This window comes from Pseudomonas sp. B1(2018) (genome assembly GCF_003097365.1).
Classification (GTDB): Bacteria; Pseudomonadota; Gammaproteobacteria; order Pseudomonadales; family Pseudomonadaceae; genus Aquipseudomonas; species Aquipseudomonas laurylsulfatiphila.
In genome coordinates this window covers 171,138-282,917 of record NZ_PYUK01000002.1, presented here as the reverse complement: position 1 = coordinate 282,917, position 111,780 = coordinate 171,138, and the positions used below count along the sequence as shown (strand labels likewise).

The following is a 111,780-nucleotide window of genomic DNA, read 5'->3' as shown; positions in this document are numbered from 1 at the left end:
CCGGGTTATGCCTCGCCGTGGGCCGCACCGGGCGTGCCGCTCAAGGCCATCAAGTGGCTGTTGCAGCGCCACGCGCCCTTGGCAATCAAGGCCACTGCCGACATCGACCAGTACCTGTGGATGGCACAGATGCTGCGCAACTGCACCGCCAGCCGTTACGCGGTGAACAAGGAGCGCATGGTCCGTCTGTCCGAGTACAGCCGTGACTGCCTCGATGAACTGCGTGCCGAAACCGGCATCGCCTACGAAGGCCGCAGCCTGGGTACGACCCAATTGTTCCGCACCCAGGCTCAACTGGACGGCGCCGCGAAAGACATCGCCGTGCTGAAAGAGTCCGGCGTGCCGTTCGAGCTGCTCGACCGTGAAGGCATCGCTCGCGTCGAGCCAGCGCTGGCCAGCGTGACTGACATCCTCGCCGGTGCCCTGCGCCTGCCGAACGATCAGACTGGTGACTGCCAGATGTTCACCACCAAGCTCGCAGAAATGGCTGCGAACCTCGGTGTGCAATTCCGTTTCGGCCAGGACATTCAGCGCCTCGACTTCGCCGGTGACCGCATCAACGGCGTATGGATCGACGGCAAGCTGGAAACCGCCGACCGCTACGTGCTGGCCCTGGGCAGCTATTCGCCGCAACTGCTCAAGCCGCTGGGGATCAAGGCGCCGGTGTACCCGCTCAAGGGCTACTCCCTGACCGTGCCGATCACCAACTCGGCGATGGCCCCGACCTCGACCATTCTCGACGAGACCTACAAGGTCGCGATCACCCGTTTCGACAACCGCATCCGCGTCGGCGGCATGGCTGAAATCGCCGGTTTTGACCTGTCGCTGAACCCGCGTCGCCGCGAAACCCTGGAGATGATCGTCAACGATCTTTATCCTCAGGGCGGTGATCTGGCCCAAGCCGATTTCTGGACCGGCCTGCGTCCGACCACTCCGGATGGCACGCCGATCGTTGGCGCCACCCCGTTCAAGAACCTGTTCCTCAACACCGGTCACGGCACGCTTGGCTGGACCATGGCCTGTGGCTCCGGCCGTTTGCTGGCTGACCTGATGGCGAAGAAAAAGCCGCAGATCAGCGCCGAAGGCCTCGATATTTCCCGTTATGGCAACAAAACCCAGGAGTCTGCAAAGCATGTCAGTCCAGCGCCAGCTCACCAATGAGCGCATGAGTCAGATCGTCACCCATAACGGCACGGTTTATCTGGCCGGACAGGTAGGCGACGACATGAACGCCGGGATTGAACAGCAGACCCGTGAAACCCTCGCCAACATCGAGCGTTTGCTCGATCTGGCCGGCACCGACAAGCACAACCTGCTGTCGGTGACGATTTACCTGAAAGACATCGATGCGCACTTCGAAGGCATGAACGCGGTGTGGGACAACTGGCTGCCAAAAGGCGTCGCCCCGGCCCGTGCCACCGTTGAAGCGAAATTGTGCGAACCGGAAATCCTGGTCGAGCTGTCGGTTGTAGCCGCTCTGCCATAAGCCTGTAAGAAAAGATCCCTCTCCCGGTGCTGTTGGTGGTTCATGCTGTCAGCCAGCGCCGGTTTTTCTTCCCGATAACCCGACCAGAAGTCTGCCGCCATGCGTCCTGCCCGTGCCCTGATCGACCTTCAAGCCCTGCGCAACAACTACCGAATCGCCCGTGAGCTCACGGGGGCCAAAGCCCTCGCAGTGATCAAGGCCGATGCCTATGGCCATGGCGCGGTGCGTTGCGCCCAGGCGCTGGAAGCCGAGGCGGACGGGTTTGCCGTGGCCTGTATCGAAGAGGCGCTGGAGCTGCGGGCGGCGGGCATTCGTGCACCGGTCCTGCTGCTGGAAGGTTTTTTCGAAGCCGATGAGCTGGCGCTGATCGTCGAGCATGATTTCTGGTGCGTGGTGCATTCGCTGTGGCAACTCGAAGCCATCGAGAAAGCGGCGTTGAGCAAGCCGATCACCGTGTGGCTGAAACTCGATTCGGGCATGCACCGCGTGGGGCTGCACCCGGCGGATTATCAGGCGGCCTATCAACGGCTGCTGGCCAGCGGCAAGGTCGCGAAAGTAGTGCTGATGAGCCACTTTGCGCGTGCCGATGAACTGCACGAACAAGCCAGTGCCGATCAGGTGGCGGTATTTGAAGCGGTGCGCAAGGGCTTGTCCGCCGAGGTCAGCCTGCGCAACTCGCCGGCGGTGCTCGGTTGGCCACAGATTCCGAGCGATTGGGTACGTCCCGGCATCATGCTCTATGGCGCCACGCCGTTCGAAGAGGCCAACGAAGTTGCCTCACGCCTGCAACCCGTGATGACCCTTGAGTCGAAAGTCATCAGTGTCCGCGAACTGCCGGCTGGCGAGCCAGTCGGTTACGGCGCCAGATTCATCACGCCCAAACCGATGCGCATTGGTGTGGTGGCCTTGGGTTACGCCGACGGCTACCCGCGTCTGGCACCGACCGGCACCCCCGTGCTGGTTGCCGGGCAACGCAGCCAGTTGATCGGCCGGGTGTCGATGGACATGCTCTGCATCGACCTGACCGATGTACCGCAGGCCGGTCTCGGTTCGACCGTCGAGTTGTGGGGCAAAAACATCCTTGCCAGCGATGTAGCCATGGCAGCCGGGACGATTCCTTACCAGATTTTCTGCAACCTGCGCCGAGTGCCACTGCTCTATTCCGGGGCTTAGTGCGCAAGGCTCCAGACCGGAAGTCGCCTCGCTGAGCAGGATTCAGGTCAAGGTGTTGTAAATACTGAACGCTGTCGCCATGATAACGTCCACTATTCCAATAATCTTGAATCCTGGAGGCGCAAGCTTTGGACGTCGGTGAACGACTGCAATCCATCCGTAGGCTCAAAGGCCTTTCCCAGCGTGAGCTCGCCAAACGGGCGGGCGTCACCAACAGCACCATTTCGATGATCGAAAAGAACAGCGTGAGCCCTTCGATCAGTTCGTTGCGCAAGGTGTTGGGCGGGATTCCCATGTCCATGGTCGAGTTCTTTTCCGAAGAAATCCTGCAGGAAAAGCCGACCCAGATCGTCTACAAGGCCAACGAGCTGATCGATATTTCCGATGGCGCCGTGACCATGAAACTGGTCGGCCGGGCGCACCCGAGCCGGGCTATCGCATTCCTCAATGAAATCTATCCGCCAGGCGCCGACACCGGTGACGAGATGCTTACCCATGAGGGTGAGGAAACCGGCATCCTGGTCGAAGGAAAACTGGAACTGGTGGTCGGCCTCGAAACTTTTGTACTCGAAGCCGGTGATAGCTACTACTTTGAAAGTACCAAGCCACACCGTTTCCGGAATCCGTTCGATGCACCTGCGCGACTAATCAGCGCAGCAACGCCGGCGAATTTCTAAGAAAAGAGGCGTCCTGCCAGCATCGCAGAGGCGCCCGGGCCGTTTTTCCGCCGCAGCCTAAGACCCTTGCGACTTTGGGGTTGTTTCAGTGCGACGGGCTTACCGCTATACTTGCGCCCGCCTGCGAACCGTGGCCGTAGGCGTGACTAGCCACCATTGAGGGTGAACGCGTGAACCTAATTATGAAAATGCTGGCTGCACCAGCAACCGTATTGGCCCTATGGGCTGTCAGTGTCAGCGCTCAAGCTGCGACCAATGACGATATTGCCAAACGCCTTGAGCCAGTCGGCCAGGTTTGTGTTCAGGGTAAAGAGTGCAAGGGCATGGAAGTGGCCGCTGCCTCCGGCGGCGGTGGCGGTGCAAAAACCCCGGATGAAGTGATTGCTAAACATTGCAACGCTTGCCACGGTACAGGCCTGATGGGCTCGCCGAAAATCGGTGATGCCGCCGCCTGGAAAGAACGTGCCGATCACCAGGGCGGCCTCGACGGCATCCTGGCCAAGGCCATTACCGGTATCAACTCGATGCCGCCTAAAGGCACCTGCGCCGACTGCTCCGATGCCGAACTCAAAGGCGCCATCCAGAAGATGTCCGGCCTGAAATAAGCCTTCATCTTGCTGCCGAAAAGCCGCTTTCGAGCGGCTTTTTTGTGCCTGTCGGTTCCCTGTAGGAGCTGCCGCAGGCTGCGATCTTTTTTATGATCAACATCTAAAGATCGCAGCCTGCGGCAGCTCCTACAAAGGTATTTGTGTCGGGCGGTTGGCCGGTACAGGCTGTTCATTGCAGCAAAGACCCGGCAATCTCGGTCCAAACCCAAGTCATGGAACGTGAGGGAGGATCCGATGGTTCAGCTGTGCTCTATCGAACAGGCAGTCGATGACGTCTTGGCGCGGTTGCCGGCGCATATCCACATGGGCCTGCCTCTGGGGTTGGGCAAACCCAATCACTTCGTCAACGCGCTGTATCGACGAGTCGCACAGTTGCCCGAGCGGCGGCTGACGATCTACACCGCGTTGTGCCTGGGCCGCCCGCCCTTGGGCGACGGATTGCAAAAGCGCTTCCTCGAACCCTTTGTCGAGCGGGTGTTCGGCGATTATCCGGAGCTGGATTTCCTCACCGACCTTCGTCGCGATCAGCTCCCGGGCAACATCCACATCCAGCAGTTTTTCATGCAGCCCGGCAGCCTGCTCAACAGTGCCACGGCGCAGCAGGATTACGTCAGCAGCAACTACAGCCATGCGGCGCGGGACATCAATGCCGCCGGTTTGAATCTGGTGGCGCAACTGGTGGCCAGCCATGCCGAGCATCCCGACCGCTTGAGCCTGAGCTGCAACCCCGACATCACCCTCGACCTGTTGCCGATGATCGCCAAGCGCCGCGCCGCCGGAGAAACCATCCTGATGGTCGGCCAGGTGCACAACGATCTGCCTTACATGCCCGGCGATGCGGAGCTCGGCATCGACACCTTCGACCTGCTGATCGATGAGAAAGACCACACCACGCTGTTTTCCACGCCGAACATGCCGGTGGGGTGCCAGGACCATTTCATCGGCTTGCATGCCAGCACTCTGGTGCGTGACGGTGGCACCTTGCAGATCGGCATCGGCTCCATGGGCGATGCGCTGACGGCGGCGCTGCTGGCGCGGCAAGCGGACAACGACGCTTACAAGGCGTTGCTGGCCGACGTAAACCTCAGCCACTGGGCGCAACTGATCGAACGCGAGGGCGGCGCCGAACCCTTCGCCAAAGGCCTGTATGGCTGTAGCGAAATGTTCGTCAACGGCTTGTTGGTGCTGGCCGATGCGGGAATTGTGCGGCGCAAGGTTTATCCGGACGTGGCGACCCAGCAACAGGCGAATGCCGGCACCCTCGACGAGACTGGTCAAACCGATGGCATCTCGGTGCACGGCGGTTTCTTCCTCGGTCCGCGCAGCTACTACGAACGCTTGCGCGAGTTGCCACAAAACAAACGGCTCGAATTCAACATGACCCGCATCAGCTACATCAACGAGCTCTACGGCCAGGAAGAACTCAAGCGCTTGCAGCGCCTGGATGCGCGGTTCATCAACACCGCGTTCACCGTGACCTTGCTCGGTGCCGCGGTGGCGGATCAGCTCGAAGACGGACGTGTGCTCAGCGGCGTAGGCGGGCAATACAACTTCGTGGTTCAGGGGCATGCGCTACAGGGCGCGCGCTCGGTGTTGCTGCTGCGCAGCTGGCGTGAGTCCGGCGGCGACGTCAGCTCGAACATCGTCTGGGAGTATGGCCACTGCACGATTCCCCGGCACTTGCGGGACATGGTGGTCACCGAATATGGCATCGCCGATCTTCGTGGCAAAACCGATGCGGCGGTGATCGAAGCCTTGCTCAATATCAGCGACTCGCGTTTTCAGTCGGGGTTGATTGAACAGGCGCAGAAGGTCGGCAAATTGCCCAAGGACTTCTGTCTCGATCCACGCTTTGCCGATAACACTCCGCAGCGTTTGCAGGAGATCCAGGCGCGGCATTCGCGGCTTTTTCCGGAGTATCCGCTGGGCTGTGATTTCACCGAGGTCGAGCGAGATGTGTTGCGGGCGCTGAACTGGCTCAAGAGCAAGTTCAAGCTGAGCGAGGTGCTGGAGCTGGGCAAGGCAGCGCTGGATGCGCCGGAGGCAGCAGCGTTCCCGGAGCATCTGGAACGCATGCAGCTGGCCAACCCGGAGGGGCTGAAGGAGGAGTTGTATCAGCGGTTGCTGCTCACCGGCCTCAAGGCCACCGCGCAATAACTGCCCACCCAAAATCAACTGTGGGAGCGAGCTTGCTCGCGATAGCGGTGTGTCAGTCAACGAGATGTCGACTGACACTATGCAATCGCGAGCAAGCTCGCTCCCACAAGGTATTACTGTGTCCCGACTTACTCGATAAAGGTCACGACACCATCGGCCAGCGACTTCACGCGAGCCAACGACTCCACGCGATAACCCTGCGAATCCAGCTCCGCACGGCCGCCCTGGAACGACTTCTCGATCACGATGCCCAGGCCCGCCACGGTCGCGCCGGCCTGCTTGATGATCGAAATCAGCGCCTGGGACGCCTTACCGTTGGCCAAAAAGTCATCGATGATCAGCACGCGGTCGCTGCTGGTCAGGTGGCGCGGGGAGATGGCCACGGTGCTTTCGGTCTGCTTGGTGAACGAGTAAACGGTCGCCGACAGCAGGTTTTCGGTGAGGGTCAGGGACTGGTGCTTGCGGGCGAAGATCACCGGCACACCGAGGTTCAGGCCGGTCATGATCGCCGGGGCGATGCCCGAGGCTTCGATGGTGACGATCTTGGTGATGCCCGAGTCCTTGAACAGCGTGGCAAATTCGTCGCCGATCAGCTTCATCAGGGCCGGGTCGATCTGGTGGTTCAGAAAGGCGTCGACCTTCAGGACCTGGTCGGAAAGCACAATGCCTTGTTCGCGAATTTTCTGGTGCAGGGCTTCCATGAAGCTGTCCTCTTTTGGCGCCTGTGCGCCGAAGGTCATATAAAAGTGGTCAATTCTAGCGCTTTAACATCGCGCGTATATCCGCCAATGCGTTGTTGCCCCGCACGGCTTTGACTTCGGTCGGTGTGTCGTCGTTGCCTTCCCAGGCCAGATCGTCCGGTGGCAACTCATCGAGGAAGCGGCTTGGTGCGCAATCGATGATCTCGCCGTACTGCTTTCGCTTGGCGGCGAAGGTGAAGGCCAGGGTCTGGCGCGCGCGAGTAATGCCCACGTAGGCCAGGCGACGTTCTTCTTCGATGGTGTCGGCTTCGATGCTGGAACGGTGCGGGAGGATTTCCTCCTCCATGCCCATGATGAACACGTAGGGGAATTCCAGGCCCTTGGACGCATGCAAGGTCATCATCTGCACGCCTTCGGCACCGTCTTCCTCTTCCTGCTGACGCTCGAGCATGTCACGCAGGACGAGTTTGCCGATGGCGTCCTCGACGGTCATTTCGCCTTCTTCGTCTTTTTCCAGGGTGTTCTTCAGCGCCTCGATCAGGAACCACACGTTACCCATGCGGTAGTCGGCGGCCTTGTCGCTGGAGCTGTTGGTGCGCAGCCAGTTCTCGTAGTCGATGTCCATGACCATGCTGCGCAGGGCGGAGATCGGGTCTTCGCCGGCGCACTGCTCGCGAACCCTGTCCATGAAGCGCTTGAAGCGCGACAGGCGATCGGTGAAGCGGCTGTCCAGATGCTCGCCCAGGCCGATTTCGTCGGTGGCGGCGTACATCGAGATCTTGCGCTCGGTGGCATAGTTGCCGAGCTTCTCCAGCGTGGTCGAGCCGATCTCGCGGCGCGGCACGTTGATCACCCGCAGGAAGGCGTTGTCGTCATCCGGGTTCACGATCAGGCGGAAATAGGCCATCAGGTCTTTCACTTCCTGACGGCCGAAAAAGCTGTTGCCGCCGGACAGGCGATACGGCACCTGGTGGTGCTGCAATTTCAGCTCGATCAGCTTGGCCTGGTAGTTGCCGCGATAGAGGATCGCGAAATCGCTGTACGGGCGGTCGGTGCGCAAGTGCAGGCTGAGGATTTCCATGGCCACACGCTCGGCCTCGGCGTCCTCGTTGCGGCAGCGGATCACGCGGATCTCGTCGCCGTGGCCCATTTCACTCCACAGCTGCTTTTCGAATTCGTGGGGGTTGTTCGAGATCAGCACGTTGGCGCAGCGCAGGATGCGGCTGGTGGAGCGGTAGTTCTGCTCCAGCATCACCACTTTCAAGGACGGGTAGTCTTCCTTGAGCAGCATCAGGTTTTCCGGGCGGGCACCGCGCCAGGCGTAGATCGACTGGTCGTCGTCGCCCACCACGGTGAACTGGTTGCGTTTGCCGATGAGCATTTTCACCAGCAGGTACTGGCTGGCGTTGGTGTCCTGGTATTCGTCGACCAGCAGGTAGCGCACCTTGTTCTGCCACTTTTCCAGGATGTCGGCGTGTTCTTCGAACAGCTTCACCGGCAGCAGGATCAGGTCGTCGAAGTCCACTGCGTTGAACGCCTTGAGCGTGCGCTGGTAGTGGGTGTAGACGATGGCGGCGGTCTGCTCCTTGGGATTGCGCGCGTTTTCCAGGGCCTGGGCCGGCAGGATCAGGTCGTTTTTCCAGGCGCCGATCATGTTCTTGATCTCGTCGACACCGTCGTCGCCCGAGTATTCCTTCTGCATGATGTCGGTCATCAGGGCTTTGACGTCGGTCTCGTCGAAGATCGAGAAGCCCGGTTTGTAGCCCAGCCGCACGTGTTCCTTGCGGATGATGTTCAGGCCCAGGTTGTGGAAGGTGCAGACCGTCAGCCCGCGACCTTCACCGGCACGCAGCAGGGTGCCGACCCGTTCCTTCATCTCGCGGGCGGCCTTGTTGGTAAAGGTCATGGCGACGATGTACTGGGCGCGGATGCCGCAGTTCTGGATCAGGTGCGCGATTTTGCGCGTGATCACACTGGTCTTGCCGGAGCCTGCACCGGCGAGCACCAAAAGAGGGCCGCCGACGTAGCTCACGGCTTCTTGCTGCCGGGGATTGAGTCGGGACATAGGTAAATTCAGGAGTCAGTCACGAAATGGGCCGGCATTTTAACAGGCTCAGCGAATTGTGCTGCTCTGTCCGACTTGTGACGTACCGCGCTATCTGTAATTGCCGGTTTTGTTACTTTCACGCAGGATGCGCAACGAATTTGCGGCTAATGTTCGTAATTCCGGATACAAAGGGCTCGTTTTGATAACTGATGTCATTGTCATTGGTCATCGGGACGGCATAATGCCCGTCGCCTACATCTTTGCAGAGTCTAGGGAGCTAGCTTGTCTACGCCTGTCGAACCCTTGCGTTTGCTGCTACTGGCCGAAGAGCCAGCGTGGGCAGCGTTGTTGCGCGAGTGTCTGGCTCCGATGGGGAGCTCGGCCGTGCTCATCAGCGCGCCGAGTTGGGAGTCGGTCAGCAGCCTGTTCGATGACAACCGCAGCGCGGTGTTATTGACCATCCCGCAACTTCAACCGGCGCCGGGCCGTTGCAGCCTGCCGACGGTGTTGCTGCTCGACCATGAGCCGCTGACCCCGCCCGACGGTGTAAGTGACTGGCTGGTGCGCGATCATCTCGATCCGGGCATGTTGCGCCGTTGCCTGCGCCATGTGCGCGAACGTGGCGTGCTGGAAAACACCCTGCAACGCCTGGCCGAGCAAGATCCGCTCACCGGCATCGCCAATCGTCAGGGCTTTCAGACCCTGTTGACGGCGCGGCTGGCGGAAAACGACGGTCGCGGCCTGGCCCTCGGTCATCTCGACCTCGACAACTTTCGTTATGCCAATGACGCCCTCGGCCATCAGGCCGGTGACCGCCTGATCCTGCAAGTGGTGGCGCGGCTCAAGAGCCAGCTTGAAGCCGGCGATCAACTGGCACGCCTGGGCAGCGATGAATTCGCGCTGCTGATCGACACCCGTCGCGCTCCCCAGCGTGCCGAGTGGATGGCCGAGCGCATCAGCGAGGCGCTGGCCGAGCCCTATTGGATCGACGGCGAAAGCTTGTTGATCGGCTCCAGCCTGGGCATTGCCCACGCCCGGGCCCAGGCCGGCGCGGACCCGCTGATGTGGCACGCGCACATCGCCATGCAGCAGGCCAAAAGCACGCAAGGTTGCACCTTTCACATTTTCAACGAGCGCATCAATCGCAATGCCCGCAGCATCGCCGACCTCGAAACCGAACTGCGCCGGGCACTGCGCCGCGATGAGCTGGAATTGCACTACCAGCCACGCCTGAACCTTGAAGACGGACAGATCGTCGGCCTCGAAGCGTTGGTGCGCTGGCGCCATGCCGAGCGCGGCTTGCTGCCACCGAGCGAATTCGTGCCGCTGGCCGAGCAAAGCGGCCTGATCGTGCCGCTGGGCTACTGGGTGATTTCCCGGGCCCTGCGCGACATGCAGGCGCTGCTTGAGCTGGGTTTGCCGCCGTTGCACATGGCGATCAACCTGTCGTTCCGGCAGTTCCAGGACAGTCAGTTGCTCTCGACCCTGAGTCGCCTGATTGCCGAGCGCGGTGTCGAGGCGCAGTGGCTGGAGTTCGAACTGACCGAAACGGCGGTCATGCGCCGCAGCGACCTGGTCAAGCAGACCATGGATGCCCTCGGGCGCCTCGGTGTGCGCTTCTCTCTCGACGACTTTGGCACCGGGTTCTCGTCGTTCGTGCACCTCAACAGCCTGCCGATCACTTTGCTGAAGATCGACAAGAGCTTTGTTGGTGGTATGGAGCAGCGTGAGGAAAACCGCAAACTGGTTCACGCGATGATCAACCTGGCGCACAACCTCAACCTTGAGGTGGTCGCCGAAGGTGTGGAAACACCGGAGCAACTGGATCTGCTGCGTGGGTTCGAGTGCGATCAGGTGCAGGGGTATTTGATCAGCAAGCCATTGCCGCTGGCCGAGTTGGTGGAATATCTGATGTTTGGCTCTGACCAACAGAGCATCGTCGAGGCCATTTAAAAGATCGCAGCCCTGTAGGAGCTGCCGAAGGCTGCGATCTTTTGACCCTAATCCGATTGAATTACCTGAAAACTGCCTTGTACCGAAGGCTCGCGCCGAATCATCCGCTTCATCTTCCACTCAAACCCCAGTGTCAAGCTCACCGCCGCACACGCCAGGCCCAGCGCCAGGCCCCACCAGACACCCGTTGGCCCCCAGTCCAGGTGGAACGCCATCCACCACGCCGCCGGAGCGCCGATCAACCAATAGCAACCCAGGCCCACCAGGAACGTGGTCTTGGCATCCTTGAGCCCGCGAATGCAGCCCATGGCGATGGTTTGCGTGCCGTCGAACAGCTCGAACCATGCCGCCACCGCCAGCAGGCTCACAGCGAGGTTGATGACATCGCGGAACGCCGGGTCGTTGTGGTCGAGAAACAGACCGACCAACTGATTCGGCAACAGCCAGAAGACCATGGCGAAACCCAGCATCGCCGCCGCCCCGAACGCAATGCCGACCCGCCCGGCCAGCCGCGCATCCAGCAGTTGCCCGGCGCCATAGTGCTGACCGATGCGCATGGTGATCGCATAGGAAATCCCCGCCGGCACCATGAACGCCACCGAAACGATCTGCAGGGCGATCTGGTGTGCGCCCAGTTGCGTGCTGCCCATGGTGCCCATGCACAGCGCGGCGAAGGCAAACAGCCCGACTTCCACCGCGTAGGTGCCGCCAATCGGCAGGCCCAGACGCCACAACTCCTTCAGGTACTGGCGGTTCAGGCGTGACAGGCCCTGACGCAGCGGATAGGCCTCATAAGCCGGATGCCGACGAATGTGCCACGCCAGCGCCAGGGCCATCAGGTTGGCGACAATCGCCGTGACCAGCCCGATGCCCATCAGCCCCAGCTTCGGCAGGCCGAACATGCCGGTAATCAGCGCATAGTTGAGCAGGAAGTTGGCCACGGTCCCGCCCAGGCTGATGACCATCACCGGTGTCGCACGGCCAATGGCGCTGGTGAACCCGCGCAGGGCCATGAAGCTCAGGTAGCCGGGCAGGGCGAACGGCAGGAAGATCAAGAACTGCCCGGCCATCTGGACATTGCTTTCGGTCTGGCCGAACAGCAGCAGCACCGGTTTGAGGTTCCACAGCAGCAAACCGGCGACCAGCGCCATCAGCCATGCCAGCCACAACCCGGCCTGGGTCAGCCGGGTCGCCCCGAGAATGTCACCGGCTCCCTGACGTATCGCCACCAGAGTGCCGACGGCAGCAATCACGCCGATGCAGAAGATCGACACGAACGAATAGGTCGCCGCGCCGAGCCCGCCACCGGCCAGCGCCTCGGGACTCAGGCGCGCCATCATCAGGGTGTCGGTGAGGACCATCAGCATGTGCGCCAACTGCGAGGCAATCAGCGGCCCCGCCAGCCGCAGGATGGCCCAGAGTTCAGTACGTGCTGGATGCTGCATGGTCATCACGCTCGATTCTGGAAGTGGACAGGAAAGCGTCGATTCTCGGCGCTCTGCGGCGTTTGCACAAAGGGATAAAAAGGATGGGTAGCATGATTCAAACTCATGCTGGATAGTTTCTGCTAGGGTATCCAAAAACCGCTGTAGGAGCTTTCCTGATGTCGCGTCGTCTTCCTCCCTTATATGCCCTGCGCGCATTTGAAGCGGCGGCGCGACACACGTCGTTTACCCGGGCCGCGGAAGAACTGTCGATTACCCAAAGTGCGGTCAGCCGACATATTCGTACGCTTGAAGAGCATTTTGCCTGCCGCTTGTTTCATCGCAGTGGCCGCAACCTGCAACTGACCGAGTCGGCCCGTTTGTTGTTGCCGGGTATTCGCGAGGGCTTCACCGCCCTGGAGCGCGCCTGCAATACCTTGCGCGCCGAAGACGACATCCTGCGCATGAAAGCCCCGTCGACCCTGACCATGCGCTGGTTGCTGGCGCGCCTCAGTCGCTTCCGCCATCTGCAACCGGGCAACGAAGTGCAACTGACCAGTGCGTGGATGGACGTCGATTCCGTGGATTTCAACGACGAGCCGTTCGACTGTGCGGTGCTGTTAAGCAACGGACATTTCCCTCCGGACTGGGAGGCGAGTTACCTGTTCCCCGAGGAGTTGATCCCGGTCGGCGCGGCCAACCTGCGGGGCGACCAACCCTGGGATGTCGAGCGCCTGAGCAGCACCGAGCTACTGCACCCGACGCCGGACCGCCGCGATTGGCGCAACTGGCTGGAGCGCATGGGCCTGGCCGAACAGGTGTCGCTCAAGGGCGGGCAGGTGTTCGATACCCTGGAACTGGGCATGATCGCCGCTGCGCGAGGCTATGGCGTGTCCATGGGCGATCTGCTGATGGTCGCGGAGGACGTGGCTCAGGGACGCTTGAGTCTGCCGTGGCCGACAGCGGTGGCCAGCGGCTTGTGTTACTACCTCGTGTGGCCGAAAACCCGTCCCGGCGGCGAACGCATGCGCCGGCTCAGCGACTTTCTGCAAAACGAAGTCCGGTCCATGGAGTTGCCGGATGTCGTGCACTTGAGCTGAAACGGGGAAGCCGCAGGAGAGGCTGGCGGCGGTTTTGCGCTCCGGGGTTGACCGCTTTCGTTGAGGTGCGGCTGAATTAGTCTTCGCGAGCAAGCCCGCTCCCACAGGAAACGACGCCGAACCTGTGGGAGCGGGCTTGCCCGCGAATGGAGCGACTCGGTTTCGATACTTACTGCGTGGCCGGCCGATACTGCAACGCCTCCGCCAGATGCTCACGGCTGATCGCATCAACCTGTTCCAGATCCGCCAGCGTCCGTGCCACCTTGAGCAAACGGTGCGCCGAACGCAGTGACAGGGTCAGTCGTTCACAGGCGGATTCGAGCCAGTGCTCATCGGCTGTGGATAACTTGCAGTGCCGGCGCAGGCCCGGCAGATCGAGAAACGCATTGGCACAACCCTGGCGGTTCTGCTGGCGCTCACGAGCCTCGGCGACAAGCACCGCAGCACTGGCGCTGTTCTCGCCTGGCTTCACTTTGGGATTCAACGCCGTGGCTTCCCGGGCGACAGTCAGATGCAGGTCGATGCGATCGAGCAGCGGCCCCGACAGCTTGTTGCGATAACGCTGCACCATGTCCGGCGTGCAGGAGCAGCGCCCGCTTGGCTCGCCAAGATATCCACAGGGACACGGATTCATCGCCGCCACCAACTGAAAGCGTGCCGGAAAGCGCACGCGATCTTTCGCCCGCGAGATGACGATATGCCCGGATTCCATCGGCTCCCTCAGGACTTCCAATACTCTGCGTTCAAACTCGGGAAGCTCATCAAGAAACAAGACGCCGTGGTGGGCGAGGGTAATTTCACCCGGCTGTGGTTTCGAGCCGCCACCCACCAAAGCGGGGCCAGAGGCGGAGTGATGGGGCTGGCGAAAGGGGCGCTGTGGCCAGTGACGCAAGGGCACACAACTGGTGACCGATTGAATCGCCGCGACTTCCAGCGCCTCGCTTTCGGTCAGCGGTGGCAGCAGCCCAGGCAAGCGACTCGCCAGCAAGGTTTTTCCGGTCCCCGGGGGGCCACTGAGTAGCAGGTTGTGAGCGCCTGCCGCCGCAATCAGCAGTGCACGCTTGGCCGCCAGCTGCCCTTGCACTTCATTCAGGTCGGGATAAGGTTTGCTGGCGCAGAGCAGCCCATCGGAAGCATAAGGCTCGATCGGTGTATGACCGTTGAAGTGCGCGACGGCCTCCAGCAAATGGTCAACAGCAATCACCTTCAGTCCCGACGCCAGGCACGCTTCCTCAGCGTTCGCCCGTGGCACCATCAGCCAGCGCCCGGCCTTGCGCGCCGCCAACGCCGCTGGCAACACCCCTCGAACTGCCCGTACCGCACCAGACAGGGCCAACTCCCCCAAACACTCCACGTCATCCAGTGTCAGCGTCGGCACCTGCACGCTGGCCGAGAGAATCCCCAGGGCAATCGCCAGATCGAAGCGCCCGCCATCCTTGGGCAAATCAGCGGGCGCCAGATTCAGCGTGATCCGCCGCGCCGGAAATTGCAGCCCCGAATTGATGATCGCACTGCGCACCCGATCCTTGCTTTCCTTCACCGCCGCCTCGGGCAGGCCGACCATGGTCAGGGATGGCAGGCCGTTGGCCAGATGAACTTCTACGGTGACGGCGGGTGCCTCCACGCCGATCTGGGCGCGGCTGTGGACGATGGAGAGGGACATGGGCGTTCCTTGAGCTAAACGGGGGCCGCTTCCTGCGGGTTTTTGAAGGGTAGACGGGGGAGAGGGAATTGGTGGGGTGGTTACGTGGGCAAAATTTCACGGGATATTGCGGTTACGAACCAGGGCATTGGCGAGGTACAAAAAAACCGCCATTTAGACGGTTTCTTTCACGAAAGAAGTTCAGCTTCGTCCACCGGCCAACCAACCACCAGGCTCAAGTTCTTTACCGCGCGCGATGGCGACTTCAAGAATGCGTCGTTGATTGGCCGATAAATTTCCAGCCAAACGACGTGCTTCGGCGTGAAGCTCAACAACTTGTAACAGCTTCGCCTTTCGCTTTTTTGGGCTCATACGCACCTCCTGCGTGCCTTTCCCATTTCTTCTCATTGCTAACGTCTATGGAATATCAAGGTGAAAAGCGTAGGGGAACGGGTCCGGGGAATAAATCAGGCCGGAGAGCTGCTTTTTGTAGGACCCTGCCGAGACAGATGAAGGACATCGGTGAAAGAGCCTGGATGGTCTTGCCGGATGAAGGCTGCTGCTTATGATCTCGCTGAATGCAGTCGTAGGAGGTGTGAATGAGCAGGAATGGGATGCGCCCGATTCATCCTGGTGAAATTCTCAGTGAGGAGTTTTTGAAGCCGCTGGGCGTTACAGCCGATGCTCTGGCTCGCTCGCTGAACGAGCCAGAGGCTGAAATAAGTGATGTTGTGAATCAGCTGAGCGGTGTCAGTATTGGTCTGGCGCAAAAGCTATCCATCCACCTGAACACCACACCCGATTTCTGGCTGAATCTGCAATCGACCTACGAGTTGCGCTCAGCCCGGATCGAGCGTGGTTGAACGTTAAATACTCAAAGCGACTGCAGGACATGTGAAGCCCGCTTCCACCACGGTTTTGCCGGGCGTCTGGCCAGCTCACGCTCTGTCATCATCTGCGGAACATCCTGCAACCGAATCCACGGCTGGTTATTCCAGTGCAGCAGGCTCAACGACATTTCCGGCCAGTTGAGCAGGCTCAGTTGTGGGCGTTCGGTTGTGGTGGGGTGTTGGGTGTCTCGCAGGGCGGGGACGACTTCGTGGGTGAGCCATTCACGCAAGGCTCGGTATTCGGGGCAGTAGTGGTAGACGAGCATGGCGTAGACACCGGATTCGCTGATCAGCAGGGTGTTTTCGATGTGACCGTGGATGAGGGTTTTGGTGGTTTGGTATTGGTCGGGATCGAGTTTTCGGAGTTGGCGGTCGTTGAGGTGGATGCGTAGTAGTCGGCCTAGGTCGCGGGCGCTGAACCAGGGTTGGTTTTGTATTAGGAGGGCGTGGAGGTGGAGTTTGTGGCGGGTGAAGATGTGGGGGGTTAGGTAGTTTTCTTCCATCGTGCAGTTCTCGGGGTCGAATGAAGAGAAACTGCCTCTGATCGTCGCCAAACGAAAAGGGTGGCAGCCATGCGCGGGTTGGCGAACCGGTGACGCCCGAAAAACCGGCAGACCTTAAGGTCTCCCACGCACAGCTGCCATAACTCAAGATGAGGAGAAACTCCCTATTTCGAATGTGGTCGTAGTGCGTCGGGGTTTTTCCAGGTCGCCAAACCCAGTGCTGAACATTCAGCGGGAATGAGCTTAGAGACCGGATACCTGGCGACGCAATCGGACGGCGGTGTGATGTTTGTAGGACGTTGCCGGGATTTTTGCGGGGCTTGGGATCAGAAGATCGCAGCCTTCGGCAGCTCCTACAGGGGGCTGTGTTTCAAAGAGGGATTGATGGGTTACTCGGTTGGCGGATTGAGCTTCGCTTCCATCTCCGCGACCTTCGTTTCAAGAGCCTCCAGCCGCGCCCGCGTGCGTGCCAGTACAACCATCTGGCTATCGAACTCTTCCCGGCTCACCAGATCCAGTTTGCTGAAGCCGCTCTGCAGCAACATTTTGAACTGGCTTTCGATTTCGGCTTTCGGCAGCGGCGTGTCACCGCTGAAGAGGCGGGAGGCGGTGCCGGTCAGGGCGTCGAGGAAGTCTTTTGGCGCGAGCATGGGCAATGTCCTGGAAACAATGACGGCCAGTGTATCACGCAGTGTCTATAGTCATTTGCGCGGGCAAGGGGTGCACGATTTTCGCGCATCGGGACGGACGGCGTCGCACCGTTGTTGTGCGTAACGTGCCGGGTGTTGTCGCGAAGTATCTGCCATCCGCCGGTAAAGACTTGAAAACAGTCAGTTTTGTGGAGATGGCAAGCTTTCTGCTTAGATGCTGGTGACCCATGCACTGATGCAGTCGCTGTGACGAATGCAGTGCGCCAGGCGAATCACGGGGAGTGCTTCGCAAGGAGCGGTTAGCTGGCGTCGGACGGGCAGGTAAGGCCGACGATGCGTTACAAAGCCAGGCACTGCGCTTAGACTTGAGACGGGTTTGTTTTCCTGGGGCAAGTCCACCAATTCGGGAGAGAGTTTTCATGAAGCTAGTCACTGCCATCATCAAGCCGTTCAAGCTGGACGACGTACGCGAGTCGCTGTCCGAGATCGGCGTGCAGGGCATTACCGTCACTGAAGTCAAAGGCTTTGGTCGGCAGAAGGGTCACACCGAGCTGTATCGCGGCGCGGAATACGTGGTCGATTTCCTGCCCAAGGTGAAGATCGACGTCGCCATCGACGACAAGGATCTGGACCGGGTAATCGAGGCCATCACCAAGGCTGCCAACACCGGCAAGATCGGTGACGGCAAGATCTTCGTGGTCAATCTGGAACAGGCGATTCGCATCCGTACCGGCGAAACCGATACCGACGCTATCTAAGCCGCCACAAACCCAACGCCCCAGGAGAAAACAATATGACTCTGCGTAAATTCGCAGGGCTAGGAGCCCTGTTGTCTATCGTAATGCCCAGCCTTGCTTTGGCGGCAGACGAAGTGGCGGCCCCGGTCCTCAACTCCGGCGACACCGCCTGGATGTTGACCTCTACAGCCTTGGTGCTGTTCATGACCATTCCCGGCCTCGCGCTGTTCTACGGCGGCATGGTCCGGTCGAAAAACATTCTTTCCGTGATGATGCAGTGCTTCGCCATTACCGGTCTGATCAGCATCCTGTGGGTCATCTATGGCTATAGCATCGCGTTCGACACCACCGGCATGGAGCAGGGCGTCGTCAACTTCAACTCGTTCTTCGGCGGCATGGGCAAGGCATTCCTTGCCGGTGTCACGCCAGCCAGCCTGACCGGTCCTGCGGCGCTGTTCCCTGAAGCGGTGTTCATCACCTTCCAGATGACCTTCGCCATCATCACGCCGGCGCTGATCGTCGGTGCCTTCGCCGAGCGGATGAAGTTCTCCGCGATGCTGGTCTTCATGGGCATCTGGTTCACCCTGGTTTACGCGCCGATTGCGCACATGGTCTGGTCCGGCAACGGCGGCCTGATGTGGGACTGGGGCGTTCTGGACTTCGCCGGCGGCACCGTGGTGCATATCAACGCCGGTGTGGCCGGTCTGATTGCCTGCCTGGTGCTGGGCAAGCGCAAAGGCTTCCCGACCACACCGATGGCACCGCACAACCTCGGTTATACCTTGATGGGCGCGGCCATGCTGTGGGTCGGCTGGTTCGGTTTCAACGCCGGTTCCGCCGCTGCGGCCAACGGTACCGCCGGTATGGCGATGCTGGTCACGCAAATCGCGACTGCCGCTGCTGCGCTGGGCTGGATGTTTGCCGAGTGGGTCACCCATGGCAAACCTAGCGCACTGGGCATCGCTTCGGGCGTGGTTGCCGGCCTGGTGGCAATTACCCCGGCTGCCGGCACCGTTGGCCCGATGGGCGCGCTGGTCATCGGTCTGGCGGCTGGCGTGGTGTGCTTCTTCTGCGCGACTACCCTGAAACGCAAACTCGGCTATGACGACTCCCTGGATGCCTTCGGCGTACACGGTATCGGCGGTATCCTCGGCGCAATCCTGACCGGTGTGTTCGCCGCGCCGTCCCTGGGTGGCTTCGGCACCGTGACCGACATCGCCGCACAAGTGTGGATTCAGTGCAAAGGCGTAGGTTTCACGGTGATCTACACCGCGATCGCCACGTACATCATCCTCAAGGTGCTGGATGCGGTCATGGGTCTGCGCATCAACGAAGAAGAAGAGGCAGTCGGTATCGATCTGGCGCTTCACAACGAACGCGGCTACAACTTGTAAGCACGCGCATAAAAAACTTGCCCGGCTTGCCGGGCATTTTTTTGTCTGAAATTTGTCATTGAAGGGTGCGCTGAAAGGTTTTTTCCTACAGGTTTTAAGATGTTTACGTCGGGTGTTTTTGTGCGGTCGAAGGCTTACATGATTGAAGGAATATTAGGGCCTTTGTTTTTTCCCAGAGCGCGCTAGAATGCGCCCCGAACGTGCGGAGAACTGTATGTGGCAACAGACTCTGATTACCTTGCGGGCGAGGCCCCGGGGCTTTCACCTGGTAACGGACGAGTTACTCGCTGGCCTGCCTGAACTCAAGGCGTGTCGGGTCGGTCTGTTGCATTTGTGGCTGCAGCATACCTCGGCGTCGTTGACCATCAACGAGAACGCCGATCCGGCGGTACGTCGCGACTTCGAACGGTTTTTCAATCGTCTGATCCCACAAGGAGCAGACGGCTATGAGCATAACGACGAAGGCCAGGACGACCTCCCGGCGCACTTCAAGGCCAGCGTGCTTGGCTGTCAGCTCTGTTTGCCGATTTCGGCAGGCCGGCTGGCGTTGGGAACCTGGCAAGGCGTTTATCTGGGCGAGCACCGCGATCATGGCGGTGCCCGTAAAGTCCTCGCCACCGTGCACGGTGAAGAGGCATAACCGCTGGTCAGCAGCGGTTGTTGATTTTTTTCCGGCAGCCTTCGACAGAGGGCAAAGCTGGGCTATAACTAATCTGCTTTTCGCAAGTCATGAGGTAGAACATGAGCGACGATGATCTGGAAAACGACGACCTCGAAGTAGGCGACGACGACGAAACCGAAGAAGGTCTGGAAGCAGCGGCGGAAGACGTCGCTGAAGACGACGGCGGTGATGCGCCGGTTCCGACCGCCAAAGGCAAGGCCAAGGCAGCGGTATCGGTCGATGAGCTGCCGAGTGTCGAAGCCAAGAACAAGGAACGCGATGCCCTGGCCAAGGCCATGGAAGAGTTCCTTGCGCGTGGTGGCAAGGTGCAGGAAGTGGAGGCCAATGTGGTCGCCGATCCTCCCAAGAAGCCGGATAACAAGTACGGCAGCCGGCCTATCTGAGCCTGCTACCCGCTTGCTGAAAAAGCCCGCCGTCGCTGCGGGCTTTTTCATGGGTGATGGAAAAGCAAAAGATCGCAGCCTGCGGCAGCTCCTACAGGGGTACACATAACCTTGTAGGAGCTGCCGCAGGCTGCGATCTTTTCAACATCACCTGAAACTAAACGGTATTCCACCGCGCCAACAACCCCGGCAATTCGGTCAGGCTGCAAATTTCGGCATCCGGCAACCGTTCCGCTTCCCAGGTCTTGCCCGCCGGGTTGAACCAGATTGCGCGCAACCCCGCCTGCTGCGCACCGGCAATGTCATCGCCCGGATGATCGCCAATATGCACCGCCGTATCAGCCGTCGCGCCGCCGCGTTGCAGGGCTTCATGGAACAGCCGCGCATCGGGTTTGGCGATGCCGATGTCTTCGGCGCACAACGCAAACTTGAAGTAGTCCGCCAGCCCCAGCCGACGCACATCGGCGTTGCCATTGGTGACCACGCCGAGGGCGTAATGGTTGGCCAGCAACTCCAGGGTCGGTTGCACCTCCGGAAATATTTCCAGCTGATGCCGGGCATGAAGGAACACTTCGAAACTCTGATCGGCCAGGTCCGACGCTTCGGCGTGGGGATATCCGGCTTCTTCCAGGGCCTGGAACAACACGCGCCGGCGCAAGGCGCTGATACGGTGCTTGAGGTTCGGCTCGATGCTCAGGATGCGTTCGCGTATGGCCCACAAATGTTCCACCGGCACCGCCCCCAGGTTGGGCGCATGTTCGGTCAGCCATGCACGCAATATGGCTTCGGCGCTGACGATGACGGGTGCGGTGTCCCACAGGGTGTCGTCGAGGTCGAAGGTGATCAACTGAATGCTCATGAATCGTCGCCCTTAATGCGTTTGGCCCTTGGGTGGGCGCTGTCGTAGACCGTGGCCAGGTGCTGGAAGTCCAGGTGGGTGTAGATCTGCGTGGTCTTGATGTCCGAGTGCCCGAGCAGTTCCTGCACCGCGCGCAGGTCCTGGGAGGATTCCAGCAGATGGCTGGCGAAGGAGTGCCGCAGCATGTGCGGATGCAGGTTCTGCCCCAGTTCGCGCTCACCGGCTGCCTTGACCCGCACCTGGATCGCTCGGGGACCGAGACGTCGACCCTGTTGGCTGACGAACACCGCACCGTCCGCCGGGTTGGCCATGGCCCGCAGTGGCAGCCACTGCTCCAGCGCTTCGCGGGCTTTTTGTCCCACCGGCAGCAGGCGGGTCTTGCTGCCTTTGCCGAGCACCTGGACCATGCCGTCGGCGAGGTCGAGTTGATCGAGATTGAGCCCTGTCAGCTCCGACAGCCGCAGCCCGGAAGAGTAGAACAACTCCAGAATCGCCTGGTCCCGACGTGCCAGGAAGTCATCCTCCACACCACCCTCCAGCAGTTGCAGGGCGCGGTCGGTGTCGAGGGTTTTCGGCAGGCGGCGTTCACCTTTCGGCGGCGCCAGGCCATTGGCCGGATCGTGGTCGCACAGGCCTTCGCGATTGAGGTAGTGATAGAGCCCGCGAACGGCCGACAGCAATCGCGCCAGGCTGCGGGATGATTGCCCTTGGGCGTGCAGGCGGGCAATCAGGCTGCGCAGGCGCTGGATGTCCAGCGCCGCCCAACTGCCGATGTTCTGTTTGACGCACCAGCCCAGCACTTTATCGAGATCGCGGCGGTAGGCCGACAGCGTGTGCGGCGACACCTGCCGCTCACTGCGCAGGTGTTCGCAGTAAGCGTCCAGTTGTCGTTCCATGTTCAGCGTACCGAGCGCAGGGAATTGTTGACCCGTGGCAGCACGCGACCCATGACTTCAGCGATGTAGCTCAGGAACAAGGTGCCCACCGAGCTTTTGTAGTGCTGCGGATCACGGCTGGCGATGGCCAGGATGCCGTGGATGCCCTGGTGGCTGATGGCGACGACCGCGGTGGAGCCGATCTGCTTGCGCTGTTCTTCGCCGAACAGGAAGTCCAGTTCATGTTCGCGCAGGCTGCCGCTGACGCTTTTGTCTTCCGAGAGCAAGCCGCCGATGGCCACTTGCGCTTCGGCGTGAGTGGCCCAGCGGCCCACCGGCATGGCGTTGTCGCCGAGCAGGATGAGGCTGACGAAGGGCACCTGGAATTCCTGGCGCAGGCTGTCTTCGACGCACATCACCACGTCTTCCAGGCTGGCGGCGTCCATCAGCGCGAGGATCAGGCGACGGGTCTTTTCGAACAGCCGGTCGTTGTCCCGGGCCACGTCCATCAAATGCGACAGGCGATGACGCAGTTCAATGTTGCGGTCGCGCAGAATGGTCATCTGACGCTCCACCAGCGACACCGTATCGCCGCGTCGATGGGGAATACGCAATGACGGGAGCAGTTCTTCGTGCTCGACGAAGAAGTCCGGATGAGCCTCCAGGTACGCGGCAACAGCCGCCGCCTCCAGGCTTTCGGACGGTGATTCGTCAGCTTGTCGTGCGGGTACCTGAGGCTTGTCTGTCATAGGTTTCGCTCACTCAAAGACGCACTTGTCCTTCGTATACGCGCACTGCCGGTCCGGTCATCATCACCGGCTGGCCAGGGCCTGCCCATTCGATGGACAAGCGCCCGCCAGGCAGGTCGATCAATAGCGGCGAATCCATCCACCCCTGGCTGATCGCGGCCACTGCGGCGGCACAGGCGCCGGTTCCGCAAGCCTGGGTTTCCCCGGCTCCACGCTCCCAGACGCGCAACTGCGCGCGGCTCCGGTCGATGACCTGGAGAAAACCGACATTGACCCGTGCCGGGAAGCGCGGGTGATGTTCGATTTTCGGTCCCAGTTCATGCACCGGCGCGTTGTTGATATCGGTGACTCGCAGCACGGCATGGGGGTTGCCCATGGACACGGCGGCCAGATCGACCGGGGTGCCGTCGACGTCGACCTGATAACTCTGGGCCTGCTCCGGTGCCTGGAACGGAATATCCGCCGGCACCAGGCGCGGGGCGCCCATGTTCACGCTGATCTGGCCGTCGTTACGCACGTCCAGTTCGATGATGCCGCTTTTGGTCTCGACGCGAATCAGCCGTTTTGCGGTCAGGCGCTTGTCGAGCACGAAACGGGCGAAGCAGCGCGCACCGTTGCCGCACTGTTCCACTTCGGAACCGTCGGCGTTGAAGATCCGGTAGCGGAAATCCACGTCCGGATTGCTCGGTGCCTCGACGATCAGCAACTGGTCGAAACCGATGCCGGTGTGCCGGTCGCCCCATTGCTTGGCATGCTTGGGCAGGATGTGCGCGTGCTGGCTGACCAGGTCGAGGACCATGAAGTCATTGCCCAGGCCGTGCATCTTGGTAAAACGCAGCAGCATGGTTTTACTCCGGCAGCAGGCTTTCGCCAGCAAACAACTCGGCTACCGTTTCACGGCGACGCACTTCAAATGCCTGATCACCGTCCACCAACACTTCAGCGGTACGGCCGCGGGTGTTGTAGTTGGAACTCATGACAAACCCGTAGGCACCGGCCGAATGCACGGCCAGCAGGTCGCCTTCTTCCAGGGCCAGCTGACGATCCTTGGCCAGGAAGTCGCCGGTCTCGCAGATCGGGCCGACGATGTCGTAGGCGCGGGCTGCCGATTGACGCGGGCGCACGGCCGTGACGTCCATCCAGGCCTGGTACAGCGCCGGACGGATCAGGTCGTTCATGGCGGCGTCGACGATGGCGAAGTCTTTGTACTCGGTGTGCTTGAGGTATTCGACCTGGGTCAGCAATACACCGGCGTTGGCGACGATGAAGCGGCCCGGCTCGAACACCAGCGCCAGGTCGCGACCGTCGAGGCGTTCACGCACGGCCTTGATGTAGTCGCCAGCCAGTGGCGGCTCCTCGTCCTTGTAGCGCACGCCCAGGCCACCACCGAGATCGATGTGGCGCAGGTAGATGCCGCAATCGCCGAGGCGGTCGACCAGGCCCAGCAGGCGGTCGAGAGCGTCGATGAACGGCGGCAGGGTGGTCAGTTGCGAGCCGATGTGGCAATCGACGCCGACCACTTCCAGGTTCGGCAGCTGCGCGGCACGCACGTACACGTCTTCGGCGTCGGCAATGGCGATGCCGAACTTGTTCTCTTTCAGACCGGTGGAAATGTACGGGTGGGTGCCGGCATCGACGTCCGGGTTGACGCGCAACGAAATCGGCGCACGAACGCCCAGTTCGGCAGCGACCACTTGCAGGCGTTCGAGCTCGTCGGTGGATTCGACGTTGAAGCAATGCACGCCGACTTCCAGGGCGCGACGCATGTCGTCACGGGTCTTGCCGACGCCGGAGAACACGATCTTGTCGGCGCTGCCGCCAGCGGCCAGTACACGCTCCAGTTCACCACGGGAGACGATGTCGAAACCGGCGCCCAGACGCGCCAGGACATTCAGGACGCCCAGGTTGGAGTTGGCCTTGACTGCGAAGCACACCAGGTGCGGCGTGCCAGCCAGCGCATCGGCATAAGCCAGGTACTGGGCTTCGATGTGCGCGCGCGAGTAAACGTAGGTCGGTGTTCCAAAGCGCTCGGCGATGGCAGACAGGGCAACACCTTCCGCGAACAGTTCACCGTCACGGTAGTTAAAAGCGTCCATGAGGTTCCCTTATTATTGGTAGACGTCGTGCTTGTGTGCTTTGGAGGCAGGCTGCTGCTGCGACGACTTGGCTTGCTCGACAGGGTCCTGGTCTTCATCGGGCAGGTACAGCGGGCCTTTTTGACCGCAGGCCGACACAAGGCAGGCAACCGCGAGGAGCGCAGCAAGGGAAGAGATCAGGCGCTTCATGGCGAAATCCTTGAAAATGCATTAATTGCGCCGGAGTATACCGGCCACCCGGCAGCTTGCCTATGCAACGGACCGCCCGTCCGGCGGGGGTTGGGCCGATACCGGTTGGTATCACGCAATCCCTGTGGGAGCGGGCTTGCCCGCGAAGGGGCCAGCACATTCAACCTCTTTGTTGACTGAACCACCGCTTTCGCGAGCAAGCCCGCTCCCACAGACGGCCGCTTGGTCATTATCCTTTGCAATCGACGGGGCTCGGTCGTATCTTGCGGCGCTTGAGCCTGATCAGACACTTTTTGAGGTTGCCGTAATGAGTTTGTCCGAAGCGCGTTTCCACGACCTGGTCGATGCCACCCAGCAAACCCTGGAGGACATCTTTGACGACAGCGACCTGGATATCGACCTCGAAAGCTCGGCCGGTGTGCTGACCGTCAAGTTCGAGAACGGCAGCCAGTTGATCTTCAGTCGTCAGGAGCCGCTGCGTCAGCTGTGGCTGGCGGCGGTGTCCGGTGGTTTCCACTTCGACTACGACGAAGAAAGCGAGCGCTGGATGTGCGACAAGAGTGAAGAGCAGTTGGGTGAAATGCTTGAGCGTATCGTCCAGCAGCAGGCCGGTGTCGAGCTCGATTTCGAAGGCCTGTGAGATCGTGACCCAGCCTGCGTCTGTCCGCCCACCGAAACCGCTCTACAGCAATGTCAGCCCGGCGGTGCCGTCGCCATGCAGCGGTGTGTGTCGGCTGGACGAGCAGAAAGTCTGCCTCGGCTGCTTCCGCCATGTCGAAGACATCCGCGAATGGCGCTCGGCCGATGACGAGCGCAGACGGGTGATTTGCGCCGAGGCTTCTCACCGTAAATCCTTGGGATAAAGGCTTTTGTGGCGAGGGAGCTGGCTCCCGTTCGGTTGCGAAGCAACCGCAAGCTTTTAGGGCCGCTTCGCGCCCCAGCGGGAGCCAGCTCCCTCGCCACAATGGCCGCGCGGAAGCTGGATCGCCCAGCTTGTATATTTTTTGAGCTGTGATAGTGTCCAGATACGCCTCAACCCATCGAGGCTTGTGAAAACCCCGCCTTTTTCTGGCGGGGTTTTGCTTTTTTCGTGCAGAAGAAAGGAGTCTGCCCAGATCATGACCGCACCTTCCATCACCCTTACCCGTCTGGACGTCCAGCGTCTGGAGCGTCTGATCGACAGCCTGGACGACACGCTGCCGGGCGTTATTGCGTTGCAAACCGAACTGGATCGCGCCGATACCGTGGTCGGCCACGATGAAGTGCCGGCGGATGTCGTGACCATGAATTCCCGTGTGCATTGCCGGGAAGAAGGCAGTGGCAAGGACTACCACCTGACCCTGGTGTACCCCAAGGATGCGAATGCCGACGAAGGCAAGGTCTCGATCCTGGCACCGGTGGGCAGCGCGCTGCTCGGCCTGAAGGTTGGTCAGCATATCGATTGGCCGGCTCCGGGCGGCAAGACCCTGAAGCTGACACTGCTGGAAGTCGAATCGCAGCCGGCCAATGGCGGCGCGTTCCCGGAGTGACATCCCCTTCAGACCTGATCGAGCGCCTCGTTCAATGCCTGCTCCAGGTCTGCTTTGTAGCGCAGATACAGATGGGTGGAACTCTGCCCTTCGCCGAGCAGGCCTGACAGGTCGAGGTCGGTGATGTAGCAGCGGTAGCGTTCGGTTTCCCGGCGTTGCCCGACGATTTCCCGGGCGACCACGCTGAACAGCTGGTCGCCATGCTCCAGCTCGGAAAACTCCCGTTGATTGCAATACAACGTCACCTGTACCTGACCCGGTGCGGCTTTGCCGACGATCGCCTGCACGTCGTAAAACGGTTTGTTCACTGGCGTCTGCGGCGCCGGCCGGGCTTCAATGCGGCGCGCCCGGCCAGGGCCTGACGGCAGCAACTGGCAATACCGGGTGTCGAGGTTCAAGGGCGGGACAGCGTCCATTGGCAACAGGGCATCGCGACGGTACTGGATCGATTGCAGGAAACGCTGCAACGGCACCAGCAGGCTTTGCTCGTCGTGCCAGGGCAGGCGTTGCTGCCACAGGGCATTGAACTCATCGAGCACGTACAGATCAGCCTGATCTTCGTTGACCCGGTAGAACACTTGGATGCAGTCCGGCTGACCCGTTGGCAGGAACAGCGCGAGGTCGTGCTCCTCCAGTGCGTTTGGGTCCAGGTGAAGCGGGCTGTAGCTCGCCATTTCTTCACCCAGGTAATCGATCAACGCCGGCAGGGTGTCCAGTGCGATGTGCTGAACCTGTCCCGGTACCAGCTCCAGCACGTGGTAGTGCTGCTGGACCTGGATCAGGTAGCGGTGATTGAGCCGGCTCAGCAGCAGGTTCTGCGCAGTGTCGAGGATGTCTTCCACCCGTTGTGCGATGAACTGCGCGCGGTTATGGCAGAAACAGCGCACCTTCAGCTTCGGCTGTTGCGGCCCGGCTGGCAGGTTGTTGAGGTAATCGCGAATGCAGTCGAGCAGGGCGTGGGGGCCGTCGTAGCGAGCCACCAGCACTTCGTTCCAGCTATTGAGCGTGACCTGGTCCAGCGTCAGCACCAGGTTTTCCCGAACCCCGGCGTAGCTCAGGGAATCGGTGCGCTCGGTGGTCATCAGGATGTTCAGGTCACGATGGTGCTTGAGCGGATCGATGCCGACATTCACCAGAATCAGCACTTCACTCGGCACGCTGGCGCGCAGCAGAGGTTCTTCGGCGACGGTGGGCAAGGGCAGGGCGATGGTCTGTTGCAGGCTGCCGAGCAGGTTGAACAGCTCGAACTCGCTCAAGTCGCTGGTGCCAGGGTGCAGGGCCAGGCGGGTGCTGCTGTCGATTACGCCATTGCGGTGGCACCAGGTCAGCAGCTCGAGCAAGTGACGGCTGCGTTTGATCGGCGCGAAATGTTCCCACTCCAGCGCCGTCAGGCTGCCGTTGTACAAGCCCCACTGGCTTTGCCCCGGTTCTTTCCTGTTCGGCGCGTGCACCAGCGTCAGCGTGTCTTCAGCCAGGTCCGGGGCGATCCCGGGGTTGATGAATTCGACTTTGCCGGCCTTGCGCTCGAACGCGGCGTATAGCCGACGCCCGAGCACGCTCAGGTCGCGCTTGTTGATGCGGCTGACCGTTTGCTCCTGTCGGGCAAACTGGGTGAGGAAGCGGTAGCTGTAGTTCAGTTCATTGACCAGCGCCCGCCGCTCGGAGCCGACCTGGCGGACTTTCCACTGGCTGCGGCTATCGAGCAGGGCCAGTTGGCGCTGGTCCCAGCGCCATTCATGGGCCAGGCGCTCGAGCAAAGAGCGTTGCCAGCTCTGGGTGCGGCTATTGCCGGTGAGTTTGCGATTGACCTTCAGGTACAACGCGCGGCGCACCAGTTCCAGCCGTTCCGGTTCGTTGCGGGCGATCAGGTATTCCTCGATGCGCCGGTACACCACGACGTACGGGTCCAGTTCGTCGAGGTCGAGCCGGTTGGCGAACACCGCTTGCTTGAAGCGCAGGCTCAGGCAATGGACCCTGGGGTGTTCGCTGGCATAGACCTCGGTCAGCAGCAGCTTGAGTACCGACTTGTAGGGCGACTCGATGCCCTTGAACAGCTGCCAGAGCCCGGCGCCGATAAATTCGCCGGGCGGGATAAAGGCCAGGTTGCCGAGGTCGAGGGTTTCATCGGCGCGGATAAAGCGTTTGGAGATCAAGGTATGGGTGTAGCGGTCGTAGTTCGATTCTTCGTAGACCGGCACCAGCCACCAGATCGGCGTACGCCCGGCCAGCCAGATCGCGGTGCGGTAAAACTCGTCCAGCAGCAGGTAGTGCTGGGTGGTGCCGCAATCCTCCGAGCTCAACTGGGTGTCGCGCTCGCCACGGACGAAACGGGTCGGTTCGATCAGGAAAAAGTGCGCTTCGGCGCCCTGGCTGGCGGCCCAGGCTTCCAGCAGCTGGCATTTTTTGCGCAGTTCGGCGAGTTCGTTCTCGGTCAGGTCCGGTCCATGGCAGACCCAAACATCCATGTCGCTCTGGTCGGCCTGGGCCAGGGTGCCGAGGCTGCCCATCAGGAACAGTCCGTGAATCGGCCTCGGTGGGTTGCTGCCGTGGCGAGGCTTGTAGGAAAACGAGCGGGTCAGGCGCTGGGCTTCTGCGAGGACATTGGCGTCCGGTTCGAAATTCGACAGCCCCGCCGGCGTACTGCCGGAAACGTAGCCGGGCAATAGCGGATGATTAACGTGGAAAAACAGCGGCAGCAAGGTCAGGACTCCTTGCTGGCGGGTCGACAAACCTTCCATGGCGCGCGCCATGCGCCCTTCGTTGAGTTTCAGAAAGCGTGCGCGCAGCTGGCTGAGAACCTTGCGGTCGATTCCCTCGTCCAGATCGGGGCGGATTTCATGGGTGCGGGTCATGTCAGCTCAAACCGGCTCGCAGGGCACGGACGTGGGAGTCTCAGGTGGGGGCAGTTTAGCGCCTTGAGGCGAGGACTTTTAAGCTGATTTATTTTTCTGGCGTCAGATTTCTAGCGGTGGGGACAGGAATCAGGGAGGGATGTGCCCGCGGAAATCCCTGGATCGGGGTCTCCGTGGGCGATGCGGCAGAATTCAGGCTGTTACTTCGGCGTTAAGAATTGTCAGCACGCTTTGCACATTTTGCGCGGCATCACGACCCAGGCTGGTCAGGTAGCCACCATCAGGCTGATCGGTCAGTTCTTTTTCAAAGAGACGTTTGGCGGCGGCAATGTGTTTCGGGGCAGCGGTCTGATGAATTTTCAGACCTTCCTGGGAACTGTCCAGGTTGAAGAGTGCGAGGACTTCCAGTTCGGCAACCAGCTCAGGGGTAAGCGACATAAGGACTCCAGACTTTCTAGGAATTGGACGACAGCGCTCCTAAGGTGAACCCGCTTGTCCGGCATGTCCAGTGCTGGCGACAGAGATTTTTCGGCTCGCATAAAAAAGATCGCAGCCTGCGGCAGCTCCTGCATGGATCGCATTCCAGGTAGGAGCTGCCGCAGGCTGCGATCTTTTGATCTTACTGCTTTTGCGGCGGCAACTCGGGCAATGCGCGCAGCGCGGCTTCGTACCATTCGGTATTGAACGCGCGGTCTTCTTCGAGGATCGCGTCGATTTCTACCGCCAAAACGTGAGCCATCAGGTTGAGAATCTCTTCCCGCTCGTAGCCCACCAGGGTCAACTTGTTGAAGGTCGCCTTGGCCGCTGGCGGGTTGTCGCTTTCGATCTGATTTTCGATAGCTTCGATCAAGGTATTTTCGGCGAATTCTTCTTCGTCGTCTTCGATGTCGATTGGCTCGCTCATGGCAGGCTCCTCAGGGAAAGGCGGCCAGTTTACCCGTATTCATTGGCGTGATGCTGCTGGCAAGAAACCCTCGAGCGTTCTATAAACAGGCACTGCCCACCCCGCACGGCCTGGAGGCTTTGTGATGATCAAGCTTTATGGATTCTCCGTCAGTAACTACTACAACATGGTCAAACTGGCGCTGCTGGAAAAAGGACTGCCTTTCGAAGAAGTGCCGTTTTACGGTGGAACCACCCCCGAAGCACTGGCCATCAGCCCGCGAGGAAAGGTCCCGGTGCTGCACGTAGAGCAGGGGTTCATCAATGAAACCAGCATAATCCTCGAGTACCTCGAGCAAAATCAAAACGGTACGCCGCTGCTGCCGAGCGACCCGTTCGAGCGCGCGCAGGTGCTGGCACTGGCCAGGGAAATCGAACTGTATATCGAGCTGCCGGCGCGAGCCTGCTACGCCGAAGCGTTTTTCGGCATGACCCTGCCGGATGCGATCAAGGAAAAAACCAAGGCCGAACTGTTGCTGGGGGTGGCTGCGCTGGGCCGGCACGGCAAATTCAGCCCGTACGTGGCGGGTGACAGCTTGAGCGTGGCTGATCTGTATTTCCTGTTCAGCGTGCCGCTGGCGTGTGGCGTGGCGCACAAGTTGTTCGGCATTGATCTGTTGGCTGAAATGCCGAAGGCCAAGGCGTTGCTGGAGCGTCTGGAACAGAATCCGAATGTGAAGCGGATCGCGGCGGACAAGGAGGCGGCGATGCCGGCGTTCATGGCGATGATTGCAGCCAAGAGGTAGGTTTTGTAGCGTTCTGAAGTCAGTCATCGCGGGCAAGCCCGCTCCCACAGGATTCGTGTCGTGCCGCAGACTCGCGAACGACACACAACCCTGTGGGAGCGGGCTTGCCCGCGAAGCTTTTATCTAACGGCTGGCCAGCAGCGCCTGACCGCGAGCGACAGCAGCCTTCACCTGCGCCGGCGCGGTGCCGCCGATGTGGTTACGGGCATTGACCGAGCCTTCGAGGGTCAGCACGGCGAACACGTCCTGATCGATCTGGTCGCTGAACTTGCGCAGTTCTTCCAGGCTCATTTCCGCCAGGTCCTTGCCGCTGTCCACGCCGTACTTGACGGCATGACCGACGATTTCGTGGCAATCACGGAATGGCAGGCCGCGACGCACCAGGTAGTCGGCCAGGTCGGTGGCGGTGGAGAAGCCGCGCAGGGCCGCTTCGCGCATCATCGCGTGCTTGGGCTTGATCGCCGGCACCATGTCGGCAAAGGCTCGCAGCGAGTCGCGCAGAGTGTCGGCGGCGTCGAACAGCGGCTCCTTGTCTTCCTGGTTGTCCTTGTTGTAGGCCAGGGGCTGGCCTTTCATCAGGGTCAGCAGGCCCATCAGCGCGCCGAATACGCGACCGGCCTTGCCGCGCACCAGCTCCGGCACGTCAGGGTTTTTCTTTTGCGGCATGATCGAGCTGCCGGTGCAGAAACGGTCGGGCAGGTCGATGAACTGGAATTGCGCGCTGGTCCACAGCACCAGCTCTTCGGAGAAGCGCGACAGGTGCATCATCGCGATGCTGGCGGCCGAGCAGAATTCGATGGCGAAATCGCGATCGGAGACGTTATCCAGCGAATTGCCGCCAACCGCGTCGAAACCCAGCAGTTGGGCGGTGTATTCACGATCGATCGGGTAGGTGGTGCCGGCCAGTGCCGCGCTGCCCAGCGGCATGCGGTTGGTACGCTTGCGGCAGTCGACCAGGCGCTCGTAGTCGCGGCTGAGCATCTCGAACCAGGCCAGCATGTGGTGCCCGAAGGTCACTGGCTGGGCGGTCTGCAGGTGGGTGAACCCCGGCATGATGCTGGCGGCTTCGCGCTCGGCCTGTTCCAGCAAGCCTTTTTGCAGGCGAGTGATTTCGGCCAGGATCAGGTCGATTTCGTCACGCAACCACAGGCGGATATCGGTGGCGACCTGATCGTTACGGCTGCGACCGGTGTGCAGTTTTTTACCGGTCACGCCGATGCGGTCGGTCAGCCGCGCCTCGATGTTCATGTGGACGTCTTCAAGGTCGATGCGCCAGTCGAACTGGCCGGCCTCGATTTCACCCTGGATGGTCTTCAGGCCATCGATGATGCTGTCGCGCTCGGCATCGGTCAGCACGCCGACCTTGGCCAGCATGGTGGCGTGGGCGATCGAACCCATGATGTCGTGGCGATACAGGCGCTGGTCGAAAGTGACGGAGGCGGTGAAGCGGGCGACGAAGGCGTCGACGGGTTCACTGAAGCGGCCGCCCCAGGACTGATTGGTCTTGTCAGTGCTCATGAATTCGCTCGTATCGGCTTGAAGAAAGAAGGCGTGGAACGCTGGCGCGGATAATAACAGGGTTGCCAACCCTGTCGCTGACACTGGTCGATACGTTTTTTTGTGTAGGAGCGAGCTTGCTCGCGATGGGCCTGAAGTCGACGCGTTTATCCAGGAGGCACGCGTTATCGTTAACGCCCATCGCGAGCAAGCTCGCTCCTGCATTAGAGCAACGATATTTTTCAATTGAGCAATAACGTCCCGGCAACCGTCTACAGTTGGACAGTAGGATCAGCGCACTTCTCGGTGCAGCCGCTGACCCATAAGAAGAGGGGGGTGTTCATATTGCATATCAGCAAACCCTGTGGCGATGTGTCGCCAATGCGGGCCTGGGCCGCCAATCGCCCGGCAGATGAAAATTTAGCCGCCGGACCAGCGGCACTTTTTGACGCTCGGGCTAGTCTTAGCGTGGATCGCGGTGACGGACGTCACTTCACCTGTCTACGCTATCCTTGTGCGAGACTCACGCAGGAATCCAGCGCAATATGAATGTCCTGATCGTTGATGACGAACCCTTGGCCCGCGAGCGCCTGTGCCGAATGGTTGGCGAACTCGAGGGATACAGTGTCCTGGAGCCTAGTGCCACGAATGGCGAAGAGGCGTTGGCACTGATCGACAGCCACAAGCCGGATATCGTGCTGCTTGATATCCGCATGCCCGGCCTCGATGGCCTGCAAGTGGCTGCACGGTTATGCGAACGCGAAACTCCGCCCGCCGTGGTGTTCTGCGCCGGGCCCGATGAATTTGCCGTGGAAGCCTTACAGGCCAGCGCCGTAGGCTATCTGGTGAAACCTGTGAGAACTGAACAGTTACATGACGCATTAAAGAGAGCCGAGCGCCCAAATCGTGCCCAGCTCGCCGCCCTGACCCGTCCTGCTGCCGAAAGCGGCAGCGGACCGCGCAGCCATATCAGCGCCCGAACCCGTAAAGGGATCGAGCTGATCCCGCTGGATCAGGTGGTGTACTTCATTGCCGACCACAAATACGTAACCTTGCGTCACGAAAACGGTGAAGTACTGCTCGATGAGCCACTCAAGGCCCTCGAGGACGAATTCGGTGACCGTTTCGTGCGTATCCATCGCAACGCACTGGTCGCCCGTGAACGTATCGAGCGACTGCAACGCACACCCCTGGGGCATTTCCAGCTGTTCCTCAAAGGCCTCAATGGTGATGCGCTGATCGTCAGCCGGCGCCATGTGGCTGGCGTGCGCAAGATGATGCAACAGCTCTAAACAGCTGTGCGCAGGCGAATTTCACACCCGATTGCCGGACATCCGGGGCCAGGGAGGCCGAGTAGTATCTGATACAAGTCAAAGTGGATTTGGCTGAGCTGTTATTATCCGTCGTATCTATTCAGTACGGATTGATCCATGTCCTCTCGCCAGATCCGCATCGCCACCCGCAAAAGCGCTCTCGCCCTGTGGCAGGCCGAATACGTCAAAGCCCGCCTTGAAGCGGCTCATCCGGGCCTGCTGGTGACCCTCGTTCCCATGGTCAGCCGTGGTGACAAGCTGCTTGACTCGCCGCTGTCGAAAATCGGCGGCAAGGGCCTGTTCGTCAAGGAGCTCGAAACCGCGCTGTTGGACAATGAAGCCGACATCGCCGTGCACTCCATGAAGGACGTGCCGATGGACTTCCCCGAAGGTCTCGGCCTGTACTGCATTTGCGAACGGGAAGACCCGCGCGACGCCTTCGTTTCCAACACCTTCACCAGCCTGGACGAGTTGCCTCAGGGCAGCATCGTCGGCACCTCCAGCCTGCGCCGGCAGGCGCAATTGCTGACCCGTCGCCCTGATCTGGAAATCCGCTTCCTGCGCGGCAACGTCAACACGCGCCTGGCCAAGCTCGATGCCGGTGAATACGACGCCATCATCCTTGCCGCTGCCGGCTTGATCCGGCTGGGCTTTGAAGATCGCATCACTTCGGCCATCAGTGTCGACGACAGCCTTCCGGCCGGTGGCCAGGGCGCGGTGGGTATCGAATGCCGAAGCGCCGATAGTGAAATCCATGCGCTGCTGGCGCCCCTGCATCACCAGGACACCGCCACCCGCGTGACCGCCGAGCGTGCCCTCAACAAGCACCTCAATGGCGGTTGCCAGGTACCGATTGCCTGCTACGCCGTGCTGGAGGGGGAACAGCTCTGGTTGCGCGGACTGGTGGGCGATCCAGCGGGTGGCCTGCTGCTCAGCGCACAAGCCCGTGCCCCTCGCGGCGATGCCGAGGCACTGGGTGTGCGTGTCGCTGAAGACCTTCTGAGCCAGGGTGCCGACGCCATTCTCAAAGCGGTCTATGGCGAGGCAGGTCACGAGTGATCGGCTGGCGCTTGCTGCTGACACGTCCTGCCGATGAGGCGGCGGCGCTGGGCAGCTTTTTGGCCGGACAGGGGATTTTCAGCAGCAGTCTGCCGCTTTTGGACATAGTGCCGATTGCGGCGACTGACACAATGCGCCAAGTGATTCAGACACTGGAAACGTTCTGCGCAATCATCGTAGTCAGCAAGCCGGCCGCCCGGATCGGCGTCGAACTGCTCGAGCGGTTTCGGCCGGCGCCGCCCGCTGTGAAGTGGTTCAGCGTCGGCGCGGCGACAGCGCAGATCCTCCAGTCTCACGGATTGGATGTGAGCTTCCCGGTAGAAGGCGATGACAGTGAAGCCCTGCTCGAACTTTCCCGTCTGCGCGAGGCTATCGCACCACCCGATGCGCGGGTGCTGATCCTGCGTGGGGAGGGTGGGCGCGAATTGCTGGCTGAGCGTTTGCGTGAGCTTGGTGCTAGTGTCGAGTATCTGGAGCTGTACCGCCGGGCAATGCCGATTTACCCGCCGCAAGTGCTGCCGCAACGGATCCAGGCGGAACGCCTGAACGGGCTGGTGGTCAGCAGTGGACAAGGTTTTGAGCATCTGCATCAATTGGCCGGCGATGCCTGGCCGCAGTTGGCGCGGTTGCCGTTGTTTGTACCAAGCCCGAGGGTTGCCGAGCTGGCGCTTGCCGCCGGGGCCAAAACAGTTGTGGATTGTCGCGGCGCGAGTGCCGCGGCCTTGCTGACGGCGTTACGGGAGCAACCCGTACCCGTTTTCTGATGCAAAGGATGGATACGTGAGCGAAACAGCCTTGCCTAAAGATGACTCGCGACCGGTGCTTGATGCACCTGTTGATGCTCCTCAAGAAGAAATGCCGCCGCCGTCACCAGCTGCCGAGCAGCGTCGAGGCAATGGTCTGGCCATCCTCGCGCTGCTGCTGGGCGCGGCCGGTGTCGCGGTGGGCGGCTGGGGTGTCTGGCAGGTGCGTCACCTGCAGGCCAACAATCAGCAGCAGTTGAGTCAGGTGCAGGCGCTGAATGACCAGGCGCAGAACCTCAAGCTCAATGAGGAGCGCCTGAGCGCACGCCTGGCACAATTGCCTCCTGCCGATGAGCTGGAAGCACGCAGTCGCCTGGTGATCCAGCTGCAAGGTGATCAGCAGCGTTTGAACCAGCGTCTGGAAACCGTACTCGGCGCCAGTCGCAAGGACTGGCGTCTGGCCGAGGCCGAGCACTTGCTGCGTCTGGCCAGTCTGCGACTGTCGGCCTTGCAGGACATCAGCAGTGCCCAGGCACTGGTCCAGGGTGCCGACGAGATACTGCGTGAGCAGAACGATCCGGGCTCCTTTGCCGCGCGCGAGCAGGTGGCCAAGACCCTGATTGCCTTGCGCAGTACCGAACAACCGGATCGCACCGGGCTGTTTCTGCGTCTGGGCGCGCTGCGCGATCAAGTGGCCAGCCTCACCGAGTTGGCACCGGAGTACAAGGACCGTGGCGATTCGCTGCTTGGCCTGACTGCCGATGGCGACGGTGCCAGTCGCTGGGCGCAATGGTGGGATCAGATTTCGCGCTACATCCGTATCGATTTCAATGCCGATAAAAACGTTCGTCCGTTGCTGGCCGGCCAGAGCCTGAGTCAGGTACGCCTGGCCTTGAGCCTGGCGCTGGAGCAGGCACAGTGGGCCGCACTCAATGGTCAGGCCGCGGTGTACTCCCAGGTGCTGGACGAAGCGCGGGACATTCTCAAGGGCAACTTCAACCCGGACAACTCGCAAAGCAAAGTCATGCTTGAGCAGGTCGCCGAGCTGAGCAGGCAACCTGTCACCGTAGTCACCCCGGACATGACTGGCACTCTGAGCGCAGTGCAGGGGTATTTGGAACGGCGTAACGTCAACGCCGAAGAGTCGGTCAAGCCAATGGCAAGGCCTGCCGCGAACAACGCGCTGGAGGCCACGCCATGAAGCGCCTCTATGTGATCGTGTTCCTCGCGATTGCCGCTACCGCTGCACTGGGGCTGGCGATTGCCGAACATTCCGGTTACGTGCTGATTGCCTACAAGACCTTCCGCTATGAGTCGAGCCTGTGGGCTACTTTGGCGCTGGTGGCTGTGCTGTGGTTGGTGATCTGGGGTATCAAGGCGCTGGTCGAGCTGGTGATGGCTTCCAGCGGGGTGGTCAACCCGTGGTCCCGGCGTAACCGCAGCCGTCGGGTGCAGGTGGCGATCGAGCACGGTCAACTGGACCTGGCCGAGGGGCGCTGGGCCAGCGCGCAACGTCACTTGCATCGTGCTGCCGAGGCTGAGCGCCAACCGTTGCTTTACTACCTCGGTGCGGCCCGTGCCGCAAACGAACAAGGCAATTACGAAGAAAGCGACAACTTGCTGGAGCGCGCCCTGGAGCGTCAGCCTCAGGCCGAGTTGGCGATCGCCTTGAACCACGCCCAGTTGCAGACCGATCGCGGTGATACCGACGGCGCCCTCGCCACCCTGCAAGCCATGCGTGAGCGCCATCCTCATAACGCACAGACCTTGCGTCAGTTGCAGCGCCTGCTCCAACAACGTGGTGACTGGTCGGCCGTGATTCGCCTGCTGCCGGAGCTGCGCAAGGACAAAGTCCTGCCGGCGGCCGAACTCGCAGAACTGGAGCGTCGGGCCTGGGGGGCGAACCTGTCCCTGGCGGCGCAACGGGAAGAGAACGGAGCGGTGGGGCAACAAGCGCTTGAACGTGCCTGGCAGCAACTGACCTCGGCGCAACGCCAGGAGCCGCAACTGGTGCTCGCCTATGCCGAGCAACTGCGGCAATTGGGGGCTCAGGTCGAAGCCGAGGAAGTCCTGCGCACCGCACTCAAACGCAGCTACGACAGTCATCTGGCTCGTCTCTACGGGCTGGTGCGCGGCAATGATCCGGCCCGCCAGTTGCAGGCTGCTGAAGGCTGGCTCAAGGACCATCCGGCCGATCCTGGGCTGCTGCTGACACTGGGTCGTCTGTGCCTGCAAAACAGTTTGTGGGGCAAGGCTCGGGACTATCTGGAAAGCAGCCTGCGTGTACAACGCAATCCGGAAGCCTGTGCGGAGCTGGCGCGGCTGTTGGCGCAAATGGGCGATACCGAGCGCAGCAACCAGCTGTTTCAGGAAGGCCTGGGATTGCTGGATGAACGCTTGCTCGCGGCCCCTCTACCCGTGGCAGTCCGCGCTTGACCCATTCACTGGCGCCAGGCTCCGGCGCCTGTGTGATGAGCTGCGACGAGGAAGCAATCGTCCTCGTCGCAGTGAGATGATTCGCTGAAACACGGTTACCCATTCTCGTCGCAGGCAAAGTCCTACAGAGGACTACTTTTTATCCTCTCGTCTGCGTCGGGATTTCCCTACACTTCTGCTGAAGTCTCCGTGGGCGCCTGCCTTGAAAGGCCGCCGCGCTTTCCTCTACCGTAACGGCCTGTCACTACTTTTACGGATAAGCCATGTCTTTGGCCTGCTCACGCTCCTTGTTTTTCATGGCTTTCATTGCGGGTGCCCTGGCGTTGGGCGTTTCCTACTACCTGGAATATGCGGTCGGCCTGCGGCCTTGCGGCTTGTGTCTGGTGCAGCGGTTTTGTCTGGCGCTCCTGACCGGTGTCTGCCTGATGGCTTCGGTCCATGGTCCAGGTCGCATCGGAACCGTTCTGTATTGGCTGCTCAGTTTTGGTTGCAGCCTGGCCGGTACTGTCACGGCGTGGCGACAGGTTCTGCTGCAAAGCCTTCCGATGGAACAGGCAGCGGCGTGCTCGACCCATCTGGCGGATCTGTTCGCCGGTTCTGCGCTGCTCTCCGTCCTGCAGCAAGTGTTCAAGGGCGCTGTCGATTGTGTGGAAATTTCCTGGACGCTGTTCGACCTGAGTCTCACGGAGTGGAGCCTGCTGTTCTTCGTCGCGATGATGATTCTGGCCGTTTACCAGTCGTTGCGACTGGTCTGGATCAGCTATCAGCGACCGCTCAGCGACGAGTCGTCGCACCGGGCCTTTGCCGGCGATTAAACACTTGTATGAACTTTATCGCCTGCGTACCTTGAAGCCAGTGTCGTGCGGGCATAATCTGGCCCGCACGTGTCATTGGAATTATGTTGCTCGATGACGCTCTGCCTGACCGCCCACCGATGTTACAAGAGGCGAGCGGGCATAGAGCAGCTGACCCACAAGGGAAGAGAGATCACCATGCTCGAAAGTTGTCAGAATGCTCAGGAACGCTGGGGTGGAGTGCACCTGCTGATCGATCGCTGGTTGCAGGAACGACACGAACTGATCGGGGCCTATGACGCTCTTGGCGCAAAGCCTGAGGCGTTGGGTGAAAACCGCAAGCCTTTGCAGGAATTCTGCGGCGTGCTGGTCGATTATGTATCGGCCGGGCACTTCGAGATCTACGAGCAACTGACGGGGGAGGCCAAGGCCTTCAACGACAAGCGTGGCCTGGAGCTCGCCGAGACGATCTACCCGCGCATCGACGTCATCACCGAAAAGCTGCTCGCGTTCAATGACCTGTGTGATGCAGGAAAGTGTGTCGCCGAAGAGTTCAAAACACTCGGCGGACTATTGCATGAACGCTTCGAGCTGGAAGACTGCCTGATCGAAGTGCTGCACACGGCCCACAAGGAAGCCGATTCGGTTCAGGCCTGAAGCGCTTTCTGCAAGATCCCGAAACGGCGTGCCAAGGCACGCCGTTTTTCGTTTGTGTCGTCAGCCATTGGCACCGCGCAATTCGATTTCAAACACCAGTGGTGTGAACGGTGCGATCACGTCACCGGCACCCTCGGCGCCATAGGCCTGGGCCGAGGGAATCACCAGTCGCCATTTCGCCCCGACCGGCATGTTTTGCAATGCGCTGCGCCATCCGGCGATCACGCTGTCGAGACTGAACCATTGAGGCTGACTGTTCTGATCGAACACCGTGCCGTCGGGCAAGCGACCGATGTACAGCACCTGCACCTTGCCGTTGGGTCCTGCCTTGGCGCCAGCGCCCGGCGTCAACTCGGTCAGCAGCACGCCGTCAGCCAGTTCGCGCACGCCGGGTCTGGCTTTCTCGGCGGCGAGAAAACGCTGTTCCTTTTCCAGTGCCAATTCACTTTGCGGCTCGGCTGACTGCATGGCGATCCGCGCTTCATGCTCGGTCAATATCTGCTGGATCTGCTCGTCTTTCAGCGCCAGCGGCTTGCCCTGATAGGCTTGTTGCAATCCCTCGATCAGTGCCTGGAGTTGCAGGTCGGGAGCCTCCTGGCGCAAGCGTTCGCCAAGGCTTGCACCCAGGCTGTAAGCGAGATCGTGGGCTTCATTTTCCGGTGTTTTTTCGGCGGCATGAGCCACCGAAAAAAACACGCACAGCGATAAAAAAAGGCAGCGCGACATGGGCACTCTCCGACCTGAATTGCGGGCGATTATGCCAGCGAGAATGCGCGCAACGGTGAACTGCTTTCGCGTCGACGCAGAAGTTTTTCAGTCCTTTGCAACACAACGCTTTCGATAGTGTCAACATGCCCTAGCGGCGGTTGCTGCAGAGGTCTAGTATGAGCCGCACTCACTTCAGCCAGGAGGTAAACCATGTCGGCCACCAAGAAGCCAGTAAGCACTCCATTGCACCTGCTCCAACAACTCTCGGGCAGCCTGCTCGAGCATCTGGAAACCGCTTGTTCCGAAGCCTTGGCTGATGCTGAAAAACTGCTCGCCAAACTGGAAAAGCAGCGCGGAAAAGCGCAAGAAAAACTGCACAAGTCCCGCACCAAATTGCAGGACGCTGCGGCGGCCGGAAAAGCCAAGGCGCAAGCCAAGGCCAAGGGCGCAGTGACCGATCTTGAGGAGCTGCTCGATGCCCTCAAGGATCGTCAATCGGAAACCCGCGGCTACATTCTGCAACTCAAGCGCGATGCCCAGGAAAGCCTGAAACTGGCCCAGGGTGTCGGTCGTGTACAAGAGGCTGTCGGCAAGGTGTTGTCCCTGCGCGCGGCCAAGCCTGCTGCGGCACCTGCGAAGAAAGCCGCTGCCAAACCGGCTGCTGCAAAAGCACCGGCCAAGCCTGCTGCTGCAAAACCGGCCGCTGCCAAACCGGTAGCTAAAACCGCCGCAGCCAAACCTGCTGCAAAACCTGCAGCGAGAAAACCGGCCGCTGCCAGCGCCGCAAAACCGGCTGCTAAAACCACGGCTGCCAAACCTGCCGCTGCACGTCCTGCTGCTGCAAAAACCGCTGCTGCCAAACCAGCCGTGGCTAAAACCGCCGCTGCTAAACCAGCTGCAAAAACCGCTGCAAAACCAGCTGCAAAACCAGCTGCAAAACCGGCCGCTAAACCAGCTGCCCGCACCGCTGCTGCGAAACCTGCTGCCAAGCCGGCTGCCAAACCTGTCGCTGCAAAACCGGCCGCTAAACCAGCAGCCAAGCCAGCGGCAAAACCTGCTGTAAAAACGGCTGCCAAACCTGCAGCTAAACCAGCCGCAAAACCAGCTGCAGCAAAACCCGCAGCCAAGCCAGCCGCTGCCAAGCCAGTTGCCGCCAAACCAGCTGCTGCGAAACCAGCTGCTGCAAAACCTGCTGCAAAACCCGCAGCCAAACCTGCAGTGAAGAAGCCGGTTGCCGCCAAGCCAGCCACCGCACCGGTTGCCAAACCAGCCACCGCACCAGTTGCCAAGCCAGCCAACCCGGCTCCGGCAGCAACGTCTGCTTTGGCAGCAGCCACCTCGACAGCCACGCCAGCGCCAACGCCGGCCGCCGCGTCGATCGCAGCAACCACCCCAACCAGCGCTTCCTAAGTGCCGGTTACCGCGACGCGCAGCTGATGCAGCGCGTCGCGGTGCAGGTGGGCGGCCTCGGCCGCCGCACCTTCCAGCCAGGCCGCCAGATCGGTCTCGGCACTTTGCGGCCAACTCTGCGCCGCACTCTCCAGCCGCAACAACAGATGCCGTTCGGCTTCCAGCTCGAGTGCCTTCACTTGTTCACGCAGAGCATGCAGATCTGCGTCTTGCGCAGCCCCGACCTTCCATTGTGTGCGCAAGGTACGTAACGGCCGTACGACATCGGTGTCCCACGCCAGGGCCACACTGCGCAGTTGCTGCAAGCGCTGTTCATTGCAGGTCACGCCTCGTTGTCCCAGCCACGCACCACACAGCAGCAGACACACATTGACCCCCGCCGACTGCAATTGCAGGCATGCCTGCTCAACACCGGGACGGGCGTAAGTGGTCAGGGAAAAGCTCCACAGGTCAGAGGACATAGTGCTACTCGCGCCAGTTGCGAGCGAAGCTGGTAGACTCCGCCGCCATTATGATTCGACTTCAGAACCTGACTTTACAGCGTGGCCCGCAACGTCTGCTAGAAGACGCCGAGCTGACCCTGCACGCCGGCCAGAAAGCCGGCCTCATCGGTGCCAACGGCGCCGGCAAATCGAGCCTGTTCGCCTTGCTTCGGGGCGAACTGCACCCGGACTCGGGTGACTGCTTCCTGCCGGCCGACTGGCGTATCGCCCACATGCGCCAGGAGGTCGACACCCTCGAACGCCTGGCGGTCGACTACGTGCTCGATGGCGACCTGCGCCTGCGCCAGGTGCAACGCGACCTGGCGGCAGCCGAAGCGGCCCATGACGGTGCCGCACAGGCCCGCCTGCATTCGGAACTCGATAGCGCCGACGGTTACACCGCCGACGCCCGGGCACGCAAGTTGCTGGCCGGTCTTGGGTTCACCAACGAGCAGATGGATCGTCAGGTCGGGGATTTCTCCGGTGGCTGGCGAATGCGTCTGAACCTGGCGCAGGCTTTGATGTGCCCGTCGGACCTGCTGCTGCTCGACGAACCGACCAACCACCTGGACCTCGACGCCATTATCTGGCTTGAAGAATGGCTCAAGAGCTATCCGGGCACCCTGATGCTGATCTCCCACGATCGGGACTTCCTCGATGCCGTGGTCGACCACGTGGCCCACGTCGATCAGCGCAAGATCACTCTGTACCGCGGTGGCTACAGCGCCTTCGAGCGCGCCCGTGCCGAACGCCTGGCCCAGCAACAGCAAGCCTACGAGAAGCAGCAGGCGCAACGTGCGCACATGGAAAGCTACATCGCCCGCTTCAAGGCCCAGGCCACCAAGGCCCGTCAGGCCCAGAGCCGGATCAAGGCCCTGGAGCGGATGGAAGAGCTGACCGCTGCCCACGTCGATTCGCCGTTCGACTTTGTCTTCCGCGAATCGCAGAAAATTTCCAGCCCGCTGATCGACCTGTCCGATGCCCGCCTGGGTTACGGTGACAAAACCGTGCTGGAGAAGGTCAAGCTGCAACTGACCCCGGGTGCGCGCATCGGTCTGCTCGGCCCTAACGGTGCCGGTAAATCGACCCTGATCAAGAACCTCGCCGGTGAACTCTCGCCATTGGCCGGTCGCCTGACCCGTGGCGAGAATACCGTGGTCGGTTACTTCGCCCAGCATCAGCTCGACTCTCTGGACTCCAAAGCCAGCCCGTTGCTGCACTTGCAGCGCCTGGCACCGACCGAGCGTGAACAGACCCTGCGCGACTTCCTCGGCGGTTTCGACTTCCGTGGCGCGCGGATCGACGAGCCGGTGCTGAATTTTTCCGGTGGTGAAAAGGCGCGCCTGGCCCTGGCCTTGATTGCCTGGGACCGGCCGAACCTGTTGTTGCTCGACGAACCGACCAACCACCTGGACCTGGAAATGCGCCTGGCGCTGACCATGGCCTTGCAGGAGTTCAGTGGTGCGGTACTGGTGGTCTCTCACGATCGTCATTTGCTCAAAAGCACCACCGACAATTTTTATCTGGTGGCGGATGGCAAGGTCGAAGAGTTCGACGGCGACCTGGAGGACTACACCCGCTGGCTGGTGGAGTATCGCCAGCGCAATGCCCCGGTCAGCAGCACCCCGGTCAATCCGGACAAGACCGACAAGAAAGCCCAGCGCCAGGCCGCAGCGGCGTTGCGTCAGCAACTGGCCCCACACAAGCGTGAGGCTGACAAGCTCGAAGCCGAACTGGGCAAGCTCCACGAAAAACTGGCGAAGGTCGATACCAGCCTCGGCGACAGCGACATCTACGAGCCGGCGCGCAAGAACGAATTGCGTGACCTGCTGGCCGAACAGGCCAAGCTGAAAGTGCGTGAAGCGGAGCTGGAAGAAGCGTGGATGGAAGCCCTGGAATTGCTGGAAAGCATGCAGGCGGAGTTGGAGGCACTGTCCTGATGGACGCCTTCAAGCTGCCGTTGCCGGCGGTGTGGGTCGAGCCGATCTGGCTCGGCGTGCAAATCCTGCTGATCCTGCTCGCCGGCTACTTCACCCAGCGCTTCGTCGCCAAAGGCCTGACCCGTCTCGGCGAGCGTTACCCGTTTCCGCCGCAATTGATGATGCCGCTGCGGGGCGGCTTGCGCTGGCTGATCATGGGCAGCGCGCTGATTTTCGTCCTCGAGCGACTCGGTGTATCGGCCACGGTGCTCTGGACCGCGTTGTCCGGTTTCGTCGCCGTCGCGGCGGTGGCGTTTTTTGCCATGTGGAGCGTGCTCTCGAACCTGCTGTGCGCGATCCTGATCTTTACCGTCGGCCCGTTCCGCATAGGTGACGTGGTCGAGTTGGTGGACACCACCGACAAGCCCGGCGTCAAAGGTCGGGTGGTGGCGATCAATCTGCTTTACACCACCTTGATAGAGGCTGAAGAAGCCGGCACCGGCAGCGCCATGGTGCAAGTGCCCAACAGCCTGTTCTTCCAGCGTTCGGTACGGCGTTGGCGCGGGACGGATGTGTTTCCTTCCAGCGGGTTCGAAAAGTAAGCAGGCTTGCGAAAAAGATCGCAGCCTTCGGCAGCTCCTACAGGGAAATGCATTCCAATGTAGGAGCTGCCGAAGGCTGCGATCTTTTGCTTTTGGCCGTCCTGCAAAAAATCGGTAGTCATCCAACCAAAGCCGCATTAGCTTAGACATCTGTCACGAGTCCGAGTCGAGGTGTGCAATGGAGCTTCAAACATGGCTGGCGTTTTTTGCCGCCTGCTGGGTGATCAGCCTTTCCCCCGGTGCCGGCGCCATTGCGTCGATGTCCAGCGGTCTGCAATACGGCTTCTGGCGCGGCTACTGGAATGCCCTGGGCCTGCAACTGGGCCTGGCTTTGCAGATCGCCATCGTCGGTGCCGGTGTCGGCGCCATCCTCACGGCTTCGGCCACGGCCTTCTACGCCATCAAATGGTTTGGCGTGGCGTACCTGGTCTACCTCGCGATCAAGCAATGGCGTGCGCTGCCCAGCGACATGAGCGATGACGCGGCGGTGCGCCAGATCGGCAAGCCGATGGCCCTGGTGTTCCGTGGTTTTCTGGTGAACATCAGCAACCCCAAGGCGCTGGTGTTCATGCTGGCGGTGCTGCCGCAGTTCATCGACCCCCATGCTCCGCTGCTGATCCAGTACCTGGTGATCGGCGTGACCATGGTCTGCGTGGACCTGATCGTCATGGCCGGCTACACCGGTCTGGCGTCCAAAGTGCTGCGCCTGCTGCGCACACCGAAACAGCAAAAACGCATGAACCGGACCTTTGCCGGGCTGTTCATCGGCGCGGCGGCGTTTATGGCGACGTTGCGCAGGGCCGCCGTGTAAAACGGCGACTGACAAAAAAAGGCGGCCCTGGTGGTCGCCTTTTTCGTTTGGGGGAGCCTTTCCCGAAACCGATGCAATTACGAAGAAGTATCAACAAAGCTTGAGCGAAACCCGTTGGGCGATAACAATATGTAACTTCGTTTTTCAAATTGAGATTCATTCATGATTTCCCCCTCCCGTTTCCTGGCCGGGCTGTTGCTGCCGCTGTTGGCTGCGTGCAGCTTTCAACTGCTGGCCGCCACCACCGAAGGTACGCCGCAGGCGCTGCACTTGCTCGACTACATCGGCGCGGATTACCCAGGCACGGTGCAGGCGGGCAGCATCACGGACCCGTCCGGATTTCGCGCGCAGCAAGAGTCGGTCAGGACCCTGGGAAGTCTGATTGCAGCCATGCCGGCCAAGCCGGAAAAAGCCGCGCTGGAGCAAAGCGTGGCCGCGCTGGGAAATTCCATCGACGCCCATCAGGATGGTGCCGACGTCGCGCGCCAGGCCCGGCAATTGGGGGCGAAGCTGGCCGTGGCCTATGAAGTCAGCCAGGCCCCGGTCATTACTCCGGACCCGGTACGGGGCGCGCCGCTGTACGCTCAGCATTGCTCGGTCTGCCATGGCGATACAGGGGCCGGCGACGGCCCGGCGGGCGTCGGCATGACCCCAGCGCCGACCGATCTGCGTGATGCCTCACGGCTGGACCGTCTGAGCCTCTACGCGATCTACAGTACCCTTGGTCAAGGCATTGAAGGCACCGACATGCCGGCCTTCGCCGACCAGCTGGATGATCGTCAGCGTTGGGACCTGGCCACCTATATCGCCAGCTTCAGTGTTGACCCGGCGACGGCCAAGGCTGAAAAGACCTACAACATCGCCGACCTCGCTCGTCAGACCCCGGCCGAAGTACAGGCCGTCGAAGGTCCGCAAGCCGCCGCGACCTTCCGTGCCCAGCGGGCGCAACCGCCCCAGGTCAAGCGTGCCCCGGCACAACTGCTTGACTACACGGCGGCCACCCTGGACAAGAGCATCGCGGCGTATCGTGCCGGCGAGCATGATCAGGCTTATGACTTATCGGTAGCAGCGTATCTGGAAGGCTTCGAGCTGGTCGAGAGCTCGCTGGATAACATTGACGCCAACGTGCGTAAAGACACGGAAAAATCCCTGATGGCCTACCGTCAGTCGTTGCAGGACGGCTTGTCGGTGAGCGAGGTCGAGCAGCGCCTGGACGTGGCCAAGGACAAGTTGAAAGCATCGGCCGACTTGCTGGGTAGCGACGGTTTGAGCTGGTCGCTGAGTTACATTTCCGGCTTGCTGATTCTGCTGCGCGAAGGTCTGGAAGCGATCCTGGTGCTGGCGGCGATCCTGGCCTTCTTGCGTAACACGGGCCAACAGGCGGCGGTGCGCAGCGTCAACGTCGGTTGGGGCCTGGCATTTCTGGCCGGGTTAGGCACCTGGGCGCTGGCAGCCTATGTGATTGATGTCAGCGGTTCGCAGCGCGAGTTGCTGGAAGGCGCGACGGCGTTGTTTGCCAGTGTCATGGTGCTGTGGCTGGGCGTGTGGATGCATGACCGTCGTCACGCGGCGGCCTGGCAGGATTACATCAAGACCAGCCTGGTGGGTGGCGGTGGGCGTTTCGGCTTTGCGACACTGGCGTTTTTCTCGGTGTATCGCGAACTGTTCGAAGTGATTCTGTTCTACGAAACCCTGTGGCTGCAGGCAGGTCCCGCAGGGCACAACGCCGTGTTGGCCGGTGGGGCCACGGCGGTGTTGCTGCTGGTCGGCCTGGCCTGGGTGATTTTGCGCGGTTCGGCGAAGTTGCCGCTGGCGCTGTTCTTCAGCATCAACGCGGGTCTGCTGTGCGCCTTGTCGGTGGTGTTTGCCGGGCATGGTGTGAAAGCGCTGCAGGAAGCCGGGATTTTCGGCACGCGGCCGGTGCCATTCTTTGACTTTGACTGGCTGGGGATCCACGCCGATGCCTACTCGCTGAGTGCTCAGGCCGTGGCGATCATTGCGATTGTCGTGTTGTATGGTCGTAGCCGGGTGGTTGAGAGGCAGCGGGTGCAGGCTTCTTAAACAACAGCATTCGCTGCGCTCACATTCGCGGGCAAGCCCGCTCCCACAGGTTTAGCGCTAACCTGTGGGAGCGGGCTTGCCCGCGATGCTTCTCAACAGAGGAATATACAATGCGTGTGTGGATCGATGCCGATGCCTGTCCGCGGGCGGCCAAGGATCTGGTGGTGAAGTTCGCCCTCAAGCGCCAGTTCGAAGTGGTGCTGGTGGCCGGGCAGCCGCAGACCAAGCCGGGGCTGGCGCTGGTCAAGCTGATCGTAGTGCCGAGCGGCCCGGATGCGGCGGATGACTACCTGGTGGAGCACGCGGTGCCCGGTGAGCTGGTGATCTGCAGCGATGTGCCGCTGGCCGATCGTCTGGTGAAGAAGGGCGTGGCCGCGCTCGACCCTCGGGGCAAGGAATTTGACGCGCAGAACATGGGCGAGCGGCTGGCGGTGCGCAACCTGTTCACCGATTTGCGCGAACAGGGGCAGATGGGGGGCGGGCCAGCGCCGTTTGGCGAGCGTGAGAAACAGGCGTTTGCCAATGCGCTGGACCGGATCTTGACCAGGTTGTCCCGCAAGGCCTGAAAAGATCGCAGCCTGCGGCAGCTCCTACAGCTGCACACCGCCCCTTGTAGGAGCTGCCGCAGGCTGCGATCTTTTGATCTTGTTTTTACGCGTCGTTTTCGTGGGTCAGTTCCAGTACGCGGTCTACCAGCTTGTTGATCCCCGACGCCACTTCACTGATCGATTGCGCCAGCATGTAGGCCGGGGTGCTCACCAGTTTGCGTGCCTTGTCTTCGACTATGTCACTGACCGCGCAATCGGTATGGGTCGCGCCCATCTTGTTCATCGCGGCAGCGGTGTCGGTGTCATTGCCAATGGTGCAGGTGACGCCGGGACCGTAGATCTTGGCCGCCAGGGCAGGGGAAATGCACATCAACCCCACCGGCTTGCCGGCCTCGGCAAAGGCTTCGGTCAGGGCCAGGACATCCGGTTGAACGGTGCAGCCGGCGCCTTCAATGGCGAAGTTGGACAGGTTCTTGGCCGAGCCGAAGCCGCCGGGCACGATCAACGCGTCGAAGTCATCGACGTTCGCGTCACGGATGTCCTGGATGTTGCCCCGGGCAATTCGCGCCGACTCGACCAACACGTTGCGCGATTCGGGCATTTCTTCGCCGGTCAGGTGATTGATGACATGCAACTGCGCGATGTTCGGTGCGAAGCACTGCACCTGCGCCCCGCGTTGATCCAGGCGCAGCAGGGTGATGACGCTCTCGTGGAGCTCGGCGCCGTCGTACACGCCACAACCGGAAAGGATCACTGCAACTTTTTTGCTCATGGGCTTTTCTCCAGATTCATGGCGTTAAATGTCCACTAATTTGTCACTCGTTGCCATAGGGTTAATTCGCGGTTACACATAGCATTTGCCCTCAGGATTCCGATCAGGGCGCGTCATGGACTTCATTCTGTACGCGGTGCCGTTCTTCTTTGTGCTGATTGCCCTCGAGCTGCTGGCCGACCGCAGGCGCGGGGTGAGCAACTATCGGGTGGCTGACGCGATCAACAGCATCAGCACCGGCGTGCTGTCGACCACCACGGGATTGCTGACCAAAGGCATTGGATTGGTGACCTACGCGTTCGCCTTCAAGCATCTGGCGCTGTTCGAGTGGTCGGCCGACAGCGTCTGGACCTGGGTGTTTGCCTTCGTCCTCTACGATTTCTGCTACTACTGGCTGCATCGCCTGGGCCACGAGCGCAACATTCTCTGGGCCGCGCATTCGGTGCATCACCAGAGCGAGGACTACAACCTGTCCACGGCGTTGCGCCAGACCAGTACCGGATTCCTCCTGGGCTGGATCTTCTATCTGCCGATGGCGGTGTTTGGCGTGCCGCTGCTGGTGTTCGTCAGTGTCGCGGCGCTGAACCTGCTGTATCAGTTCTGGGTGCATACGCGGCACATTCCCAAGCTTGGCTGGTTCGAATGGTTTTTTGTCACGCCATCCAATCATCGGGCTCACCATGCACAGAACGCTCTCTACATGGATCGCAACTACGGCGGCGTGTTCATTATTTGGGATCGTCTGTTCGGTTCGTTCCAGGAAGAAGACGACAACGAGCCGGTGGTCTTCGGCGTGACCACGCCGCTGGCGAGCTGGAATCCCCTGTGGGCGAACGTGCAGTACTACGCGCAGTTGTGGGCCGATGCGCGGCGTGCCGAAAGCACCTGGGACAAGCTGCGGATCTGGTTCATGCGCACGGGCTGGCGCCCGGCGGACGTGGCGGCCAGGTACCCGATGAACAAGCCGGACTTGAGCCAGTTCCGCAAATTCGAGGTGCCGCTGGACGGGCGTCAGCAGCGCTACGTCTTGTTGCAGTTCTGCGTCTATATCGCACTGGGCAGCTACTTGATGAATCTCGAGCCGAAACTGTCAGTCGCCGCCCTGGTGCTGGGTTGGGGAACGGTGGCGTTCGGTCTGTTTGTGCTGGGCGTGGCCCTGGAGAATCGCCCGTGGGCGTTGAAGCTGGAGCTGGTGCGGCTGGCGTCGAATCTGCCCTTGGCATGGCTGGCCCCGATGGTGGGGCTGTGGCCGGCCAGCGCCGTGGGCTGGGTCGGCCTGCTCAGTTACAGCCTGTTGAGCGGCATCGGTCTCTACTGTTGCAGAAACCGCATCACTCGGTTGGCGTCGTAGGGTCTTCGGTATTGGTCCGCGCAGCTTTCAGGGCCTGCTCGTCGGCATAGACCTGCTTGGCCAGGCGGGCATTCTTGAAGCGCCGGCGCAGCCACAGCACGAGGCCCAGGACCAGCAGGGCGCCGAGCACCCAAAGTTCGTACTTCTTCACACTGCCGAGCATGCCTTCGAGCACTGCGCCGAAATGGTACGCGGCCGCCGCCAGGGCTGCGGCCCAGATCGCCGCGCCAATGCCGTTGAGCAACAGGTAACGCCCCGGCGGATAGCCCGACAGCCCGATGGCCACCGGCATGACCGTACGCAAACCGTAAACGAAGCGGAAGCTCAGTACCCAGATGTCCGGATGCTTGCGAATGTGTTCCAGCGCCCGGTCACCCATCATCTGCCAGCGCGGCTTGCGCGCCAGCAGTTTTCGACCGTGCTTGCGTCCCAGGAAATACCACAGTTGGTCGCCGGCATAGCTGCCGAAGAAGGCCACGACCACCACCAGGTTGATGTCCATGTATCCACGGAACGCGAGGAAGCCCGCGAGTACCAGGATGGTTTCGCCTTCGAAGAACGTGCCTAGAAAAAGGGCAAAGTAGCCGAAGTCATGCAGAAATTGTTGGAGCATTGTCTGGGTGCTGGCGAAATGAACGCGCAGCCTAACCCTTCGGACACATTCAGGAAAGTGTCCAAATGTGTCTCGACGTGAACATTTCCTACAACGACAATGGAATGCGGCTACACGTCGCAGGGTGCACATAACTGTCATACGTTCGTCATAATGGGCACTTATAACTGTCACGCTCGCCCGTCTGCGCGGGCTCAGGAGTCTGCCGTGAGCTTTACCCCCGCCAACCGTCTGTTCCCCGCAACCCGCCTGCGCCGCAACCGTCGTGACGACTTCTCGCGTCGACTGGTCCGCGAAAACGTCCTGACCGTCGATGACCTGATCCTGCCGGTATTCGTTCTGGACGGTGAAAACCGTCGCGAAGCGGTGGCTTCGATGCCGGGCGTCGAACGCCTGACCATCGACTTGTTGCTGGAGGAAGCGGCCAAGTGGGTCGAGCTGGGGATTCCGGCGCTGGCGCTGTTCCCGGTGACGCCTTCGGAACTCAAGTCTCTGGATGCTGAGGAGGCCTGGAACCCGGAGGGCATCGCCCAGCGCGCCACCCGTGCGCTGCGTGCGCAATTCCCAGAGCTGGGCGTGATCACCGACGTGGCCCTGGATCCGTTCACCACCCACGGCCAGGACGGCATTCTTGATGAAGAAGGCTACGTGCAGAACGACATCACCGTCGACGCACTGGTCAGGCAAGCCCTGTCCCACGCCGAAGCCGGCGCTCAGGTCGTGGCGCCATCGGACATGATGGACGGTCGCATCCAGGCGATTCGCGAAGCCCTTGAAGTGGCCGGTCACGTCAACGTGCGGATCATGGCCTACTCGGCCAAGTACGCCAGTGCCTATTACGGCCCGTTCCGTGATGCAGTCGGTTCGGCGCTGAACCTGGGCAAGGCCAACAAGGCCTCCTATCAGATGGACCCGGCCAACAGCAACGAAGCCCTGCACGAAGTCGCGGCGGACTTGTCAGAAGGTGCGGACATGGTCATGGTCAAGCCAGGCATGCCGTACCTCGACATCCTGTGCCGGGTCAAAGAAGAATTCAAAGTGCCGACGTTTGTCTATCAAGTCAGCGGCGAATACGCCATGCACATGGCGGCGATCCAGAATGGCTGGTTGAGCGAAGGGGTTATCCTCGAGTCGCTGACCGCTTTCAAACGTGCAGGCGCCGATGGCATCCTGACGTACTTTGCCGTTCGTGCCGCTCAATTGTTACGAGAGCAGAAATAGCCCTCCCAGGAACATTCGATGAATACCGAAGTACTCACTGAAGTTGCCGTAAAAGACGCTCAACCTGTGGTGGAGCAAGTCGACGAGACCCCGCCGGAGCTGGAGCCAGCTCCGCCCGCGGCGGTCGTCGAACCCGCTGCGACAGCACCGGCGGTGGCCATTCCCGGTCTGGATGACAGCAGCCTGTACATCCACCGCGAACTGTCGCAACTGCAGTTCAACATCCGCGTGCTGGAGCAGGCGCTGGACGAGTCCTACCCATTGCTGGAGCGGCTGAAGTTTCTGCTGATCTTCTCCAGCAACCTGGACGAGTTCTTCGAAATTCGCGTCGCCGGCCTGAAGAAGCAGATCACCTTCGCCCGTGAACAGGCGGGCGCCGATGGCCTGCAACCGCATCAGGCGCTGGCACGCATCAGCGAACTGGTACACGGTCACGTCGACCGTCAGTACGCGATCCTCAACGACATTCTGTTGCCGGAGCTGGAGAAACATCAGGTCCGCTTCATCCGTCGCCGCAATTGGACGACCAAGCTCAAGACCTGGGTGCGCCGCTATTTCCGCGACGAGATCGCACCGATCATCACCCCCATCGGTCTCGACCCTACGCACCCGTTCCCTTTGCTGGTGAACAAGAGCCTGAACTTCATCGTCGAGCTCGAAGGCATCGACGCCTTCGGTCGCGACTCCGGTCTGGCGATCATCCCGGCGCCACGCCTGCTGCCGCGCATCATCAAGGTGCCGGAAGAAGTCGGCGGCGCCGGCGACAACTATGTATTCCTGTCGTCGATGATCCACGCTCACGCCGATGACCTGTTCCAGGGCATGAAGGTCAAGGGTTGCTACCAGTTCCGCCTGACCCGCAACGCCGACCTCGCGCTGGACTCCGAAGACGTCGAAGACCTGGCCCGCGCCTTGCGCGGCGAGCTGTTCTCCCGCCGCTACGGTGACGCAGTGCGCCTGGAAGTGGCCGACACTTGCCCGAAACACCTGTCTGACTACCTGCTCAAGCAGTTCAACCTGAGCGAGACCGAGTTGTACCAGGTCAACGGTCCGGTGAACCTGACGCGGCTGTTCAGCATCACCGGCCTGGACAGCCAGCGCGAGCTGCAATACCTGCCGTTCACCCCGCAGATCCCGAAACTGCTGCAGAACAGCGAGAACATTTTCAGTGTGATCAGCAAGCAGGACATCCTGCTGCTGCACCCGTTCGAGTCGTTCACCCCGGTGGTCGACCTGCTGCGCCAGGCCGCCAAGGATCCACACGTGCTGGCGGTGCGCCAGACGCTGTACCGTTCCGGCGCCAACTCGGAAATCGTCGATGCGCTGGTGGATGCGGCGCGTAACGGCAAGGAAGTCACGGCGGTGATCGAATTGCGTGCGCGGTTCGACGAAGAATCCAACCTGCAACTGGCCAGCCGACTGCAAGCGGCCGGTGCGGTGGTGATCTACGGTGTGGTCGGCTTCAAGACCCACGCCAAGATGATGCTGATCCTGCGGCGCGAAGCAGGCGAGATCGTGCGTTATGCGCACCTCGGCACGGGCAACTACCACGCCGGCAACGCCCGCCTGTATACCGACTACAGCCTGCTGACCTCCGACGACGCCTTGTGCGAAGACGTCGGCAAACTGTTCAGCCAGTTGATCGGCATGGGTAAGACGCTGCGCATGAAGAAGCTGCTGCACGCGCCGTTCACCCTGAAAAAGGGCATGCTCGACATGATTGCCCGGGAAACCCAGTTCGCCCTCGACGGCAAACCGGCGCACATCATCGCCAAGTTCAACTCGCTGACCGATCCGAAGATCATCCGCGCGCTGTACAAGGCCAGCCAGTCAGGCGTGCGCATCGATCTGGTGGTGCGTGGCATGTGCTGCCTGCGGCCGGGCATCGCCGGGGTTTCCCACAACATCCATGTGCGTTCGATCATCGGTCGTTTCCTGGAGCACACCCGGGTTTTCTACTTCCTCAACGGCGGCGACGAGCAGATGTTCCTGTCCAGTGCCGACTGGATGGAACGCAACCTCGACAAGCGCGTCGAGACTTGCTTCCCGGTGGAAGGCAAGAAGCTGATCATGCGGGTCAAGAAAGAGCTGGAGCTGTATCTGACCGATAACACCCACAGCTGGAGCCTGCAGCCGGACGGTCGTTACATTCGCAACACACCGACCGGCAATCAGAACCCGCGCAGCGCCCAGGCGACATTGCTGGAGCGTTTGGGCAGTCCGATCCTCACGGTCCGCTGAGACAAAAAAATGGCGATCCCCTGGGATCGCCATTTTCATTTGCACCCGACCCATCCCCTGTAGGAGCTGCCGCAGGCTGCGATCTTTTGATTTTGCTTTTAAAAGATCAAGATCAAAAGATCGCAGCCTGCGGCAGCTCCTACAAGGGGCAGTGACTTAGCGGGCGGTCAATACGATGTCGACCCGGGTCAGCCATTGCGCTTCAATTTCAAAGTCGGCCTGGGTCAGCTGGTTTTCGTCCAGCCAGTTCTCCGGGAACACCACCTCCAGGTGGTTGCCATGGGCGTTCAGTTCCACCTGGGGCATTTGCTGGGTGCCGCGGATGTGGTGGAACAGAATCGCAAAGCGCAGTAGCACGCACAGGCGAATCAGCTTGATGCCGTCGTCGCCGAAATCGGCGAACTTGTCCTTGGGAATGTTGCGCCGGTGGCCACGTACCAGCAGCGCGAGCATCAACTGGTCTTCGCGGGAGAACCCGGCGAGGTCCGAGTGCTCGATCAGGTAGGCGCCGTGCTTGTGGTACTGGTAGTGAGCGATGTCCAGGCCCACTTCATGGACCTTGGCCGCCCAGCCGAGCAGTTCGCGCCAGACGCCGTCTTCCAGGTCCCAGTCTTCAGCCACCTGGTCAAACGCATGCAGCGCCTTGCGCTCGACCCGTGCCGCCTGTTCCTGATCGACGTGGTAGCGCTCCATCAGCGAGGTGAGGGTGCGTTCGCGCACGTCCTCGTGATGATGGCGGCCGAGCAAGTCATAGAGCACGCCTTCGCGCAGGGCGCCTTCGCAGTGATCCATGCGTTGCAGTTCGAGGGAGTCGAAGATCGCCTCGAGAATCGCCAGGCCCGCCGGGAAGATTGCCCGGCGATCCGGCTTGATACCTTCGAAGTCGATTTTTTCGACGTCGCCCAGCTTCATCAGTTTGCGCTTGAGCCAGGCCAGGCCTTCGGCGTTGACCTCGCCGGTGCCGTGGCCGCCAGCCTTCAGCGCCAGACCGATGGCGCGGATGGTGCCCGAGGAGCCGATGGCTTCATCCCAGGTCAGGCGGTGCAGGGCGTGCTCGATGCTCATGATCTCCAGCCGCGCCGCCGTGTACGCCTGGGCGTAGCGGGCCGGGGTGATCTTGCCGTCCTTGAAATAGCGCTGGGTGTAGCTGACGCAACCCATCTGCAGGCTTTCGCGCAGCAGGGGTTCGAAGCGCTGGCCAATGATGAATTCGGTGCTGCCGCCGCCGATGTCGGCCACCAGACGCTTGCCCGGGGTGTCGGCGAGGGTGTGGGACACGCCGAGGTAGATCAGGCGCGCCTCTTCTCGACCGGAAATGACCTCCACCGGGTGGCCGAGAATTTCTTCGGCGCGACGGATGAATTCGGCGCGGTTGCGGGCTTCACGCAAGGCGTTGGTGCCAACGATGCGCACGGCACCCGTGGGCATACCGTTGATCAGTTGGGCAAAGCGCTTGAGGCAATCGAGCCCGCGCTGCATGGATTCTTCGTTGAGATGGCGCTCTTCGTCGATGCCGGCGGCCAGCTGAACCTTCTCCCCGAGACGCTCGAGAATACGGATTTCGCCGTTCTGGGCCTTGGCCACGACCATGTGAAAGCTGTTGGAGCCCAGGTCGATTGCGGCGATCAGGGACAGATTCTTGGCTTGGGATTGCGGCATGGTCGGGGGTCTCGGTCGATAACCTCGACATCGTGCCACGATCAAAGGCTGCCGCCAACGCGCACGATCCAATGCATTGATCCGACTCACTGCTCGAGCTTGTGTAGGAGCTGCCGAAGGCTGCGATCTTTTGATCTTGATCTTTTAAAAGCAAGATCAAAAGATCGCAGCCTTCGGCAGCTCCTACCAGGGTTCAGGCGGTTGCTTCCACGGTCCCGATGAAATTCGCCAGCTCCGCCGTCTGCGGATTGGCGAACACTACTTTCGGATCCCCCACCTCATGCACCTTGCCCTGGTGCATGAACACCAACTTGTCCCCAACCTCCCGGGCGAAGCGCATTTCGTGGGTGACCATAATCAGTGTCATGCCTTCCCTGGCCAGTTGCCGGACCACGCTCAGCACTTCGTTGACCAACTCCGGGTCCAGGGCCGAGGTGATTTCATCGCACAGCAACACTTTCGGAGACATCGCCAGGGCACGGGCAATCGCCACCCGCTGTTGCTGACCGCCGGACAGTCGATCCGGAAAGGCATCGAACTTTTCCCCCAGCCCGACCCGTTCCAGCATCTGTCGCGCCAGTTCGGCGGCCTTGGCCTTTGGCACCTTCTGCACAACTTGCGGCGCCAGCATGACGTTCTCACCCACGGTCAGGTGCGGGAACAGGTTGAACTGCTGGAACACCATGCCGACTTTCTGTCGTAGGCTGCGCAGGTCCGCGCGGGCGGCGTCGAGGTATTCGCCGTCGACTTCGATCACGCCGTCATTGATCGACTCCAGGCCGTTGAGGGTGCGCAGCAAGGTGGATTTGCCCGAGCCACTGCGGCCGATGATCGCCACCACCTGGCCTTCCTCGATGCTCAGGTCGATGCCTTTGAGCACATGATGGTCGCCGTAGTATTTATGCAGGGCGGAAATTCTAAGCAGAGGCATGCAGTCTCCTTTCCAGGTAGCGCGCACTGAGCGACAGGGGGTAGCAGAGCAGGAAATAGCCGAGGGCGACGAGGCCATAGACCATGAAGGGTTCGAAAGTCGCGTTGGCGAGCATGCCGCCGGTCTTGGTCAGCTCGGTGAAGCCGATGATCGAGGTGACGGCGGTGCCTTTGACCACTTGCACCGAGAAGCCCACGGTCGGCGCCACGGCGATGCGCAGCGCCTGGGGCAGGATCACATGGCGCAATTGTTCCAGCGGGTTCAGCGCCAGGCTCGCCGAGGCTTCCCACTGGCCGTTGGGGATCGATTCGACGCAACCACGCCAGATCTCCGCCAGGTAGGCGCTGGTGAACAGCGTCAGGGCAATCGCCGCCGCCATCCACGGCGAAATTTCCAGTCCGGCCAGGGCCACGCCGAAAAACACCAGGAACAGCTGCATCAGCAGCGGCGTACCCTGGAACAGTTCGATGTAGGTGCGCGCAAAGCTGCGCGGCAGGGATTTGCCCGAGATGCGCATGACCATGATCAGCAAGCCGATCAGCCCGCCGCCAACGAACGCCACCAGCGACAGCGCCAGCGTCCATTGCAGGCCGGTGAGCAGGTTGCGCACGATGTCCCAGAAAGTGAAATCGCTCATCGGCTGCTCCTTGCGATGAAGCGGTGGCCGATCCAGTTCAGCAACTGGCGGATCAGCAGCGCCATGCACAGATAGAGCAAGGTCGTCAGGGCGTAGGTTTCAAAGGCGCGGAAGTTGCGCGACTGAATGAAGTTGGCAGCGAAACTCAACTCTTCGGTGGCGATCTGCGAACACACCGCCGAGCCGAGCATGACGATGATGATCTGGCTGCTCAGGGCCGGCCAGACTTTGCCCAGTGCCGGCAGCAGCACCACATGGCGGAACGCTTCGAAGCGCGTCATCGCCAGTGCCGCCGCGGCTTCCAGTTGACCTCGGGGGATCGCCTGGATGCCGGCGCGGATGATCTCGGTCGAATAGGCGCCGAGGTTGATCACCATCGCCAGCACCGCCGCCTGCCATTCGGAAATCTGCACGCCCAGGGACGGCAAGCCGAAGAAGATGAAAAACAGCTGCACCAGGAAGGGCGTGTTGCGGATCAACTCGACGTAGACCGCGAAAATCCCCGCGAAAGGCCGGATGTTCCACGCCCGCACCAACGCCCCGACGATGCCCAGCCCTACGCCGAGCACCGCGCCGATGGCGGTCAGCTCAAGGGTGAACAACGCACCGCGCAGCAACAGATCGGTGTTGTTCACCACCGGCAAGAAGTCGAACTGATAAGCCATAACGTCTCTCCTGCGCGCGAGATCAGAGGTCGGCCGGCAGTGGTTCTTTCAGCCAGGTCAGGGCGTTTTTCTCCAGCGCTCCGTCGCTCTTGGCGGTCACGAGGATCTGGTTGACCTTGTCCAGCAGCGCCGGCTCGTTCTTGTTCACACCGACGTAGACCGGCGAATCCTTGAGCTTCACTTTCAGCGCCGGCACGCGTTTCGGACTCTTCTCGCTGATCGCGACCATCACCACGTTGCCGCTGGCGATCAGGTCGACCTGACCCGCCAGGTACGCGGCGATGGTCGAGTTGTTGTCTTCGAAGCGCTTGATGGTCACGCCTTCGGGGGCGACCTTGGTCAGCTCGATGTCTTCGATGGCACCGCGGGTGACGCTGATGGTCTTGCCCTTGAGGTCGTCCAGGGTCTTGATGTCGGCGTCTGGCGGACCGAACACGGCGAGGTAGAAGGGCGCATAGGCGCGGGAGAAGTCGATGACCTTCTCGCGCTCCGGGTTCTTGCCGAGGCTGGAGATCACCAGGTCGACCTTGCCGGTGGTGAGGAACGGGATGCGGTTGGTGCTGTTGACCGGGGTCAGTTCGAGTTTGACCTTGAGTTGGTCGGCCAGCAGTTTCGCGGTGTCGATATCGAGGCCACGGGGTTTCATGTCCGGACCGACCGAGCCGAAGGGCGGGAAGTCCTGGGGCACGGCGACCTTGAGGACGCCGCGCTTGACCACATCCTCCAGACCGTCGGCGTGGGCGGGTGCCTGGGTCAGCATCAGGCTGGCAAACAGGGCGGCGAGGAGGGCGCTGAAACGCTGGGTCATGGCAAATCTCCGAATCGGCAAGAAGTGATTTCTGCCGATCGACAGAGCATGGGCCATGCCAACATGCGGTCTCGGGGGCGCCAGAGCGCGGTTTTGCTGGCGTCGAACGGTCTTACTGGTCTGAACAGTCAGGTTGTGTTTCGCACCCCGATGGCGCAACCGGGAAAATCACCGAACCCCCATGGGGCACGACTTGCCGGGCGTCGCGAATAGCTTTACAACTGAGCGCACATTGGCCTGGTTCGTCTGGAAAACCATGAACTCGATCTCCCGCGCCGTACCCGAAGTGGCGCTGCAAGCCATCCGCAAACTGATTACCGAGCAGGGCTTCGGGCCGGGGGATGCCTTGCCCTCGCAACGGGACCTGGCGGTCCAGTTGGGCGTAAGCCGGGCTTCTTTGCGCGAGGCGTTGTCGTCCCTGAGTGCGCTGGGCGTCATCAGCATCCAGCCGGGCAAAGGCGTGTTCGTGCAGGCGCCGGTGGAGCTGCCGCGAGGCGAGGTCGCAGCGGGCTGGCCGTTTGCGGCACAGGCTTCGCCGCTGGATATCTTCCAGTTGCGCTACGCGCTGGAGGGGTTTGCCGCGGGGTTGGCGGCCGTGACCTTGAGCACCGAGGAGCTCGATGCCCTGGAAGACAACGTCGCCGCCATGCGCAACGAACTCAAGGCCGCTGATTTCGAAGCGGCGGCGCGCCTGGACTTCGAATTCCACCGGCGCATCCTGCTGGCCAGCGGCAATCAGGCAATGTTGAGTATCCTCACCGCCAGCGCCGATATCTTCCTGGAAAGCCAGAAACTACCGTTCATCCGGGCCGAGCGGGCCATGGAAACCTGGCAGGAGCACCGCAAGATCCTTCGCGCGCTGGCTCGCCGAGCCTCTGGCGCCGCGCAAAAAGCCATGCACGAGCACGTGCGCAACGCGGCGTTGCGCACCGGAATCGCCTTCGTCGCTCCCGCCACGGCGTGACCCGGGCTATACCCAAACTCATGGAACACCATAGCGAGACTCAATCAACTGCACCTTCCTGAACGAGGGAAGGGCAGCTATGATGGGCCACGTTTTTTTGCTTACAACCCTGGAGAATTCCATGAGCAGCGATCTTATCAAACACGTTAGCGACGCTAGCTTCGAGGCCGACGTACTCAAGGCTGAAGGCGCTGTACTGGTCGATTACTGGGCTGAGTGGTGCGGCCCTTGCAAAATGATCGCTCCTGTTCTGGACGAAATTGCCGAGACCTACAAAGGCAAGCTGACCGTCGCCAAGCTGAACATCGACGAAAACCAGGAAACCCCGGCCAAGCATGGCGTGCGTGGTATCCCGACCCTGATGCTGTTCAAGAATGGCAACGTTGAAGCGACCAAGGTCGGCGCACTGTCGAAGTCGCAACTGGCTGCTTTCCTCGACGCCAACATCTAAGCGTCGCTGCAAAGTGTCCTGAAAAAGCCTCGCAAATAGCGGGGCTTTTTGCGTATTCAGGGCTAGACGCTCCTAAACTCAGGTGGTACATTCGGCCCCGCACTGGTTTCTCCATTGCCCCCTGCTAGCCGTCGCCGACGCACTCCTTTTCGAATAAGTACGCGATCCTGTCGCCTTCTCTGCGGCGCGGCCTCATTAAGCCAAAAGCTTAATTTCCCCCCTCCATAAATGATTACGTCATTCCTATATGAATCTGACTGAACTCAAGCAAAAGCCGATTACCGAACTGCTCGAATTGGCCGAACAGATGGGCATAGAAAATATGGCCCGTTCGCGCAAGCAGGACGTGATTTTCTCCCTGCTCAAGAAGCACGCGAAAAGCGGTGAGGAAATCTCCGGTGATGGCGTGCTGGAGATTCTCCAGGACGGCTTCGGCTTCCTGCGCTCCGCTGACGCTTCCTATCTCGCCGGTCCAGACGATATCTACGTCTCGCCGAGCCAGATCCGTCGTTTCAACTTGCGCACCGGTGACACCATCGTTGGCAAGATCCGCCCTCCAAAGGAAGGCGAGCGTTATTTCGCGCTGCTCAAGGTCGACACGATCAACTTCGACCGTCCGGAAAACGCGAAAAACAAGATTCTCTTCGAGAACCTGACCCCGCTGTTCCCGACCGTACGCATGAAGATGGAAGCCGGTAACGGTTCCACCGAAGACCTGACCGGTCGTGTCATCGACCTGTGCGCCCCGATCGGCAAAGGCCAGCGCGGTCTGATCGTTGCTCCGCCGAAAGCGGGCAAGACGATCATGCTGCAGAACATTGCCGCGAACATCGCGCGTAACAACCCTGAAGTTCACCTGATCGTGCTGCTGATCGACGAACGTCCGGAAGAAGTAACCGAAATGCAGCGCACCGTGCGCGGCGAAGTGGTTGCCTCGACGTTCGACGAGCCGCCAACCCGCCACGTGCAGGTTGCCGAAATGGTGATCGAGAAGGCCAAGCGCCTGGTCGAACACAAGAAAGACGTGGTGATCCTGCTCGACTCCATCACCCGTCTGGCCCGTGCCTACAACACCGTGATCCCGAGCTCCGGCAAGGTGCTGACCGGTGGTGTCGATGCCCACGCCCTGGAGAAGCCGAAACGTTTCTTCGGCGCCGCGCGGAACATCGAAGAAGGCGGCTCGCTGACCATCATCGCCACCGCGCTGGTTGAAACCGGCTCGAAGATGGACGAAGTGATCTACGAGGAATTCAAAGGCACCGGCAACATGGAGCTGCCTCTGGATCGCCGCATCGCTGAAAAGCGCGTATTCCCGGCCATCAACATCAACCGTTCCGGCACCCGCCGCGAAGAGTTGCTGACCGCCGACGACGAGCTGCAGCGCATGTGGATCCTGCGCAAGCTGCTGCATCCGATGGATGAAGTGGCTGCCATCGAGTTCCTGGTCGATAAGCTGAAAACGACCAAGACCAACGATGAGTTCTTCCTGTCGATGAAACGCAAGTAAGTCGAGCAGGCACAAAAAGCCGGGGAAACCCGGCTTTTTGCTATCCGATTTTTGATCAGGTGGCAGTTCGTGGTTCTGAACCGAAGGGTTCGGCGCTAAACTGCCTGCCCCGAACGCCACGGCCAAACACGAGGCTTACGCATGCAGTATCGCGACTTGCGCGACTTTATCAGCGGGCTGGAACAGCGCGGCGAACTCAAGCGCATTCAGGTTCCGGTGTCCCCAGTACTGGAAATGACCGAGGTCTGCGACCGCACCTTGCGCGCCAAAGGCCCGGCCCTGCTTTTCGAAAAGCCCACGGGTTTTGACATTCCGGTGCTCGGCAACCTGTTCGGTACGCCTGAGCGCGTAGCACTGGGCATGGGCGCCGAAGCGGTCAGCGAACTGCGCGAGATCGGCAAGCTGCTGGCGTTCCTCAAGGAGCCCGAGCCGCCGAAAGGCCTGAAGGACGCCTGGTCCAAGCTGCCGATCTTCCGCAAGATCATCTCGATGGCGCCCAAGGTGGTCAAAGACGCGATCTGCCAGGAAGTGGTCATCGAAGGCGACGATGTTGACCTCGCGAAGTTGCCGGTGCAGACCTGCTGGCCAGGCGACGTCGCTCCGCTGATCACCTGGGGCCTGACCGTCACCAAGGGGCCGAACAAGGACCGACAGAACCTCGGTATCTATCGTCAGCAGGTGATTGGCCGCAATAAAGTCATCATGCGCTGGCTGAGCCACCGTGGCGGTGCGCTGGATTATCGCGAGTGGTGCGAAAAGCATCCGGGTCAGCCCTTTCCTGTTGCCGTTGCATTGGGCGCAGACCCGGCAACCATCCTCGGCGCCGTGACCCCGGTGCCCGACAGCCTTTCCGAATACGCCTTCGCCGGCCTGTTGCGCGGTAACCGCACCGAGCTGGTGAAGTGCCGCGGCAACGACCTGCAAGTGCCGGCCACCGCCGAAATCATCCTTGAAGGCGTGATCCATCCGGGCGAGATGGCCGATGAAGGCCCGTACGGCGACCACACCGGTTACTACAACGAAGTCGACAGCTTCCCGGTATTCACCGTCGAGCGCATTACCCACCGGATCAAGCCGATCTACCACAGCACCTACACCGGCCGTCCGCCGGATGAGCCGGCGATTCTCGGCGTCGCGCTGAACGAAGTGTTCGTGCCGATCCTGCAGAAGCAGTTCCCGGAGATCACCGATTTCTACCTGCCACCCGAAGGTTGCTCGTACCGCATGGCCGTCGTGACCATGAAAAAGTCGTACCCGGGCCATGCCAAGCGGGTAATGCTGGGTGTCTGGTCGTTTTTGCGACAGTTCATGTACACCAAGTTCGTTATCGTCACCGACGACGATATCAACGCCCGGGACTGGAACGACGTGATCTGGGCCATCACCACGCGCATGGACCCCAAGCGCGACACGGTGATGATCGAGAACACGCCGATCGACTACCTGGACTTCGCTTCGCCGGTGTCCGGCCTGGGGTCGAAAATGGGCCTTGATGCCACGCATAAATGGCCGGGCGAAACCACCCGTGAGTGGGGCCGAGTCATCGTCAAGGACGATGCGGTAACCCAGCGGATCGATGCCATCTGGAATCAGTTAGGAATAGATTGATGCGTGTAACCTTGCAGCCCTCCGGAGCAGTGCTTGAGATATTGCCCGGCGAGCGGATTCTCGATGGCGCGCGACGACTGGGCTACGAATGCCCGCAAAGTTGCCGCAACGGCAATTGCCACGTGTGCGCGGCGCTGCTGGTGGAAGGTCGGGTCGAGCAGGCCGGCAATGTGCGTGATCATGGCGAGTTCTACACTTGCATAGCGGAGCCGCTGGAAGACTGCATCGTGCTGTGGGATGGCGTGCTCGCCTTGGGAGAACTGCCGGTGCGCAGCGTGTCGTGTCAGGTCATTGAGTGCAAGGACGTGGGCGGCGACACCTGGCGCGTGCGTCTGCGGGCTCCGGCCGGCAAACCGCCGCGTTATCACGCCGGGCAGTACCTGATGATCGAACGCGAGAATGGCGAAAAATCCGCCTTCTCCCTCGCCTCGGCACCGCATGCGGGGCGCGACCTGGAAATCCACGTACTGGCGCGCGAATCCAGTGCGCTGAGCCTGATCGAGCAGCTTCAGCGCAACAGCATGGTGCGGGTCGAGTTGCCGTTTGGCGATACCCACCTGGAGGAGTTGCCGGACGGCCCTCTCGTGCTGATCGCCGCCGGCACCGGCATGGGCCAGATCCACGGCCTGATCGAACATTGCCGGGCCACGGGTTTCAAGCATCCGGTGCATTTGTATTGGGGCGTGCGTCGTCCAGAGGACTTTTATCAAGTCGAGCATTGGAACGAATGGCTGAAATTGCCCAACCTGTTCCTGCACAAGGTCGTCAGCGATCAATGCGGTTGGGAAGGGCGCTGCGGCATGTTGCATGAAGCGGTCTGTGAAGACTTTCCCGATCTCAAGGCCCTGCATGTCTACGCCAGTGGCTCGCCGGCCATGGTCTACGGCACCTTGGATGCGCTGGTCGATGCGGGAATGGACGCCCACCAGATGCGCGCCGACGTATTTGCCTACGCCCCTCGCTCCTGATCCTGCCCTTGTAGGAGCTGCCGCAGGCTGCGATCTTTTGACTTTGTCTTGAAAATCAAAAGATCGCAGCCTGCGGCAGCTCCTACGGTTTGTATCCTTATTCCTGCCTATATAGCCTATTGGTATTTATAAATTTATATAAATGCCGGTAGGTTATATTCCAGTCAGGCAATTAATTAAGAACTGTGCCATGGCATTCAAATTGCCTTAAAACTTATGTGCCTTATTGTTACATCCGTGCGTTCTATTAAGTAATTCTTCACCCGCGGGGAGCTGAACGCTATTCGCCATGAGCGCCATCGAATCTGCTTTTTTGAATCTGGCTTACCCTCCGCGGCTCGATCTGGGGCCGCAGCTCACTCACGAACAATTGCTCAGCTCGATGCAGTCGACCATGGCCCGTCACAAGGGTGGGCCGGTGTGGCTGTTTGCCTATGGCTCGCTGATCTGGCGGCCTGAATGCACGGCGGTTGAACGGGTTCGCGGCCGGGTGCATGGCTACCATCGCGGGTTGTACCTGTGGTCCCACGAACATCGCGGTACCCCGGAAATGCCCGGCCTGGTGTTCGGCCTGGATCGCGGTGGCTCTTGCAGCGGTTTCGCCTATCGCTTGCCCGAAGAGCAACTCGAAGCGTCGCTGTACGCACTTTGGCAGCGAGAGATGCCATTTCCTTCCTACCGCCCGCACTGGCTCAACTGCCGACTCGAAGATGGCAGCCAGGTTCAGGCCTTGGGGTTTGTGCTGGAGCGACATCTGCCCAGCTATGCCGGCAACCTGCCGGACCATGTGCTGAGCCATGTGTTCGAAAACGCTTGCGGGCGTTACGGCACCACTCGCGATTATGTCGAGCAGACCGCACACGCCCTGCGTAGCCACGCCATGCCAGACCGGAATCTGGAGGCGCGGCTCAAGCGCTGTAAATCAAAGGCCGATCAAGCGAGTGTTTCGCGGCCCTGACTGGCGACTTGTTTGTGTCGTAGCGTCGGGGCGAGGAAGGCCATTGCCAGCAGGCAGGCGCCCACCAGCAGCACGAAACCGCCGTCCCAACCGAAATGGTCCACGGTGTAGCCCATCGCTGCACTGGCCGCGACCGAACCGCCCAGGTAACCGAACAGGCCGGTAAAGCCCGCCGCCGTACCGGCCGCCTTCTTCGGTGCCAACTCCAGCGCCTGCAGGCCGATCAGCATGACCGGGCCGTAGATCAGGAAGCCGATGGAAAGTAGCGCGATCATGTCGATCATCGGGTTGCCGGCCGGGTTGAGCCAGTAAACCAGCGTCGCGACCGTCACCAGCGCCATGAACACCATGCCGGTCAGGCCGCGGTTGCCACGGAAGATCTTGTCCGACATCCAGCCGCACAGCAGCGTGCCCGGGATACCTGCCCACTCGTAGAAGAAATACGCCCACGAGGTTTTATCCACGGTGAAGCCCTTGGCTTCCTTGAGGTAGGTCGGTGCCCAGTCCAGCACGCCGTAGCGCAGCAGATAGACAAAGACGTTGGCCATGGCGATGTACCAGAGCATTTTGTTGCGCAGCACGTATTTGACGAAGATTTCCTTGGCGCTGAATTCCTCTTCGTGGCTGGCATCGTAGCCCTCCGGATAGTCGTTCTTGTACTGCTCGATCGGCGGCAGGCCAACCGATTGCGGGGTGTCGCGCATGGTCACAAAGGCAAACACCGCTACCGCCAGTGCCACCGCTGCCGGCACGTAGAACGCCGCATGCCAGTCATTGAACAGGCCCATGCCGATCAGGAACAGTGGGCCGATCAGGCCGCCGCCGACGTTGTGCGCCACGTTCCACACCGACACCACGCCGCCACGCTCCTTCTGCGACCACCAGTGCACCATGGTCCGGCCACTCGGCGGCCAACCCATGCCCTGCGCCCAGCCGTTTATGAACAGCAGAATGAACATCATGGTCACGCTGGACGTCGCCCAGGGCGCGAAACCGAAAATGAACATCACCCCGGCCGACACCAACAGGCCGAACGGCAGGAAGAAACGCGGGTTGGAACGGTCGGACACCAGGCCCATGAGGAACTTCGACAGGCCATAGGCAATCGCGATGGCGGACATCGCCAGACCCAGTTGACCGCGGGAGTAACCCTCGTCGATCAGGTAGGGCATGGCCAGGGAGAAGTTCTTGCGCAGCAGGTAGTAACCGGCATAGCCAATGAAGATGCCGGCGAAGATCTGCCAGCGCAGGCGTCGATAGGTGCTGTCTATTTTTTCTTCAGGCAATGGAGCCTGATGTGCGGCAGGACGAAAGAAAGCAAACATTCAAGAGCTCCAAATTTCTTGTTTTGACTGCGGATGCGAATGTTACAGTTTCGTTACCGAAAATAGCACTGGTTCTCATCGGCAAAAAAGCGGAAATGTTGGATATCGCGTGTTCCTTTATGAACATGTCGCTCAGGTGTAAGTGAAGGGCGTTGTAGGAAGCTTTACCCACCCATGTTTTACGCGACTGATCTGTCCCGGGTAGGGCAATCCTTTGGGAAATGTCCTGCTCTGTTACCGGAAGCCGTGACCTTCAGTGCCGCACCCTTGAGCTTTAACCTTGGCCGTACAGCCGATTGTGGCGTTTAAGGTGCGGGGGAGAGGAGGATGCGGTGGGTTGTGTTCGTGGTGCTGTTGTTTGTTGTGTCTGTTGAAAGCCGCGCAGGAGAGGTGTTCCTGATACCGGAAAACAACCCCAAGCCGATTTACCCAACGGCGCTGCAGCGGTCCGGAATCACCGGTAATGTCCGGGTCAGGTTCATGGCACATGCCAATGGCTCGGTCAGCAAGGTGAGCATTTTGCAAAGCGATCACCCTGATTTCGCCGAGGCGGTCCGGGTTGCCATAGCGCAGTGGCGGTTCAAGCCATGGACCGTTGAGGGCGACAAGCCTGAGGAGCAGGAAGTCATTGCGCCGATGATATTCGGGTTCGATGTGCATCTACCGCTGCATCTGAACCAGTGGCTCAAGGCATTGAGATGCCGCGATCTGAATGAGGCGCTGGCGCATGCCCCGGAGCACGAGTGGATCGATTCCGCCGCGTTCCATTACGTCCGGGCTTATCTGTCGAACGCGTTTTCCACGGCAACACTGCCGACCGAGCGGCGTCTGTCATTGATCGCCGACATGAACAGGAAGGTGCCGATCATTATCAGGCAATGCTCGAACAACCCGGGTTCCAGGTATGTAAGGTTTTTGCCGGAAGATATCCGCCAGTTACTGTAGAAAAAGAGCCTGGACCCGTTAGCAGAGGTCCGGGCCCTTTGCCGGGTTCAGCGAACCTGCACCACCACTTTCCCGACTGCTTTACGCTGGCCAAGATCATTGATCGCCTGCGCCGCATTACCCAGTGGATACACCTGCGACACCAGCGGCTTCAGCTTGCCTTCGGCAAACCAGCCAAACAGTTGCTGGAAGTTCGCCGCGTTATCCTGCGGTTGGCGTTGGGCGAAGGAGCCCCAGAATACGCCGAGCACCGCCGCGCCTTTGAGCAGCGCCAGGTTGACCGGCAGTTCGGGGATGCGCCCGCTGGCGAAGCCGACCACCAGCAGGCGGCCGTTCCAGGCGATGGCGCGGATGGCCTGGTCGAACAGATCGCCGCCCACCGGGTCGTAGATCACGTCGGCGCCCTGGCCGTCGGTCAGGCGCTTGATTTCGTCCTTGAGGCTGGTTTCGCTGTAGTTGATCAGTTCATCGGCGCCGGCGGCCTTGGCTACGGCGAGCTTTTCCGCGCTGCTGGCTGCGGCAATCACCCGGGCACCCATGGCTTTGCCGATTTCCACTGCCGCCAGGCCGACACCACCGGAAGCCCCCAGCACCAGCAGGGTTTCGCCCGGTTGCAGGTTGCCACGCTGCTTGAGGGCGTGCATCGAGGTGCCGTAGGTCATGCTGAAGGCGGCGGCGGTGTTGAAGTCCATGGAGGGCGGAATCGGCAACACGTTGTAGCCCGGTACGGCGACCTGTTCGGCAAAGCTGCCCCAGCCGGTCAGGGCCATGACCCGGTCACCGACTTTCAGATGGCTGACCTTCTCGCCGACTTCGCGGACCACGCCGGCCGCTTCCCCACCCGGGGAAAACGGGAAGGGCGGCTTGAACTGGTACTTGCCCTCGATGATCAGCGTGTCGGGGAAATTGACCCCGGCGGCGTGCACGTCCAGCAGGATTTCATTCTTCTTCGCGACAGGACTGGCGACGTCTTCCAGCACCAGCGATTCGGCAGGGCCGAAGGCTTTGCACAGCACGGCTTTCATCAGGGCTATTCCTTTGGGAGTGATGGCCGATAAGTGTAGGTGTGTGGGTCGAAGGGTCAACGAGCATGCCCGGCCCTGATAGTCAGCCATAAGCTTGTGCTTGCATGGCGGGTCGTTATGCTAAGCCGCAAACCGGATAAGGAGTGAATTGTGAAAGCGTGGATCATGTTGTTGCTGGCCCTGTCCCTGCCTGTGGCAGCGATGGCCGAAGAAGCCAAAGAAGATACAGCTCCGAAGGTCAGTTACATCACCCTGAGTCCACCGTTCGTGGGTAACTACGGCCTGGACGGCACGCCGAAACTGAAAGTCTACAAGGCCGATGTGGCGTTGCGGGTGACCGGTGACGAGGCTGCCAAGGCGGTGAAGGCCAATGAACCCCTGATCCGCAATCAATTGGTCGCGCTGTTCGCCCAGCAGACCACCGAGACGATGAACAATGTCGAGGCCAAGGAAAAGCTGCGTCAGGAAGCCCTGAAACAGACTCAGCAAGTGATGAACGACGAAACCGGCAAGCCGGTGGTTGAGGATCTTTTGTTCAACAACCTCATTATCCAGTAAAAACTCTGTTGCCTGGGCCGGCCCTATCGCGGGCAAGCCCGCTCCCACAGTGGCTTCTGGTGCTCACAAAATTTGTGTTCACCGCTAATCCTTGTGGGAGCGGGCTTGCCCGCGATGGCATTTGGATGGGCACCGAGAACCTTACGGCTTGAGCGATATCACCGCCGCCCACTGCTCCGGCGTCACCGGCATCACCGACAGCCGCGAACCTTTCTGCACCAGCGGCAACTCTGCCAGCGCCGTCTGCTGCTTCAGGTAATCCAGCTTCAGCACCCGGGCAAACGTCTCGACATGGGCGACATCGATCGCGCTCCAGGCGTTTTTCTCCGCCGTTGCCTTTGGGTCGTAGTAATGACTTTCAGGTTCCAGCGCCGTCGGGTCCGGATACGCGGCTTCGACAATTTTGCCGATGCCGGCGATGCCCGGCTCCGGGCAGCTGGAATGATAGAAAAAGAACTCATCCCCCACGGCCATGGCCCGCAGGAAGTTGCGTGCCTGGTAGTTTCGAACCCCGTCCCAGCGCGCTTTGCCGAGCTTTTCCAGCCCCTTGATCGAGAGTTCGTCGGGCTCGGATTTCATCAGCCAATAGGCCATGTCTTTTGCTCCTTGCGGGGTGATTGAGCCGCTTTTCGGCAATTTTATGACAAACCGACAGTCGGTTGACGTCAGCATTTGCGCAGCGGTTCACGTTGTCGCAAAATGCCGGCCTTTAAAGCTTGACGCTGCTGCACGGCCTACAAACGGAAACCGCTGCTGTCATCGTGTAGATCTGCCTTTGGGGGGCAATCGATGAAACGCAAACCGGATTTACTATGGATTTTGGTCATTTTGTTTGGCCTTGGCGTCGTGACCACCGGCTATGCCCAAAGCCTGTGGGCCAGCAAGACCGATGCGCCGGTCGAACTCGCCCAATTGCAGCAACAGTCGACAGCCTTCAAGCGCTGACCCTGTTGTCCCGGCGTCGCTGATCGAAGTGGCGTCTAGCCTGCGTAATACCAGGCCTTGTCTGTCACCGTTCCTTGCAGCGGCACATCCCAGCTCGCCTGAGCCAATCGCTCCACCTTTTGACACTCATGGGCCAGCCCCAACAGCGTCGGCTTGCGCCAGTCATTGCGGCGCGCCAGGTAAGCCAGGCTTCGATCATAGAAGCCGCCGCCCATCCCCAGGCGTCCGCCAACATCGTCAAACCCCACCAATGGCAACAGCACCAGGTCCAGTGCCCAGATCCTGCGCTGCCGGGCGAGGTTGGCCCGTGGTTCGAGAATGCGGAAGCGGTTGGGTTTGAGTTTCTCCCCTGGCCGGATGCGCTGGAACACCATTTTGGTTCGCGGCCAGGCACTCAGCACCGGCAGATAGGTGGCCTTGCCCCGGCGCTGTGCGGCACGCAGCAACAGGCGCGGATCAATTTCACCGTCGGTCGGCAGATAGAGCGAGATATGTCGGGCGCGGCGGAACAGCGGTTGCTGGGCCAATTGCTTGTACAGCCCGCGAGCGGCCTGGCGCTGCTGACTGGGTGTCAGTGCGCGACGGGCCTTGCGCAGCATGCGTCGAAGTTGCGGGCGGGGAAGCAGCGCAGGTTCGGTCATGGATTCGGACTTCGGCAGGACGGATACATGAAGCGTAACTGTAAAAAGCAGATCTACAAAAACGCCAATGCCGGTATTTGAACCGGCATTGGACTGGAATCAGGCTCCCCGAATGTGTCGCTGTCGACTTAGCCCTTGAACCCGAAAGTTCAAGGTGGAAGATGCAGTAGGCTTTAAGGCTTTCCGTCTAGCGGACATGCACACCAGCCCAACGTGCAACCTCCAGGGTATAGCAAATCGGCTCAGGGACATCGCCAACTGGCAAACACCCCAGGGAGTGATGGCAGTATACCGCAAGCGGCGACGCGAATCAGCCTTTGGTGACGTCCGGATCGGTCGCGAGGACCAGATCGACGCGATCGAGCAGGTCGCGAACCTGCTCACGGGTCGAGCCGCTGACCTGAACATCCGGGCGATCTTCCTTGTGCAGCAGGTCGTGGGTGATGTTCAGCGCAGCCATCACGGCGATACGGTCGGCGCCGATGACTTTGCCGCTGCTGCGGATCTCGCGCATCTTGCCGTCCAGATAACGGGCGGCGCTGACCAGGTTACTGCGCTCTTCCTGAGGGCAGATGATCGAATACTCTTTGTCGAGAATCTGCACGGTGACGCTATTGCTTGAACTCATGAGTCTTGCTCCAGGGCCTTGAGGCGCGAAATCATCGACTCGACCTTACGCCGGGCGATTTCGTTTTTTTCAATGAGATGCGCGCGTTCCTCGCGCCAGGTCTTTTCCTGAGCTAGTAAGAGTCCGTTTTGACTCTTAAGTTGCTCGACTCGGGTAATCAGCAGTTCGAGTCTGGCCATCAGCGCTTGCAGGTCGGTGTCTTCCATTGTCTTCACTGTCTGATGGGTGATGGACTGTAGGAGCGAGCTTGCTCGCGATGGTCGCCAACGATAACGCTGGGTCCCTGACAATCCGCGGCGTTCTCGGGTTCATCGCGAGCAAGCTCGCTCCTACAGGGGTAGTCGATGTAGGATACAAGGCCTTCATTCTAGACATAGCGCCGTCTGGCGCCTAGCTGCCCATGACCATTCAGAATTCCCCGTACCAAGGCTTCGCCACCCTGCTGACTTCCAGCGGCCACAACGTCTCGCCTGCCGAACTGCACGGCCTGCTGCTCGGCCGCAGCTGCGCCGGTGCCGGTTTCGACGCCGAAGGCTGGCTGATCGACGCCGCCGAACTGCTTGAAAGCGAGCCGCAGGACAACGTTCGCAACGCCCTGATCGGCCTGCAAGAGATGGTAAAGGGCGAGCTCACCGGCGATGACGTGACCGTCGTTCTGCTGTTGCCAACCGACGACGCTCCGCTCACCGAGCGTGCCGCCGCCCTGGGCCAATGGTGCCAGGGTTTCCTCAGCGGTTTCGGCCTGAACTGCCGTGACAGCAGTGCCCTGAGTACCGAGGCTACCGAGGTGCTGCAGGATCTGGCGGCCATTTCCCAGGTGCAAGACGCGCTGGAAGAATCCGACGACGGCGAAAACGACTATATGGAAGTCATGGAGTACCTGCGCGTCGCGCCGCTGCTGCTGTTCTCCGAGACCAAGAAAGACGTGCCGGCCGCCGCCAAGCCGTCGCTGCACTAATCGTTTGCCAGGGAACGCCATCTGCCCATGATCCACATCCCGAAATCGGAATACAGCCGTCGCCGCAAGGCCCTGATGGCGCAGATGGAACCCAACAGCATTGCCATCCTGCCCGCCGCCGCGGTGGCCATTCGTAACCGCGACGTCGAGCACGTCTACCGCCAGGACAGCGACTTCCAGTACCTCAGCGGTTTTCCCGAGCCCCAGGCCGTACTGGTGCTGATGCCGGGGCGCGTGCATGGCGAATACATCCTGTTCTGCCGCGAGCGCAACGCCGAGCGCGAATTGTGGGATGGCCTGCGTGCCGGGCAGGAAGGCGCGATTCGCGACTTCGGCGCCGACGACGCCTTCCCCATCACCGATATCGACGACATCCTGCCGGGCCTGATCGAAGGCCGTGACCGGGTGTACTCGGCCATGGGCAGCAACCCTGAATTCGACCGCCACCTGATGGAATGGATCAACGTGATCCGCTCCAAGGCCAACCTCGGTGCCCAGCCGCCGAACGAATTCGTTGCCCTGGATCATCTGCTGCACGACATGCGCCTGTATAAATCGGCGGCAGAAGTGAAGGTGATGCGCGAGGCGGCGCGGATTTCCGCCCAGGCGCATGTACGGGCAATGCAGGCCTGTCGCGCCGGGTTGCACGAATTCAGCCTGGAAGCCGAGCTCGATTACGAATTCCGCAAGGGCGGGGCGAAGATGCCGGCCTACGGGTCGATCGTCGCGGCGGGGCGCAACAGCTGCATCCTGCATTACCAGCAGAATGATGCGCTGCTCAAGGACGGTGACCTGGTGCTGATCGACGCCGGGTGCGAAATCGACTGCTACGCCAGCGACATCACCCGGACCTTTCCGGTCAGCGGTAAATATTCAGCGGAACAGAAAGCGATTTACGAATTGGTGCTGGCCTCCCAGGAAGCCGCCTTTGCCGAAATCGCCCCGAACAAACACTGGAACCAGGCGCACGAGGCCACGGTCCGGGTCATCACGACCGGGCTGGTCAAGCTGGGGTTGCTCCAGGGTGAGGTTGACGAACTGATCGCCAGCGAAGCCTACAAGGCGTTCTACATGCACCGCGCCGGCCATTGGCTGGGCATGGATGTGCACGATGTCGGCGAATACAAGGTCGGCGGCGAGTGGCGCGTGCTGGAGGTCGGCATGGCGTTGACCGTGGAGCCGGGGATCTACATTGCTCCGGACAACCAGAGCGTGGCGAAGAAATGGCGTGGCATTGGCGTGCGCATCGAGGACGACGTAGTGGTCACCAGAACCGGCTGTGAATTATTGACGGGGGGCGTCCCTAAAACTGTCAGCGAAATCGAGGCCCTGATGGCGCAAGCACGGACACAAGCGGCATGAGTCGAGTCAACCTGGCAATCATCGGTGGCGGGCTGGTCGGTGCGAGTCTGGCGCTGGCCTTGCAGGCCGGCGCCAAGGCCCGAGGCTGGAAGATCGTGCTGATCGAGCCGTTCGCCCCGGGGGATACGTATCAACCGAGTTACGATGCCCGTTCTTCGGCGCTGTCCTTTGGCTCGCGGCAGATTTATCAACGCCTGGGCGTCTGGCAGGAAGTCTCTCGCCGCGCCGAACCGATCAAGCAGATTCATGTTTCCGACCGTGGTCGATTCTCGACGGCGCGGTTGTCGGCGATGGAAGAGGGTGTTCCAGCGCTGGGTTATGTCGTTGAAAACGCCTGGCTCGGCCAATGCCTGTGGCAAGGCCTGGACAAGGACGTGATCAGCTGGCGCTGCCCGGCGGAAGTCACCCGCATGGAGCCGCTGACCGATGGCTATCGCCTGACCCTCAACGATGAAACCACCCTGGAATGCGACCTTGCGGTGCTCGCCGATGGTGGCCGCTCCGGCTTGCGCGAGCAACTGGGGATCGGCATCCGCAAGCGTCCGTACAACCAGAGTGCGCTGATCGCCAACATCACCCCGAGCGAGGCCCACAACGGCATGGCCTTCGAGCGTTTCACCGACGAAGGCCCGATGGCGTTGCTGCCGCTGCCGGAAAACCGCTGTGCACTGGTCTGGACCCGTCTGGGCATGGACGCGCAACGCCTGGCAGCCCTTGACGAGCGCAGTTTCCTCAGTGAATTGCAGGGCGTCTTCGGTTACCGCCTCGGTACATTGAAACAGGTTGGTGCGCGACACCTGTATCCGCTGACACTGGTCGAGGCCGAGGAACAGGTGCGCCCGCATCTGGCGATTCTCGGTAACGCGGCGCACAGCCTGCATCCGATTGCCGGCCAGGGGTTCAACCTGTCCCTGCGCGATGCCCAGGCCCTGGCCGATGCCCTGCTCGCCAGCGAAAAGCCCTTGGGCGACTTTGCCACCTTGCAGGCCTATCGCGAGCGTCAGCGTCTAGACCAGGACCTCACCGTGGGCTTCTCCGATCAGGTCACGCGCCTGTTCGGCAGTACCCAGCCGCTGGTGTCCCTGGGTCGCAACATCGGCTTGCTCGGCCTCGACCTGCTGCCACCGGCCAAACGCTGGTTTGCCCGACAGGCAATGGGGCTGGGGACACGACCGGATGCGTAGCAGGCTGATGCGCCGGTTTGACAAGGCACGATTGATAAAAACCCTTTACGTGCGGCTCAAGCCGCAAGAGAGACAGGCTTAAAGCATGGAAATGCGCGCAGATCTGCTGATTGTCGGGGCCGGAATGGTCGGCAGCGCCCTGGCGCTGGCGTTGCAGAACAGCGGGCTGGAAGTCCTGCTGCTGGACGGCAGCCCCATGAGTGTCAAACCCTTCAACGCTCAGGCCGCATTTGAGCCGCGCGTGAGCGCCTTGTCGGCTGCCAGCCAGCGGATTCTCGAACGCCTTGGCGTCTGGGACGGCATCGCCGGGCGGCGCAGCAGCCCCTACACCGACATGCAGGTCTGGGATGGCAGCGGCACCGGGCAAATCCACTTCTCGGCGACCAGCGTGCATGCCGAGGTGCTGGGGCACATCGTCGAAAACCGAGTGGTCCAGGATGCCTTGCTCGAGCGCCTGCACGACTGTGACCTGGGGTTGCTGGCCAATGCACGGCTGGAACAGATGCGCCGCTCCGGCGATGACTGGCTGCTGACCCTGGCCGATGGCCGCACCCTGCGCGCGCCGTTGGTGATCGCAGCGGATGGCGCCAACTCGGCCGTGCGGCGCCTGGCCGGGGTCGCGACCCGCGAATGGGATTATCTGCACCATGCCATCGTCACCAGCGTGCGTTGCGCCAAGCCGCACCAGATGACGGCCTGGCAGCGCTTCACCGACAACGGTCCGTTGGCGTTTCTGCCGCTGGAGCGCGACGGCGAACAGGATTGGTGCTCGATCGTCTGGTCGACCACACCCGGCGAAGCCGAACGCTTGATGGCGATGGATGACCAGGGTTTTTGCAAGGCTCTGGAGCGAGCCTTCGAGGGGCGACTTGGTGAAGTGCTCAGCGCCGACCCGCGCCTGTGTGTGCCCCTGCGCCAGCGGCATGCCAAGCGTTATGTGGCGGAAGGCCTGGCGTTGATCGGCGACGCGGCCCACACCATTCACCCGTTGGCCGGGCAGGGTGTGAATCTCGGATTCCTCGATGCCGCCGTGCTGGCCGAAGTGTTGCTGCAAGCGGCAACACGAGGCGAACGCCTGGCGGATGTGAAAGTCCTCAGCCGCTACGAGCGTCGGCGCATGCCGCACAACCTGGCACTGATGGCGGCGATGGAAGGCTTCGAGCGCTTGTTCCAGGCGGATCCGTTGCCGGTGCGCTGGTTGCGTAATACCGGGTTGAAAATGGTTGAGAAGATGCCGGAAGCCAAAGCCTTGTTCGTGCGTGAAGCGCTGGGGTTGACCGGGGATCTGCCGGCGCTGGCCAGGCCCTGAGTTCTGCATGGAGGCTACTGGCCTCTTCGCGGGCAAGCCCGCTCCCACAGGTATCGCTTTGGGCACAGGATTTGTGAACGACACCGGCCACTGTGGGAGCGGGCTTGCCCGCGAAGGCGTCAGCACAAGCACCAAAAATTCCAGGCGGCGCAACATCTGGTAACTCCTCCGCGAACGGGTTCGATTGAGAAGCTAAATGTGAGTCCTTATCATTTGGCCTCATTTTTCAATCGAGAGACCGCTCCCATGTTGGCACCGAAGCGTCTACTGACTGCACTGGCCCTGACCCTGATTGGCAGTACCGCCGCCCAGGCCGCTGACGAGGTGGTGGTCTACTCCTCGCGTATCGACGAGTTGATCAAGCCAGTATTCGATGCCTACACCGCCAAGACCGGCGTGAAGGTGAAGTTCATCACCGACAAGGAAGCGCCACTGATGCAGCGGCTCAAGGCCGAGGGCGCGAATACGCCGGCCGACCTGCTGCTGACCGTCGATGCCGGCAACCTCTGGCAAGCCGAGCAGATGGGCATCCTCCAGCCGTTCACCTCGAAAACCATCGACGCCAACATTCCGCTGCAGTACCGGGCCGCCTCCCACGCCTGGACCGGCCTGAGCCTGCGGGCGCGGACCATTGCCTACTCCACTGACCGCGTGAAGCCGGGCGAACTGACCACCTACGAAGCACTGGCCGACAAGCAATGGGATGGCCGCCTGTGCCTGCGTACGGCGAAGAAGGTCTACAACCAGTCCCTGACCGCGACCATGATCGAAGTGCACGGCGCCGACAAGACCGAGGAGATCCTCAAGGGCTGGGTCAAGAACCTGTCCACTGACGTGTTCTCCGACGACACCGCCGTGCTCGAAGCGATCAATGCCGGCCAGTGCGATGTCGGCATCGTCAACACCTACTACTACGGCCGCCTGCACAAGCAGAAGCCGGATCTGCCGGTGAAGCTGTTCTGGCCGAACCAGGCCGACCGTGGCGTACACATCAACCTGTCGGGTATCGGCCTGACCCAACACGCGCCACACCCGGAAGCGGCCAAGGCCCTGGTGGAGTGGATGACCACCCCTGAAGCGCAGAAGATCTTTGCCGACGTGAACCAGGAGTTCCCGGCCAACCCGGCCGTGCAGCCATCGGCTGAAGTCGCCGCATGGGGCAAGTTCATCGCCGATACCTTGCCTGTGGAAATTGCCGGCAAGCGCCAGGCTGAGGCGATTCGCCTGATGGACAAGGCTGGCTGGAACTGACACCTGCTGGTTTAAAGAGCAAAAGATCGCAGCCTTCGGCAGCGCCTACAGGGTGATCACCAACCCACTGTAGGAGCTGCCGAAGGCTGCGATCTTTTCGCGTTTCACGTACATTTCGTTGATTTATCCAGAGAGCTTTTCCTTGGCCCACCCCGCCCAACGCCGCTGGTATCCCGTCGTCTTCGCCATCGCTGCGCTGGTCCTGTTGCCCCTGAGCGTCCTGCTGCTTTCCTGGCAAACCATCGACGTTCAAATCTGGTCCCACTTGTGGGACACGCAGATGCCGCGCTTGCTGGGCAATACCCTGACCCTGGTGCTAGGCGTCGGTGTCGGCGTGACAGTCCTGGGTGTCAGCCTTGCCTGGCTGACCAGCCTTTGCGAATTCCCCGGCCGGCGCTGGCTGGACTGGGCGCTGATGCTGCCCTTCGCGATCCCGGCCTATGTGCTGGCCTTCGTCTTCGTCGGCCTGCTGGATTTTGCCGGGCCCGTGCAAACCCTGCTGCGCGAATGGTTCGGCAGCGGTCTGCGGCTGCCGCGCGTGCGCTCCACGGGCGGGGTGATTGTGGTGCTGGTGCTGGTTTTCTATCCCTATGTGTATCTGCTGGCCCGCACGGCCTTCCTCGCCCAGGGCAAAGGCCTGATGGAAGCGGCGCGGGTTCTTGGTCAATCGCCCTGGCAAGCGTTCTGGCGCGTGGCATTACCCATGGCGCGGCCGGCCATCGGTGCGGGCGTGGCGTTGGCGCTGATGGAAACCCTGGCGGATTTCGGCGCCGTGTCGGTGTTCAACTTCGATACCTTCACCACGGCCATCTACAAGACCTGGTACGGTTTTTTCAGCCTGTCTTCCGCCGCGCAACTGGCCAGCTTGTTGCTGCTGGTGGTGATGCTCGTGCTCTACGGCGAGCGGCGTGCTCGCGGGGCCAACCGGGCGGGCAACGAGCGGCCACGGGTCAAGGCGCTGTATCACCTGCGGGGCTTCAAGGCGCTGGCGGCCTCGACCTGGTGCGGTCTGGTGTTTGCCTGCGCTTTTGTTATCCCGATGCTGCAATTGGCGGTGTGGTTCTGGCAGCGCGGGCGCTTCGATCTCGATGAGCGCTACACCGGGTTGATCGTCCATACCTTGTACCTTGGGGCGATGGCGGCGTTGATCACCGTCAGCGTCGCCTTGTTGCTGGCGTTTGCCCGACGGCTGGCGCCCACCCGAGTCATTCGTTCCGGGGTCAGTCTGGCCAACCTGGGTTACGCCTTGCCGGGCTCGGTGCTGGCGGTATCGATCATGCTGGCGTTCAGTTATCTGGATCGCGAACTGGTGATCCCGCTCTCGAGTTGGCTCGGTGGCACGGGCAAGCCGCTGCTGCTGGGCAGTCTGTCAGCGTTATTGCTGGCCTATCTGGTGCGCTTCATTGCGGTGGCCTACGGACCGCTGGAAAGCAGCCTGGCGCGTATACGGCCATCTTTGCCCGAAGCGGCACGTAGCCTTGGCGTCAGTGGGCCACGACTGTTTTTCAAAGTGTATCTACCATTGTTGTTGCCCGGCACCTTGAGCGCGGCGCTGCTGGTGTTCGTCGACGTGCTCAAGGAAATGCCCGCGACCCTGCTGATGCGCCCGTTTGGCTGGGACACGCTGGCGGTGCGGATCTTTGAAATGACCAGCGAAGGAGAGTGGGCGAGGGCATCTTTGCCAGCGTTGACCCTGGTGCTGGTCGGGCTGCTGCCGGTCATCGGATTGATCCGACGCTCAGCGCATCGAAACAGCTAGGTGTCAGTCCTACACCTTGCGGCTACAATGCGCGGCATTCGGTGCGGTCCGTCTGACAGACCAGGTAGCTGAAATCGGCTAAAGGCCCTTTGTTTCAAGGCATTCAGTCCGTGCAGCACTTGCCCGCACCTTCGCCACGCCCGGAAGGAGAAACCCATGGGACAGCGTACGCCTCTGTATGACCTTCATCTCGCGCTCGGCGCAAAGATGGTCGATTTTGGCGGTTGGGACATGCCTCTGCATTATGGATCGCAGGTCGAGGAACACCATCAGGTGCGCCGCGATTGCGGTGTCTTCGATGTATCCCACATGACCGTTATCGACGTCGACGGCTCCCAGGCCAAAGCCTGGCTTCAGCATTTGCTGGCCAACGATGTCGAACGCCTGCACAGCCCCGGCCGTGCGTTGTACAGCACCATGCTCAACGAGCAGGGCGGTATCGTCGACGACATGATCGTCTACCGTCTCGACGAGGGCTATCGCCTGGTGGTCAACGCCTCCACCCGCGATCAGGACATGGCCTGGATGCAAGCGCATCTCGACGGTTTCGACGTGCAGCTTCGCGAGCGTTCCGAGTTGGCGATGCTGGCCATCCAGGGTCCTCACGCCCGACAAAAAATTGCCGAGCTGGTCAACCAGTCCCGCGGCAACCTGATCCAGCTCCTCAAGCCCTTCGAAGGCCTGCCCGATGGCGACTGGTTCATCGCGCGCACCGGGTATACCGGCGAAGATGGCCTGGAAATCATTCTGCCGGCGGATCAGGCGCCCGGGTTCTTCAACGATCTGGTCGGCGCCGGGATTTCCCCCATCGGTCTTGGCGCGCGGGATACCTTGCGGGTCGAAGCCGGCATGAACCTTTACGGCCAGGATATCCAGCAGGATGTTTCACCCTTGGCCTCCAATATGGCCTGGACCATCGCCTGGGAACCTGCCACCCGGCAGTTCATCGGGCGCAAGGCCCTGGAAGCCGAGCAAGCCGCTGGTGTACAGCACAAACTGGTCGGTCTGGTCCTTGAGGAACGCGGTGTTTTACGCGCTCATCAGGTGGTCCGCATCGCCGATGTTGGCGAAGGGGAGATCACCAGTGGTAGTTTCTCTCCTACGCTTAGCAAGTCGATAGCACTGGCGCGTGTGCCGATGGCAACTGCCGACCGCGCTGAAGTGGAAATTCGTGGCAAGTGGTACCCGGTCCGGGTGGTCAAACCGACCTTCGTACGCCACGGCAAAACCTTGATCTAATCTTTTCCAGCGGTTAACGACCGCTGACAATTTCCTGAGGACACAGAACATGAGCAATATCCCTGCCGACCTGCGTTTTGCCGAAAGTCACGAATGGGCACGTCTGGAAGCCGATGGCACCGTCACCGTGGGCATCAGCGATCACGCGCAGGAAGCGCTGGGTGATGTGGTGTTCGTCGAACTGACCGAAGTCGGCAACGTGTTTGCTGCCGGTGATCAGTCGGGTGTCGTTGAATCGGTTAAAGCCGCTTCTGATATCTACTCCCCGATTGCCGGTGAAGTGATCGCGGTCAACGAAGCGCTGAGTGCTGAGCCTGAGCTGCTCAACTCCGATCCGTACGGCGCGTGGATCTTCAAGCTCAAGCCAAGCAACACCGCCGATCTGGAAAAACTGCTGGATGCCGCCGGCTACAAGGCCGCCATCGGCGAGTAATGCTCGCCCCTGTAGGAGCTGCCGCAGGCTGCGATCTTTTGCTTTTGTTTTTAAACAATCAAAGTCAAAAGATCGCAGCCTGCGGCAGCTCCTACAAAGGCTGAGTCAAGACCGCAAGACGGCTTTCACCGCCGCCACCGAACGCTCGACATCGGCTTTGCTCATCGCGGTGAACATCGGCAGCGAGACAATCAGCCGACCGACCCGCTCGGCAACCGGGAACATGCCCTCCTTGAAGCCGCGCTCGCGGTAAAGGCTCAACAGGTGAATCGGCGGGTAGTGATAGCCGATCCCAACACCCAAAGCCTGCATCTGCTCCATGAAAGTCGCCCGTGGCGGTTTGCCATCCGTACGTTCCGGCAATACCAGCTGGAACAAATGCCAGTTGCTGTGGGTGAAATCCGCCGGAGGCAGTTGCGCACCGTACTGCGCTTCGAAATCCTCGCCAAAGCAGGCGAAATAGTGCCGGGCCAGCTCACGGCGATGAGCGGTGATGGCTTCGATATGAGCAAATTGCCCCAGGCCAATGGCCGCGGCGACGTCGGTCATGTTGAATTTGCCACCCAGCACGTCGACGTCCAGGCCATCGAAGCCGTTGCGGGTAACGCCCTGCAACCGGTATTTCTCTGCCAGTCGTACTTCTTCGGGCGTATTCAGCACCAGGCAACCGCCTTCGGAAGAGGTGACGTTTTTGTTCGCCTGGAAACTGAAGGACACGAAATCACCGGTCGAGCCTATGCGCTGGCCGTTCCAGCTGGAGCCCAATGCCTGGGCCGCATCCTCGACGATTCGCAGGCTGTGCTTTTTCGCCAGTGCGTACAGACGCGTCATGTCCACGGGCAATCCGGCGAGGTACACCGGAATGATGGCCTTGGTGCGCGGAGTGATCGCCGCTTCCAGTTGATCCAGATCGATATTGCGCGTCACCGGGTCGATGTCGGCAAACACCGGGGTGGCACCGACCTCCAGGATGACGTTGGCGGTGGCCACCCAGGAAATCGGCGTGGTGATCACTTCATCACCCGGCCCGACCCCGGCAATACGCAAGGCGATTTCCATGGTGCAGGTGCCGGAATTGAAGGTGCGCACCGGGCGCCCGCCCAAATACTCCGAGAGTTGCGCTTCGAAGGCCTGGACCTTGGGGCCGCTGGTAATCCAGCCCGAGCGCAATACGTCACCGACAGCGGCGATCGTGGCTTCATCGATGGTGGGTTTGGAAAACGGCAGGAACGGCAGTTGGCTCATGGATACGGTCACCCGATCAGCGGACATTAAAGAGGCGCCGGACATGATGAGCCGGATTGGCTGACGACGCCACGCCATCCACGCGGAGATCGACTGCTATGCTGGTTTGACCGTGTTGCATCGACGCTGAGCGCCAGTCAAGAGAGAGCCCGTCATGTCCCAGTTGCCGTCCCTGAGCCAGTTACACGACCCCAATGCCTTTTTGCGCCGCCACCTGGGACCCGATGCCGCCGAGCAACAGGCGATGCTCGACAGCCTCGGCCTGGGCAGCCGGGTCGAATTGATCGAGCAAACGGTGCCGCCGGGCATCCGCCTCAACCGGGCGCTGGATCTGCCCCCGGCCCTCGATGAAGAGGCCGCCCTGGCCAAGCTGCGCGGTTATGCCGAGCAGAACCAGGTCTGGACCAGCCTGATCGGCATGGGCTACCACGGTACCCTCACACCGGCGGTCATTCTGCGTAACGTGCTGGAAAATCCCGGGTGGTACACCGCGTACACACCCTATCAACCGGAGATCGCCCAAGGGCGGCTCGAAGCGCTGTTGAACTTCCAGCAATTGACCATCGACCTGACCGGTCTGGAACTGGCCAACGCCTCGCTGCTCGATGAGGCCACCGCCGCGGCGGAAGCCATGGCCCTGGCCAAGCGGGTCGCCAAGTCCAAAAGCAATCTGTTCTTTGTCGACGAAAACTGCCATCCGCAAACCATTTCCGTGGTGCAGACCCGCGCCGAAGGTTTCGGCTTCGAGCTGATCGTCGACGCTGTGGATAACTTGAAGCAGCACCAGGTGTTCGGTGCGCTGCTCCAATACCCTGACACCCACGGCGAGATCCACGACCTGCGGCCGCTGATCGATCACCTGCACGCGCAACAGGCCCTGGCCAGTGTCGCCACGGATTTGCTGAGTCTGTTGTTGCTGACCCCGCCGGGTGAGCTGGGCGCCGATGTGGTGTTCGGCTCGTCCCAGCGATTTGGCGTGCCCATGGGCTACGGCGGGCCGCATGCGGCATTTTTTGCCAGCCGCGATGAGTACAAGCGAGCGATTCCCGGACGGATCATCGGTGTTTCGAAAGATGCGCGGGGCAACACCGCCCTGCGCATGGCCCTGCAAACCCGCGAGCAACATATCCGCCGGGAGAAGGCCAACTCCAACATCTGCACGGCCCAGGTGCTGCTGGCCAATATCGCCAGCTTCTATGCGGTCTACCACGGCCCGGAAGGGCTCAAGCGGATCGCCCAGCGGGTTCACCGGCTGACCTGCATCCTGGCCGCCGGGCTAGAGCGCAAGGGCATCACCCGGGTCAACCGGCACTTCTTCGACACGCTGACGCTGGAAGTCGGCGGAACCCAGACCGCGATCATCGACAGTGCCCGGGCCGCGCAGATCAACCTGCGCATTCTCGGGCGCGGCCAACTGGGTTTGAGCCTCGACGAGGCCTGCGACGAAGCCACCGTGCAGAGGCTGTTCGATGTGTTTCTGGGAGCCGATCACGGGCTCAGTATCGAGGACCTGGATGCCGAAGTCCTGCCTGGCGGAATTCCCGAAGGGTTGGTGCGAACTTCACCTTATCTGCGTCATCCGGTGTTCAGCGCCCATCACAGCGAAACCGAGATGCTGCGCTACCTCAAGCAACTGGAAAACAAGGACTTGGCGCTCAATCAATCGATGATCCCGCTGGGCTCCTGCACCATGAAGCTCAACGCCACCAGCGAGATGATCCCGATCACCTGGCCGCAGTTCGCCAACCTGCACCCGTTCGTGCCGAAAGAGCAGGCCGCCGGGTACGGGCTGATGATCGAGGAGCTGGAGCGCTGGTTGTGCGCGATCACCGGTTTCGATGCCATCTGCATGCAGCCCAACTCCGGTGCCCAAGGCGAATACGCCGGGCTGCTGGCGATCCGCAAATACCATGAGAGCCGGCAACAGGGCGGCCGCGATATTTGCCTGATTCCTTCGTCGGCGCACGGCACCAATCCCGCGTCGGCGCAAATGGCCGGGATGCGCGTGGTGATCGTCGAGTGTGACGAGGCGGGCAACGTCGACCTGGATGACCTCAAGGAGAAAGCCGCGCAGGCCGCCGACAAACTCGCCTGCCTGATGGCGACCTATCCTTCGACTCATGGCGTGTATGAGGAAGGCATCAGCGAAATTTGCGAAGTGATCCACCATCATGGCGGTCAGGTGTACATGGATGGCGCCAACCTCAACGCCCAGGTCGGGCTGGCGCGGCCGGCGGATATTGGCGCCGATGTCTCGCACATGAACCTGCACAAGACCTTCTGCATTCCCCATGGTGGTGGCGGTCCGGGCATGGGGCCGATTGGTGTTCGGGCACATCTGGCACCGTTCGTGGCCAACCATCCGGTGGTGCCGATCGACGGGCCGCAGCCGCAAAACGGCGCCGTCAGCGCGGCGCCCTGGGGCAGCGCAAGCATTCTGCCGATCAGCTGGATGTACATCGCCATGATGGGGCCGCAACTGGCGGACGCCAGCGAAGTGGCGATCCTGGCTGCGAATTACCTGGCGCGACATTTGTCCGGTGCCTTTCCGGTGCTGTACACCGGGCGCAACGAACGGGTGGCTCACGAATGCATCCTCGACCTGCGACCGCTCAAGGCATTGACCGGTATCACCGAAGAGGACGTCGCCAAGCGCCTGATGGACTACGGCTTCCATGCTCCGACCATGTCGTTCCCGGTGCCGGGGACGCTGATGGTCGAACCGACCGAAAGTGAATCGAAGGCGGAGCTGGACAGGTTTATCGGCGCAATGCTGAGCATCCGCGCGGAAATCAACGAGGTGCAGAACGGTAATTGGCCGGCGGAGGAAAACCCGTTGAAAGGTGCGCCGCATACGCTGGCCGATATCACCGGCGTGTGGGCGCGGCCGTACAGCATCGAGCAAGCCGTTACGCCGGACGCGCATACCAAGGCTCACAAATACTGGCCGGTGGTGAACCGGGTGGACAATGTGTATGGGGATCGGAACCTGTTTTGTGCGTGTGTGCCGGTCGACGATTACCGCTGACATTTCCGGCTGTACATAACCCCTGTGGGAGCGAGCTTGCTCGCGATTGCGGTGTGACAGTCAATGAAGCTTTTACTGATCCACCGCTATCGCGAGCAAGCTCGCTCCCACAGGTGGGGCCCGGTGAACATGGGAATTGTGTTCGCCGGGCAAAAAAATGCCGCTCAAATGAGCGGCATTTTTCATTCGCAACGCTTATTCAGACGCCACGGCATTCTTCGCCAGGATCGCATTCGCCAGTTCCATGTCCGAGGCTTGCAGGCCCGGGTTTTCGGCGCGGACTTTCTGCATGGCCGCTTCCAGGTACGGACCACGGATGCTGCCGTCGCTGGCGACGAAGCTGCTGGCATCGTCCTGGGCCGCGACCACCAGTTTGTGATCCTTGGATGTCAGATAGCTCGAACCGGTGGTTGCACCGGACGTAAGAACGTTACGCCAAAAAGTATCGGCCATCGCCGAACCGACAGGCAGGGACAACAGCGCGACGGTAGCGACAGCAAGTTTGAAACGCATGACAGGGTGACTCCACTGGGTTGACTACGCGGTTGGATTGCCAACCCCCAGTCGAGTTCCGTGGCCGCCTATTCCGTCGTTTCGACCAGCAGGATCGCGCCTTGCTGGCCGACCACCCGCACGCGGCTGCCAATGGCAGCGTCCGGCCCGCGGGCCATCCACACGCCGTCGGCCACCTTGATTTTGCCGCGACCGTCGACAATTGCTTCATGCACCACGAAGGTCTTGCCGATCAGTTCCTGACCACGCAGATTCAGGTGCGGCTGATCGCTCAGGCGAGTCGCCGTGCGCTGACGCCGCCACCAGTACAACGCGGTGGCGATCGACAGCAGGCCGAACAACAGGAACTGCCATTCCCACGACAGGCCCGGCAGGAGGAAGGTCAGAACGCCCACGGCAGCCGCTGCCATACCGATCCACAGCAGGTAGCCGCCGGCGCCGAACACTTCAAGAATCAACAGCACCGTGCCCAGCGCCAACCAGTCCCAGAACGAAAGATGCTGCAGAAATGCCCACATGGCGGGCCTCAGGCTTTCTTGTTATCGAAAGTGGCTTTGACGATTTCGCCAATGCCGCCCACCGCGCCGATCATCGAACTGGCCTCCAGCGGCATCAGGATCACTTTGCTGTTGTTGGCCGAAGCCAACTTGCCCAGCGCATCGATGTACTTTTGCGCCACGAAGTAATTGACCGCTTGTACGTTGCCACTGGCGATGGCTTCGGACACCACTTTGGTCGCCTGGGCTTCCGCCTCGGCTTGCCGCTCCCGGGCTTCGGACTCCAGGAAGGCGGCCTGTCGGCTGCCTTCGGCTTCGAGGATCTGCGCCTGCTTCTTGCCTTCGGCGGTCAGGATCGCTGCGGCACGCAGGCCTTCGGCCTCGAGGATCTGTGCACGTTTGATCCGTTCGGCTTTCATCTGCCCACTCATCGCCGCCATCAGGTCGGCGGGTGGGCTGATGTCCTTGATCTCGATCCGGGTGATCTTGATACCCCACGGCGCGGTCGCTTCATCGACGGTGCGCAGCAGTTTTTCGTTGATGCCGTCGCGCTGGCTGAGCATGGCGTCGAGTTCCATCGAGCCGAGCACCGTGCGGATGTTGGTTTGCAACAGGTTACGGATGGCGTGCTCGAGGTTGTTGACCTCGTAGGCGGCCTGGGCCGTGTTGACCACCTGGAAGAAGCACACCGCGTCGATTTGCACCGTGGCGTTGTCGGCGGTGATGACTTCCTGTGGCGGAATATCCAGCACGCTTTCCATCACATTCATCTTGCGACCGATGCGGTCCATGACCGGAACGATGACGTTCAGCCCGGGCTTGAGCGTGTTGGTGTAGCGCCCGAAACGTTCGACGGTCCATTCAAAACCCTGGGGCACGACCTTGAAGCCCATGAACAGAATGGCGACCACCAGGCCGACAAAAAGCAAAAGCACACTACCGATCTGCATAACGATTCCTTGTTGATGTGTGGATCTGTGGAGTAGCAATCGCTGGAGTGTAGCGGTGCCGATGGCGGATAAGAACAGCAGGGTTCAGTTCTGCTCGCTCTGGGGCGTCACGCGCAGAACCTCCTCGATGGTCGTCAGCCCGGCGGCGACCTTTTGTGCCCCCGACAGCCGCAGGCTGCGCATGCCTTCCTTGAATGCCTGGCGTCGCACGGCCAGCAGATCGGTATCGGGACTGATCAACGCCTTGATGCCATCGCTGAGTTGCATGATTTCGTAGACCCCGGCACGGCCGCGATAACCGGTATCGCGGCATTCCACGCAACCGACGGCACGCTGGGCATTGCCTGGCAGCGGGGCCTGCCAGGGGCGGGTCAGGGTTTGCCAATCGTCTTCGCTCAGCGCCAGTGGCGCCTTGCAATGCGGGCACAGGGTTCGTACCAGTCGCTGGGCCATGACGCCAAGCACCGTGGCCTTGATCAGGTAATGCGGCACGCCGAGTTCCAGCAGACGGCTGATGGCGCCGGGCGCATCGTTGGTGTGCAGGGTCGACAGCACCAGGTGCCCGGTGAGCGCCGCCTGGATCGCCATCTCCGCGGTTTCGAGGTCGCGGATCTCGCCGATCATGATGATGTCCGGGTCTTGTCGCATCAGCGCACGCACGCCGGCGGCGAAGGTCAGGTCGATATTGTGCTGGACCTGCATCTGGTTGAAGGCCGGCTCGACCATTTCAATCGGGTCTTCGATGGTGCAGAGGTTGACCTCCGGCGTCGCCAGTTTTTTCAGGGTGGTGTAGAGGGTGGTGGTCTTGCCCGACCCCGTCGGCCCGGTGACGAGGATGATGCCGTGGGGCTGGCGGGTCATGTCCTGCCAGCGGCGCAGGTCGTCGGTGGAGAAACCGAGTTGGTCGAAGTCCTTGAGCAGGACGTCCGGGTCGAAGATCCGCATGACCATTTTTTCGCCGAAGGCGGTGGGCAGTGTCGACAAACGCAATTCAACTTCGCCGCCGTCCGGGGTCTTGGTTTTCACCCGGCCGTCCTGGGGTTTGCGTTTCTCCGCGACGTTCATGCGCCCCAGGGTTTTCAGGCGACTGACGATGGCCATGGTGACCTGGGGCGGGAATTGATAGACGTTGTGCAGCACGCCGTCGATGCGAAAGCGCACCGTGCCTTGCTCGCGACGGGGCTCGATGTGGATGTCGCTGGCGCGTTGCTGGAACGCGTACTGGAACAGCCAGTCGACGATGTTGACGATGTGGGCATCGTTGGCGTCCGGCTCCTGGTCGCTGGCGCCGAGGTTGAGCAACTGTTCGAAATTGCCGAGGGTGCTGACGTGCGGGTCGGCGCTGTTGGCCCCGGTGACCGATTTGGCCAGGCGGAAAAATTCGACGCTGAAGCGCTGGATGTCCACCGGGTTGGCCACCACGCGCTTGATCGGCAATTTGAGCACGTGGGTCAGGTCTGCCTCCCAGCCGCTGACATAAGGCTGGGCGCTGGCCACGGTCACCGCATCACGGTCGATCGCTACGGCGAGGATCTTGTGACGCTGGGCGAAGGCATAGGACATCAGCGGGGTCACGGCCGCGACGTTGATTTTCAACGGATCGATGCGCAGATAAGGCTGTCCGGCCTGCCGGGATAGCCACAGGGTCAGGCTTTCCAGGTCCAGCAGTTTGCCGGGGCGGCTGAGGTCGCCCAACTGTTGGCTGGCAATGAACTCCAGCGGATGCATTTGGCCATGGGTAGCGTTGCGGCGGCGGGCATTGAGCGCGTGTTCGGCCGAATCCTGGCTGATAAAGCCCTGCGCGACCAGTTCGCGCAGCACATCATTGAGATCCAGCCAGCGGTCCTGAAAGGCGAGTTGTACGGACATGCGGGCTCCTTTTGAACGACAGTGCGCAAAGGATAGCCGTGGCCCGGCTGACCGCTGGGCCACTACCCGACGAAGCCGTTTCGGCGTTTTTCAGCCCGCCGCCTGTATCGTTTCGGCCCAGGCAGAGTCAGCTGCTTGCAGCTCTACTGAGCAGACGCAGATCAGGTTACGAAGTTTTTCCGCTATCACTTGCGCGCGGTGCCAGCTCAAACCGTCGATGACGATCTCGATGGTCAGCCAGTCCTCCTGGCGCTGCACGTTGACCTGTTCCGGCGTGAGCAATTGCAAGGCAAACAGATTGAGGGCGCGACACAGCAGGTCCGGTTCGGCCTCGGCCCGCATTTGATAGTGAACACGGCAATGGGCATTGCTGACGTTCCAGACATCGGCACGGGCAGGTGAGGTGTTCACGGCTTCGAGATACGGCATGGTCAGGCTCCAGAAATACTGGAGAAATATTTACATCCTGTGTCGGGTATTTCTTCTCTATGATTGGCCAAATGGTAGGAATGCAGACTTAATCAATTCACATATTGAGAGATTAAAGGTTTTTTTATGCAGAGCGAACTGGACAGCTACGACCGCAAGATCCTCGCCTTGCTGCAAGAGGACGCTTCGCTCTCTAGCGCGCAGATCGCCGAGCAGGTAGGTCTTTCGCAATCGCCTTGCTGGCGACGTATTCAGCGGATGAAAGAGGAGGGCATCATTCGCGGCCAGGTGACCTTGCTCGACCGCAAGAAAATCGGCCTGAACACGCAGATTTTTGCGGAGGTGAAACTCAATGCCCACGGGCGTTCGAACTTCACCGAATTCACCGAGGCGATTCGCGGTTTTCCGGAAGTGCTGGAGTGTTATGTGCTGATGGGGGCGGTGGATTTTCTGCTGCGGATTGTCACGGCGGACATCGAGGCGTACGAGCGCTTCTTCTTCGAGAAGCTGTCGATGGTGCCGGGGATTCAGGAGGTCAACTCGATCGTGGCGTTGTCGGAGATCAAGTCGACTACCAGTTTGCCGGTCTGATGTTTTGTGGTGAATGTACGGGCCTCTTCGCGGGCAAGCCCGCTCCCACAGGGGATTTGTGTCGATCACAGATCCAGTGTGGGAGCGGGCTTGCTCGCGAAGGCGGTATTACAGACGCAGCAACATCTTCCAGGCACGGTTCTGATACACCGCAATCGCCTGCTGCTTGCGCGCATCCAGGACTTCATCGGTGATCGATTCGTTGGCCAGTTGCGCCAGTTTGTTCAGCTCACCGTACAGGCGATCCATTTCCGGGATCTCCAGCACGTTACGCGCATGGTGCAGCCAGACCTGGATGCGTTCGATGCGCGGCAGTTGCTCGGCCAGGTCTTCCGGTTGTTGCTGATAGCGTTGCAATTGCAGCGAGTTGGCTTCCTCGCCCAGCAGGCGTGGCAACCAGCTGCCCAGTTGCGCAGCGCCCTGGCGATTGCCACGGGTGTTGCGGTCGGCAGCCCAGGTGCGGGCCAGCATCCAGCGTGAGGTGGTCAATGAGAACAGGCCCCAGCGCGGGTCTTCGAGTTCTTCAAGGAACTGCTCGGGCGCGGCTTTGCGCACGTCTTCATCGTCCAGGCCGGCCTGGACCAGTGGACGCCAGTCTTCCAGCAAGGCATCAAGGGCGATGCGCAGATCGTGAGTGGACTGACGGGGTGCGGCTTGACCCAGGCTGCTGATCAGCGCGCGCATTTCGGCCAGGCACTCGACCCAGTCCTGCAACAGGCGCCAGTGACCGTTGAAGCGATACTGCTCGGCCAGGCGCTGGCTGCTGCCGAGCAAGTGCCAGCTCAGTGCGGCGAATGCGTCGTCCAGCGGCGTTTCGGCCGTGATCTGCGGCGCCGGCAGGCTCAATGAATAGCTGTGGGCGTCGTACAGGCGATAACCGCGCTCGGCCTTGCTGATATCGCATGGCATCAGCGCCAGTTTCTCGGCCAGCTCGGCGGCCAACTCCAGCAATGCGGCTGGCTCGCCTTCGCGCAGCTCAAGTTCCAGCTCGCAGATTTCTTCTTTCTGCTTGCCGACCACGACGTGGCCGAGGTCCAGGGCGGCTTCGATGACCACCTTGGTCTTGCCGCGGCCCCAGGCGATTTCCGCGCGTTCGCGGACGAAGTCGGTGGTGAAGATCGGCTTCAGGGTTTTTTTGTCCAGTCCGGCCAGTTCCTCGGGCCAGCATTCGCCGTCGAGTTTCTTCAGGTCGAGCTTGGCTTTGGGCAGGTTCCAGTCGTACTCGTTACGCACCGACAAACCGGCGACGCTCTGGCCACGGGTCTTGAGGGTCTGGATCACTTCGTCGCCATCCTTGCGCAGGCGCAGGGCGACTTTGGCCTGGGCCAGGTCGCGCTCGGGCGTGTCGAAGTACTGGTTCATCAACTCACGGCGTTCCCAGCCACTTTTGTTGCGTTTTTTCAGTAAGGGGTGCTCGCGCAGGGCGGCGAGGGTTTCGCGGCTGACGCGGAGTTTGATTTCGGTTTCTTTCTGCATGGCCGGAAAATCCAGGATCGGGAGCGCAGCCGGGGGAATGTGTGGCTGCCAAGGTCGTGCAGTGTACAGGACTCAAGGTTAGTACGCGCCGAGACGGTTTATTCCTGTCATCGGTTGGTTCTATGATGAACCTCAATTCGGGTGCCGGGAGTCAGCGATGCCATTGCCGTCGATGAAAGAACAGTTCGCTGCGCTGATCGCCGCGCCGTCCGTCAGTTGTACCCAACCCAGGCTCGATCAAAGCAACCGCCCGGTCATCGATCTGCTGGCGACGTGGCTCGGAGAGCTGGGTTTTACCTGCGAGATCCAGCAGGTCAACCCCGGCAAGTTCAACCTGCTGGCCAGTTTCGGTTCCGGCCCCGGCGGCCTGGTGCTGGCTGGGCACAGTGATACCGTGCCGTTCGATGGTGCGTTGTGGCAAACCGACCCGCTGAAACTGACGGAAGTCGACGGTCGTTGGGTCGGCCTGGGCAGTTGCGACATGAAGGGCTTTTTCGCCCTGGCGATCGAGGCGGTCATACCGCTGCTCGATCAGCCGTTCAAACAGCCGTTGCTGATTCTCGCCACCTGCGATGAAGAAAGCTCGATGTCCGGTGCCCGCGCGCTGGCCGAAGCGGGGCGGCCGCTGGGGCGGGCGGCGGTGATCGGCGAGCCGACCGGGCTCAAGCCGATCCGCATGCACAAAGGCATCATGATGGAGCGCATCGACATCCTCGGGCAGAGCGGTCACTCTTCAGACCCGCGCCTGGGTCACAGCGCCCTGGAGGCCATGCACGATGCCATCGGCGAACTGCGTGGCCTGCGCTTGTTATGGCAGCGTGAATTCCGCAATCCACAGTTTGGCGTGCCGACCCCAACGATGAACTTCGGCTGCATCCATGGCGGCGACAATCCCAACCGCATCTGCGGCCAGTGTTCGCTGGAATTCGATTTGCGGCCGTTGCCCGGCATGGACCCCAAGGTCCTGCGCGCCGAGATCCTGCAGAAGCTCAAGCCGGTTGCCGAGCGGCATCAGGTCAAGATCGATTACGCGCCGCTGTTCCCCGACGTGCCGTCGTTCGAGCAGGCCGAAGACGCCGAGCTGGTGCGCATTGCCGAAAAGCTTACCGGTCATAGCGCCGAAGCAGTGGCGTTCGGCACCGAAGCACCTTATCTTCAGCGCCTTGGCTGTGAAACGCTGGTGCTTGGCCCGGGTGATATCGCTTGTGCCCATCAGCCGGGGGAATACCTCGAAATGTCACGTTTGCAGCCTACGGTGCATCTATTAAGGCAGCTGATCGAACACTATTGCCTGACACCGGCCACGCAACCCTTGTAGGAGCTGCCGAAGGCTGCGATCTTTTGATCTTTGGTTTTAGAATCAAGAACAAAAGATCGCCCGAGCGCGGACCGAGCCTTCGGCAGCTCCTACAGGGGGGCGCGATTAAATTGCCAGTTTCCAAACCCGTATTCATGAGGAGAGCGCGCGTGTCGCCAAGCCTGTTCCGACGATAACCATCAGCCCGCTGTGCGTTTTCAGTTTCGCCCTTTTTTCGGCTGCTATTTATTACAGGCCCAGGTTCATGCCCGAATACGTCAATTGGCTTCGTCACGCTTCGCCTTACATCAACGCCCACCGCGATTGCACCTTTGTCGTCATGCTGCCCGGCGACGGCGTTGAACACCCGAACTTCGGCAATATCGTCCACGACCTGGTGCTGTTGCACAGCCTGGGCGTGCGCCTGGTGCTGGTCCACGGCTCCCGGCCGCAAATCGAAGCGCGCCTCGCGGCCCGTGGCCTGACCCCGCATTACCATCACGGCATGCGCATCACCGATGCCGCGACCCTGGAGTGCGTGATCGACGCGGTCGGCCAGTTGCGCATTGCCATTGAGGCTCGCCTGTCGATGGACATGGCTTCGTCGCCCATGCAGGGCTCGCGCCTGCGGGTGGCCAGCGGCAACCTGGTGACGGCACGGCCGATCGGCGTGCTTGAAGGCGTCGACTATCACCATACCGGCGAAGTGCGCCGGGTCGACCGCAAGGGCATCAACCGTCTGCTGGACGAGCGCTCCATCGTGCTGTTGTCGCCGCTGGGCTATTCACCGACCGGTGAAATTTTCAACCTGGCCTGCGAGGACGTCGCGACTCGCGCGGCCATCGACCTGGGCGCGGACAAGTTGCTGCTGTTCGGCGCCGACCTGGGCCTGATCGACGAACACGGGCGCCTGGTGCGCGAACTGCGTCCGCAGCAAGTGCCGGCGCATCTGCAACGGTTGGGCAGCAACTATCAGGCAGAATTGTTGGATGCCGCTGCCGAAGCTTGCCGTGGCGGCGTGGCCCGCAGCCATATCGTCAGTTACGCCGAAGACGGTGCGTTGCTGACCGAGCTGTTCACTCGCGACGGTGGCGGCACCCTTGTGGCCCAGGAACAGTTCGAAGTGGTACGTGAAGCGGCCATTGAAGACGTCGGTGGTTTGTTGGATTTGATCAGTCCGCTGGAAGAGCAGGGCATCCTGGTGCGCCGTTCCCGCGAGGTGCTGGAGCGCGAAATCGAGCAGTTCAGTGTGGTTGAGCGCGAAGGCATGATCATCGCCTGTGCGGCGCTGTATCAGATCGCCGATTCGGACGCGGGTGAACTCGCGTGTCTGGCGGTGAACCCGGAGTACCGCCATGGCGGTCGCGGTGATGAGCTGCTGGAGCGTATTGAAACCCGCGCGCGGGCTCAGGGATTGAAAACCTTGTTCGTCCTCACCACCCGCACCGCGCACTGGTTCCGCGAGCGTGGTTTCGAACCCAGCAGCGTCGACCGGCTGCCGTCGGCGCGGGCGTCGCTGTACAACTATCAGCGTAATTCGAAGATCTTCGAAAAAGCCCTTTGAGGCTTTCGCTTTTGTGGCGAGGGTGCTTGCTCCCGCTGGAGGCCGAAGGACTCCCCATTAGGGCCGCTACGCGGCCCAGCGGGAGCAAGCTCCCTCGCCACAGGTTTTCAGTGGGTTACTCGGTGACAAACTTCGCGCTGACATACGGCGAATAATCCGGCAGCACCGTCTCCACCTTCCCTTGCTCCTTCAGGAATTTCGCCGTCTCGCCAATGGCCTTGGCCGTGCCGCCGTCCAGCAGCGCGGTGCTCTGTTGCGCCTTGGCATCCGGGAATGCGGAACCAGCCAGTAACTCCGGCACGTCGGCGGCGTTAGCGCCGGTCAGTTTGGCGATTTTCTGAACGGGCTCCGAGTCGACCGTCCAGTTGGCTTTATGCGCTGCGTAATCAGCAAAGGAGTCGAGGGTGACCTTGGCGAATTTGGCTACCACCTCCGGGTGCTTCTCTGCGTAATCCTTGCGCGCTACCCAGACCTCAAAGGTTGGCGCGCCCCATTGGCCGACCTGCGCTGCGTCGGTCAGGGTCTTGCCAGTCTTGCGAATTTCCCCCAGTGCGGGCGACCAGACAAACGCTCCGTCAATATCGCCGCGCTTCCAGGCAGCGGCAATTTCTGCTGGCTGCAGGTTCACCACTTTGACTTTCGAGCCGTCCAGGCCCCAGTGCTTCAGCGCACCGAGCAGGCTGTAGTGGGAGGTTGAAACGAAAGGCGTGGCGATGGTCTTTCCGATCAGATCTTGCGGTTTTTCGATGCCGCTGCCGTTGCGCACCACCAGCGCTTCGGCGGCATTGATCTGGGCCGAGACGATGAACGCGACGATCGGCAGGTTGCGCGAAGCCGCAGCGGCCAGCGGACTGGAGCCGAGATTGCCGATTTGCACATCGCCCGACGCAATCGCCGTGACCACTTCCGGGCCGCTGTTGAAGCGTCGCCAGTCGATGGGCTGGCCGATGGTTTTTTCATAAAGACCATCGGCCTGGGGGACTTTGCTGGGGTCGATTCCGGTTTGATAACCGACGGTGAGGTTCGCCGCCTGAGCGGTGAAGGAAAATGCGAGCGATACACAAACTGTAACAATTGATCCGGATAGTGCGCGTTTGATCGTCATGGGGCCGCCTTTCGGTAAAGGATTTGTTTCCGAATTGCGTCAAAAACTAAACGATCTAAAAAAGTAAAAATAAATACCGATTAGGAATTAGCTTATGGTCCAAACCCTCTATTCTGGGGTAATTGGCGGTCGGGGGAGCTAAATTCCTAAACGGTATTAGAAAAGAATCGAGTAATTCTTTTCAGGTTCATGACGAATTCATGACCCTGCAGGGACCAAAAAACCGGGGGTTAGACTATGGTCGTAGACACATATGGTTACGATTGACTTATGGGTCATGGTCTGGCGCTAATCGCGCATCTTAGGATTTCGGGCGTCGACTCGAGACCAGGAATACAAGAATTAGAATCGAGAGGAGCTTCACAATGAACAAGTCCACCTTGGCTTTGGCCGTGGCCGTAGGGGTAGTTGCGCAGCAGGCAGGCGCTGCAGGTTTCCTGGAAGACAGCAAGGCTTCCATCAGCTCTCGCACCATGTATTACGACGCCGATATGCGTGAAGGTCCGAGTACTGCTGCCAACCGTCAGCGCGAAACCGCCGAGGGTCTCAAGTTCGATTACCTGTCCGGTTTCACCCAGGGTACGGTAGGTTTTGGTATCGACGCCCAGGCTCTGGTGGGTATCCACCTGGATGGCGGCAAGGGGCATCACCCGACCGGTAACGCCAACTCGTTCTTCCCGAGCGATGGCGATAAGTCGGCCGACGAATGGAGCCGTCTGGATGGCAACGTCAAGGCTCGCTTCTCGAAGACTGAAGCCCACCTGGGTGGCGCTCTGGCACCTAACCTGCCAATCCTGATCGCGAACGACAGCCGTCTGCTGCCGCAGACCTTTGAAGGTGGCACCATCTCCTCCAAAGAAATCGACAACGTGACCTTCAACTTTGGTCAGCTGGAGCACGCGTCGGGTCGCGCCTCCTCGAACTCCACTGGCCTGTCTGTGGCTGGCGCTACTCAGGACAGCAACAAGTTCCTCTACGGCGGTGCTGACTGGAAGGTCACCAAAGACCTCACGCTGCAGTACTACTATGCGAACCTGGAAGACTTCTACAAGCAGAACTTCCTCGGCCTGGTGCACGTCTACCCGATCGCGGCCAATCAGTCGTTCAAGACCGATATCCGTTATTTCGACAGCAGCTCCGATGGCAAGAACGGCGACCCCGGCTATCAATTCAACAACAACAATGGCTTTGCCAAAGAAAAGGGCGTGGTCGATAACAAGACCTGGAGCGCCATGTTCACCTATACCCTGGGTGGCCACGCGTTCCTGCTCGGGCATCAGCGTGTCAACGATGACGGCGGCTTTGTGTTCTTGAACCAGGGCAGCCTTATCGATGATAAGGGTCGTCAAGAAGGTGCCGGCGGCGCCAGCTTCTACTCGTTTACCGATGCCACGGTTGGCAGCTTTATCCGTGCCGGTGAAAACACCACCTTCGGTCAGTATTCCTATGACTTCGCCTCCCTGGGTGTACCAGGGTTGAAAGCTTCGATTGGTTACTTGAATGGCCAGGACATCAAGGCTACCAACGGTGTTGGTAAAGACCTGAGCGAGCACGAGACTGACGCGCGTGTGGACTACGTGATTCAAACCGGTGCCCTGAAAGGGTTTGGTACGACGCTGCGTCACGGTACCTACCGTGGCAACACCAGCACTCTTGATCAAGACCAGACCCGTCTGATCTTCAACTACACCTACAGCTTCATGTAAGGGCTGCAAGAAAAAGCCCCGTCCGTTGGCGGGGCTTTTTTTCGTATCGAGCTTTATATTCCAAAAACAAAGATGCTATTTCTTTTTTATTCTTTTTAGTTTTTTAATCCGCACACTAAAGTGCGCCTGTCCGACACTCATCCCTGAGATCGGATTTGGCAGTTTCGTCCCTCGACAATTGATCAGGTTCAGGAATCGGCCTTGCCGCCGATACCTCGGTTCTGCCGTGGAATTCCATATTCCACAATGCTATTAAAAGCGTTTAAAAAATTCTTTTTGGCTTTAAGGCCATGTATCCTGCGGCCCGCCAAACGACCGACCTAGACGGTTTGCCGCGAATTTATGCATTCAGGATCCCGGGCAATCGATTCGGGACCAGGAACATCAGAACTAGAAACGAGAGGAGCGAAACATGAACAAGTCCACCTTGGCCATGGCTGTGGCCGTCGGGGTATTGGCCCAGCAGGCAAACGCCGCGGGTTTCATTGAAGACAGCAAGGCAACGTTGGGGCTGCGTAACTTCTATATCAACACCGACTACCGCGACGGTACCGGTCCCAACAAAAACGAAGAGTGGGGCCAAGGCTTCGATCTGCGTTTCATCTCCGGTTACACCCAAGGCACCGTCGGTTTCGGTATCGATGCGATCGGCCTGTTGGGCGTCAAGCTGGATTCGGGCGGCGGCACCAACGGCGCCACGGCGACCTCTTACGGTGGCACGGTTTTCCCGAGCAAATCCAATGGCGAGGCGGTAGATGATTTCTCCAGCCTGGGCCTCACCGCCAAAGCCAAGGTTTCCCAGACTGAACTGAAGCTGGGCACCCTGCAGCCGAAAAACCCGGTGATCGTGACCAACGATGGTCGCCTGCTGCCGCAAACCTGGCAGGGTGGCCAGATCACTTCCGCCGAGATCAAGGACCTGTCGCTGGTCGGTGGTCAGATCGAAGCCGTTAAAGGCCGTAACTCCAGCAACAACGATCAAATGTCGATTTCCGGTGCGAACACTCGCGGTACCAAGTTCCGCGACAGCAACAAGTTCATCTATGCCGGTGGCGACTACAAGATCACCAAGGACCTGACGGCCCAGTACTACTACGGCAAGCTGGAAGAGTTCTACAAGCAGCACTTCCTGGGTCTGGTTCACAACTGGGCAATCGGCCCGGGCGTATTGAAGTCGGATTTCCGTTATTTCAACAGCTCTGATGATGGTGCCAACGGTCACGACCCGCTGTACTACACCACTGGCAATTACAACGCGCCAAACGGTAAAGGCAAGGTCGACAACAACCTGTACAGCGGCCTGTTCCTGTATTCGGTTGCCGGTCATACCTTCGGTGGCGGTTACCAGGTCAGCAATGGCAGCAGCGACTTCCCTTGGCTGAACCAGGGTGACGGTTCGTCGAACTACACCATCACCGATTCGCAAATCCAGAAGTTCGGCCGTGCCGGCGAGAAAACCTGGCAAGCACGTTACTCGTTCGACTTCGCCAAGGTCGGTGTGCCTGGCCTGACCGCGGGTCTGGTGTACCTGCACGGCGACAACATCGATACCGTCAACGCCAAGGGTGGCCAGGCGGCCAACGGTGCTTCCGAGTGGGAGCGTGACCTGAGTGTTGCCTACGTGGTGCAGGAAGGTCCGTTGAAGAATCTGGGCCTGGCGTGGAAAAACGCGACCTGGCGCACCGACCTGCCGAACACCCGTTCGCAGGACGAAAACCGCCTGATCGTCAGCTACTCGATCCCGCTGTTGTAATAGCGCTCGCGTAACCGATGCAAACAAAAAAGCCCCGCCCGGTATTGCACCGGGCGGGGCTTTTACATGTTCAGGACGGGTTCACCCCCGTAATCCCGTCCTGAAGTTCCCTCTTTGCAGCAACTCAAGGCCTTCTCGAACCTCGGGGCCGATGTTCGGCGGGTTGCGCGTGCACGTCCAGTGAACAGATCTTTAATATTTCTTAATGATCTAAATAAATCGATATTTATTCTTTTTAATAGATAAAAAACACAGGCACAGTTGAACCCATCAAGCACTCACAAGGAGCAGCACCATGGGTCTCAGACTTGGCGATATCGCCCCCGATTTCGAACAGAACTCCAGCGCCGGCATCATCCGTTTCCACCAGTGGCTGGGTGATAGCTGGGGCGTGCTGTTTTCCCATCCGGCGGATTTCACGCCGGTATGCACCACCGAACTGGGTTTTACCGCCAGGCTCAAGGATGAGTTCGCGGCACGCGGTGTCAAGGCTATCGCACTGTCCGTAGACCCTGTGGAGTCGCATCACAGATGGATCGAGGACATCAACGAGACGCAGAGTACCGTGGTCAACTTTCCGATCCTGGATGACGCCGACCGCAAGGTCTCGGACCTCTACGACCTGATCCATCCCAACGCCAACGACACCCTGACCGTGCGTTCGCTGTTCGTGATCGATCCGAACAAAAAGGTTCGGTTGACGATTACCTACCCGGCGAGCACCGGGCGCAATTTCAATGAAATCCTGCGGGTGATCGACTCGCTGCAACTTACCGACAACTACAAGGTGGCCACGCCGGCCAACTGGCAGGACGGTGATGAAGTGGTGATCGTGCCGTCGCTCAAGGATGAAGAGGAAATCAAACAGCGTTTTCCCAAAGGCTATCGGGCAGTCAAGCCTTACCTGCGCCTGACGCCACAGCCGAACCGTTGAAGATCAAAAGATCGCCGCCAATCCCTGTAGGCGCTGCCGCAGGCTGCGATCTTTCCAAGGCACCCACAGAGCAGGGGACTTCAGGCCGTTTCGACGGCCTTTTTTTTTGCCCGAATGAAGTCGACTTGTATATCTCTATAATGCATAACCAAATGAATAAATATGATTTATGGATATATGAATCAGCTGTTAAGGTCACTCCATCAAAGCGAGATCGCAAACCGCGAATCGCCAACACCGCTCAAGGAATCGTCTGAATGTTGGTCGTCTCACTCGGAGGCAGTCCCAGTCAGCGCTCCCGTTCCGGGGTGCTGCTGGACCGCTCCAGGAGTTGGTTGCAAGAACAGGGCGTAGAGGTGGTGAGTTATCAGGTACGGGACTTTCCGGCCGAAGACTTGCTGCATGCACGCTTCGACAGCCCGAAGGTCATTGACCTGCTGCAACAGATTGAAAATGCCGATGGCCTGCTGATCGCTACGCCGGTGTACAAGGCTTCGTTCTCCGGCGCATTGAAAACCGTGCTGGATCTGCTGCCCGAACGCGCCCTGAGCCACAAGGTGGTGTTGCCGATGGCAACCGGCGGCAGCATCGCCCACATGCTGGCGGTGGACTACGCGCTCAAGCCGGTGCTGTCGGCGTTGAAAGCCCAGGAAATGCTCCACGGGATTTTCGCCGTCGACAGCCAGATCGCTTACGGCGAAGGCAGCGCCCTGGCGCAGTTGGCGCCGGAGCTGGAGCAACGGCTGAATGAATCGCTGGAGCTGTTTCTCAGCGCCATGGCACGACGGCCCAAGCCGCTCGATCCGAACCTGTTGAATGAACGTTTGTTGAGTGCTCGCTGGAGCATATGAGCTCCACTGAACATTAGCCCCACCCGAAAATTGAAGTACTGGCCTTACTCGCCCGCCAACGGGCAAGCAGGTGCAGCCAAAACCCAACTGCAAAAAGGAGAGCGCCATGCGCCCTGTCATTTTGCGTCGTGGTCTGGTCGCTCTGTTTGCTGCGGCTGTCACCTTCGGCGCCATTACTCAAGCTCAGGCCGAGACGCTACGGATCGGCTATCAGAAATACGGCACCCTGGTGCTGCTCAAAGCCAAGGGCACCCTGGAAAAACGCCTCGCCGCCCAAGGCGTGGACGTGCAATGGACTGAATTCCCCGGTGGCCCGCAACTGCTTGAAGGCTTGAACGTCGGCTCCATCGACTTCGGCGTTACCGGCGAAACCCCTCCCGTGTTCGCCCAAGCGGCCGGCGCCGATCTGCTTTACGTCGCCTATGAACCGCCAGCGCCGCACAGTGAGGCGATCCTGGTGCCGAAGGACTCGCCGATCAAGTCGGTGGCAGAGCTCAAGGGCAAGAAGGTCGTGCTCAACAAGGGCTCCAACGTGCACTACCTGCTGGTGCGTGCGCTGGAAGACGCCGGCCTCAAATACACCGACATCCAGACCGTCTTCCTGCCGCCGGCCGATGCCCGTGCTGCGTTCGAGCGTGGCAGTGTCGACGCCTGGGTCATCTGGGACCCGTACCAGGCCGCCGCCGAACAACAGTTGCAAGCGCGCACCCTGCGCGATGGCCAGGGCATCGTCGACAACCATCAGTTCTACCTGGCGACCAAACCCTACGCGCAAAAAAATCCCGAGGTGATCAAGACCCTGGTCGAAGAAGTGCGCGCGGTCGGCGAGTGGTCCAGGGCCAATCCTGAGGACGTGACCCAGCAAGTCTCGCCACTGCTCGGCCTGTCGCCAGACATCACCCGAACTTCGGTGAAACGCCAGGGCTACGGCGCGTTGTTCCTAACCCCGGAAGTGGTCGCGGCGCAGCAGAAAATCGCCGACACCTTCTACCAGCTCAAGCTGATTCCAAAGCAATTGAGCATCAAAGACGTGATCTGGACGCCGCCGGCCGCCGTTGCGAAAGCCCAATAATTCGATCCCCCAAGGAGACCACTCCATGAGCCTCAATATCTTCTGGTTCCTGCCTACCCACGGCGACGGCCATTACCTTGGCACCGCCGAAGGCGCACGCGCCGTTGACCACGGCTACCTGCAACAAGTCGCGCAAGCGGCGGACCGATTGGGTTTCGGCGGTGTGCTGATTCCCACCGGCCGCTCCTGCGAAGACTCCTGGTTGGTGGCCGCGTCGCTGATTCCGGTGACCCAGCGCTTGAAGTTTCTGGTTGCCCTGCGCCCCGGGATCATTTCCCCGACGGTAGCGGCGCGTCAGGCCGCGACCCTGGATCGGCTGTCCGGCGGTCGTGCGCTGTTCAACCTGGTGACCGGCGGTGATCCGGAAGAGTTGGCCGGCGACGGTCTGTTCCTCAGCCACGAAGAGCGCTATCAGGCTTCCGTGGAGTTCACACGTATCTGGCGCCGCGTGCTGGAAGGCGAAACCGTTGATTACGACGGCCAGCACATCAGCGTGAAGGGCGCGAAACTGCTCTATCCACCGATCCAGCAGCCGCGCCCGCCGCTGTACTTCGGCGGTTCTTCGGATGCCGCGCAAGACCTGGCTGCCGAACAGGTGGAAATGGTCCTGACCTGGGGCGAACCGCCGGCCGCCGTGGCGGAAAAAATCGAACAGGTCCGCGCCAAGGCCGCGAAGCTCGGACGCACCGTGCGCTTTGGCATTCGCCTGCACGTGATTGTGCGCGAAACCAACGATGAAGCCTGGAAAGCCGCGGATCGACTGATCTCCCATCTCGACGACGACACCATCGCTCGTGCCCAGGCATCGCTGGCGCGCTTCGATTCGGTCGGTCAGCAACGCATGGCCGCATTGCATGGCGGCAGCCGCGACAACCTGGAAGTCAGCCCGAACCTGTGGGCCGGTGTCGGCCTGGTGCGTGGCGGTGCCGGTACGGCCCTGGTGGGCGATGGCCCGACTGTGGCCGCCCGCGTGAAGGAGTACGCGGACCTCGGCATCGACACCTTTATTTTCTCCGGTTATCCCCACCTGGAAGAGTCGTACCGAGTCGCCGAACTGCTGTTCCCGCACCTCGATGTCGAGCGGCCTGAACTGCCGAAAAGTGCGGGTTATGTGAGTCCGTTCGGCGAGATGGTCGCCAACGACATTCTGCCCAAAGCCGCGTCCCAGAGCTGAGGCGCGGTCATGAAGAAAATCATCCACAGTCTCGCGCCATGGGCGTTGCCGGTGTTGTTGCTGGCGGTGTGGCAGTTGAGTGTGTCGGCGGGCTGGTTGTCGACACGGATTCTGCCGGCGCCGGTTGCCGTGATCGAAGCTGGCGTGAGCCTGGTGCGCAGCGGCGAAATCTGGACGCACCTGGCGATCAGTGGCTGGCGTGCCGCGCTGGGCTTCACCATCGGTGGTGGCATCGGTTTGACCTTGGGTTTCATTACTGGCCTGTCGAAGTGGGGTGAGCGACTGCTCGACAGTTCGGTGCAGATGATCCGCAACGTGCCACACCTGGCGCTGATTCCGCTGGTGATCCTGTGGTTCGGCATCGATGAGTCGGCGAAGATTTTCCTGGTGGCGCTGGGCACGTTGTTCCCGATTTACCTCAACACCTATCACGGCATCCGCAACGTCGACCCGGCGCTGGTGGAGATGGCGCGCAGCTATGGCCTGACCGGCTTCAGCCTGTTCTGGCAGGTGATCCTGCCGGGGGCGCTGCCTTCGATTCTGGTTGGCGTGCGCTTCGCCCTGGGCTTCATGTGGCTGACGTTGATCGTCGCGGAAACCATCTCCGCCAGTTCCGGTATCGGTTATCTGGCGATGAATGCCCGGGAGTTCTTGCAGACCGACGTGGTGGTGCTGGCGATTCTGCTGTACGCGGTGCTCGGCAAACTGGCCGACCTCGCGGCCCGTGGACTTGAGCGTGTGTGGTTGCGCTGGCACCCGGCGTATCAGGTTGCCAAGGGAGGTGCGGCATGATCGCGGAACAACCTCCACGCCTGCTGCGCGGCATTCCGCTGGCGGTGCGCAAGCTGCAAAAAACCTTTGGCGCGCGGCAGGTGCTGCGTGAGATCGACCTGCACATTCCGGCGGGCCAGTTTGTCGCCGTGGTGGGTCGTAGCGGTTGCGGCAAAAGTACCTTGCTGCGATTGCTCGCCGGCCTTGACCGGCCCACCGGTGGGGAATTGCTCGCCGGTGCCGCCCCATTGAGCGATGCGCGGGAAGACACGCGGCTGATGTTCCAGGAAGCGCGTTTGCTGCCGTGGAAAAAGATCATCGACAACGTCGGTCTGGGCCTCAAGGGCAACTGGCGGCCGCAAGCGCTTGAAGCCTTGGACGCGGTGGGCCTGGCCGACCGCGCCAATGAATGGCCGGCAGCGTTGTCCGGTGGACAGAAGCAACGCGTGGCGTTGGCCCGTGCGTTGATTCATCAGCCGCGCCTGCTGTTGCTCGACGAACCCCTGGGTGCGCTGGATGCCCTGACCCGAATTGAAATGCAGCAACTGATCGAACGGCTCTGGCAGCAGCACGGCTTCACGGTGTTGTTGGTGACCCATGACGTCAGTGAAGCGGTGGCGATTGCCGATCGGGTGATCCTGATCGAAGACGGCGAAGTCGGCCTCGACCTGCACGTGGAATTGCCGCGCCCTCGAGTGCGCGGCTCCCATCGGCTGGCGGCGCTGGAAACCGAAGTCCTCAATCGCGTGCTGGCACTGCCCGGCCAGCCACCGGAGCCGGAACCTGTTTCACCCTTGCCTACGCAATTGCGCTGGGCTCAATAACTCAAGTCTTACCCAACGACAGGAATCAACATCATGACTATCAAGGCCATCAACGTTCGCAACCAGTTCAAAGGCTCCATCAAGGAAATCGTCCTCGGCGACGTGCTGTCGGAAATCGACGTGCAGACCGCTTCCGGCATCGTCACCTCGGTGATCACCACGCGCTCGGTGAAAGAGCTGGAACTGGCGGTGGGCAGTGAAGTGATCGCGTTTGTGAAATCCACCGAGGTGTCGATCGCCAAGTTGTGATCGCGTGCGGCACAAGTAACCCCGAAGGGTTTGAGCCCTTCGGGGTTTTTTTTAAGATCAAAAGATCGCAGCCTTCGGCAGCTCCTACAGTGCGATCCTTTAGAGCACGGCGCGCTTGGGCAGGTATGGCGGCAGATAAAGCCCCACATAAGCATCAAACACCCGCATCCCTTCCTCGGCCATGCGCGGCGTAATCTGCCCGTGCTGCTGCACCGAGCGCGCATACACCCGGTCGCCAAGTTCCATGGCCAGGGCGAACACATCGACATCACTCGGTAGCGTTGGTAGCTCGAAGTGGTGATCGAACAGCTTGTGCATCAACTCGCCCAGTTCGAGGTCGTGCTGGCGGTCGGCCTGGGTGACTTCGGTCAGGCCATGCTGGGCCAGAATGAGTTGGCGGGCGGCGGCGTCCTCTGCGTAGATGTCGAGCATGCGTTGTTCCACCAGGCGCGACAGATCGCGCCAGCTGCCAAGGGCGTGATGATCGATGGGGGCTTGCAGGCACGCGCGGAAGGCCGCATGGACGTCGGCGGTCAAGGCTTCGAGCAATGCCGGCACGCTGGCGAAGAAATGGTAGACCGAGGAGGGCGGAATCTCCGCGCGCTCGGCGACACTGTAGATCGACAGACTGGCCACGCCCTCGGCGGCCAACAGCGTGCGGGCCGCATCGAGTATCGAATCGATCCGGGCCTGGCTGCGTGCGCGGGGTTTGCGGGGGGTGGCTACGCGTGTCATTGGAGTCTCCTGCGGGGCAGCGGGCATTGTACGAGTCGGGTTGTGTGTTGTCTGCCCGGACGCCATCGCGGGCAAGCCCGCTCCCACAGGGATTGGTTTCGTACACCCGATTTGTGGTCGACAAAGAACCCTGTGGGAGCTGGCTTGCCAGCGATCCGCCGCAGGCGGCCATAAAAAAACGCCGCAGGCTGTGAAGCCGGCGGCGTTTTCTCTACCGCAACCGCTTACACGGTATGCAGGTACCAGTTGTACTCGAGGTCGGAGATGGAGTGTTCGAACTCCTCCAGCTCGCTCTCTTTACAGGCCACGAAGATATCGATGTATTTCGGATCGATGTACTTGGCCATGACTTCGCTGTCGTCCAGCTCGCGCAGGGCATCACGCAGGTTGTTCGGCAGGCTTTGCTCGTTCTGCTCGTAGCTGTTGCCTTCGACCGGAGCGCCAGGCTCGATCTTGTTGACCAGACCGTGGTGCACGCCTGCCAGGACCGAAGCCATCAGCAGGTACGGGTTGGCATCGGCGCCGGCCACACGGTGTTCGATGCGCACGGCATCGGCGGAACCGGTCGGCACGCGAATCGCTACGGTACGGTTGTCCAGGCCCCAGCACGGCGAGTTCGGCACGTAGAACTGTGCGCCGAAACGACGGTAGGAGTTGACGTTCGGGCAGAGGAAAGCCATCTGCGCTGGTAGGGTCTCGAGCACACCGCCGATCGCGTGACGCAGTGCGGCGTTCTGCTCGGGATCCTCGCTGGCAAAAATGTTCTTGCCGTCTTTGTCGAGAATCGAGATGTGGACGTGCAGACCATTACCCGCCTGGCCTGGGTAAGGCTTGGCCATGAAGGTGGTGTCCATTTCATGGTCGTAGGCGATGTTCTTGATCAGGCGCTTGAGCAGGACCGCGTAGTCGCAGGCCTTGATCGGGTCAGCCACGTGATGCAGGTTGACTTCGAACTGTGCCGGGGCACTTTCCTTGACGATGGCGTCAGCCGGAATGCCTTGCTCTTTGGCACCTTCCAGAATGTCCTGGAGGCAATCGACGTATTCGTCGAGGTCGTCGATCAGGTAGACCTGGGTCGAGTGCGGACGTTTGCCGGAAACCGGCGAGCGAGGTGGTTGCGGACGACCGTTCACGTTCTCCTGGTCGATCAGGTAGAACTCCAGTTCGAACGCGGCGCAGATGGTCAGGCCCATTTCATCGAACTTGCGCACCACATTGGCCAGCACTTCACGCGGGTCGGCGAAGAAGGGCTCGCCTTCGAGTTCGTGCATGGTCATCAACAGTTGCGCGGTCGGGCGCTTCTGCCATGGCTCGTTGCACAGGGTATCGGGGATTGGATAGCAGATTCGGTCAGCATCACCGATGTCCAGGCCCAGGCCGGTGCTTTCCACCGTCGAGCCGTTGATATCCAGAGCAAATAGAGAGGCCGGCAGGTTGATGCCTTTCTCGTAAACCTTGTGGAGGCTGGTGCGTTCGATGCGCTTGCCGCGCACCACACCATTCATATCCGCAATCAGAAGGTCAACGTACAGAACCTCAGGATGTTCCTTAAGGAACGCGTTCGCTTCGTTAAGCTGAACGGCACGCGGGGGTACCGACATGATGCAACACCTTTGTTGTTAAAAATATCAATCATTGATCTTTTCTGGTTTCAGTCAACCCGAACGGCATGCCGAAGTCAAGCGAGGCCTTTTTTGCCCTAAAAAAGCACCCGTGTGGCTTTTTTGAGGCACTTTGGGGCGTTTTTATGCCCTTGGCCTCTATGGCGCCCGCAGGCTTGAGCGGGCCGTGTTGTATTTTTTACGGGGGTGTTGTGTAAAAAAATGAACAAGGCTAAGCTCGAATCAAACCCATAACAGCAATAATACCGGGGTGCTTCATGTCTCGCCTGCCGATAATCGGCGTCACCGACTGCTCAAGACAGCTCGGTCGGCATGTTTATCACATCAGTGATGACACGGCCGTCCGTTCCGTGGTCTCGGCGCTTGCGGTGATCCTCCCATCCGCGACGGTTCAACCGTCCCCGTCCGATATTCTGGACGGTCGCGATGGCACCCCCATTACGGTTACTCCATTCAATATAGAACCGATTCACAATAGCGGCCTGACCATCGTTCGGGGCAACGCTCGTAATTCTGCACGCCCGGCCTCTGCGGCAGTGCTGGCAAACACGATAATCTGCCGCGCAAACGCTCTACAACGCGACGCCGATGCGTCAAACAACGCCTGACCTTAAAAGGGTCAGACAACTCAAGCCTAGAGGCATTTATGAGTAACAACCTCGACCAGCTCACCGATTGGTTGAAAAACCACAAGATCACAGAAGTCGAATGCATGATCGCCGACTTGACCGGGATTACCCGGGGCAAGATTTCGCCGACCAACAAATTCATCGCCGAGAAAGGCATGCGCCTGCCTGAAAGCGTTCTGCTGCAGACCGTGACCGGCGATTACGTCGAAGACGACATCTATTACGAACTGCTCGACCCGGCCGACATCGACATGATCTGCCGTCCCGACCAGAGTGCGGTGTACCTGGTGCCGTGGGCCATCGAGCCGACCGCCATCGTTATCCACGATACCTACGACAAGCAAGGCAACCCGATCGAGCTGTCGCCGCGCAACGTGCTCAAGAAAGTCCTGAAACTCTATTCCGACAAAGGCTGGCAGCCCATCGTGGCGCCGGAAATGGAGTTTTACCTGACCAAGCGCAGTGACGACCCGGACTACCCGCTGCAGCCGCCGATCGGCCGCTCCGGTCGCCCGGAAATCGGTCGCCAGTCGTTCTCCATTGAAGCAGCGAACGAATTCGATCCGCTGTTCGAAGACGTCTACGACTGGTGCGAGCTGCAGGACCTGGACCTCGACACGCTGATCCACGAGGACGGCACGGCGCAGATGGAAATCAACTTCCGTCATGGCGATGCCCTGTCCCTGGCCGACCAGATCCTGGTGTTCAAACGCACCATGCGCGAAGCCGCGCTCAAGCACGACGTGGCCGCGACCTTCATGGCCAAGCCGATGACCGGCGAGCCGGGCAGTGCCATGCACTTGCACCAGAGCATCATCGACATCGAGACCGGCAAGAACATTTTCTCCAATGACGACGGGACCATGAGCCAGTTGTTCCTGCACCACATCGGTGGCTTGCAGAAACTCATTCCCGAGCTGTTGCCGCTGTTCGCACCCAACGTCAACTCGTTCCGCCGCTTCCTGCCCGATACCTCGGCGCCGGTGAACGTGGAGTGGGGCGAAGAGAACCGCACCGTGGGCCTGCGGGTCCCGGATGCCGGGCCAAATAACCGTCGGGTGGAAAACCGCCTGCCGGGCGCCGATGCCAACCCGTACCTGGCGATTGCCGCGAGCCTGCTCTGCGGGTACATCGGCATGGTTGAAGGCCTGAATCCGAGTGCGCCGGTGGTAGGGCGTGGCTATGAACGCCGCAACCTGCGCCTGCCGCTGACCATCGAAGACGCGCTGGAACGCATGGAAAACAGCGCGACCATCGAGCGTTACCTTGGCAAAAATTTCATCACTGGCTACGTCGCGGTCAAGCGGGCCGAGCATGAAAACTTCAAGCGCGTGATCAGTTCGTGGGAAAGGGAATTCCTGCTCTTTGCCGTCTGATACGCCGGGCGCCGTTGTCCTCTAACGGCGCCTTCACCTGATTTTTTTAGGAGATTCACATGACCAGCAACAATCCGCAAACCCGTGAATGGCAAACCCTGAGCAACGATCACCACCTGGCCCCGTTCAGCGACTTCAAGCAGCTGAAAGAGAAAGGCCCGCGGATCATCACCAATGCCAAGGGCGTTTACCTCTGGGACAGCGAAGGCAACAAGATCCTCGACGGCATGGCCGGCCTGTGGTGTGTCGCGATTGGTTATGGTCGCGATGAACTGGCCGATGCCGCCAGTAAGCAGATGCGTGAGCTGCCTTACTACAACCTGTTCTTCCAGACGGCGCACCCGCCGGTACTGGAACTGGCCAAGGCCATCGCCGACATCGCGCCGCAAGGCATGAACCATGTGTTCTTCACCGGTTCCGGCTCTGAAGGCAACGACACCATGCTGCGCATGGTTCGTCACTATTGGTCAATCAAGGGCCAGCCGAACAAGAAAGTCATCATCAGCCGCAAGAACGGCTATCACGGTTCCACCGTGGCCGGCGCGAGCCTGGGTGGCATGACGTACATGCATGAACAGGGCGACTTGCCGATCCCGGGCATCGTCCACATTGCCCAGCCGTACTGGTTCGCCGAAGGCGGCGACATGACACCGGAAGAATTCGGTGTGTGGGCGGCCAACCAGCTGGAAGAAAAGATTCTGGAAGTCGGCGTCGACAACGTCGGTGCCTTTATTGCCGAGCCGATCCAGGGCGCCGGTGGCGTGATCATTCCGCCAGACACCTACTGGCCGCGTATCAAGGAAATCCTCGCCAAGTACGACATCCTGTTCGTGGCTGACGAAGTGATTTGTGGTTTCGGTCGTACCGGCGAGTGGTTCGGCAGCGATTTCTACGGCCTCAAGCCGGACATGATGACCATCGCCAAGGGCCTGACCTCGGGCTACATCCCGATGGGCGGCCTGATCGTACGTGACGAAGTGGTGGAAGTCCTGAACGAAGGCGGTGATTTCAACCACGGCTTCACTTACTCCGGTCACCCGGTGGCGGCTGCGGTGGCGCTGGAAAACATCCGCATCATGCGCGACGAGAAAATTATCGAGCGCGTCCATGCAGAAACGGCACCGTATTTGCAAAAGCGTCTGCGGGAACTGAACGATCACCCGCTGGTGGGTGAAGTTCGCGGGGTCGGTTTGTTGGGGGCCATCGAACTGGTCCAGGACAAGGCCACGCGCAAGCGTTACGAGGGCAAGGGTGTCGGCATGATCTGCCGCCAGTTCTGCTTCGACAACGGCCTGATCATGCGCGCCGTCGGCGACACCATGATCATCGCTCCGCCACTGGTGATTACACCGGCGGAAATCGATGAGCTGGTGACCAAGGCTCGCAAGTGTCTTGACCTGACCCTGAGTGCATTGCAGGGCTAAGTGCTAGGCTCTGAGCGGAAGTCCGAAGTTCTGCATATGAAGTAGGAACTTTCGCTCAGAACAGTCAGAAAGCGTGGCCGTTTCCTTGAAAGACCGATGTGGATCTTGCCAGACTAGCCGCGGTTCCAGTTGCCCGGGTTCGGTCGCTGAACAAGTGGTTCAAAAAAGAAAAATTTGGAGCATTACGCATGAAGGCACTAGGTAAAAAGCTCGCTGGCAAGACTCTGCTTGCCATGTCCGTGATGGGGTTGATGGCGGGCGCGGTTCAGGCCGATGACAAAGTACTGCACGTGTACAACTGGTCCGACTACATCGCACCGGACACCGTCAAGAAGTTTGAAGACGAGTCGGGCATCAAGGTTGTCTATGACGTCTTCGACAGCAACGAAACCCTGGAAGCCAAGTTGCTGGCAGGCAAGTCCGGCTACGATATCGTCGTGCCGTCGAACAACTTCCTGGCCAAGCAGATCAAGGCTGGGGTCTACCAGAAGCTGGACAAGTCCAAGCTGCCTAACTGGAAGAACCTGAACACCGACCTGCTCAAGGCCGTTTCCGTGAGCGACCCGGGCAACGAGCACGCCTTCCCGTACATGTGGGGTTCGATCGGTATCGGCTTCAACGCCGAGAAGGTCAAGGCAGCACTGGGTGCCGACGCACCGGTCGATTCCTGGGACCTGATCTTCAAGCCTGAAAACGCCGCCAAGCTGAAAGCGTGCGGTATCAGCCTGCTGGACTCGCCAACCGAGATGATTCCGGTGGCGCTGCACTACCTGGGCCTGCCAACCGACAGCCAGAAGAAAGAAGACATCGACAAGGCGGAAGCGCTGATCATGAAGGTCCGTCCTTCGATCGCCTACTTCCACTCGTCCAAGTACATCTCGGACCTCGCCAACGGCAACATCTGCGTGGCCGTGGGTTACTCGGGTGACATTTACCAGGCCAAATCCCGCGCTGCCGAAGCCGGTGACAAGGTGAAAGTCAGCTACAACATTCCGAAAGAAGGTGCCGGCAGCTTCTACGACATGGTCGCCATCCCTAAAGATGCCGAAAACGTCGAAGGCGCCTACAAGTTCATGACCTTCCTGCAGAAGCCGGA

109 protein-coding genes and 1 other RNA gene (2 of these 110 running past the window's edge) are annotated in these 111,780 nt (G+C 60.7%); 67 read left to right on the top strand and 43 right to left on the bottom strand.

The features are described from left to right. The 6 genes from dadA to C9422_RS03765 form a co-directional block, all read left to right on the top strand. Positions 1-1,161, top strand: partial view of a D-amino acid dehydrogenase gene (gene dadA, locus C9422_RS03790; RefSeq protein WP_095964443.1) — the 3' portion only. The gene continues 144 nt to the left of window position 1, outside the view; 1,161 of the gene's 1,305 nt are visible here — the last part of the coding sequence; its start codon lies beyond the left edge, outside the window; it ends in the stop codon at positions 1,159-1,161. Beyond that, the gene (locus C9422_RS03785; protein ID WP_007975152.1) at positions 1,133-1,486 is read left to right on the top strand and encodes a RidA family protein; all 354 of its coding nucleotides are present in this window, start codon (positions 1,133-1,135) and stop codon (positions 1,484-1,486) included. Before dadA ends, C9422_RS03785 begins: the two co-directional genes overlap by 29 nt. A gap of 99 nt (positions 1,487-1,585) precedes the next feature. Further along, positions 1,586-2,659 (top strand): alanine racemase, encoded by a 1,074-nt coding sequence (alr, locus tag C9422_RS03780; RefSeq protein WP_116579743.1) that lies wholly within the window; start codon positions 1,586-1,588, stop codon positions 2,657-2,659. A gap of 128 nt (positions 2,660-2,787) precedes the next feature. Then, positions 2,788-3,336, top strand: coding sequence for a cupin domain-containing protein (locus C9422_RS03775; RefSeq protein WP_007975150.1), 549 nt, complete (start codon positions 2,788-2,790; stop codon positions 3,334-3,336). 182 nt (positions 3,337-3,518) lie between these two features. Continuing rightward, positions 3,519-3,941, top strand: a complete 423-nt coding sequence (locus C9422_RS03770) for a cytochrome c5 family protein (RefSeq protein ID WP_116579742.1) — start codon at positions 3,519-3,521, stop codon at positions 3,939-3,941. A 237-nt stretch (positions 3,942-4,178) separates the two neighbouring features. After that, a complete protein-coding gene (locus C9422_RS03765; protein ID WP_116579741.1) occupies positions 4,179-6,101 on the top strand; it encodes an acetyl-CoA hydrolase/transferase C-terminal domain-containing protein in 1,923 nt (640 codons plus the stop codon). A gap of 128 nt (positions 6,102-6,229) precedes the next feature. On the opposite strand, the gene C9422_RS03760 is transcribed toward C9422_RS03765, so the two are convergent. Together C9422_RS03760 and rep are read right to left on the bottom strand one after the other, a co-directional pair. Further along, entirely contained in the window at positions 6,230-6,802 is a 573-nt protein-coding gene (locus tag C9422_RS03760; RefSeq protein WP_007975145.1) for a xanthine phosphoribosyltransferase, read from the bottom strand. 55 nt (positions 6,803-6,857) lie between these two features. Beyond that, positions 6,858-8,867, bottom strand: coding sequence for a DNA helicase Rep (rep, locus tag C9422_RS03755; protein WP_007975144.1), 2,010 nt, complete (start codon positions 8,865-8,867; stop codon positions 6,858-6,860). Positions 8,868-9,131: 264 nt separating this feature from the next. On the opposite strand from rep, the gene C9422_RS03750 reads away from it, so the two are divergent. Continuing rightward, positions 9,132-10,802 carry a bifunctional diguanylate cyclase/phosphodiesterase gene (locus C9422_RS03750; protein ID WP_116579740.1) on the top strand — a complete coding sequence of 557 codons (1,671 nt, stop codon included), beginning with the start codon at positions 9,132-9,134 and terminating at the stop codon, positions 10,800-10,802. A gap of 47 nt (positions 10,803-10,849) precedes the next feature. Here the strand turns inward: C9422_RS03750 and C9422_RS03745 are convergent, their stop codons facing one another. Next, complete coding sequence (locus C9422_RS03745; protein ID WP_116579739.1) at positions 10,850-12,247, bottom strand: NorM family multidrug efflux MATE transporter; 1,398 nt, start codon at positions 12,245-12,247, stop codon at positions 10,850-10,852. Positions 12,248-12,405: 158 nt separating this feature from the next. Between C9422_RS03745 and C9422_RS03740 the strand changes: the two genes are divergently transcribed. Next, the gene (locus tag C9422_RS03740; protein WP_116579738.1) at positions 12,406-13,326 is read left to right on the top strand and encodes a LysR substrate-binding domain-containing protein; all 921 of its coding nucleotides are present in this window, start codon (positions 12,406-12,408) and stop codon (positions 13,324-13,326) included. Between the two features lie 169 nt (positions 13,327-13,495). On the opposite strand, the gene C9422_RS03735 is transcribed toward C9422_RS03740, so the two are convergent. Next, positions 13,496-14,989, bottom strand: a complete 1,494-nt coding sequence (locus C9422_RS03735; RefSeq protein ID WP_116579737.1) for a YifB family Mg chelatase-like AAA ATPase — start codon at positions 14,987-14,989, stop codon at positions 13,496-13,498. A gap of 180 nt (positions 14,990-15,169) precedes the next feature. Further along, positions 15,170-15,340, bottom strand: a complete 171-nt coding sequence (locus C9422_RS32160; protein WP_165824748.1) for a hypothetical protein — start codon at positions 15,338-15,340, stop codon at positions 15,170-15,172. A gap of 227 nt (positions 15,341-15,567) precedes the next feature. On the opposite strand from C9422_RS32160, the gene C9422_RS03730 reads away from it, so the two are divergent. Continuing rightward, positions 15,568-15,831 carry a HigA family addiction module antitoxin gene (locus C9422_RS03730; RefSeq protein WP_116579736.1) on the top strand — a complete coding sequence of 88 codons (264 nt, stop codon included), beginning with the start codon at positions 15,568-15,570 and terminating at the stop codon, positions 15,829-15,831. A gap of 11 nt (positions 15,832-15,842) precedes the next feature. Here the strand turns inward: C9422_RS03730 and C9422_RS03725 are convergent, their stop codons facing one another. Then, complete coding sequence (locus C9422_RS03725) at positions 15,843-16,361, bottom strand: Bro-N domain-containing protein (RefSeq protein WP_116579735.1); 519 nt, start codon at positions 16,359-16,361, stop codon at positions 15,843-15,845. 389 nt (positions 16,362-16,750) lie between these two features. After that, positions 16,751-17,011: an accessory factor UbiK family protein gene (locus C9422_RS03720; RefSeq protein WP_007980822.1), complete on the bottom strand. Its 261-nt coding sequence runs from the start codon at positions 17,009-17,011 to the stop codon at positions 16,751-16,753. Positions 17,012-17,430: 419 nt separating this feature from the next. On the opposite strand from C9422_RS03720, the gene glnK reads away from it, so the two are divergent. The 4 genes from glnK (at position 17,431) to sutA (ending at position 20,207) form a co-directional block, all read left to right on the top strand. Beyond that, complete coding sequence (gene glnK, locus C9422_RS03715) at positions 17,431-17,769, top strand: P-II family nitrogen regulator (protein ID WP_002555808.1); 339 nt, start codon at positions 17,431-17,433, stop codon at positions 17,767-17,769. Positions 17,770-17,804: 35 nt separating this feature from the next. Next, complete coding sequence (locus tag C9422_RS03710) at positions 17,805-19,142, top strand: ammonium transporter (RefSeq protein WP_104450262.1); 1,338 nt, start codon at positions 17,805-17,807, stop codon at positions 19,140-19,142. A 214-nt stretch (positions 19,143-19,356) separates the two neighbouring features. Beyond that, entirely contained in the window at positions 19,357-19,782 is a 426-nt protein-coding gene (locus C9422_RS03705) for a secondary thiamine-phosphate synthase enzyme YjbQ (protein ID WP_015097344.1), read from the top strand. 101 nt (positions 19,783-19,883) lie between these two features. Then, on the top strand, positions 19,884-20,207 hold the full coding sequence (gene sutA, locus C9422_RS03700) for a transcriptional regulator SutA (protein ID WP_007980816.1): 324 nt from the start codon (positions 19,884-19,886) through the stop codon (positions 20,205-20,207). A gap of 157 nt (positions 20,208-20,364) precedes the next feature. Here sutA and C9422_RS03695 read toward each other — a convergent pair whose 3' ends face one another. The 6 genes from C9422_RS03695 to C9422_RS03670 are packed head-to-tail and all read right to left on the bottom strand — an operon-like array spanning position 20,365 to position 24,975. Beyond that, positions 20,365-21,066: an HAD family hydrolase gene (locus C9422_RS03695; RefSeq protein ID WP_116579734.1), complete on the bottom strand. Its 702-nt coding sequence runs from the start codon at positions 21,064-21,066 to the stop codon at positions 20,365-20,367. Then, positions 21,063-21,962: a tyrosine recombinase XerC gene (gene xerC, locus C9422_RS03690; RefSeq protein WP_116579733.1), complete on the bottom strand. Its 900-nt coding sequence runs from the start codon at positions 21,960-21,962 to the stop codon at positions 21,063-21,065. The genes C9422_RS03695 and xerC overlap by 4 nt, the downstream gene beginning before the upstream one ends. Before the next feature lie 2 nt (positions 21,963-21,964). Then, positions 21,965-22,690 carry a DUF484 family protein gene (locus C9422_RS03685; protein WP_007980809.1) on the bottom strand — a complete coding sequence of 242 codons (726 nt, stop codon included), beginning with the start codon at positions 22,688-22,690 and terminating at the stop codon, positions 21,965-21,967. Between the two features lie 13 nt (positions 22,691-22,703). Further along, positions 22,704-23,534, bottom strand: a complete 831-nt coding sequence (gene dapF, locus C9422_RS03680; RefSeq protein ID WP_116579732.1) for a diaminopimelate epimerase — start codon at positions 23,532-23,534, stop codon at positions 22,704-22,706. Between the two features lie 4 nt (positions 23,535-23,538). Beyond that, positions 23,539-24,786, bottom strand: a complete 1,248-nt coding sequence (lysA, locus tag C9422_RS03675) for a diaminopimelate decarboxylase (RefSeq protein ID WP_116579731.1) — start codon at positions 24,784-24,786, stop codon at positions 23,539-23,541. A 12-nt stretch (positions 24,787-24,798) separates the two neighbouring features. Further along, on the bottom strand, positions 24,799-24,975 hold the full coding sequence (locus C9422_RS03670) for a lipoprotein (protein ID WP_007980804.1): 177 nt from the start codon (positions 24,973-24,975) through the stop codon (positions 24,799-24,801). 307 nt (positions 24,976-25,282) lie between these two features. Between C9422_RS03670 and cyaY the strand changes: the two genes are divergently transcribed. The 3 genes from cyaY (at position 25,283) to rnk (ending at position 26,504) form a co-directional block, all read left to right on the top strand. Beyond that, positions 25,283-25,615, top strand: a complete 333-nt coding sequence (gene cyaY, locus C9422_RS03660; protein WP_007980802.1) for an iron donor protein CyaY — start codon at positions 25,283-25,285, stop codon at positions 25,613-25,615. Between the two features lie 4 nt (positions 25,616-25,619). Further along, entirely contained in the window at positions 25,620-25,838 is a 219-nt protein-coding gene (locus C9422_RS03655; protein WP_178082409.1) for a DUF1289 domain-containing protein, read from the top strand. A 255-nt stretch (positions 25,839-26,093) separates the two neighbouring features. Beyond that, positions 26,094-26,504: a nucleoside diphosphate kinase regulator gene (gene rnk, locus C9422_RS03645; RefSeq protein ID WP_007980800.1), complete on the top strand. Its 411-nt coding sequence runs from the start codon at positions 26,094-26,096 to the stop codon at positions 26,502-26,504. An 8-nt stretch (positions 26,505-26,512) separates the two neighbouring features. On the opposite strand, the gene C9422_RS03640 is transcribed toward rnk, so the two are convergent. The 3 genes from C9422_RS03640 to C9422_RS03630 all read right to left on the bottom strand — a co-directional run bounded on the left by C9422_RS03640 (position 26,513) and on the right by C9422_RS03630 (position 30,260). Continuing rightward, entirely contained in the window at positions 26,513-29,356 is a 2,844-nt protein-coding gene (locus C9422_RS03640) for a class I adenylate cyclase (RefSeq protein ID WP_116579728.1), read from the bottom strand. 192 nt (positions 29,357-29,548) lie between these two features. Then, positions 29,549-29,794 carry a TIGR02647 family protein gene (locus C9422_RS03635; RefSeq protein WP_007980796.1) on the bottom strand — a complete coding sequence of 82 codons (246 nt, stop codon included), beginning with the start codon at positions 29,792-29,794 and terminating at the stop codon, positions 29,549-29,551. Positions 29,795-29,975: 181 nt separating this feature from the next. Further along, complete coding sequence (locus C9422_RS03630) at positions 29,976-30,260, bottom strand: hypothetical protein (RefSeq protein WP_007978820.1); 285 nt, start codon at positions 30,258-30,260, stop codon at positions 29,976-29,978. A gap of 124 nt (positions 30,261-30,384) precedes the next feature. Here C9422_RS03630 and C9422_RS03625 point away from each other — a divergent pair, with 124 nt between their 5' ends. Then, on the top strand, positions 30,385-31,044 hold the full coding sequence (locus C9422_RS03625; RefSeq protein WP_116579727.1) for a glutathione S-transferase family protein: 660 nt from the start codon (positions 30,385-30,387) through the stop codon (positions 31,042-31,044). Between the two features lie 123 nt (positions 31,045-31,167). On the opposite strand, the gene argH is transcribed toward C9422_RS03625, so the two are convergent. Further along, positions 31,168-32,562: an argininosuccinate lyase gene (gene argH / locus C9422_RS03620; RefSeq protein WP_116579726.1), complete on the bottom strand. Its 1,395-nt coding sequence runs from the start codon at positions 32,560-32,562 to the stop codon at positions 31,168-31,170. A 524-nt stretch (positions 32,563-33,086) separates the two neighbouring features. Here argH and C9422_RS03610 point away from each other — a divergent pair. The 7 genes from C9422_RS03610 (at position 33,087) to C9422_RS03580 (ending at position 39,543) form a co-directional block, all read left to right on the top strand. After that, complete coding sequence (locus tag C9422_RS03610) at positions 33,087-33,833, top strand: LytTR family DNA-binding domain-containing protein (protein WP_007978827.1); 747 nt, start codon at positions 33,087-33,089, stop codon at positions 33,831-33,833. 138 nt (positions 33,834-33,971) lie between these two features. Beyond that, positions 33,972-34,913 (top strand): hydroxymethylbilane synthase, encoded by a 942-nt coding sequence (gene hemC, locus C9422_RS03605; RefSeq protein WP_102673521.1) that lies wholly within the window; start codon positions 33,972-33,974, stop codon positions 34,911-34,913. Then, a complete protein-coding gene (locus tag C9422_RS03600) occupies positions 34,910-35,677 on the top strand; it encodes a uroporphyrinogen-III synthase (protein ID WP_116579725.1) in 768 nt (255 codons plus the stop codon). Before hemC ends, C9422_RS03600 begins: the two co-directional genes overlap by 4 nt. Positions 35,678-35,693: 16 nt before the next feature. After that, complete coding sequence (locus C9422_RS03595; protein WP_116579724.1) at positions 35,694-36,857, top strand: uroporphyrinogen-III C-methyltransferase; 1,164 nt, start codon at positions 35,694-35,696, stop codon at positions 36,855-36,857. Next, positions 36,854-38,092: a heme biosynthesis protein HemY gene (locus tag C9422_RS03590; RefSeq protein WP_116579723.1), complete on the top strand. Its 1,239-nt coding sequence runs from the start codon at positions 36,854-36,856 to the stop codon at positions 38,090-38,092. Before C9422_RS03595 ends, C9422_RS03590 begins: the two co-directional genes overlap by 4 nt. A 263-nt stretch (positions 38,093-38,355) precedes the next feature. Next, positions 38,356-38,907, top strand: a complete 552-nt coding sequence (locus tag C9422_RS03585; protein WP_116579722.1) for a disulfide bond formation protein B — start codon at positions 38,356-38,358, stop codon at positions 38,905-38,907. Positions 38,908-39,084: 177 nt separating this feature from the next. Further along, entirely contained in the window at positions 39,085-39,543 is a 459-nt protein-coding gene (locus C9422_RS03580; RefSeq protein WP_057712794.1) for an Rsd/AlgQ family anti-sigma factor, read from the top strand. A gap of 60 nt (positions 39,544-39,603) precedes the next feature. On the opposite strand, the gene C9422_RS03575 is transcribed toward C9422_RS03580, so the two are convergent. Then, a complete protein-coding gene (locus C9422_RS03575; RefSeq protein ID WP_116579721.1) occupies positions 39,604-40,269 on the bottom strand; it encodes an FKBP-type peptidyl-prolyl cis-trans isomerase in 666 nt (221 codons plus the stop codon). A gap of 192 nt (positions 40,270-40,461) precedes the next feature. Between C9422_RS03575 and C9422_RS03570 the strand changes: the two genes are divergently transcribed. Continuing rightward, positions 40,462-41,661: an AlgP family protein gene (locus C9422_RS03570; RefSeq protein ID WP_116579720.1), complete on the top strand. Its 1,200-nt coding sequence runs from the start codon at positions 40,462-40,464 to the stop codon at positions 41,659-41,661. Here C9422_RS03570 and C9422_RS03565 read toward each other — a convergent pair. Next, complete coding sequence (locus C9422_RS03565) at positions 41,658-42,122, bottom strand: TIGR02444 family protein (protein ID WP_116579719.1); 465 nt, start codon at positions 42,120-42,122, stop codon at positions 41,658-41,660. The two genes, C9422_RS03570 and C9422_RS03565, sit on opposite strands and share 4 nt — an antisense overlap. A gap of 50 nt (positions 42,123-42,172) precedes the next feature. On the opposite strand from C9422_RS03565, the gene C9422_RS03560 reads away from it, so the two are divergent. The 5 genes from C9422_RS03560 (at position 42,173) to C9422_RS03540 (ending at position 48,102) form a co-directional block, all read left to right on the top strand. Beyond that, positions 42,173-44,083, top strand: coding sequence for an ATP-binding cassette domain-containing protein (locus tag C9422_RS03560; protein WP_104450245.1), 1,911 nt, complete (start codon positions 42,173-42,175; stop codon positions 44,081-44,083). Continuing rightward, positions 44,083-44,664, top strand: coding sequence for a mechanosensitive ion channel family protein (locus C9422_RS03555; protein WP_116579718.1), 582 nt, complete (start codon positions 44,083-44,085; stop codon positions 44,662-44,664). Before C9422_RS03560 ends, C9422_RS03555 begins: the two co-directional genes overlap by 1 nt. Before the next feature lie 178 nt (positions 44,665-44,842). After that, on the top strand, positions 44,843-45,475 hold the full coding sequence (rhtB, locus tag C9422_RS03550) for a homoserine/homoserine lactone efflux protein (RefSeq protein ID WP_007998964.1): 633 nt from the start codon (positions 44,843-44,845) through the stop codon (positions 45,473-45,475). 162 nt (positions 45,476-45,637) lie between these two features. Then, the gene (locus C9422_RS03545) at positions 45,638-47,536 is read left to right on the top strand and encodes an FTR1 family protein (protein ID WP_116579717.1); all 1,899 of its coding nucleotides are present in this window, start codon (positions 45,638-45,640) and stop codon (positions 47,534-47,536) included. A gap of 110 nt (positions 47,537-47,646) precedes the next feature. Beyond that, the gene (locus tag C9422_RS03540) at positions 47,647-48,102 is read left to right on the top strand and encodes a YaiI/YqxD family protein (protein ID WP_116579716.1); all 456 of its coding nucleotides are present in this window, start codon (positions 47,647-47,649) and stop codon (positions 48,100-48,102) included. An 85-nt stretch (positions 48,103-48,187) separates the two neighbouring features. Here C9422_RS03540 and elbB read toward each other — a convergent pair whose 3' ends face one another. Next, positions 48,188-48,856, bottom strand: a complete 669-nt coding sequence (gene elbB / locus C9422_RS03535; protein ID WP_007978857.1) for an isoprenoid biosynthesis glyoxalase ElbB — start codon at positions 48,854-48,856, stop codon at positions 48,188-48,190. Positions 48,857-48,971: 115 nt separating this feature from the next. Between elbB and C9422_RS03530 the strand changes: the two genes are divergently transcribed. Further along, positions 48,972-50,207: a sterol desaturase family protein gene (locus tag C9422_RS03530; RefSeq protein ID WP_116579715.1), complete on the top strand. Its 1,236-nt coding sequence runs from the start codon at positions 48,972-48,974 to the stop codon at positions 50,205-50,207. On the opposite strand, the gene C9422_RS03525 is transcribed toward C9422_RS03530, so the two are convergent. Further along, complete coding sequence (locus tag C9422_RS03525) at positions 50,188-50,820, bottom strand: DedA family protein (RefSeq protein WP_104450239.1); 633 nt, start codon at positions 50,818-50,820, stop codon at positions 50,188-50,190. The genes C9422_RS03530 and C9422_RS03525 overlap by 20 nt on opposite strands. A 207-nt stretch (positions 50,821-51,027) precedes the next feature. Between C9422_RS03525 and hemB the strand changes: the two genes are divergently transcribed. Then, positions 51,028-52,041: a porphobilinogen synthase gene (gene hemB, locus C9422_RS03520; RefSeq protein WP_007978864.1), complete on the top strand. Its 1,014-nt coding sequence runs from the start codon at positions 51,028-51,030 to the stop codon at positions 52,039-52,041. An 18-nt stretch (positions 52,042-52,059) separates the two neighbouring features. Beyond that, positions 52,060-54,282 carry a polyphosphate kinase 1 gene (gene ppk1 / locus C9422_RS03515; protein ID WP_116579714.1) on the top strand — a complete coding sequence of 741 codons (2,223 nt, stop codon included), beginning with the start codon at positions 52,060-52,062 and terminating at the stop codon, positions 54,280-54,282. A 156-nt stretch (positions 54,283-54,438) separates the two neighbouring features. On the opposite strand, the gene ppx is transcribed toward ppk1, so the two are convergent. The 5 genes from ppx to C9422_RS03490 all read right to left on the bottom strand — a co-directional run bounded on the left by ppx (position 54,439) and on the right by C9422_RS03490 (position 58,982). Next, entirely contained in the window at positions 54,439-55,941 is a 1,503-nt protein-coding gene (ppx, locus tag C9422_RS03510) for an exopolyphosphatase (RefSeq protein WP_116579713.1), read from the bottom strand. 193 nt (positions 55,942-56,134) lie between these two features. After that, positions 56,135-56,872, bottom strand: coding sequence for an amino acid ABC transporter ATP-binding protein (locus C9422_RS03505; protein WP_116579712.1), 738 nt, complete (start codon positions 56,870-56,872; stop codon positions 56,135-56,137). Further along, positions 56,859-57,509 (bottom strand): amino acid ABC transporter permease, encoded by a 651-nt coding sequence (locus C9422_RS03500; protein WP_116579711.1) that lies wholly within the window; start codon positions 57,507-57,509, stop codon positions 56,859-56,861. The genes C9422_RS03505 and C9422_RS03500 overlap by 14 nt, the downstream gene beginning before the upstream one ends. Beyond that, a complete protein-coding gene (locus C9422_RS03495; RefSeq protein WP_046039042.1) occupies positions 57,506-58,174 on the bottom strand; it encodes an amino acid ABC transporter permease in 669 nt (222 codons plus the stop codon). Before C9422_RS03495 ends, C9422_RS03500 begins: the two co-directional genes overlap by 4 nt. 22 nt (positions 58,175-58,196) lie before the next feature. Continuing rightward, positions 58,197-58,982, bottom strand: a complete 786-nt coding sequence (locus tag C9422_RS03490) for a transporter substrate-binding domain-containing protein (RefSeq protein ID WP_095964292.1) — start codon at positions 58,980-58,982, stop codon at positions 58,197-58,199. Between the two features lie 256 nt (positions 58,983-59,238). Here C9422_RS03490 and C9422_RS03480 point away from each other — a divergent pair, with 256 nt between their 5' ends. The 6 genes from C9422_RS03480 (at position 59,239) to C9422_RS03455 (ending at position 65,438) form a co-directional block, all read left to right on the top strand. Continuing rightward, the gene (locus C9422_RS03480; protein ID WP_102699680.1) at positions 59,239-59,946 is read left to right on the top strand and encodes a FadR/GntR family transcriptional regulator; all 708 of its coding nucleotides are present in this window, start codon (positions 59,239-59,241) and stop codon (positions 59,944-59,946) included. Positions 59,947-60,067: 121 nt separating this feature from the next. After that, positions 60,068-60,397 carry a thioredoxin TrxA gene (trxA, locus tag C9422_RS03475; protein ID WP_003206727.1) on the top strand — a complete coding sequence of 110 codons (330 nt, stop codon included), beginning with the start codon at positions 60,068-60,070 and terminating at the stop codon, positions 60,395-60,397. 247 nt (positions 60,398-60,644) lie between these two features. Then, entirely contained in the window at positions 60,645-61,904 is a 1,260-nt protein-coding gene (gene rho / locus C9422_RS03470) for a transcription termination factor Rho (protein WP_003206716.1), read from the top strand. Positions 61,905-62,045: 141 nt separating this feature from the next. Next, positions 62,046-63,512, top strand: coding sequence for a 4-hydroxy-3-polyprenylbenzoate decarboxylase (ubiD, locus tag C9422_RS03465; protein ID WP_116579709.1), 1,467 nt, complete (start codon positions 62,046-62,048; stop codon positions 63,510-63,512). Then, the gene (locus C9422_RS03460; protein ID WP_116579708.1) at positions 63,512-64,480 is read left to right on the top strand and encodes a CDP-6-deoxy-delta-3,4-glucoseen reductase; all 969 of its coding nucleotides are present in this window, start codon (positions 63,512-63,514) and stop codon (positions 64,478-64,480) included. Before ubiD ends, C9422_RS03460 begins: the two co-directional genes overlap by 1 nt. Before the next feature lie 289 nt (positions 64,481-64,769). Next, a complete protein-coding gene (locus C9422_RS03455; RefSeq protein ID WP_116579707.1) occupies positions 64,770-65,438 on the top strand; it encodes a gamma-glutamylcyclotransferase in 669 nt (222 codons plus the stop codon). Here the strand turns inward: C9422_RS03455 and glpT are convergent. Further along, on the bottom strand, positions 65,414-66,763 hold the full coding sequence (gene glpT / locus C9422_RS03450) for a glycerol-3-phosphate transporter (RefSeq protein ID WP_116579706.1): 1,350 nt from the start codon (positions 66,761-66,763) through the stop codon (positions 65,414-65,416). The two genes, C9422_RS03455 and glpT, sit on opposite strands and share 25 nt — an antisense overlap. A 327-nt stretch (positions 66,764-67,090) precedes the next feature. Between glpT and C9422_RS03445 the strand changes: the two genes are divergently transcribed. Further along, positions 67,091-67,708, top strand: coding sequence for an energy transducer TonB (locus C9422_RS03445; RefSeq protein WP_116579705.1), 618 nt, complete (start codon positions 67,091-67,093; stop codon positions 67,706-67,708). 47 nt (positions 67,709-67,755) lie between these two features. Here the strand turns inward: C9422_RS03445 and C9422_RS03440 are convergent, their stop codons facing one another. Further along, a complete protein-coding gene (locus C9422_RS03440; RefSeq protein ID WP_007978892.1) occupies positions 67,756-68,733 on the bottom strand; it encodes an NADPH:quinone oxidoreductase family protein in 978 nt (325 codons plus the stop codon). A 150-nt stretch (positions 68,734-68,883) separates the two neighbouring features. Here C9422_RS03440 and C9422_RS03435 point away from each other — a divergent pair, with 150 nt between their 5' ends. Next, the gene (locus tag C9422_RS03435) at positions 68,884-69,291 is read left to right on the top strand and encodes a flagellar basal body-associated protein FliL (protein WP_116579704.1); all 408 of its coding nucleotides are present in this window, start codon (positions 68,884-68,886) and stop codon (positions 69,289-69,291) included. Positions 69,292-69,432: 141 nt separating this feature from the next. Here the strand turns inward: C9422_RS03435 and C9422_RS03430 are convergent, their stop codons facing one another. Beyond that, a complete protein-coding gene (locus C9422_RS03430; protein WP_116579703.1) occupies positions 69,433-69,885 on the bottom strand; it encodes an EVE domain-containing protein in 453 nt (150 codons plus the stop codon). Positions 69,886-70,080: 195 nt separating this feature from the next. On the opposite strand from C9422_RS03430, the gene C9422_RS32155 reads away from it, so the two are divergent. Next, entirely contained in the window at positions 70,081-70,236 is a 156-nt protein-coding gene (locus tag C9422_RS32155; RefSeq protein ID WP_007978897.1) for a hypothetical protein, read from the top strand. 35 nt (positions 70,237-70,271) lie between these two features. On the opposite strand, the gene C9422_RS03425 is transcribed toward C9422_RS32155, so the two are convergent. The 4 genes from C9422_RS03425 to C9422_RS03410 all read right to left on the bottom strand — a co-directional run bounded on the left by C9422_RS03425 (position 70,272) and on the right by C9422_RS03410 (position 71,711). Beyond that, positions 70,272-70,877 (bottom strand): 5-formyltetrahydrofolate cyclo-ligase, encoded by a 606-nt coding sequence (locus C9422_RS03425; protein WP_007978899.1) that lies wholly within the window; start codon positions 70,875-70,877, stop codon positions 70,272-70,274. Positions 70,878-70,978: 101 nt separating this feature from the next. After that, positions 70,979-71,157, bottom strand: a non-coding RNA gene (gene ssrS / locus C9422_RS03420) — 6S RNA. A gap of 30 nt (positions 71,158-71,187) precedes the next feature. Continuing rightward, the gene (locus C9422_RS03415) at positions 71,188-71,505 is read right to left on the bottom strand and encodes a cell division protein ZapA (protein WP_007978902.1); all 318 of its coding nucleotides are present in this window, start codon (positions 71,503-71,505) and stop codon (positions 71,188-71,190) included. Beyond that, positions 71,502-71,711: a TIGR02449 family protein gene (locus tag C9422_RS03410; protein ID WP_007982902.1), complete on the bottom strand. Its 210-nt coding sequence runs from the start codon at positions 71,709-71,711 to the stop codon at positions 71,502-71,504. The genes C9422_RS03415 and C9422_RS03410 overlap by 4 nt, the downstream gene beginning before the upstream one ends. Positions 71,712-71,905: 194 nt before the next feature. Between C9422_RS03410 and C9422_RS03405 the strand changes: the two genes are divergently transcribed. The 8 genes from C9422_RS03405 to gcvH all read left to right on the top strand — a co-directional run bounded on the left by C9422_RS03405 (position 71,906) and on the right by gcvH (position 81,000). After that, on the top strand, positions 71,906-72,463 hold the full coding sequence (locus tag C9422_RS03405; RefSeq protein WP_095964285.1) for a YecA family protein: 558 nt from the start codon (positions 71,906-71,908) through the stop codon (positions 72,461-72,463). 27 nt (positions 72,464-72,490) lie between these two features. Continuing rightward, positions 72,491-73,825, top strand: coding sequence for a Xaa-Pro aminopeptidase (pepP, locus tag C9422_RS03400; protein ID WP_116579702.1), 1,335 nt, complete (start codon positions 72,491-72,493; stop codon positions 73,823-73,825). After that, the gene (ubiH, locus tag C9422_RS03395; protein WP_102673509.1) at positions 73,822-75,009 is read left to right on the top strand and encodes a 2-octaprenyl-6-methoxyphenyl hydroxylase; all 1,188 of its coding nucleotides are present in this window, start codon (positions 73,822-73,824) and stop codon (positions 75,007-75,009) included. Before pepP ends, ubiH begins: the two co-directional genes overlap by 4 nt. Positions 75,010-75,100: 91 nt before the next feature. Next, complete coding sequence (locus C9422_RS03390) at positions 75,101-76,318, top strand: 2-octaprenyl-3-methyl-6-methoxy-1,4-benzoquinol hydroxylase (protein WP_165824750.1); 1,218 nt, start codon at positions 75,101-75,103, stop codon at positions 76,316-76,318. 246 nt (positions 76,319-76,564) lie between these two features. Beyond that, positions 76,565-77,569 (top strand): extracellular solute-binding protein, encoded by a 1,005-nt coding sequence (locus tag C9422_RS03385; protein WP_116579700.1) that lies wholly within the window; start codon positions 76,565-76,567, stop codon positions 77,567-77,569. A gap of 142 nt (positions 77,570-77,711) precedes the next feature. Continuing rightward, positions 77,712-79,328 carry an iron ABC transporter permease gene (locus C9422_RS03380; protein ID WP_116579699.1) on the top strand — a complete coding sequence of 539 codons (1,617 nt, stop codon included), beginning with the start codon at positions 77,712-77,714 and terminating at the stop codon, positions 79,326-79,328. Between the two features lie 156 nt (positions 79,329-79,484). Next, the gene (gene gcvT, locus C9422_RS03375) at positions 79,485-80,567 is read left to right on the top strand and encodes a glycine cleavage system aminomethyltransferase GcvT (protein ID WP_116579698.1); all 1,083 of its coding nucleotides are present in this window, start codon (positions 79,485-79,487) and stop codon (positions 80,565-80,567) included. Positions 80,568-80,616: 49 nt separating this feature from the next. Continuing rightward, a complete protein-coding gene (gene gcvH / locus C9422_RS03370) occupies positions 80,617-81,000 on the top strand; it encodes a glycine cleavage system protein GcvH (RefSeq protein WP_116579697.1) in 384 nt (127 codons plus the stop codon). A gap of 105 nt (positions 81,001-81,105) precedes the next feature. Here gcvH and C9422_RS03365 read toward each other — a convergent pair whose 3' ends face one another. Then, positions 81,106-82,245, bottom strand: a complete 1,140-nt coding sequence (locus C9422_RS03365; protein ID WP_116579890.1) for a DegT/DnrJ/EryC1/StrS aminotransferase family protein — start codon at positions 82,243-82,245, stop codon at positions 81,106-81,108. Between the two features lie 154 nt (positions 82,246-82,399). Here C9422_RS03365 and gcvP point away from each other — a divergent pair, with 154 nt between their 5' ends. Next, positions 82,400-85,273 carry an aminomethyl-transferring glycine dehydrogenase gene (gene gcvP, locus C9422_RS03360; RefSeq protein ID WP_116579696.1) on the top strand — a complete coding sequence of 958 codons (2,874 nt, stop codon included), beginning with the start codon at positions 82,400-82,402 and terminating at the stop codon, positions 85,271-85,273. 195 nt (positions 85,274-85,468) lie between these two features. On the opposite strand, the gene C9422_RS03355 is transcribed toward gcvP, so the two are convergent. The 5 genes from C9422_RS03355 to C9422_RS03335 all read right to left on the bottom strand — a co-directional run bounded on the left by C9422_RS03355 (position 85,469) and on the right by C9422_RS03335 (position 89,531). Continuing rightward, positions 85,469-85,786, bottom strand: a complete 318-nt coding sequence (locus tag C9422_RS03355) for a DUF2388 domain-containing protein (protein ID WP_116579695.1) — start codon at positions 85,784-85,786, stop codon at positions 85,469-85,471. 68 nt (positions 85,787-85,854) lie between these two features. Further along, positions 85,855-86,304: an NfeD family protein gene (locus tag C9422_RS03350; protein ID WP_116579694.1), complete on the bottom strand. Its 450-nt coding sequence runs from the start codon at positions 86,302-86,304 to the stop codon at positions 85,855-85,857. A gap of 8 nt (positions 86,305-86,312) precedes the next feature. Continuing rightward, positions 86,313-87,233, bottom strand: a complete 921-nt coding sequence (locus tag C9422_RS03345; protein ID WP_116579693.1) for an SPFH domain-containing protein — start codon at positions 87,231-87,233, stop codon at positions 86,313-86,315. 84 nt (positions 87,234-87,317) lie between these two features. Further along, positions 87,318-89,102, bottom strand: a complete 1,785-nt coding sequence (locus C9422_RS03340; protein ID WP_116579692.1) for a GspE/PulE family protein — start codon at positions 89,100-89,102, stop codon at positions 87,318-87,320. Between the two features lie 90 nt (positions 89,103-89,192). Then, positions 89,193-89,531 carry a hypothetical protein gene (locus C9422_RS03335; RefSeq protein WP_116579691.1) on the bottom strand — a complete coding sequence of 113 codons (339 nt, stop codon included), beginning with the start codon at positions 89,529-89,531 and terminating at the stop codon, positions 89,193-89,195. A 126-nt stretch (positions 89,532-89,657) separates the two neighbouring features. On the opposite strand from C9422_RS03335, the gene C9422_RS03330 reads away from it, so the two are divergent. Continuing rightward, the gene (locus C9422_RS03330) at positions 89,658-90,122 is read left to right on the top strand and encodes an Lrp/AsnC family transcriptional regulator (RefSeq protein ID WP_008015415.1); all 465 of its coding nucleotides are present in this window, start codon (positions 89,658-89,660) and stop codon (positions 90,120-90,122) included. Between the two features lie 108 nt (positions 90,123-90,230). Here C9422_RS03330 and C9422_RS03320 read toward each other — a convergent pair whose 3' ends face one another. Next, the gene (locus C9422_RS03320; RefSeq protein ID WP_116579689.1) at positions 90,231-91,598 is read right to left on the bottom strand and encodes an inorganic triphosphatase; all 1,368 of its coding nucleotides are present in this window, start codon (positions 91,596-91,598) and stop codon (positions 90,231-90,233) included. 157 nt (positions 91,599-91,755) lie between these two features. Between C9422_RS03320 and argE the strand changes: the two genes are divergently transcribed. Together argE and argA are read left to right on the top strand one after the other, a co-directional pair. After that, on the top strand, positions 91,756-92,916 hold the full coding sequence (argE, locus tag C9422_RS03315; RefSeq protein WP_116579688.1) for an acetylornithine deacetylase: 1,161 nt from the start codon (positions 91,756-91,758) through the stop codon (positions 92,914-92,916). 244 nt (positions 92,917-93,160) lie between these two features. After that, positions 93,161-94,459: an amino-acid N-acetyltransferase gene (gene argA, locus C9422_RS03310; protein WP_007978929.1), complete on the top strand. Its 1,299-nt coding sequence runs from the start codon at positions 93,161-93,163 to the stop codon at positions 94,457-94,459. Positions 94,460-94,574: 115 nt separating this feature from the next. On the opposite strand, the gene tauA is transcribed toward argA, so the two are convergent. Then, positions 94,575-95,558: a taurine ABC transporter substrate-binding protein gene (tauA, locus tag C9422_RS03305; RefSeq protein ID WP_371924675.1), complete on the bottom strand. Its 984-nt coding sequence runs from the start codon at positions 95,556-95,558 to the stop codon at positions 94,575-94,577. A gap of 371 nt (positions 95,559-95,929) precedes the next feature. Between tauA and C9422_RS03295 the strand changes: the two genes are divergently transcribed. From C9422_RS03295 to C9422_RS03255, 9 genes are all read left to right on the top strand, one after another. Beyond that, positions 95,930-97,270, top strand: a complete 1,341-nt coding sequence (locus tag C9422_RS03295) for an OprD family outer membrane porin (RefSeq protein WP_116579685.1) — start codon at positions 95,930-95,932, stop codon at positions 97,268-97,270. Between the two features lie 412 nt (positions 97,271-97,682). Next, entirely contained in the window at positions 97,683-99,023 is a 1,341-nt protein-coding gene (locus C9422_RS03290) for an OprD family porin (protein WP_007976339.1), read from the top strand. A gap of 295 nt (positions 99,024-99,318) precedes the next feature. Continuing rightward, the gene (locus C9422_RS03285) at positions 99,319-99,957 is read left to right on the top strand and encodes a peroxiredoxin (protein ID WP_015097285.1); all 639 of its coding nucleotides are present in this window, start codon (positions 99,319-99,321) and stop codon (positions 99,955-99,957) included. Positions 99,958-100,214: 257 nt separating this feature from the next. After that, positions 100,215-100,808, top strand: coding sequence for an NADPH-dependent FMN reductase (gene ssuE, locus C9422_RS03280; RefSeq protein ID WP_007976342.1), 594 nt, complete (start codon positions 100,215-100,217; stop codon positions 100,806-100,808). Between the two features lie 106 nt (positions 100,809-100,914). After that, a complete protein-coding gene (locus C9422_RS03275; protein WP_116579684.1) occupies positions 100,915-101,880 on the top strand; it encodes a sulfonate ABC transporter substrate-binding protein in 966 nt (321 codons plus the stop codon). A gap of 25 nt (positions 101,881-101,905) precedes the next feature. After that, the gene (ssuD, locus tag C9422_RS03270) at positions 101,906-103,054 is read left to right on the top strand and encodes an FMNH2-dependent alkanesulfonate monooxygenase (protein WP_015097281.1); all 1,149 of its coding nucleotides are present in this window, start codon (positions 101,906-101,908) and stop codon (positions 103,052-103,054) included. Positions 103,055-103,063: 9 nt separating this feature from the next. Further along, positions 103,064-103,846 (top strand): aliphatic sulfonate ABC transporter permease SsuC, encoded by a 783-nt coding sequence (gene ssuC, locus C9422_RS03265; protein ID WP_007976348.1) that lies wholly within the window; start codon positions 103,064-103,066, stop codon positions 103,844-103,846. After that, positions 103,843-104,649, top strand: coding sequence for an aliphatic sulfonates ABC transporter ATP-binding protein (gene ssuB / locus C9422_RS03260; protein ID WP_116579683.1), 807 nt, complete (start codon positions 103,843-103,845; stop codon positions 104,647-104,649). The genes ssuC and ssuB overlap by 4 nt, the downstream gene beginning before the upstream one ends. 33 nt (positions 104,650-104,682) lie before the next feature. Next, complete coding sequence (locus C9422_RS03255; RefSeq protein WP_007967989.1) at positions 104,683-104,898, top strand: molybdopterin-binding protein; 216 nt, start codon at positions 104,683-104,685, stop codon at positions 104,896-104,898. Positions 104,899-104,997: 99 nt separating this feature from the next. Here the strand turns inward: C9422_RS03255 and C9422_RS03250 are convergent, their stop codons facing one another. Beyond that, positions 104,998-105,633, bottom strand: a complete 636-nt coding sequence (locus tag C9422_RS03250; RefSeq protein WP_116579682.1) for a TetR/AcrR family transcriptional regulator — start codon at positions 105,631-105,633, stop codon at positions 104,998-105,000. Positions 105,634-105,857: 224 nt separating this feature from the next. Continuing rightward, positions 105,858-107,234 (bottom strand): glutamine synthetase family protein, encoded by a 1,377-nt coding sequence (locus tag C9422_RS03245; RefSeq protein WP_015097275.1) that lies wholly within the window; start codon positions 107,232-107,234, stop codon positions 105,858-105,860. Between the two features lie 278 nt (positions 107,235-107,512). Here C9422_RS03245 and C9422_RS03240 point away from each other — a divergent pair, with 278 nt between their 5' ends. The 4 genes from C9422_RS03240 to C9422_RS03225 all read left to right on the top strand — a co-directional run. Continuing rightward, on the top strand, positions 107,513-107,863 hold the full coding sequence (locus tag C9422_RS03240; RefSeq protein ID WP_116579681.1) for a hypothetical protein: 351 nt from the start codon (positions 107,513-107,515) through the stop codon (positions 107,861-107,863). Between the two features lie 38 nt (positions 107,864-107,901). Beyond that, positions 107,902-109,260 carry a glutamine synthetase family protein gene (locus tag C9422_RS03235; RefSeq protein WP_116579680.1) on the top strand — a complete coding sequence of 453 codons (1,359 nt, stop codon included), beginning with the start codon at positions 107,902-107,904 and terminating at the stop codon, positions 109,258-109,260. A gap of 59 nt (positions 109,261-109,319) precedes the next feature. Further along, on the top strand, positions 109,320-110,684 hold the full coding sequence (locus C9422_RS03230) for an aspartate aminotransferase family protein (RefSeq protein ID WP_007976359.1): 1,365 nt from the start codon (positions 109,320-109,322) through the stop codon (positions 110,682-110,684). Positions 110,685-110,872: 188 nt separating this feature from the next. Beyond that, a protein-coding gene (locus C9422_RS03225) for a polyamine ABC transporter substrate-binding protein (protein WP_104450197.1) crosses the window boundary here: on the top strand, positions 110,873-111,780 show its 5' portion. 205 nt of this gene lie beyond the right edge of the window; the window shows 908 of its 1,113 coding nt (coding positions 1-908); the start codon lies at positions 110,873-110,875; the stop codon falls past the right edge of the window.

Coding starts and splice junctions, on each gene's coding strand:
- C9422_RS03785 (WP_007975152.1), top strand. CDS start 1,133: ATGTCAGTCCAGCGCCAGCTCACCAATGAGCGCATGAGTCAGATCGTC.
- alr (WP_116579743.1), top strand. CDS start 1,586: ATGCGTCCTGCCCGTGCCCTGATCGACCTTCAAGCCCTGCGCAACAAC.
- C9422_RS03770 (WP_116579742.1), top strand. CDS start 3,519: ATGAAAATGCTGGCTGCACCAGCAACCGTATTGGCCCTATGGGCTGTC.
- C9422_RS03765 (WP_116579741.1), top strand. CDS start 4,179: ATGGTTCAGCTGTGCTCTATCGAACAGGCAGTCGATGACGTCTTGGCG.
- C9422_RS03760 (WP_007975145.1), bottom strand. CDS start 6,802: ATGGAAGCCCTGCACCAGAAAATTCGCGAACAAGGCATTGTGCTTTCC.
- rep (WP_007975144.1), bottom strand. CDS start 8,867: ATGTCCCGACTCAATCCCCGGCAGCAAGAAGCCGTGAGCTACGTCGGC.
- C9422_RS03745 (WP_116579739.1), bottom strand. CDS start 12,247: ATGCAGCATCCAGCACGTACTGAACTCTGGGCCATCCTGCGGCTGGCG.
- C9422_RS03740 (WP_116579738.1), top strand. CDS start 12,406: ATGTCGCGTCGTCTTCCTCCCTTATATGCCCTGCGCGCATTTGAAGCG.
- C9422_RS03735 (WP_116579737.1), bottom strand. CDS start 14,989: ATGTCCCTCTCCATCGTCCACAGCCGCGCCCAGATCGGCGTGGAGGCA.
- C9422_RS32160 (WP_165824748.1), bottom strand. CDS start 15,340: ATGAGCCCAAAAAAGCGAAAGGCGAAGCTGTTACAAGTTGTTGAGCTT.
- C9422_RS03730 (WP_116579736.1), top strand. CDS start 15,568: ATGAGCAGGAATGGGATGCGCCCGATTCATCCTGGTGAAATTCTCAGT.
- C9422_RS03725 (WP_116579735.1), bottom strand. CDS start 16,361: ATGGAAGAAAACTACCTAACCCCCCACATCTTCACCCGCCACAAACTC.
- C9422_RS03720 (WP_007980822.1), bottom strand. CDS start 17,011: ATGCTCGCGCCAAAAGACTTCCTCGACGCCCTGACCGGCACCGCCTCC.
- glnK (WP_002555808.1), top strand. CDS start 17,431: ATGAAGCTAGTCACTGCCATCATCAAGCCGTTCAAGCTGGACGACGTA.
- C9422_RS03710 (WP_104450262.1), top strand. CDS start 17,805: ATGACTCTGCGTAAATTCGCAGGGCTAGGAGCCCTGTTGTCTATCGTA.
- C9422_RS03705 (WP_015097344.1), top strand. CDS start 19,357: ATGTGGCAACAGACTCTGATTACCTTGCGGGCGAGGCCCCGGGGCTTT.
- sutA (WP_007980816.1), top strand. CDS start 19,884: ATGAGCGACGATGATCTGGAAAACGACGACCTCGAAGTAGGCGACGAC.
- C9422_RS03695 (WP_116579734.1), bottom strand. CDS start 21,066: ATGAGCATTCAGTTGATCACCTTCGACCTCGACGACACCCTGTGGGAC.
- xerC (WP_116579733.1), bottom strand. CDS start 21,962: ATGGAACGACAACTGGACGCTTACTGCGAACACCTGCGCAGTGAGCGG.
- C9422_RS03685 (WP_007980809.1), bottom strand. CDS start 22,690: ATGACAGACAAGCCTCAGGTACCCGCACGACAAGCTGACGAATCACCG.
- dapF (WP_116579732.1), bottom strand. CDS start 23,534: ATGCTGCTGCGTTTTACCAAGATGCACGGCCTGGGCAATGACTTCATG.
- lysA (WP_116579731.1), bottom strand. CDS start 24,786: ATGGACGCTTTTAACTACCGTGACGGTGAACTGTTCGCGGAAGGTGTT.
- C9422_RS03670 (WP_007980804.1), bottom strand. CDS start 24,975: ATGAAGCGCCTGATCTCTTCCCTTGCTGCGCTCCTCGCGGTTGCCTGC.
- cyaY (WP_007980802.1), top strand. CDS start 25,283: ATGAGTTTGTCCGAAGCGCGTTTCCACGACCTGGTCGATGCCACCCAG.
- rnk (WP_007980800.1), top strand. CDS start 26,094: ATGACCGCACCTTCCATCACCCTTACCCGTCTGGACGTCCAGCGTCTG.
- C9422_RS03640 (WP_116579728.1), bottom strand. CDS start 29,356: ATGACCCGCACCCATGAAATCCGCCCCGATCTGGACGAGGGAATCGAC.
- C9422_RS03635 (WP_007980796.1), bottom strand. CDS start 29,794: ATGTCGCTTACCCCTGAGCTGGTTGCCGAACTGGAAGTCCTCGCACTC.
- C9422_RS03630 (WP_007978820.1), bottom strand. CDS start 30,260: ATGAGCGAGCCAATCGACATCGAAGACGACGAAGAAGAATTCGCCGAA.
- C9422_RS03625 (WP_116579727.1), top strand. CDS start 30,385: ATGATCAAGCTTTATGGATTCTCCGTCAGTAACTACTACAACATGGTC.
- argH (WP_116579726.1), bottom strand. CDS start 32,562: ATGAGCACTGACAAGACCAATCAGTCCTGGGGCGGCCGCTTCAGTGAA.
- C9422_RS03610 (WP_007978827.1), top strand. CDS start 33,087: ATGAATGTCCTGATCGTTGATGACGAACCCTTGGCCCGCGAGCGCCTG.
- hemC (WP_102673521.1), top strand. CDS start 33,972: ATGTCCTCTCGCCAGATCCGCATCGCCACCCGCAAAAGCGCTCTCGCC.
- C9422_RS03590 (WP_116579723.1), top strand. CDS start 36,854: ATGAAGCGCCTCTATGTGATCGTGTTCCTCGCGATTGCCGCTACCGCT.
- C9422_RS03585 (WP_116579722.1), top strand. CDS start 38,356: ATGTCTTTGGCCTGCTCACGCTCCTTGTTTTTCATGGCTTTCATTGCG.
- C9422_RS03580 (WP_057712794.1), top strand. CDS start 39,085: ATGCTCGAAAGTTGTCAGAATGCTCAGGAACGCTGGGGTGGAGTGCAC.
- C9422_RS03575 (WP_116579721.1), bottom strand. CDS start 40,269: ATGTCGCGCTGCCTTTTTTTATCGCTGTGCGTGTTTTTTTCGGTGGCT.
- C9422_RS03570 (WP_116579720.1), top strand. CDS start 40,462: ATGTCGGCCACCAAGAAGCCAGTAAGCACTCCATTGCACCTGCTCCAA.
- C9422_RS03565 (WP_116579719.1), bottom strand. CDS start 42,122: ATGTCCTCTGACCTGTGGAGCTTTTCCCTGACCACTTACGCCCGTCCC.
- C9422_RS03560 (WP_104450245.1), top strand. CDS start 42,173: ATGATTCGACTTCAGAACCTGACTTTACAGCGTGGCCCGCAACGTCTG.
- C9422_RS03555 (WP_116579718.1), top strand. CDS start 44,083: ATGGACGCCTTCAAGCTGCCGTTGCCGGCGGTGTGGGTCGAGCCGATC.
- rhtB (WP_007998964.1), top strand. CDS start 44,843: ATGGAGCTTCAAACATGGCTGGCGTTTTTTGCCGCCTGCTGGGTGATC.
- C9422_RS03545 (WP_116579717.1), top strand. CDS start 45,638: ATGATTTCCCCCTCCCGTTTCCTGGCCGGGCTGTTGCTGCCGCTGTTG.
- C9422_RS03540 (WP_116579716.1), top strand. CDS start 47,647: ATGCGTGTGTGGATCGATGCCGATGCCTGTCCGCGGGCGGCCAAGGAT.
- elbB (WP_007978857.1), bottom strand. CDS start 48,856: ATGAGCAAAAAAGTTGCAGTGATCCTTTCCGGTTGTGGCGTGTACGAC.
- C9422_RS03530 (WP_116579715.1), top strand. CDS start 48,972: ATGGACTTCATTCTGTACGCGGTGCCGTTCTTCTTTGTGCTGATTGCC.
- C9422_RS03525 (WP_104450239.1), bottom strand. CDS start 50,820: ATGCTCCAACAATTTCTGCATGACTTCGGCTACTTTGCCCTTTTTCTA.
- ppk1 (WP_116579714.1), top strand. CDS start 52,060: ATGAATACCGAAGTACTCACTGAAGTTGCCGTAAAAGACGCTCAACCT.
- ppx (WP_116579713.1), bottom strand. CDS start 55,941: ATGCCGCAATCCCAAGCCAAGAATCTGTCCCTGATCGCCGCAATCGAC.
- C9422_RS03505 (WP_116579712.1), bottom strand. CDS start 56,872: ATGCCTCTGCTTAGAATTTCCGCCCTGCATAAATACTACGGCGACCAT.
- C9422_RS03500 (WP_116579711.1), bottom strand. CDS start 57,509: ATGAGCGATTTCACTTTCTGGGACATCGTGCGCAACCTGCTCACCGGC.
- C9422_RS03495 (WP_046039042.1), bottom strand. CDS start 58,174: ATGGCTTATCAGTTCGACTTCTTGCCGGTGGTGAACAACACCGATCTG.
- C9422_RS03490 (WP_095964292.1), bottom strand. CDS start 58,982: ATGACCCAGCGTTTCAGCGCCCTCCTCGCCGCCCTGTTTGCCAGCCTG.
- C9422_RS03480 (WP_102699680.1), top strand. CDS start 59,239: ATGAACTCGATCTCCCGCGCCGTACCCGAAGTGGCGCTGCAAGCCATC.
- trxA (WP_003206727.1), top strand. CDS start 60,068: ATGAGCAGCGATCTTATCAAACACGTTAGCGACGCTAGCTTCGAGGCC.
- rho (WP_003206716.1), top strand. CDS start 60,645: ATGAATCTGACTGAACTCAAGCAAAAGCCGATTACCGAACTGCTCGAA.
- ubiD (WP_116579709.1), top strand. CDS start 62,046: ATGCAGTATCGCGACTTGCGCGACTTTATCAGCGGGCTGGAACAGCGC.
- C9422_RS03460 (WP_116579708.1), top strand. CDS start 63,512: ATGCGTGTAACCTTGCAGCCCTCCGGAGCAGTGCTTGAGATATTGCCC.
- C9422_RS03455 (WP_116579707.1), top strand. CDS start 64,770: ATGAGCGCCATCGAATCTGCTTTTTTGAATCTGGCTTACCCTCCGCGG.
- glpT (WP_116579706.1), bottom strand. CDS start 66,763: ATGTTTGCTTTCTTTCGTCCTGCCGCACATCAGGCTCCATTGCCTGAA.
- C9422_RS03445 (WP_116579705.1), top strand. CDS start 67,091: ATGCGGTGGGTTGTGTTCGTGGTGCTGTTGTTTGTTGTGTCTGTTGAA.
- C9422_RS03440 (WP_007978892.1), bottom strand. CDS start 68,733: ATGAAAGCCGTGCTGTGCAAAGCCTTCGGCCCTGCCGAATCGCTGGTG.
- C9422_RS03430 (WP_116579703.1), bottom strand. CDS start 69,885: ATGGCCTATTGGCTGATGAAATCCGAGCCCGACGAACTCTCGATCAAG.
- C9422_RS32155 (WP_007978897.1), top strand. CDS start 70,081: ATGAAACGCAAACCGGATTTACTATGGATTTTGGTCATTTTGTTTGGC.
- C9422_RS03425 (WP_007978899.1), bottom strand. CDS start 70,877: ATGACCGAACCTGCGCTGCTTCCCCGCCCGCAACTTCGACGCATGCTG.
- C9422_RS03415 (WP_007978902.1), bottom strand. CDS start 71,505: ATGAGTTCAAGCAATAGCGTCACCGTGCAGATTCTCGACAAAGAGTAT.
- C9422_RS03410 (WP_007982902.1), bottom strand. CDS start 71,711: ATGGAAGACACCGACCTGCAAGCGCTGATGGCCAGACTCGAACTGCTG.
- C9422_RS03405 (WP_095964285.1), top strand. CDS start 71,906: ATGACCATTCAGAATTCCCCGTACCAAGGCTTCGCCACCCTGCTGACT.
- pepP (WP_116579702.1), top strand. CDS start 72,491: ATGATCCACATCCCGAAATCGGAATACAGCCGTCGCCGCAAGGCCCTG.
- ubiH (WP_102673509.1), top strand. CDS start 73,822: ATGAGTCGAGTCAACCTGGCAATCATCGGTGGCGGGCTGGTCGGTGCG.
- C9422_RS03390 (WP_165824750.1), top strand. CDS start 75,101: ATGCGCGCAGATCTGCTGATTGTCGGGGCCGGAATGGTCGGCAGCGCC.
- C9422_RS03385 (WP_116579700.1), top strand. CDS start 76,565: ATGTTGGCACCGAAGCGTCTACTGACTGCACTGGCCCTGACCCTGATT.
- gcvT (WP_116579698.1), top strand. CDS start 79,485: ATGGGACAGCGTACGCCTCTGTATGACCTTCATCTCGCGCTCGGCGCA.
- gcvH (WP_116579697.1), top strand. CDS start 80,617: ATGAGCAATATCCCTGCCGACCTGCGTTTTGCCGAAAGTCACGAATGG.
- C9422_RS03365 (WP_116579890.1), bottom strand. CDS start 82,245: ATGAGCCAACTGCCGTTCCTGCCGTTTTCCAAACCCACCATCGATGAA.
- gcvP (WP_116579696.1), top strand. CDS start 82,400: ATGTCCCAGTTGCCGTCCCTGAGCCAGTTACACGACCCCAATGCCTTT.
- C9422_RS03355 (WP_116579695.1), bottom strand. CDS start 85,786: ATGCGTTTCAAACTTGCTGTCGCTACCGTCGCGCTGTTGTCCCTGCCT.
- C9422_RS03350 (WP_116579694.1), bottom strand. CDS start 86,304: ATGTGGGCATTTCTGCAGCATCTTTCGTTCTGGGACTGGTTGGCGCTG.
- C9422_RS03345 (WP_116579693.1), bottom strand. CDS start 87,233: ATGCAGATCGGTAGTGTGCTTTTGCTTTTTGTCGGCCTGGTGGTCGCC.
- C9422_RS03340 (WP_116579692.1), bottom strand. CDS start 89,102: ATGTCCGTACAACTCGCCTTTCAGGACCGCTGGCTGGATCTCAATGAT.
- C9422_RS03335 (WP_116579691.1), bottom strand. CDS start 89,531: ATGCCGTATCTCGAAGCCGTGAACACCTCACCTGCCCGTGCCGATGTC.
- C9422_RS03330 (WP_008015415.1), top strand. CDS start 89,658: ATGCAGAGCGAACTGGACAGCTACGACCGCAAGATCCTCGCCTTGCTG.
- C9422_RS03320 (WP_116579689.1), bottom strand. CDS start 91,598: ATGCAGAAAGAAACCGAAATCAAACTCCGCGTCAGCCGCGAAACCCTC.
- argE (WP_116579688.1), top strand. CDS start 91,756: ATGCCATTGCCGTCGATGAAAGAACAGTTCGCTGCGCTGATCGCCGCG.
- argA (WP_007978929.1), top strand. CDS start 93,161: ATGCCCGAATACGTCAATTGGCTTCGTCACGCTTCGCCTTACATCAAC.
- C9422_RS03295 (WP_116579685.1), top strand. CDS start 95,930: ATGAACAAGTCCACCTTGGCTTTGGCCGTGGCCGTAGGGGTAGTTGCG.
- C9422_RS03290 (WP_007976339.1), top strand. CDS start 97,683: ATGAACAAGTCCACCTTGGCCATGGCTGTGGCCGTCGGGGTATTGGCC.
- C9422_RS03285 (WP_015097285.1), top strand. CDS start 99,319: ATGGGTCTCAGACTTGGCGATATCGCCCCCGATTTCGAACAGAACTCC.
- ssuE (WP_007976342.1), top strand. CDS start 100,215: ATGTTGGTCGTCTCACTCGGAGGCAGTCCCAGTCAGCGCTCCCGTTCC.
- C9422_RS03275 (WP_116579684.1), top strand. CDS start 100,915: ATGCGCCCTGTCATTTTGCGTCGTGGTCTGGTCGCTCTGTTTGCTGCG.
- ssuD (WP_015097281.1), top strand. CDS start 101,906: ATGAGCCTCAATATCTTCTGGTTCCTGCCTACCCACGGCGACGGCCAT.
- ssuC (WP_007976348.1), top strand. CDS start 103,064: ATGAAGAAAATCATCCACAGTCTCGCGCCATGGGCGTTGCCGGTGTTG.
- ssuB (WP_116579683.1), top strand. CDS start 103,843: ATGATCGCGGAACAACCTCCACGCCTGCTGCGCGGCATTCCGCTGGCG.
- C9422_RS03255 (WP_007967989.1), top strand. CDS start 104,683: ATGACTATCAAGGCCATCAACGTTCGCAACCAGTTCAAAGGCTCCATC.
- C9422_RS03250 (WP_116579682.1), bottom strand. CDS start 105,633: ATGACACGCGTAGCCACCCCCCGCAAACCCCGCGCACGCAGCCAGGCC.
- C9422_RS03245 (WP_015097275.1), bottom strand. CDS start 107,234: ATGTCGGTACCCCCGCGTGCCGTTCAGCTTAACGAAGCGAACGCGTTC.
- C9422_RS03240 (WP_116579681.1), top strand. CDS start 107,513: ATGTCTCGCCTGCCGATAATCGGCGTCACCGACTGCTCAAGACAGCTC.
- C9422_RS03235 (WP_116579680.1), top strand. CDS start 107,902: ATGAGTAACAACCTCGACCAGCTCACCGATTGGTTGAAAAACCACAAG.
- C9422_RS03230 (WP_007976359.1), top strand. CDS start 109,320: ATGACCAGCAACAATCCGCAAACCCGTGAATGGCAAACCCTGAGCAAC.